The sequence below is a fragment of the Azonexus sp. GW821-FHT04F04 genome, assembly GCF_059420025.1.
Genome location: NZ_JBWKSX010000002.1, coordinates 57,672 through 171,103 on the forward strand (window position 1 = coordinate 57,672; position 113,432 = coordinate 171,103).

A 113,432-nucleotide genomic window follows, 5' to 3' on the forward strand; every position below is an offset into this window, starting at 1 on the left:
GTGGTTGTGGATCGGCCAGTACTCGAACCAGTCCGGGCGCTCGTTGCGCGAATTGTCGAGCGGCTGGAAATCGGGATCGATGGCTGCCCGGGTCGCGTCGTCGTAATAGATCTGGAAAAGGTGGAGGTCTGGCGTCATGGTGAATTTCAATTTTGGCCAAATTTTCCGGTTGACCGTGGGATTGCCGTTAAGTCCCCGGCTGATCGCTGATCAGCCGGGCCTTGACGGCCTTGGCGACAGCCTGGGCGCGATTCGAGACTTCGAGCTTGCGCAGGATGTTCTGGATATGATTCTTGACGGTCAGCGGACTGAGTTCGAGCGTGCCGGCGATCTGCTGGTTGGTCATGCCGTCGCGGACCAGCGAGATGACCTGGGCCTCGCGGCCGCTGAGCCGGGTGTTGAAACGGACCGGCAGTTCGGGCGCGTTTTTTTCCTGCGTCAGCATGCGGTGCAGCGTGGTGTGCAGGTAGGGCATGAGCATTTGCGCGAAGTACACATGGCGCCGGCCGGGCGCTTCCGGCATGTTGAGAAAGACGAAGAAACCGGAGGTGTCACCGGTGAACTCGCGGGTGCCGTGGGCCATGGCGTGGCCGATGGAGAAGCGCTTGAGCAGCTGACCAACCGGGCAAATGCCGCTTCCGTTACGGTCACCGCCAAAGGCTTTCGGGACGTAGCCGCCATGCTGCCAGCTATCGAGCGCCAGCCCGACCAGTTTGTCGAAATCGCTGCCCGGCATCCGGTCGCCAGCCAGTTGAGTTCGCCCGAGCACTTCGTAGCGAAAGGCCGGCGTGCCGTATTCGCCATGGCCTATGATCAGCGCCTCGTGCGGCAGAAAGCTTTGCAGCACGCCTTGCGACCAAAGGAAGTACTGGTGGCGCAGATGCACTTGTTGCGAGGATTCAATGGTAATCAGCAAACGCTCAAGATCGACCGCCGTGAGGGTAACCAGCGCGTCCATGAGCGGGTAATCAGTCAAGGTTGATGGGCCAGGCTTCGCGGCTGGCGCCGCGCTCGACGAGCAGGCTTTCGGCCAGCGCCTGGTCGTAACGCCGCGCCCAGTAAAGCGCAGTGAGACCCTTGCGGTCGGGCTGATCGGGCGCTACCTGGCTGTCGAGCAAAGTCAGCAGGCAGTTGAGCCGGCCGAGCGCCGCCGCCAGCGCCAGCGGATGCAGGCCCTCGCGGTCGTAACGCTCGGGATCGGGGCCGGCGGCTAGCAGCAGGCGGACAATTTCCGGGTGGTCGAAGCGGATGGCCTCATGCAAGGCCGTGGCGCGGTTGTCGCTGCGCGCGTTGATGTCGGCGCCGGCCTGCAGCAGGATATGCACGAGGCCGGGATTACCGGCAGCCGAGGCCATGGCCAGCGGTGTCCGCCCTTCCGGACCCTTGACGTTGGGGCTGGCCCCGCGCTGGATGAGCAGGCGGGCGATTTCGGCATGTTCGCCAGCGACGGCGGCAAGCAGTGGCCGCTCGCCGAGTTCATCGGCGCCGTTGGCCAGCGCGCCGTCGTTGAGCAGCGTCTTGACGGTATCGAACTGGCCGGCCTTGACGGCGGCAAGCAGGTCGCGCGTCGATGATGCCACCACCGGCCGGCTGTCTTCCCAGGCTGCCTTGCCGACTGCGGAAAAATCTTCGGGCAAAGCCCGCTGGCGGACCGTGGCCGACGCCGGCGCCAGCCGTTCAGGCACCGCCGGCCCCTCCTCGAAAGCCTGCGCCGAGGCAACAGCCGTGAAAAACACGAAGGGAACGACGGATTTGGCGAGGCGCATGACAGTTCACTGGTAAATTTTTGCTAAGCGCCTGAATCTAGCCTCTCTTGGTTACCCTGTTGTTGCAGAACGGTGACAAAAGCGCCGTCCCGGGAAATTCGGCCAGTTTTCAGGCTGGCGACGGCTCGGCAGCAATCACCAGATGATCCGGCGGCAGCCCGGCATCGACGCGTTGCTGCATGGCCAGGTAGGCCTGTTCGAGGTGGCGCGTGAAGCGCCGGATGTCGAACAAGGGATGGGTTGTCCGGTTGCTGGCCAGGCGTTCGCGCAGTGCCGCCAGCCGGGTCGGTTCCGTCGCCAGCGCGAGTGCAAGTGCCTCGTATTCGTCGTGGCTTTTTGTCACCAGCTCGGGCAGGCCGACGGCGTGGAGCAGGCTGCCGGCCATGCGCTGGGCAAAGGCTTCCCCGAGGCAGGTAAGCACGGGCAAGCCCACCCACAGCGCATCGCTGGCCGTGGTGCCGGCGTTGTAGCCAAAGGTATCGAGGAATAGATCGGCTTGCCGGTAACTAGCTAGATAGTCGACCAGCGGCATGCGTTCGGTGAAGATCAGGCGGCTGGCATCCACCCCGCGCCGGATGGCCTCGCGATGCAGGTTGGCATTTGCCGCCGGATCGGCTTCGGCCAACCACAGCACGCTGCCTTCGACCCGCTGCAGCAGGCGCATCCAGATAGCGAACTCGGCCGGTGTGATCTTGTAGGAATTGTTGAAGCAGCAGAAGACAAAGCCCTGCTCGGGCAGCCCGAGTTCTGCGCGGGAACGCCCCGTTTCGGCAATCGCTTTTTGGTTGTCGTTGACCTGGAAGGTATCGGGTAGCCAGACAGTTTTTTCGCTGTAATGCCGGCGCGACTCCGCCGGTATCGCGACCGGATCGGCGATGATGTAGTCGATGTAGTCGGCCCCCATCGTGCCCGGATAGCCGAGATAGTTGATCTGTACCGGCGCCGGACGCATGGCGAGCACGTCGGTGCGCGCACCCTGGGTGTGGCCGTTGAGGTCGACGAGGATGTCGATTTCCAGCTCGCTGATCAGCGCGGCAAGCTCCCGGTCCGACAGCTCCCTGACCTCGTGGAACTGCTCGAAGGCGGATTTCAGGCGCAGGTGCCAGGGGTCATCGCTGGCCGGCCCGAAGTAGAAGGCATGAACTTCGAAGCGCTCGCGGTCGTGCTGCTCGAACAGGCCGGCAGTCAGGTAAGCAACGGCATGGCTGCGCAGGTCCGACGAGAAGTAGCCAACCCGCTGGCGCCGGTGGGCGTAGATTTCGCCCTGCCATAGCTGCGCCTTGTCAGCAGGCGCCCAGCGCGCGACATAGCGCCGGTTGTGATCGAGCTGCTGCGCCGGCGAGCCCAGGATAGACAAGGCGGCGAACGGTGATACGGCCTGCCAGCCGAGAGCTTCGTCGCGGCCGATCAGGCCCCGCCAGTGCTCGATGTCGCGCCAGTCGCACAAGGTCAAGCGGGTTTGCAGCAGTTGCCAGACGACCCGCGAGGCCAGTTTGCCGTCCAGCTGGCTGGCTCGTTCGAAATCCTCGGCCGCCTCGCTATGGCGCTTGACCGACAGGAAGAGATTGCCTCGCATTTCATAGGCATCTGCGGCATTTGGCGTGCAAGCGATGGCCAGTTCGAAGCTGCGTAGTGCATCATCCTTGCGGTCCAGTTGATGCAGCGCGTCGCCGCGATTGATGTAGGCGTCGACAAAATCCTGCTTCAGCGCGATCGCCCGGTCATAGGCCGCGATGGCTTCATCGAGGCGTTTTAGCGCATTGAGGGCGTTGCCCCGATGGCAGTGGGCCTCGGCGTAATCCGGCCGCCGACACAGCGCCTCGTCGTGGCTGGCCAAAGCCTCGTCGTAGCGCCGCAGTTCCTTGAGGACGTTTCCACGATTGGTATGAGCCTCGGCAAAATCCGGCGCCAGTGCGATGGCCCGGTCGTAGCTGGCCAGTGCCTCGGGTAGGCGATCCAGTTCCTTGAGGGCGTTGCCACGATTATTCCAGGCCTGGGGATACGAAGACTGCAGCTCGATAGCTCTCTGATAGCTGACCACTGCCTCGTCGTAGCGGGCCAGTTCGTGCAGGGCGAGGCCGCGGTTGTAGTGGGCCTGCGGCATGGCCGGGTTCATCTCGAGTGCGATATCCATCAGCGTGATGGCCGATTCGTGGTCGCCGCGCTGATGGTGGCAGAGGCCGAACAGGAAGATGGCGCCGGGGTTTTCTGGTTGCACCTTGAGCACTTCACGATAGGCGTTTTCGGCTTCACCGATCCGGCCGGCCCGGTGAAGTTCGAGGGCGCGACCGAACAGGGCTTGTGGATGCGATTGGCTGGTTTGCATGGTGGCGTTTTCGATCAGGACTCAAGCGGGGTTACGCGAAACAAGGCCGGCACTTTGCACTGTTGCTGGCGAGTCCACATGCTGGTGTAGGCAGCTTCCAGGTGGCGGGTAAAGCGCCGGGTATCGAACAGCGGATGGGTCGTCCGGTTGCTGGCCAGGTGCGACCGGAGTTCGCTCAGGGCAGACGGATTTACTGCGAGTTCGAGGGCTCGCGCCTCGTAGGCAGCCAAGCTGCCGGTGATCAGTTCGGGCAGGCCGAGTGCGCGCAGCAGGCTGCCGGCCATGCGCGCCGAGAAGGCGCGGCCGGCGCAGGTGAGGACCGGGACGCCTGCCCACAGGGCGTCGCTGGCCGTGGTGCCGGCGTTGAAGGGCAAGGTATCGAGAAAGAGGTCGGCCAACTGCAGGCGGGCGAGGTGCTCGGCATAGCGGATGCGCGGCGAGAAGACCAGGCGTTCGGGCGCGACGCCCCGCCGTTCGGCCTCGGCGCGCAGATTGCGCTGCACGCTGACATCGGCGCTGGCCAGCCAGAGCACGCTGTCGGGCACTGCGGCGAGCAGGCGCATCCAGATATCGAAAAATTCCGGCGTCAGTTTGTAGGTGTTGTTGAAGGCACAAAAAACGAAGGCTTTTTCCGGTAGACCGTGGGCAGCGCGCGTTTGTGGCTGAGCATCGATGACGCGCCGGTCGTCGTTGCCCTGGAAGCACTCGGGCAAATAAACGACCTGCTCGGCGTAGTGCGGGCGCGCCGCTTCGGGGATGACGAAGTCGTCGGCGATGATGTAGTCGATGTAGGCCGCCCCCATGCTGCCGGGGTAGCCGAGGTAATTGACCTGCACTGGCGCCGGCCGCGCCGCGAAGATGGCGGTGCGGGCATCCTGGGTGTGGCCGGTGAGGTCGATGGCGATGTCGATTTCCTGGTCGCGCAGCAGGCGGGCGACTTCGTTGTCGTTGAGGGCCGAGGCGTCGATGAAATGCTCGAAGGCGGCAGCTACCCGAGTGGCCATGGCGCTGCCGTCGCCGGGTTTCAGCGAAATGCCCCAGACTTCGAAACGGGCCCGGTCATGCGCCTCGAAGACGCCGGCCAGCAGGTAGCTCAAGGCATGCTCGCAATAATCGGCCGAGACGTAGGCGAGGCGAATGCGCGCGTGAGCGTAGGGCTTTCCACTGGATAGCGGGGTGGCGGCCGGCGGATGTTTGGTGGCCGTATAGGCTTGGGCGCAGCGCAGTTGCAGCGCCGGGTCGTCGCTCACAGCAAGGAAAGGGAAAGGCATGTCGTGGACAACGCCGTCGGCGCTGGCCACCAAGGCGCTGCGCTGTTCGGCGTGGCGCCGCCAGTTGGCGACAAACTGCCGGCAATGAAAAAGCCGGCCGAGGGCGTAGCGATGGTCCGGCGCCAAGCTCAGCAGATGCTCATAGGTGGCCGCGGCCTCGTCGTAGCGCCCGAGATCCTGCTCGGCGCCGGCGCGGTTGTAGATGGCCTCAGGGAAAGCCGGCCGGCAAGCCAATGCCTGGTCGAAGGCGGCTATGCCCTCTTCCACCCGGCCCTGATCGAGCAGCACATTGCCAATGTTGTAGTGGACTTCCGGAATGTCGGGGCGAATCTGCGCCGCATTGCTGTAGGCGGAGAGCGCTTCGTCAGAGCGCCCCAGCGCGAGCAGCGCGTTACCGCGCCAGTAATGCGCCTCGGCATCGTTGGCCGTGTGCCCAAGAATTCGCTCGAAGCAGCTCAGGGCATCGGCATGTTTGTTCAACGCCATGAGGGCGACGCCGTACTGGCCCCAGGCGCCGAGGTGCCCCGGTGCCAGCCGCAGGCAGCGCGCCAGCGGAGTCAAAGCCTGGTCGGACTGGCCTTGGGCGATCTGGGTGATGCCGAGGTTGAAGAGCGCTTCGATGAAATCCGGCCGCGAGGTCAGGGCGCGCCGGTAGCTGGCGGCTGATTCGGCGAGCCGCCCCAGTTGGCGCAGGACATTGCCCCGATTGTTCAGCGCCTCGACGAATTTCGGCATCAGGGCCAGCGCCCGGTCGTAGCTGGCCAGTGCCTGTTCAGGGTGGCCGAGTTCCTGCTGCGCCAGACCCAGGTTGCAGTGCAAGCCCGGGGCGTCGGGCGCCAGATCAATGGCACTTTGCAGTAGTTCGGCAGCGGCCGCGAAGCGCCCTTTCTGGTATTCGATGACGCCGAGAAACTGCAGCGCATCAAGATGTTGCGGCACGGCCGTCAACACCTGCCGGAAATACGCCTCGGCCGGGGCCGGTTGCCCCTGTTGCAGCAGGGAGATGCCCTGATCGAGAATGAATTGCAGATTGCCCGGCATTGCCGAGCGCCCGGCCGCGGGAGCGGATTGGCGAGTATTTCCCTTGCTCATGAATCGACCTTGGTCTGCGATGACCGCAGCATCAGAATGAAATGCCGGCTACTTTAGCGAAGCAATGTTGCATTCCGGAGACGGCACCGCGAGTGGCTAGCGCTCCGGCGACGACGGAGCGCCCCCCGCTTGCGCCCCGGCATTGGCATTCGCCTGCTGCCCCCCGCCGCTGCTGATGAACCGCCATTCGGTATAGCTCCCGGCGCCCTCGAAATCACCCTGATCGGCGGAAAATCCCGCCACCTTGATCGGCTTGTCCGAGGAGCGGCTGGCGACGCCCATGATGCGGCCTTCCAGCCTGATCAGCTCCCACTCGCCATCGGCCGTCATCGGGTCGCGATAGAGGCGGCGCAGGTGGTGGGTCGGGTTGGGGTAGCGCTTGTCCTGCAGCAGGTCTTCGAGCTTGTTCGGGAACTGTTTTACGGCGCCGGGCGATTTGTCGTAATAGCTGCCGATGGCGCGACGGTATTCTTCGCCGATGAACAGCAGCTCCTTCTCCTTCTCGCGCCGGCTTTCCATTTGCCACAGGGCACCGGTCCCGGCCAGCGCGATGCCGGCGATGGCGACGGCAAACATCAGGCCGAGGAAGGTAAAGCCAGCCTGACGACCGATTTCATTTTTGGCCAAAAATTCCGGTTGACCGTGGCAGATCACCATGTCGAATAATCGCTGCCGTTCAGGCCCTGCCCTTCAGCCCCACTGCGGATATCCCAGACCCTGCGCTGGCCCGGCTCGTCCGGCGGCGGGACGATAACCCAGCTTTCGGTGCTTTCGGTGATCGGGTCGGGCGGCACTTTGCGCAGGTAGCGCTTGGTGACCAGTTCTTCGAGCGTTTCCGGGTAGCGCCCGGTGTCGCCACGATATTTGTCGACGGCGTCGCGCATGACGGCCAGCGACTCGCGCAGCGAGGCTTCGCGGGCCCGGTCAAGATGCTGGAAATAGCGCGGCACGGCGATGGTGAGCAGCGTGGCAATCACCGACATGACGACCAGCAGTTCGATCAGCGTGAAGCCTTTTTTACGGGAGTTCATGTTTCACCACTCCCGGTACGGCGTGCCGTTGAGGCCAACACCCTTGGCCAGCGAATAGACGTCAAACACATCAGCCCCTTCAACCGGCGCATCGGGCGGACTGGCATAACTGCGCTTGCCCCAGGTCAACTCTGCCGGCAGTGCCGGGTCATCGGCAAACGGGTCGCGCGGCAGGCGGCGCAGAAAATAGAGCTTGGCCTTGTTCGGGTCCTGCACGTTTTCGACCCCTTTGGCCAAGTCTTCGAGACGACGCGGATAGCCGCTTTCGTCGACCTTCTTCTCGAGTTTGCCCTCGTCGACGGCCCGTCGATAGGCGTCGATGCCACCGCGAATTTCCCGCAAGGCGGCCCGCAACTCCACTTCCTTCTGCCGCTTGGCCGTCATCTCGATCATCGGCATCGCCGTCATCGCCAGAATGCCGACGATGGCGACGGTGATGACCAGTTCGATCAACGTGAAACCCCGGCCCGGCTTGCCGATCATGACTAGTAGTCTACTTCAGCTTGAGCGCATGCGAAACGCTCGCTCCGGAATAGGGCTCACCGCTTTCCAGCGTTGCCCCGGTCACGTCGATCCGGGTATCGCCCTTGGCCCCGGGCAGGACGCGCAGGCGAAGGCTGCCGTGCCCCAGCTCGACGCGCAGCGAAATGCGCCCCGGGGCAACTGCCGCCGGTTGGACTACCTCAAGCAGCGTCGGGTCGTAGGCCACATCGACCATCAGGGCGTTGGTTTGCCCCGGCGCCATGACGCTGATATCCACTTCGGCACCTGCGATGGCCTCGGCCGGCCCGCCAAGCTGGAGCCCCTCGAAAACGGGCGGCGGCACCGGCTGCTCCGGCTCAATGGCCGGCGCGCCGAAGCGTGGCCCGCCACCACCGGCCGCTGCGACGCCGCCGCGCGGCGCCACGGCCAGCGACTTCGGTCCCTGCGATTTGATGATCATCGGCGCCGAACCAACGGCCGCTTCGGTACCCGATGGCAAGGCCGGCTGACCGAAGTCCGGCCGATGAATGTTGCGCAGCACGCGCGGTGTGATGAGCAGGATGATTTCCGTCTTGACCGAGGTATCGCGCTGGCTGCCGAAGAGACGACCAACCACCGGAATTTCGCCAATGCCCGGGATATGGCTGGTGGACTTGCGCTCCTCGTCGTTGATCAACCCGGCCAGCACCTGGGTTTCGCCATTTTTCAGACGCAGCGTGGTGCTCGCGCTACGCGTGCCGACCTGATACGCCAGCGAACTGGAGGGACCTGACACCTCCTTGACGATGCTGCTCACTTCCAGCCCGACCTTCATCGACACTTCGTCGTCGAGCGTGACATTCGATTCGACGTCGAGTTTGAGGCCGACGTCGAGATAGGTGACCGACGCGGATACGCCGACGTTGGCCGTCGAGGTGGTGGTGAATATCGGCAGCTTGTCGCCGATGTGAATCTTCGCCTTCTCGCGGTTCTTGACGCGAATGCGCGGGTTGGCCAACACGTTGGTGTCGCTGTTCTGGCCCTTGAGATTGAGCGTCAGGCCAGGGTTGGCGACGAAGCTGGTCAGACCGGAAGCATTTTTGAGACTGATGTAGCCCGGTGTCAGCGTCCCGCCCGGTACAACGTTCTGCAAAATGCCGGCGGCTGTACTCGTCGTCGTCGTTATCGTCTGCTGCAGAGCGCCATAACCAACCGAATCCGGCCAATCCACACCAATCTCGTTCAACCGGCTGCGCGTGACTTCCAGAATCTCGACCTCCAGCATCACTTCCGGCTCGGCCAGATCGAGTGACTCGATCAGCCGTTCAACCAGCCGCATGGCGTCCGGTGTGTCCTTGACGATGAGCAGGTTGAGCTTTTCGTCGGCAAAGACGTCCTTGCTCTTGGCCACCGTCTTGACCAGGATCTGCGCCTGCTTGACGTCGGCATTGGCCAGATAGAAGCTGCGCACCACCAGTTCCTGATACTCCTTGGCCTTGGCCGGCGTGTTCGGGTAGATCAGGAAGCTGTTGTCATTGAGCTGGCGCTTTTCCAGCTGATTGGTTTTCAGGATCAGATTCAGGATGTCTTCGAGCGGGCTGTTGCGGACAAAGAAGGTCACCTTGGTGTCGCCTTTGACGTCCTTGTCGAACACGAAATTGAGGCCGGACGAACGCGACAACACCTCGAAGACCGATTTCAGTGTCGCATCGCGGAATTCCAGCACGACCGGCTTGGCCAGCGCCGCCTTGACGGCCGGGTTGGCCGACGGGTTCATTTCCTTCTCGCGCAACACGTCGATCTGTTGCTGCAGCTTGCGCGCCACCGGATTGAGCGTGTCCTGGGCTCGTACGGTACGGACCACGCGCTCGGCACCGAGCAGGTCGCCCTTCTTCAATAATTGTTCGGCCTGGGCCAAATTGGCGGCATTTTTCCGGTCGACCGCGAGTTGCTCGAGGCCCTGGATGGCCCGCGTATTCCTTCCATCGATTGCGAGTGCTCGCCGGTAGGCAGCTTCGGCTGCATCGGGGTTGCCGGCCGAGCGCTGACGATCGGCATCATCGAGATAGGTATCGACCGACTCGCCCTTGTGGCGAATCATTGCCGCCTTGATCTCGGCATCGCGCGGACGATCACGCGCTGCCTTTTCCAGAGAAGCGACCCCCTCCTCCTTCTTGCCGGACGCCATGAAATCGAGGCCATCCCGGTAGGCCGGATGGGAACACCCACCCAGCAAAACAGCCAGGAGCAGAAAAATCGAGCCTTGCTTCAAAGCACTATCGAATCGGGTCTGCATCAATTTGAACCGTCACAAAATCTTATTATCCTAGGAAGCCAGCATTACAGGCATGTTAAAGACAGGCAAATATACCAGTCGAATTCCTTTCTCCGCTTCATACGACTGAAACCTGAGGCCGCAATACTCTCTGGACATGGTGCCATCGCGCCAGCACTGGCCACGACGAAGGGAGATATTGATGCAGCGCTCAGTTTCCGACACTCACTGTCCGCCCGAAGACATGCAGGCCCTGCGCCACCTGATCGCCCAACTCGCCCCTCAATGCGGTGTCGACCTGGGCAATCGCGCGTCAATTCGCATTTTTCTGGACAGCGACCAGGCCGCCTGGCGCAACGAAAGCATCGATCCGCGAATCTGCCAGGAATTGCGCGCCATGATGATTCTGCTCTTTCGCCTCGAAGCCAGCAGCAGCGAAGATCTCGGCGTTGAAGGCCTGCGTCGCCTGTGGCGCCAGCACGGTGAAATCATGGCCCGCTACGGTCAGCAGGCCCACTGAGGCAGACAATTTCGGGCCAGCCGAAACAGCGCCACATCGTTTGGCGTCCGTCCAAATCGCCAGCCGCCAATTTGTTGCAACACCGACCGTTTACTAGTCCGTTCAGATCATATCTATCAGGCATCGCATCTCAACGCCTGTCATGCCGACTCCCTATTCTTGACCCATCCGGATTCGTATTCGGAAAACGTCAACTAACCAAAACTCTGGGGAATGCCATGATTCGCAAGACTGCTCTCGCTCTTCTGCTGGCTGCGGCCGGCATCAACGCTCACGCTGCACTGTCGGCTGGCGACATTGCCTTCACGTCTTTCAATGCCGATGAAGATAGCTGGGCCATCGTTGCCCTCAAGGATATCTCCGCCAACACCTCCGTCTACTTTAGCGATAATGAGTGGAATGGTTCCGCCTGGAACGACACCAACGAGCACTCTCTGGTGTGGAACTCCGGTGCCCAAACCATCGCCGCCGGCACTGTTGTGAGCTTCCTCGAAATCGACGCCTCGCCTGACGTCATCTCGGCATCCATCGGCACCCTGAGCGTGGCCGCCGGCACCGGCACCAACCTCGGTCTGTCGAAGAGCGACGAAACTTTCTACGCCTTCCTCGGCAACAGCGCCGCTGCGCCGACCACTTTTCTTACGGCGATCACTACCGAAGCCAATAGCGCTCTGGCCAACACTACCAACGCCGGCCTGACGATTGGTCTCAATGCGACCGCCCTGAGCAACGATGCCGACTTTGGCGAATACACCGCTACCCGTGCCGGCCTGACCACTTTTGGCGCCTACGCACCGCTGGTTTTCAACAACGCCAACTGGACGATGGCTGGCAGCGGTGAATTCACCGGTCAAGCCTTGAACACAACGGCCTTCAGCGTCACCGCCGTCCCCGAGCCGAAGAACTACGCCATGTTCCTCGCCGGTCTCGGCCTGATGGGTCTTATCGCCCGCCGCCAAAGCAACCGCTAAGCCCCACGACAACCGACCGGGGTTTTCCGCTCCGGTCGGGCCACATTCGAAACAGCCGGCCGAATCGATGATTGGCCGCTGCCCCAAGGAGATTTTCATGTTCAAGCTTTCCACCCTGGCCCTCGTTCTGGCCAGCGCCTTCGCCACACCGGCCTTCGCCGCCTGCCCCGACGCTTCGACCAGCGTTACCTTCGGCAGCTACAACTCCGGCGTGAGCAATCGCGCCGTGGCCGGTACCTGCACCATCGACGACCAGATTCTCGACGACGAACAACAGTGGGGCAGCCAGGCCACTTTTCTTTCGCATGTTTCGACCGTCACCTTCAATCTTCTGAAGACCGGCAAGATCAGCGCCATTGAGCGCAACAAGTTGATGGCCGCAGCCCAGGCCTCCGGCATCGGCAACTCGATCAAGGTCAAGCTGATCGGCTTCAACGATTTCCACGGCTACATCAAGGCCGGCGAAGGCTCGTCCAGCAACCCGGGCGTCGCCCGCTTCTCCACCAGGATCAAGGCCCTGCGCGCCCAGAACAGCCTGAACGCGGTTGTTTCCGCCGGCGACATGATTGGCGCCAGCCCGCTGACTTCCGCCCTGTTCAAGGACGAGCCGACCATCGAAGCGATGAACCGCATCGGCATCGACTTCAACTCGGTGGGCAACCACGAATTCGACGAAGGCAAGACTGAACTGCTGCGCATGAAGCAGGGCGGCAACCACCCGACCGATCCGTTCTCTGGCAGCGGCTTGCCGCAAGACTTGAAGGACGGCGAATTCGCCGGCGCCAAGTTCGATTTCCTGGCCGCCAACGTTGTTGAAACCGAATCCGGCAATACCGTCTTCCCGGCCTACGGCGTCAAGAGCTTCCTCGGCAACAAGGTCGCCTTCATCGGCATGACCCTCGAAGCCACGCCGACCATCGTCTCGCCTTCCGGCGTTGCCGGCCTTGAATTCCGCGACGAAGCCAACACCGTCAATGCGCTGATCCCGGCCCTGCAGGCCCAGGGCATCAAGAGCGTTGTCGTGCTGATCCACGAAGGCGGCTTCGCCTCCGGCGGCATGAATGGTTGCACTGGTGTTTCCGGCCCGATCGTCGATATCGTCAATCGCCTGCATCCGGAAGTCGACCTGGTGATCTCCGGCCACACCCACGCCGCCTACAACTGCCTGATCAACAACAGCGCCGGTCAGCCGGTTCGCGTCACATCGGCCGGCCAGTATGGTCGCAACCTGACCGACATCGACATGGTCATCGATACGAAGACGAAGAACGTCCTGAGCATCGCCGCTACCAATCTTCTCACCGGCACCGGTGCAACGACAGCCGAAGACCCGGCTCTGACCGACCTCGTCGCCCACTACGATGCTGCCGCCGCCGTGCCGGCCAGCCGCGTCATCGGCAAGATCACTGCTGGTATTACCAAGACCAACAATACCGCCGGCGAATCCGCCCTCGGCGATGTCATCGCTGACGCACAACTGGCCGCCACGGCCAGCGCCGCGACCGGCGGCGCCGTCATCGCCATGATGAATCCGGGCGGCATCCGTGCCGACTTGCCGTACAACCTGGCTTCCGCCGGTTTTGCCTACGACGGTGCCGTGACCTACGGCAATGCCTTCACCGTCCAGCCCTTCGGTAATTCCCTGGTGACCATGACCCTGACCGGCGCGCAGATCAAGACGGCGCTGGAAACCCAGTTCAACGGTTGCAACGGTCAGACCCAGGAACGCATCCTGCAGATCTCCAACGGCTTCAGCTACGCCTACACCGCCGCCAATGCCTGTAACGCTCGCATTACGTCGATGACACTGAACGGCCTGCCGGTCGATACCGCTGCCAGCTACCGCGTCACGGTCAACAGCTTCCTGGCCGATGGCGGCGACGGTTTTGTCGTCCTCAAGAACGGCACCGACCGTCTTGGCGGCGAAGTCGATACCGATGCCTTCGAAAAGTATCTGCAAGCCAACCCGAGCGGCGTTGCCCCCGGCCCGCAGAACCGCATCGTCAAGAACTGATCAACTGACCCTATTTTGAGATTCCAATCATGAAAACCAATCTGCTCAAACCTCTCGTTGCCTCCCTGTTGCTGGTCGGCTGCGTTTCCGCCCAGGCTGCCCATTTCGAAGTGCTTGGCTACAACGCTACCAGCCGCTATTCCGGCACCGTCGATTTCACTGACTTCAACTTCAACGGCGACTACACTTCCGGTGGAAACGATTTTGGAACGGCGGTAAGCGCTATCGAAACCACCACCGACTACGAGCATAGCGGCAATGCCTCTGGCAGCTTTCTCGGTGGTAGCTTCCTCGACCTGACGACTTCAGTCAGCTTCAGCTCCGCCAATCCAATCGAGTATTACGGTATCGCCACTGCTGTCGAGAAGACGGTTCAGTTGCAAGTGGTAGCCGATGCCGGTGATATCGGCCCGCAGGTCAACGTCAGCTTCGCCGGGCTGTCCTCCACCTTCAGCGGGCTGGTTGGCTCCTCCGAAGGCACGTTCCAGACCAGTGTTCGCGTCTCTCAGGGCAGCAACGTTCTGGCCAACTTCACGACCAAACAGTTTGCCGACCAGAACGTCAATTTCGCTTTCGCGGCTCAAGCCGGCGACATCATTGTCTTGTCGGCCTCCCAAGGCGTTCATATGAACGCCAGCGGCCCGATCGATGCCAGCCTGACCGGCATGCTGTACGGCAACTTCACAGTCACCGCTGTTCCGGAGCCGGAACAGTACGCCATGTTGCTGGCCGGTCTTGGCCTGATCGCCGGCGTCGCCCGTCGCCGTAGCAGCCGCTGATCCATACCGGTTAAACCGCACGGGCTATCCGGCCCGTGCGGTTTTTTTACACCGCCCCGCCACGCTTCCACGGTCAACCGGAAATTTTGGCCAATTTCCAAATGCCGCCCCTCCGATCCGCTCCCAGGAGATTCTTCGTGTCCAAGTTACTTCGCACCACCGCCTTCGCCACCATGCTGTTCGCAGCCCTCCCGGCCGCCCAGGCAGCTACCTACAGTTTCTCCGGGATGATGGATTCCGGCTCGCTGATCGGCGAAACCTTCACCGGCAGTTTCAGCTTCGACGACCTCGGACTGACCGGAATCGATCTTGAGATTCTCGGCCTCAACAGCCTGAGCCTGAGCATCCTCGGAACCACCTACACCATTGCCAATGCCGATTCGACGCCCGATGTCAGCTTTCTGAACGGCAGCTTTCTTGGCCTCTCGTATTCGGTCACAACCAGCACGCTGGGGTTCAGCGTCATTCCCGGCTTCAGCGATACCTCTGATGCCTTCGTTGCCTACGACAAATTGAGCGGTGGAAACATCGTTGACGGTCAGTCAGGTTTCGGCTCCATCGTTTACCTCCCGGTTCCCGAACCCGAGTCCTACGCCATGCTGCTCGCCGGTCTTGGCCTGATTGGGCTGGTCGCCCGTCGCCGCACCACCGCCGCCTGATCGCCGGGCAATTCTGAAATGGCTCCTGCGGGAGCCATTTTTTGGCCCCTTCCCCGATCAAAAAAGCCTCTTCAACCTTTTCGCCATGAGTGAGACACCATGAAAATCCGTCCCGATTCCCGCCACCGCTTCGCCCGCAACATCATTGCGGCCAGCTTGATGGCCTCCACCCTGCCGGCCTTCGCCGCCGGCGTCGTCATTTCGCAGGTATACGGTGGAGGCGGCAATAGTGGCGCGACGCTGAAAAACGATTTCGTCGAACTCTTCAACGCTGACGTCAGTCCGGTCAGCCTGGCTGGCTGGTCGGTGCAGTACGCCTCGGCGACCGGTACTACCTGGCAGGTTTCTGCACTTGCCAATGTAATGCTGCAACCCGGCCAATACTACCTGGTGCAGGAAGCTGCCGGCACGGGCGGCACTGCCAGCCTGCCGACACCTGATGCGACTGGCACAATCCTGATGTCAGCGACCAACGGCAAGGTCGCGCTGGTCAATTCGACCACGGCGCTAAGTGGCGCCAATCCATTCGGCGGCGCCAGCGTCGTCGATCTGGTCGGCTTCGGCACTACGCCGAACGGCTATGAAACAGCCAATACCGGTGTTGCCCTGAGCAACACCACGGCCGCCCTGCGCGCAGCAAATGGCTGTACCGACAGCAATAACAACCGCACTGACTTCACCACCGGCAGCCCGGCACCGCGCAATACCGCCACGAGCTTCAACGTCTGTGGCGGCGGCACCCCGGCCAATGCCCCGATCATCACTGCCTGCCCGGCCAGCAGCCTGGCCGCCGGTGAAGCTGGCAGCGTCCTGCTCAGCGCCAGCGATACCGACAGCCGCGTCAATGCCGCCAGCCTGGCCGCCAACGCCCCGGCCGGCTTCACGCTCGGCACACTGACCGCGGCCAACGCCGACGGTGAAGCAGCGACGGTCGCGCTGAATGTCGCCAGCAGCGTCGCCGCCGGCAATTACGCCGTCGCCGTCAATTTCGCCAACGACGAAGCACAGACCGCCAGTTGCACGGTGAACGTCTCGATCAGCGGCACGACGCCGATCCACGCCATCCAGGGCAGCGGCGCAACCAGCCCGCTGGTTGGCCAGCAGGTCACGACACAAGGGGTCGTCACCAAGGTGATGAACAGCGGTTTCTTCATGCAGGACGAAACGCCGGACAGCGACCCGACCACCTCTGAAGGCATCTACGTCTACACCGGCAGCGCCCCCACCGTACGGCTTGGCCAGCGTGTCCGCGTTGCTGCTACCGTGACCGAATACGCAGTCGGCACTGGAGCCGGAGCAGTCACCAATCCGCTTACCGAACTGACCAGCCCGGCGGTCAGCGTGCTCGCGTCCGGTATCAGCATCGCGCCGACCACCATCGCCTTCCCGGAAACTGTTGAAGGCGATCTTGAGCACTACGAAGGCATGCTGGTCCATATCGAAGGTCCGCTCACCGTCGGCCAGAACTATTTCCTCGGTCGCTACGGCCAGCTCACGGTTTCAGCCGATGGCCGCCTGGAAAAGCCGACCAACCGCTACCCGGCCGGCAGCGCCGAAGCCCTGGCAATGGCCGACGACAATGCCCGCCGCCGAATCCTGCTCGACGACGGCTCCAGCCTGCAGAACGTCAACCCGACCCCGTACATGGCAGCCGACAACACCGTGCGTGCCGGCGACAGCATCGATGGCCTGACCGGCGTCATTGACTACGGCCTGGCGACCAGCACCACCTCCGGCCTCAGCGACTACCGTCTCCAGCCAACGGAAGTACCGGTCATCAGCCGGACCAATCCGCGGACGACAGCCCCGGACGCGGTCGGCGGCAATATCAAGGTGGCCAGCTTCAATGTCCTCAACTACTTCACCACCTTCACTAACGGCCAGAACGCCGAAGGCCTGACTGGCCAGGGTTGTACGCTGGGCGGCTCGACCACCGCCGCCAACTGCCGCGGCGCCGACAATGCGGCCGAGTTTGCCCGCCAGAAGGCGAAGATCGTCAATGCCATCAAGGCACTCAACGCCGATGTCGTCGGCCTCATGGAAATCCAGAACAATGGCAACGGAGCCGTGCTCGACCTGGTCAACGCACTCAATGCCGCCACCGCAGCCGGGACCTACGCCAGCGTCGCCCTGCCCAATGGCGGCACCGGCACTGATGCCATCCGCGTCGCCATGATCTACAAGCCGGCCAAGTTGGCTCTGGTTGGCGGCGCCGTCAGCGATACCAATGCCATCCACAACCGCCCGCCACTGATCCAGACCTTCTCTGCCGCCAACGGCGAGAAGTTCAGCGTCGTGGTCAATCACTTCAAGTCGAAGGGCAGCTGCCCGACCTCCGGCAACGATGCTGATCAGGGCGATGGGCAAGGTTGCTGGAATGCCCTGCGCACCGAACAGTCCCAGGCACTGCGCACCTACATCACCAGCCTGCAGGCAAGCAGTGGCGATGCTGACGTGATCGTCATTGGTGACCTCAACGCCTACGGCAAGGAAGACCCGATCATCGACTTCACCGCCGCCGGCTATGTCAATCAGGTCGACCGCTTCAACAGCCTGGGCTACTCCTACGTCTTCGACGGTGAAGCCGGCTACCTCGACCACGCCCTGGCTACCCCCAGCCTGAGCGCCCAGATCGCCGGCGCCAAACACTGGCGCATCAATGCCGATGAACCTGCCATTATCGACTACAACACGGAGTACAAGCAGCCGGCTTGCGCTACTTGCGGCCCGGACTACTACACGAACACAGCCTATCGCTCGTCTGACCATGACCCGGTTGTCATCGGCCTGAATCTGCTCAAGCAGATCGGCGGCACAGCTGGACGTGACACCCTGACAGGCACGGCGGGCGATGACGTGATCGCCGGCGGCATCGGCGCCGATACCCTGACCGGCGGTGCCGGCGCAGACCAGTTCGTGTTCACCAGCCTGCGCGACGGCGTCGACACCATCACCGACTTCCAGCCAGGCATCGACCGCATCGTGCTGACCCAACTTCTGCGATCAGTCGGCATCACCAGCGCAAACCCGATTGCCAGCGGCTACGTCACCTGCAAAGCCGTTGGTGCCGACGCGATGATTGGCGTTGATCCCGATGCCAGCGGCGCCGCTGTGAGCCGGAATCTCGTGCTTGTCAAAAACCAGGGCTGTGCCGTGGCTACTCCAGGAAACATTGAGTTTTAGTCACCGAGCAAGCAGTCTAAGCGGGGTACCGAGCCACACCCTGCCGAAAACCTGATCTGACAAACACCAGGCAGACCGTATTTCCCGGTCACTTTCGCCAAACCGTGACGTTTGGCAAAGTGGCCGGGATTTTTTTGGCTATGCGGCCATGTTCGCTAAAACGGGGGAGAGAAAAGCTCAATGAGGCAAGGATTATTTTGTGAAATTGGTCACCAATCTCGATACCCAAACCCCAGAAACGAAAAAGGCCAATCCGAAGATTGGCCTAACTCGTTGATTCTCTTGGTCGGGGCGGCGGGATTCGAACTCGCGACCCCTTGCACCCCATGCAAGTGCGCTACCAGGCTGCGCTACGCCCCGACAAGCCCGCCATTATACCCAAAAACAGCCGGATTCATAGGCGCAAGATATCGATAATGGACTGTAGCTCGCCACGCAGGCCACCCGGCATCTTTTCAACCTCAGACAAGTTGGCAGTAGCAACGGCAACAGCGCCACCCTCGTCAAGTCGATTACGCGCACCGCTGATCGTAAAACCCTGATTATAAAGAAGCTCGCGAATACGCCGAACCAGCAAGACTTCATGGTGCTGGTAATAGCGACGATTGCCACGCCGCTTTACCGGTTTGAGTTGATTGAACTCCTGTTCCCAGTAACGCAGCACATGGGGTTTGACACCACATAACTCGCTGACCTCACCGATGGTGAAGTAGCGTTTGGCTGGGATGGGCGGCAGCTCTTCGCCACCCGGAGTTTTATGCCGCGGTTCCATCGAAGGCGAGCTCAACGTCGGACTTCAGCTTTTGGCTGGCGTGGAAGGTCACGACACGACGTGCCGTGATGGGAATTTCCTGCCCTGTTTTCGGATTCCGGCCTGGACGTTGCGGTTTGTCGCGCAACTGAAAATTTCCGAAGCCAGACAGCTTGACACCGTCACCGGTTTCCAGGGAGTTGCGGATTTCTTCGAAAAAAGCTTCGACCATGTCTTTGGCCTCGCGCTTATTAAGACCAACTTTTTCGAAAAGAAGGTCCGCGAGCTCAGCTTTGGTTAGCGTCATCGTTATTATTTCCGTCAGGCACGCAGTTGAGCACCGAATGCCTGTTCGAAACAGGACACCAGCTGCTGCATTGCAGCATCAACTTCCGAATCTTGCAAAGTGCGTTGAGTATCTTGCATAACTATCCGGAACGCAAGGCTTTTTTTGTTTTCGGGGATGCCTTTTCCGACGTAAACATCGAACAACTGGATGTCCTGAACAAGGCTGGAAACTTGCCCTTTCAAGCCGTCAAGCAAGGTCTGCAAAGCGACATCCTGATCAACGACGATGGCAAGATCCCGAATCACCGGCGGGAACTTCGAGACCTCGGCATAAACCGGAACCTGCGCAGCCTTGACCGCATCGAAATCAAGTTCGAAGACCACGGGAGCCTGCGGCAGATCGTATTTCTGAACCCATTCCGGATGCAACTCACCCAGGCACCCGATTTCACGGCCATCGAGCAATACACGCGCTGAACGCCCAGGATGCAGCGCCGGATGTACGAGTTTTTCAAAACGTAGTTGGGCCGGCGCCAGCAAGGCTTCCAGATCGCCCTTCAGATCGAAGAAATCGACCTTGCGCGAAGCGCTGCCCCAGCCTTCGGGCAAGGCACTACCGTAGGCCAGACCGGAGAGCTTCCAGGATTGGGCAAAGCCGGGAACCGGCGTTGCAGCCCCATTGCGCAGGAACGCACGGCCTGTTTCAAACAAGCGAACGCGGTTCTGCTTGCGCTTGAGATTGGTCACCAGATTGGAAATCAGACCGCCAAACAGCGTCGACCGCATGACGGCCATCTGACTGGCGATCGGGTTGGCCAGACGAATCAGGTCGGCCTCTGCGGTCTTCGCAGCGAAATCGGCCTCCCAGACTTCCTCGACGAAAGCGAAATTGACCACTTCCTGGTAGCCACGATCAACCAGAAGCTGACGAACGCGGGCGGCAGGACGTTGCGCCTCTGGCTGCACCATCATTTTCATGTTGCCGCGCGGCGCCGGGGCCGGAATGTTGTCGTAGCCGTGCAGACGGGCGATTTCCTCGATCAGGTCTTCCTCGATTTCGATGTCGAAACGCCAAGTCGGCGGGGTCACCAGGAAATCGTCGCCTTCGCGGACAAAGGGCAAACCGAGGCCGTTGAACAATCCGGCGATCTGCTCGGGAGAAAAAGTCATGCCGATCACGGCGCAGGCTCGCGCCGTGCGCAAGCGCACGGGCTTGCGTGCTGGCACCTCGGCCTTGGCCTCGACTACCGGACCAGCGGCACCGCCACAGATATCGATGATCAGCTGCGTAGCGCGCTCGATGGCACGACGAGCGCCGCCAAAATCGACACCGCGCTCGAACCGATGCGAGGCGTCTGAACCAAAACCGTAACGCCGGGCTCGACCGGCAATCGCTTTCGGTGCAAAAAAGGCGGACTCGAGGAACAGCTCTCCGGTTTCCAGCGTAATTCCGCTCTCTTCGCCGCCCATGATGCCGGCCATGGCAAGCGGCTTGGCGTCGTCGGCAATAACCAGAATGTCGGCATCAATGGCAATAGTCTGCTCGTTCAGAAGCAGCAGCTTTTCGTCTGGCTTTGCCATGCGTGCATGCACTGCACCTTCGAGCTTGGTGTTGTCGAAAGCATGCAGCGGCTGGCCGATTTCGAGCATGACGTAATTGGTGACATCGACCAGCGCCGAAATCGAGCGGATAGCACTGCGTTCGAGGCGGCGCTTCATCCACTCCGGCGTCGGCGCCTTGGCGTTGAGTCCCTTCAGGACGCGGCCGTAGTAAAGCGGGCAGGCTGCGGGTGCATCGAGCACGACGGCACGCTGGTCTGCGATGGTCGCCGCGACCTCAGACACCTCGATTAGTTTAGCCCGGGCGCCGGCAATGGCCGCTACTTCGCGCGCCACGCCACTCAGGGACAGACAGTCGGCACGATTCGGCGTCAGTTTGAGTTCGAACTGATTATCGTCGAGATCAAGATACTCACGAATCGACTGTCCAACTGGCGCGTCGGCCGGCAGAATCAGGAGACCGGATGCCTCTTCGGCGATACCAAGCTCCTTGGCCGAGCAAAGCATGCCGGAGGACTCAATGCCGCGCACCTTGGCGATCTTGATAACGAAATCGCCAGGCAACTTGGCACCGGGCAAAGCGCACGGCACGCGCAGACCGACGGCCACATTCGGCGCACCACAGACGATGGTCGTCGGTTCGCCGCGACCGGTATCGACCTTGCAGACATTGAGGCGGTCAGCATCCGGATGTTTGACGACTTCCAGCACATGGGCGACGACAACGTCGCAAAATTGCGGGGCGACCGGCTCCAGGCCCTCGACTTCGAGGCCAGCCATGGTCAGCAGATGGGAAAGCTCCTCGCTCGACAGCTGGGTGTCGACAAGGGTACGCAGCCAGGATTCGGAGAATTTCATGCGAATTGCCTCAGGAAACGGAGGTCGCCTTCAAAGAAGAGGCGCAGGTCATTGACGCCGTAACGCAGCATGGTCAGGCGGTCCTGACCGAAGCCGAAGGCGAAGCCGGTGTATTTTTCCGGATCGATGCCGGCAATGCGCAGCACGTCCGGATGCACCATGCCGCAACCGGCGATTTCCAGCCAGCGCCCCTTCAGCGCGCCGCTCATGAAAGCGACGTCGATTTCGGCCGATGGCTCGGTAAACGGGAAAAAGGATGGGCGGAAACGGACCACCAGATCGTCGGTCTCGAAGAAGCTCTTGAGGAAATCGGCGATGACGCCCTTGAGGTCGGCAAACGAAACGCCTTCACCAACCCACAGACCTTCGACCTGGTTGAACATCGGCGAATGTGTCGCGTCGGAATCGACACGATAGACGCGGCCCGGCGCGATGATTCTGATTTCGGGCATTTTTTCCAGTTGACCGTAGCGTTCGACATGGGCCTTCATGTAGCGCGCCTGAATCGGGCTGGTATGGGTACGCAGCAGCACCTTTTCGGCAACACTGCCATCCGGGTTCTGCAGGTAAAAGGTGTCGTGCATCGAACGCGCCGGGTGATCTTCGGGCGTGTTCATGGCAGTGAAGTTGAAGAAATCTTCCTCGATCTCGGGGCCGTCAGCCACTTCGAAACCGATTGAGCGAAACAAGGACTCGATCCGTTCCAGGGTCCGCGTTACCGGATGCAGGCCACCGCGCGCTTCGGCACGTCCGGGCAGCGTAACATCCAGAGCCTCTTCCGCCAAGCGCGCTTCGAGCGCAGCCTTGCGAATGGCTTCGCGACGCTCGTTGAGCGCAGTCTCAACGGCCGTCTTGGCGACGTTGATCGCCGCACCGGCAGTTTTCTTCTCTTCCGGCGGCAATTTGCCCAAGCCCTTGAGAAGTTCGGTGATCTGTCCGCTCTTGCCGAGGAAACGGGCTTTTACCTGTTCCAGTGCATCGGGGTCAGAAATGGCAGCAAAAGCCAACTGGGCTTCGCTAACGATTTGATCGAGATTGTCCATAGACGTCCACCAACAAAACCACCAATAAAAAAGGAGGCTTGCGCCTCCTTTTTTTAATTACGCTTTCGCTCAGGCGCCGAGCTGTGCCTTGGCCTGGGCGGCCAGAGCGGCAAATGCCGGCTGATCGAAAACAGCCAGATCGGCCAGAACCTTGCGGTCCACCTCGATATTGGCCTTCTTCAGACCGTTCATGAAGGTGCTGTATTTCATGCCCAGCTCGCGAGCTGCAGCATTGATACGGGCGATCCACAGGGAACGGAACTGACGTTTGCGTTGACGACGGTCACGGTACTGGTATTGACCAGCCTTCATCACCGCCTGTTTGGCGATGCGATATACGTTCTTGCGACGACCACGGTAACCCTTGGCCTGAACAAGAATCTTCTTGTGACGCGCGCGCGCTGTTACACCACGTTTAACTCTAGGCATCTTCTATCTCCTTATGCGTAGGGCATCATGGCGCGAACGGATGCTGAATCGCGCGCGTTAACTTCAACCGAACCGCGCAGATGGCGTTTCACCTTGGTGGTCTTCTTGGTCAGGATGTGACGCTTGAAGGCTTGGCCGCGCTTGATGGAACCACCAGCGCGAACAGAGAAACGCTTTTTGGCGCTGCTCTTGGTCTTCATTTTGGGCATTTAATGCTCCTTAATGACATGCCGCCAGGTGGTTCCCACTACGGAAACGCTTTGACTACCCGAAAGCACTTATAAAACTACGGTTGCTGCTTGCTACTACTTCTTCTTGGCCGGCCCGATGATCATGATCATCTGACGACCTTCCATCTTCGGCATCTGCTCGACAGCACCAACTTCGTCGAGGTCCGCCTTGATCCGTTCCAACTGGCGCATACCGAATTCCTGATGCGCCATTTCGCGGCCCCGGAAGCGCAGGGTCACTTTGACCTTGTCGCCTTCTTCCAGGAAACGCGTCATGTTCCTGAGCTTGATCTGGTAATCGTTTTCGTCGGTGCCCGGGCGCAGCTTGATTTCCTTGACCTGCACCTGCTTCTGCTTCAACTTGGCTTCGTGAGCGCGCTTCTGTTCCTGGTACTTGAACTTGCCGTAGTCCATGATGCGGCAGACCGGTGGCTTCGCGGTCGGCGCGATCTCTACCAGATCAGCACCGGCTTCTTCAGCCATGTGCAAAGCCTCGCGAATGCTGACAATGCCTAGCTGTTCACCTTCTGCACCCTGGAGACGAATCTCCGGAACCGTAATTTCTTCGTTGAGGCGATGCGCCTTGTTCTGAGCTATGGTGAAACCCCCGAAAACAACAAAAATTAAGCCGTGCCACTCCGCGCAGCAACTTCGTTCTGAAGATGCCTGATCAGGTCATCAACGGACATTTGTCCGAGATCCTGACCACCGCGAGTACGCACGGCCACCAGTCCGTCCGCTTTTTCCTTATCGCCCACAACGAGCTGATAAGGCAGCCGGTTCAAGCTATGTTCCCGAATTTTATAGGTAATTTTCTCGTTACGCAAATCCGACTCGGCGCGGAAGCCAGCCTGATGCAGCTTTTGCGCAACATCCGCGGCGTAATCGGCCTGCTTTTCGGAAATATTCAGGACAACCGCCTGAACCGGAGCCAGCCAAAGCGGCAGGGCACCTGAGAAATTTTCGATCAGAATACCGATGAAGCGCTCAAGCGAGCCGAGGATCGCGCGGTGCAGCATGACCGGGACCTTGCGCGTGTCGTCGGCACCAACATATTCCGCGCCGAGACGACCCGGCATCGAGAAATCAACCTGCATGGTGCCACACTGCCACGAACGACCAATGGCATCCCGGATGTGGAATTCGATCTTCGGACCATAGAAGGCGCCCTCGCCCGGCAGTTCGGTCCATTCCAGACCGGAAGCCCGCAGGCCCTGACGCAATGCATCCTCGGCCTTGTCCCAGACTTCGTCGGAACCGACACGGCTATCCGGACGCAGAGCCAGCTTGACCGCCACGTCATTGAAGCCGAAATCGGCATAAACCTTCTTGACCAACGCATTGAAGGCGGTCACTTCAGATTCGATCTGATCTTCGGTACAGAAGATGTGACCGTCATCCTGCACGAAGCCGCGCACGCGCATCAGGCCGTGCAGAGCGCCAGCCGGTTCGTTGCGATGGCAGGAACCGAACTCGCCGTAACGCAGCGGCAGTTCGCGGTAAGAGCGCAAGCCGGCATTGAAGACCTGGACATGGCCCGGACAATTCATCGGCTTGACCGCGTAATCACGATTCTCCGATGAGGTCGTGAACATGTTGTCCTTGTAATGCTCCCAGTGCCCCGATTTTTCCCAGAGCGCCTTGTCGAGAATCTGCGGGCAGCGCACTTCCTGATAACCGTTGTTGCGGTAGACAGCGCGCATATAGCTTTCGATTTCCTGCCAGATCGCCCAGCCCTTGGGGTGCCAGAAGACCAGACCCGGCGCTTCGTCCTGCATGTGGAACAAATCGAATTGCTTGCCGAGGCGGCGGTGATCGCGCTTTTCAGCCTCTTCGAGCATGTGCAGGTAGGCGTCGAGATCTTCCTTCTTGGCCCAGGCGGTGCCGTAGATGCGCTGCAACTGCTCATTGCGATGGTCGCCACGCCAGTAGGCGCCGGCCACCTTCATGAGCTTGAAGACTTTGAGCTTGGCCGTCGTCGGCACGTGCGGGCCACGACAAAGGTCGATGAAATCACCTTCGCGATAAAGCGAAACCTGCTGGTCGGCCGGAATGGCACCGATCAGCTCGGCCTTGTATTTTTCGCCAAGATCGAGGAAGAACTTGACCGCGTCATCGCGCGCCCAGACTTCACGCGTTACCGGAATATCCTTCTTGGCCAACTCAGCCATGCGCTTTTCGATGGCCACCAGGTCTTCCGGGGTGAACGGACGCTTGTAGGCGAAATCATAGTAGAAACCGTTTTCGATGACCGGACCAATGGTGACTTGCGCATCCGGAAACAGCTCCTTGACAGCAAAGGCCAACAGGTGGGCGGTCGAATGGCGGATCAGTTCCAGTCCTTCGGGATCGCGCTCGGTAATGATGGCCAGATCGACATTCTTTTCGATCAGATAGGAGGTATCGACAAGATTGCCATCGACTTTGCCGCCCAACGCGGCACGGGCCAGACCGGCGCCGATGCTGGCTGCAACTTCGGCGATTGTTACCGGCTGCTCAAAAGAGCGGATGGAACCATCAGGCAGTTTGATATCAGGCATGGCAAATCTCTAGGCGAAAAAAAAGTGCGGGAGTGAGCCGCACTTTTTTGGTCAAACGAAGGCTGACTCGATTAGCGTTTCTGAACTGCGGTGCAAGTTCGGAAAATCATCAATTCAGCTCCGTCGGGAATTTTGGTAGGCGGTATTGGAATCGAACCAACGACCTCCACGATGTCAACGTGGCGCTCTAACCAACTGAGCTAACCGCCTAAAGAAGCGCGCATTTTACAGACGTAAAAGCCGATGTCAACAGCCCTTCGCGATTTTTTGAGAAGCCAAGTACACTTGCCGCTTATGCAACGGAGAAAGCCATGAACGAAGGCTGGATAATTCTCGGGATCTGTCTGATTGTCGTGTTGGGGGGAGCCCTGCCGCTACTCCGGCCACCGCGCAACGACGCGCCCCCGCCGCCACCCAAGGAAACCCTGCGCGACTGGCGCAGCGAAGAATAAGGACCATTTGTGGAATCGCGCATTACCGAACTAGAAATCAAGATCAGCTACACGGAAGACCTCGTCGAGGAATTGAATCGCCTGGTTTTCCGCCAGCAGGAGCAGATCGATCTGCTCTTCCGTGAAATTCGGGCCTTGCGCGAACAGGCGCAAAACGCCCAGCCGCACGAACAGCGCAGCCTGCGCGACGATCTTCCGCCGCATTACTGATGCATGTCGGCTCAAGCTCCGGTTACTGTTCTCTACCACGCCGACTGCCTGGATGGATTTGGCGCCGCCTATGCTGCCTGGCGCCATTTCGGCGACGCGGCCACCTATCGGCCGATGCATCATGGCGAAGCATGGGCGCTGGCCGACATTGCCGGCCACGCGGTTTTCATTCTCGATTTCTCGTTTCCACCTGAATTTCTCGAATCGATGGCGGCCATTGCCGATTCGGTCACCCAGATCGACCATCATGCTTCGGCGCTGAAGGCGTGGGGCGACAAGTTGCAAGCGGGCGAGAACGGCCTGCGCAGTTACCAACACCCAAGGCTAGCCCTGCGCGTCATGTTCGACCTGGAAAAATCGGGTGCCCGGCTGGCGTGGGAGCATTTTCACCCCGGCACCCCAACACCGCTGACGCTCCGGCACGTCGAAGAGCAAGATATGTGGCGTTTCACCCCGGGCACGCGTCCGTTCTGCCGCGCCTTGCGCCTGCTGCCTTTCGACTTCTCCGTCTGGCATCAACTGGTGCTCGACACGCCGAACGAAAGCGCCCTCCGCTACCTCGACATGCTCGCCCAAGGTGGAGCCATCGAGCAGTTTTATCAGCAGGAAATTGCACGTTTGGCGCTCAGCGCACTGCGCATGCCGGCCCAACTGCGCGGCGAACCGGTCGATCCATTGCAGGCGCAGCGCCACGGTCAAGCGATCGTTACCCATGATGAACAGGCCTGGCTAACCGTTCCCGGCATTGCCATCAACGCCAATGCGCTGTTCGCCTCGGAGCTGGGCAACGCGCTGGCCGAGCAAAGCGGCAGTTTCGGGCTGATCTGGCAACTATCGGGGGATGGCGAAGTGAAGGCCTCGCTGCGTTCGAAGGGCAAGACCCTCGATGTTTCGGTGATCGCCACGCGTTACGGTGGTGGCGGCCATCCAAATGCGGCCGGTTTCCGGATGCCTGCTGACCAATTTTTCAGCGAAGTGCTGAAAATGGTGCCCAGGAAGGGACACGCGTAGCTAGAAAATCAACGGATGCGACAGATATAACCCATTGATTTCTAATAGCTCTGAATTCAGAAAAATCCTAGAACCGCACACCTTCTGACGCTGTTTCTGTCGCACCTACAGTATCACCGTTACCCCGCTACCTGTAAAGGGTCGAGCAACCTCACCACGGATTGAATCCACCTGAATCCCAAGGATTTTTAGGCTTGGGATACGCGTATGGGTCCGGATATGGGTTAAATGGTTTTACCGGAGCCGCTTCCTCAACTTGTTGAGGTGGCGGAATATCAGGTGGCGAACTACGGACAGGCTCTATTGTAGGTGCTGGCTTAATAGGCTCAACTGGTTTAGGTATCTGCTCAGGTTCTGGCTTAGGTGCGTCAACCTGTTGCACAAACTTCCAAATTGCGTACTTTGGTTGGTCCGGTAATACATTAGCTTTTTTAAGTTCTTCTGCAATTACACTATTTACAGTGTCCTTGTACTTATCCGGTACTGCTTTGACTAGCTCTTGTAATACTGAATTGTGCTTATGGAAGCACGTGCGGGTATATTCCCGCCACCAAGCATGCTTAGGTCCATGCGCATCAAGGTAATTGTTCTTATATTCATCGTAAAACCGAGACCAAGTATAATCCTTACCTATTAAAGTCAAAGCAAATTTTCGTTGATTGAATTCAGTGTTAGCTACTTTTGGTCCTAATATCGAGCGTAGTGCGTAACAGCCTTGTGCGCTTAAATGATTTTTTGGCAGATTAAACATGCACGCATCTTCAAGGCTGGTTCTAGCCTTCACGGGTTCTGGTGCTTGATATACAACCATAGCCGTCGAATTAGACGCTATGAGTGGCTTTACTGATTGCAATATCCGTTTGTTGATATTAGTTAATTTGCTTTGAGGCTGAATGTGGTTGAAAGGTGTTATTTTATTAGGTATAGGCTCGTTGTCTACTTTGGTAGTGGCAAGCGAGACCGGCTTTAAAGACGTAAGCATTTTACGCCTAACAATCTTTAATGCAGACTGTTCTGGTGTTTTAGCCTCGGCTATCTTGGCTTCAATCTCTGCTAATTCAATCTTCTTTGATTTAATCGCGCTTCTAATGTAGTTACGCTCTCCAATGTCTCTGTTTTGATTCTTGCGAGACTCTACCTTCTGCGAATTGGTTTTACTGATATTGGTGCGACCTTCATGTTTTGTTGGTTCAATATCTAGACCTTGTTCGGCATATGAGCGTGAATCAATACGAATATCGAAGCCAGCTTCTTTAAGTGCCTTATTAGCGCATTTCGCCCAACCTTTACGCCAACCCTCTAACACCTTCTTATCATTCCAATCACGGCTCTTTTTACCAAAACCATCACCATCTAACTCGCGCATAGTTAGCATGATATGGGCGTGAGGGTTACCGTTTTCGTCGTCGTGGATTGAAAAGTCTGCAATCATTCCATACTTAACAGCATACTCGTCTAAATAAACACGAAGCAGTTCAATCATCTGGATTCTAGATAGCTCTTTAGGTAGGGCTACTTCTATTTCACGGAATAATTGTGCGTCTATGCGCTTCTCTGATTTTTCAACCTCGCTCCAAAGCTCGGAACGGTTTTTGAATCGTGCAGGCGCTTTGGTAGGTAATCTAATCTCGCTATACCTAACTTCACGCTTGCGTGTGTAATTGTATATATTGCCTGAATTAGCATCTATCAGCATTGCGCCAGCGCGATACGCAGCAGAACGAACAGCATGGTTAGTGCTTTCATTTCTACGCGAATGCGTTTTAACAGTGCAATGATAAATGGCCATCCAGTTATATCCTTAAACTAAGCGATTAGTTTTAACCTAGATATAACCAAGTATTGCAGGGCTTGACCCTGCTGGAGCCGGGCAATGCGTAAGCATTGAACCGGTTGCCGGAGGCAACACACGTCGATGGTTTACCATCGATGTATAAGTGCGCTTTGCCGTTGGCTTTTATCCTCGTTAAAAACTATCACAATATTTAATATATCACGAAAATGCTGATTGTCTTTAAATAAAGTGATAATTTATTCAGATGACAACAATAACAGGAGGATATATGTCAGATACTAAAATTAAACGAACTAAAGTCGAAATACAGAAAGAAGCATTAGCCAAGCTTGAATCTGAAGCAGCAGATAAACGAAAGCAAATCGCAATATTAGAAGCCCGACAAAAAAGGGCTGTTGAGATTAAGCAGCGGGCGTTAGATGAGCGTTTAAAGATTCATTCGGGCGGGATGGTGCATATGGTTGGATTGCACAGATATGTCTATTCGGATGCTGAGGTGCGGGACAACCCACAGGATGCGCTCATAGCCAATTTATTAGTCGGTTGCTTACTCAAGGTATCCCAAGACCTTGAAAGAGCTTCTATTGATGATTTGAAGTGCCTTTGGAGTACAGGCAAAGAGTTCCGAAGGCAACAGCAATCAGATAGAATCCTTTCAGCAATTAATCCACATCTGAGCGAACTTGTTGAATTTGTTAAGTCGTTACCGAAGCCGGAATAGGTTTGATGTTCGTCATAACGGCAACGATATGTAGTTCATACCCGATTATTCTACGAGGCTTAATGGTTATGAACGACATAACGTTGACGTTTAGTCGCCGTTTTGTTGTCGACGAAGGTCATCCAGTAGTTGCATTACTCGATATAAACATATTTGACCTTCAGCAATCAAGTCATCGGAAAAATCAATAATACCGACGTTGGTCAAATCATAGGCCAGTAATTCAAGGTGTGCTATTGCCTCGTTGATGAAGTTTTTAAGGTGCTCGTAATTCATTTTGTCTTGCTCTGGTCGTTGTTGATGTTTACTAAGCTACAACGGATTTTTTAATTAAAGCAAGATGTTTATTTGTATTGACATGTGTTGTCATGTCAATACATGTCAATATGGTTTTTGTTTTAAGCTTGTGTGTTTAAAATAAAAATGGGATGCTGTTCTAAAAAGGAGCATCCCATGAGCAAAAACGATAAATCAGAAAACGTGTTGTTGGCTAAACTTCGTGTCGTATTTTCTGAGTTTCCGTTAGTCGGGGTTATGTTCTTTTCCGTTACGGCGGTAGTGGTGGTTTCGTTTTTTATACGAGCCAACTAAGTAGATGGCTCCGGAACGGCATCAGCATCTTTGTTACTAGTAATAAGGTTCCGATAAAGATAAGCATGGCACCTTGTGCAGAAAATGTTGATGAGCTTAACATTGAATTGATTATTGTCTCAACATCAACAACATTACTCTGTTTCATAGCCAAAAATTTTTGTTTTTCATCTCTGGTTATCACAACCCCCAAAAAAGCCCAAAATGTACCAGCAAGAACACATAGGGCGCCTTCAAATTCAAGAAATGTTTCTAATGGAAGTCGGTTTGAAAATACAAATGCTCCAGCGAATGCCGAGGTTACAAGGCATACCGCAATATAAGCAAACCAATTTGTACGCGCTTTGTCGTAATATTCTTTAATATCAAAAATAACTTTAAATCGATTAAAAAAGCTCATTTTTTTCTTTGGTTAGTGGTTTAATTTATTTAATCAAAAACTCTTCTTTGTCGTGACCGGCATCAATCAGTGCCTGGAACTCTTTAGGAGCGCGACCACGACCAGTCCAGGTCTTTGCACCGTCAGGAGTGATGTACTTGGGCTTAGCTGGTGCGCGGGTGCCAGTAGTGGCGGTAGCATCGCTGGTCTTCATAGTGAATCCACAATCAGCCGCCGTAAGTTCGTATTCTTCAATTAGGGCTTTGACTTGCTTGATGGCGTCAGCAAGTTCAACCTTGCGCGCATCCGCAATCTGCTTGTTCAGCGCGTCACGTTGAGCCAGTAGTTCTTTGTAGCTTGCCATGATGTATCTCCGGTGTATGGATAGTGGAAAGATTGGCAATCTACTACTGATTGGCAATGGTTACAAACACAACATCACTGCACAGCCTTTCATCAGTTACAATGACAATGGCACCATTCGATTTACTTACAACCCTCACAGGGTTCAGAAATGCAATTTGTTTTGCTGTTAGGCCTCCAGTAGCATTACCACAAGCAAATGCACACAGACCTTCACAACCAGAGTTCATTCGGAAGCGAGAAATGTTTGGATTATTCAAAAGCAAGAGCACACGTGAACACGAGAAACGTGTTCAACTCTTCTATCAAAACTGCAAAAAAGAAATTCAAGACTACATCGACAACTGCCCCGAACCAAGTAGAGAAGACATACTAAAAATCGCTGTCAATGCAAAGCTTACGTACGCACTTTTTGTAAACGTAAAGCACATTCAAGCAGAGGCTCGGGAGTTTCTTTATCCGCTAACAACAAATGGCTTGGCTATTTTTATATCCATTGACAATATGGAAGAATATGCCGCACTCGAAAAAATGCAGGCGCTAGTCAAAAGAAATTTTGACCAACTTGTCGAGAAAAATAGCTCTGATCTCAGTCTACCCGCAATCAATGCGGCTTTCATTATGGCGCAGCTTATTGGTTTTGACAGAAAACTTTAATTACCAAAGAATGGTCGCATTTTATCTATCGGCACCAAGCCAAAATATTCAATCAATAGATAGATTACAGATAACATGAGCGACATCTTAGTTCGCGGAGAGCAAACTACGAACACGTATGCCTATATGCATAAAGGTGCAAATTTTATGCTGAAGCAGGCAAAAATAACTGATGAAGGCAAGTTATACCTAGTCGTTGCTTCGTTGGTTTATTCCGCGTTCGCGGTCGAATCTTATTTTAATCATCTGGGTGAAATAAAGTTTAATGATTGGCGAAATGCTGAAAGACGATTGTCTAAACTAAATAAGTTTGAAAAACTGGCTAACCTAGCAGAGATTAAGTACAACTTTGACGATAGACCGTATTCTACATTGCGAGATTTGTTTAGATTTCGTGATGCGATGGCTCACGGAAAAACAACCCGTGATGTAATATCAATGTCAATTGACAGTTTCGATGGATGCTTGCCCCATATTCCAGTTAAAGGTAACTGGCGAGATATTGCGACTGTAGAATATGCGCAGCAGGTATTAGATGATACCAATCATATTATAACCAAACTTCATCGGTTAAGTGGGCTTGGCGAAAAGCCATTCAGCAGTTTAGGAATGGGCGTCTTTGGGATTTCAAGTTAATTTAAGGCTAATTATGAAGAAAATTGTTTTTCTAGGGCTTCTCGTTTGTTTTGGCAACGCAAATGCTGATGACCATTCGGGTCGAAAACCGGATTTTAGTACAGGAATAGTTGGAACAAGTTTCGTCTCAAACGGTGGTTCTTCCACATATGAGTATAAGGTTTTGATTGACTTTAGAGTGCATGGAAGGCATACCGTTGAATTAAAATTTGTTGAGCGAAATAACTATGATGCGCCAGAACTCTCTAAGAAAGAGGCTGAAGAGCTTGTAATGGTTAACTGTACGAAGCGTATGTACACCACGTCAGAGTGGTTGTCGAAGAATGATAACAACTACGGATATAAGCAGTATAAAAACGGTGATGCTGTTAGCTGGGACGATAAATCAGACAACGCTTACGCAAATTATGGTAATGGATGGCAACTTCCGATTTATCTTAAGATGGTTTGTGATTCGCTATAGTAGTTTGGTGGCTTCGACCAAAAATAAACAGCCATAGGTGGCTTATAGCTCGAAATTACGGCGTTGTGGCGCGAGAGTGTATGCGGCAAGCCGCCACATACACTGATTTTTGATTTTGGCTAGTCTGCGTTAAAACCTAATATTTTATGTTTTGTTAAAACAGTAGATAAACTATCTGCGTTTGCAAAGCAACTCCACGTAAAAAAAGCGGCTCCTTTAAGGCCGCTTTTTTTACTATAGTATCTTTAGTAACTATAGTAGGAAATATTTTGTTCTCGAAATCGTTGAAAGAGTAGGATGCCGAGAAAGGGGGCGTGTCTGAAACTCCGGTAGAACGTGCCTGAAACTCCGGTAAAGCGTGCCTGAAACTCCGGTAATATTCATGCTAGCTTTGGGCGTTTTATCGTTACAAAACCGGACAATTTATCTTCAGCGCAATTCCATCCTGATAGCTCGTCGATTTCAATTAATGCACTACGCAAATATGAACGTCGTTTACGTAGTTTGTTTTGTTCAGATTCGTCACCCCATATGTGAGGAACAAGCAAATCTAGTTTAATCTTGTTTGATTCGCCGTGCTTAATCCAACTGGACAACCATACATGCAATCGTTTTGAAACTTCACTTTTGAGTTGGCGCTGCTCTCTCATATCTACAAAAGTTGATTGCCCACCTGCAAGCGCTTTACTTAGCATTGGGTTTATTGCAATTGCAATTTTTTTATCAAGCCCTGCCATGTGGCTAAATAAATTGGCTTGCCAGAATAGGCTGGTTACATCATCGCCTTTGTAAATTACAAAACTAACACCAGATAAACGAATAAGGCTTTCTTTAATCTGTTTGAAGTTTGCTCCAGAATCGGTCACACCCATTACTTGAGCAATTTCATTTACGGTTGTTTCCAGAACCAAAACATCGAGGTCGGATGCGTCATATTTTAGTTTGAGTGCATCCCTTGCGGCCCTCATGGTTTCAACTTCTTCTTTTGGCCCAACTTGCTTTACTCGACCTCTTTCAGATGCGAGTCTATGAACTGCCAAGAATACAGATTGGTCAGTAATATTTAACGGGCAATAGTTTCGCCACCAGAACGTATAGTCTTTGTATTTGTATCGAACGGAGAGGGATAGTCCTTCAAACGATTGGCGTTTTAGTGGTCTAAACAAGCCATCCGTTAAACAATGCGATGGGTCAACACGTGCGTGGTCAAACACGATTACGTGCTTACTTTTCTTGGGTTCCGGCTTCTTAGTGGTTGGCTTTTTGTTTTCAGTCATAGTGTATTTATATTAAATGACAGATATACACCATTACAAGTAATCACGAAGCCGCGTATTTAAGAACTAGAAATCCAACCCAACCTCTGGTAACTGGCAAGCTTCCGGAGTAATCACAGCATCCCATTTAAGCTTAACATTCTTTGGTGTGCGTTCCGGCAATACCATCTTGTTTTCTTGCATTCTGAACGGTGATAGCTTTAACTTAAAATCAACTTTTTCAATATATGGCAAGAGCACATGCGGATAGTAGTTATCCCCATACATTTTGTACGTTTTACCCCGTCCTTCTCGGTCATCTTCTAATTTCTCTTTGTCTGAACGAGTATAGACATGACCAGCAATGTCACCTGAAATCCGTTCAGGTAGTTCGTTCTGTTTGAAGAAGTTGATAAATGTGTGCCGGAATGAGTGATTTGATATTTCAGGGCGCTTAATTTCAAGAATATTAAGATATCGTCCAAACCAGTCACCCAGATAATCAGAACGTTTGTCTTTTGTATCTAAACGAAGATTTGGAAACAGATAGTCAAAACCATGCCCTTTCATGGCTTCATAATATTCTTTTAAGCCTAGTTCGTTCCATAGCTTTGGATGGATTGGTATTAGGCGCTCAGACTTCTCTGTTTTCAGTTGTTGCCCAACGCCTTCCCGGAAGTAGATACATGGGATATGTTCTGAACCGGGAATGTTTTCAGGAAATACAATGTCGCGGGTTTGCAGTTGGCAAACTTCATTTAATCGCGCACCTGTGAATAGCTGGATATGCGGCACAAAGTATTGCTCTGGGCGATTGTATTCTTGATTGCTGTAGTAGCTGCTTTCAAAAATTGCTTTTAGTTCAACTTGTGAAAATGGGTCGCGTCCTTTGCTATCTTCTTCGGGAAGGTCTAGGCCAGTGGCTTCATTGCAAGTTACCCACTTCTGTTGAATAGCGAAATCATAAAACTGTCGTAGTGCCCACAGATAGTTATTTACGGTCTTGTTTGAACGGGTCTCGACATAGTCATCAAGTGCAATATTGATTACTTGAAGGTCGTTCTTACGGGCTTTTTCAACATCCTCACGGTACTTCTGCCACTTGGCACGCTGCTTTGCCAATACGCTTTCTAGGGTTTGACCTTTAAAGTCTGTAGTCAGGCGTTTGTTGAAATTGGGCGGGGTAAGTGCGATATTGGTTCGTGCTTCAATAACCATATCGTGCGTGATGTGGGCTACATCTATATCGCCAATGTGATAAACCCATGCTCGAAGATTGGCTATCCGCTCTCCGGCAGAAGCCTTGGAGTTCCAGCCCTTCTTAGCGGTGCGTTGGCCCGGCTTTATTTCCGTGGCACTCTTAATAAATGCTTCGATGGCATTCGAGAAAGTGACGCCTGCGCTGTTTGCGGGAGCTTGGCGTGGGGTAGGTGCTGTAAATGCCGTTTGATGGCTCACAGGGGCATTGTGGCGAGCCTCCATGATTCTCAGGATGCGTTCAGCGTTGCTGACCTCATCCGGGTTGTTCTGGTCGTAATCGAGCTTGAACACACCTTTTGATAAATCAATCTCGGCAATCAGGTGTGTATCATCGGGAGTGGGTTTGACTGCCATAGTGGTCTGATCGTTGGATGCAAAAACACTATGGTATTGAGCTACAAGACTTCTTGCTAGTCGTATAGCTTCTTGGGCATTCCCTGTACGCAAGGATTTACGAATATTGCTACGGTTGCCAGTGGTCGCCCGTAGGTGTTCGGGTACGTGTAAGCGAAAATAATAGATGCCGTGCCTAGACCGGCTGACGTAGGATGGAACACGCATGATGAATCCCTATGACCGCAGTAGGTGCGTTGTCCGACCATCTGTCACACCAGATGACCATATTTGGGATTTTATAGGCTTATAAAAGCAAAAAGCCCTGAATAATCAGAGCTTTGTGCTATATTTGGTGCCCAGGAAGGGACTCGAACCCCCACACCTTTCGGCGCCAGAACCTAAATCTGGTGCGTCTACCAATTTCGCCACCTGGGCAGGCGGGGCGAATTCTAGCACCGACTGAGCCGCAATCTCCAGAGCAGACCACGATGTCCGTTGATCATTACGAAAACTTTCCTGTTGCTTCGCTGCTCGTGCCGGCCAAACTGCGCCGCCCGATTGAAGTAATTTACCGCTTTGCCCGCAGCGCTGACGACATTGCCGACGAGGGTGACGCTTCGTCCGAGGAGCGCCAGGCCGGGCTGAACGCCTACCGGGCCGAACTGGATCGCATCGCAGCCGGCAGCGTGCCGCAGACGCCGCTGTTCGTCGCGCTGGCCGAAGTCATCGCCAAGCACAAACTGCCGATCCAGCTTTTCCGCGACCTGCTCGATGCATTCGCGCAGGATGTCGTGAAAACGCGCTACGCCGATTACCCGGAACTGCTCGACTACTGCCGGCGCTCGGCCAACCCGGTTGGCCGGCTGGTCCTGCATCTGTTTGGCCGCACCGAGCCGGAACACCTCGAACAGTCCGACTGCATCTGCACAGCCTTGCAGTTGATCAATTTTTGGCAGGATGTTGCGGTCGACTGGAAAAAAGACCGGATTTACATACCGCTGACCGACTTTCCGCACTTCCGCCTCAGCGAAGACGACATCGCGCGGAGCCGTTGGTCGGCCAACTGGGCGGCGCTGATGGATTTCGAGATCGACCGGGCGACGGCGCTGATGAAGCGCGGCGCCCCGCTCGTGCACGCCCTGCCCGGCCGGCTCGGCTGGGAAATTCGCCTGACCATGCAGGGCGGGCTGCGCATCCTTGAACGCATCCGGCAGGTGCGCGGCGACGTTTTCACCCGCCGGCCGAAGCTTGGCAAGTGGGACTGGCTGGTTCTGGCCGGCCGTTCCATTAGAATGTAGCCCCATGAATCCCGACCAATACTGCCAGGAGAAGTGCGCCAAAAGCGGCTCCTCCTTCTATTACAGCTTCCTGTTCCTGCCGCTGCAACGCCGGCGCGCCATCATGGCGCTCTACGCCTTCTGCCGCGAAGTCGATGATGTCGTTGATGAATGCAACGACCTTGCCATCGCCTCGACCAAGCTCGCCTGGTGGCGCCAGGAAATCGAACGCGTTGCCGAAGGCCAGCCGCAACACCCGGTCGGTCAGGCGCTGGCCGGACTCGACAAGAGCATCAATTTGCCAAAAGAGCAGTTGCTGGAAATCATCGACGGCATGGAGATGGACCTCACTCAGTCGCGCTTTCTCGATTTCAAGGGCCTGTCGCTCTACTGCTACCGCGTGGCCAGCGTCGTCGGCCTGCTCGCCGCCGAAATCTTCGGCTACACCGACCGCCAGACGCAAAAATACGCCCACGATCTGGGCATGGCTTTCCAGCTCACCAACATCATTCGCGACATCGGCGAAGATGCACGGCGCGGCCGCATCTACATTCCGATGGACGAACTCAAGCAGTTCAACGTGCCGGCCGCCGACATACTGAACGGCAAGTATTCGGACAACTTCACGGCCCTCATGCAGTTCCAGTATGAACGTGCCGAGAAGTATTATGAACAGGCTTTCGCCCAGTTGCCGGCCGTCGACCGCAAGAGTCAGCGCCCCGGCCTGATCATGGCGGCGATCTACCGCACCGTGCTCGACGAGATCAAGCGCGAGAATTTCCAGGTGCTGCACCAACGCATTTCGCTGCCGCCGACGCGCAAGCTGTGGCTGGCCGTCAAGACCTGGCTGAAAGGCTGACACCGTGCGGATAGCCGTCATTGGTGGCGGCTGGGCCGGTCTCGCAGCCGCTGTTGAACTGACTGCCGCCGGCGCTCAAACGACCCTGTTCGAAGCAGGCCGGGTTCTCGGTGGCCGGGCGCGGGGCGTCGAGATCGACGGCCACCAGCTCGACAACGGCCAGCACATCCTGCTCGGCGCCTACCGCGATACGCTGGCGCTGATGCGCCGGGTCGGTGCCGATCCCGATCAACTTTTCGACCGCCAGCCGTTGCAGGTCATCGACAACACCGGTTTTCGCCTCGCCCTGCCCCGGTTGCCCGCGCCGCTCAATGTTGCCTGGGGGCTGCTCAGCGCCAGCGAGGTCGGCATTGGGGAAAAACTGCGAACCGCATTCTGGATGGACGGCATCAAGCGCCGAGGTTTCAAGCTGGAGGGTGAAACGACCGTGGCCGAATGGCTGGACGCCGCCAGCCAGACCGGTGCCCTGCGCCGCCACCTGTGGGAACCGCTCTGCCTGGCGGCACTCAACCTGCCGGCCGAACGCGCCTCAGCCCAACTTTTCGCCAACGTGCTGCGTGACAGCCTGGGCAGTTCTCGGCGCGCAGACACCGATCTGCTGCTGCCCCGCGTCGATCTCGGCCAATTGCTGCCGGAACCGGCCGGACATTGGTTGCAGGCCCACGGCGCGCAAATCCGGCTGGGCACTCGGATCAGTCAGATCACGGAAGCTGAAAACGGCATCGCCATCGACGGTGAAACCTTCGCAGCGGCCATCATCGCCACCGCGCCGCAGCATGTCGGCGCCCTGTGGCCGGCGGCGGCCACGGGTTACGCCTATGAACCAATTGCCACGGTCTACCGGAATTTTGAGCCAAAAATGAAATCGTCTTTCCCGCTGAGCAACCGACTCGGCGGCCATTGCCAATGGATTGTCGACCGTGGCCAAGGCATGCTGGCCTGCGTCTTGAGCGGACACGGCGACTGGGAAAAACTCGACGATGCGGCGCTGGCCGCCACCCTCGACAATGAACTCGGCTGGCCGAATCCGACCGGCTGGCACAAGGTGATCCGCGAAAAACGCGCCACTTTCTCGGCCATTCCCGGCCTGCATCGTCCGGATTTCAAAACCTCCAATCCGCGCCTCTTCCTGGCTGGCGACTACACCTGGGCCGACTACCCGGCGACCCTCGAAGGCGCCGTGCGCAGCGGTCGGCGCGCCGGGCAATGGGCGATGCGCGCGTCAACTAACGCATAGCGACTATTTCTCGCGGCTTGAGCGCGAGGTTTTGGCGCGAGCTGGCGACTTTGCCGGCACCGCCTCTTCAACGGCTTCAGGAGGCGTTTTCGCCAGCTCGTTGATTTCGTCGAGCAGCGCCTTCTTCCGCGCGGCGAGTTCCATGTAGCGGGCGTGAGTCTGACTGATCTCGCGGTCGTAGGCATGCAGACGGTCCTGCTTTTCGAGCTGGCGGCGAGCGTTTTCGTTGAAATCGATCGATACCTGGCCATCCGGGTTGCTACCCTGCGCCGAAAATCCCTGGACCGCCGGCGGCTGGCGCTCACGGAGTTCGTTGCGACGCAACTCCTGGGCCATTTCGAACTGTTGGTACATCGATTGCTGTTCCTCATGCAACTGACTGTATTCGGCCTTCAGTTCGAGCAGGCGGGGATTCGTGTCAGCGAAGGCGCAGGCAGCACCGGATAACAGCAAGATCGAGAGCAAGTTTTTCAAGGTACTGCCTCCAGTTGAATCAAGGCGACGCAGCCAAATGCCCCCTGTTTCCGAGAGGCATACATTGCTCCGATATGATGACAGGAAGGCTGTTTTTCAAGATCGCGACAAGATTTTTGTCGCAATCCCGGATCAGGGTGCAAACCGCCCAAGCGCCGCGAAGGATTCGACCAACCCAAGCGTCGCCGCCAGCATGGCCGGAGCAAAGGGATCGTGCCCGACGTCCTCGACCCAGGTGCAGCCAGCATTCGGCAGTTTCTCCAGCAAGACGGCCGTCGCGCTGGCCGGACAAACGTGGTCGGCCAGGCCTTGCACAACGTGGATCGGCACATTAACCGCCGCGATGCGCTCGGCGGCGGCCAGCACGCCGCCTTCCGGAACAAAGCAGGCGTGGCCGAAATAATGGAGTTGCAGGCAGTAGCGCAGCTGCAGCAAATCGATGTCGGCCGGGCTCAAGTCCCGGCTCGGCGTTCTAGCCAGGGAACATTCCCAGACATGCCAGGCGGCGACGTGCGCCGCCAATGCTGATGGCGGCGCGCTACGGAAGCACTCAGTCAGCCAGAGCAGCATGGTGCCCGGCGCTTCCGGCGCGCCGAGCGCCGCCCAGTTCTGCCACGCTTCGGGATGGTGCTGACGGGCGCCGCCAAAGAACCAATCAAGATCGGCTGCCCGCGCCACGAATGGGTTGCGCAGCAGCAATCCGCTGAGCTGCTGGGGATACGCGGCGGCATACAAAATACCGAGCGTGGCGCCCCACGAACCGCCCATGACCAGCCAGCGGTCAATGCCCAGATGCCGGCGCAAAACCTCGATGTCGTCAATCAGGGCCGGCGTCATATTTTCCTCGCAGCATCCGGCCGGCAGGCTTTCGCCGGAACCGCGCTGGTCAAGCAGGATGACGCGATAGCGCTCGGGATCGAAGAAGCCGGCCATCAGCGGCGAGCAGCCGGAACCGGGGCCGCCGTGCAGGATCAGCACGGGAATGCCCGCCGGCATGCCGCGCTGTTCATAGTAAAGACGATGGCCGCCGGAGACCGGCAGCCAGCCGCAATCAAACGGCGGTGACGGGCAATGCAGGGCGGTGGCAGCGGCAGACATGCTGGCCATTCTAACCACCACCAACGCCCGCCAGGCGGCGCCACCCGAATCTCATGAAAATCATGACGGCCAATTCATGATTCCCCCGGGGCGCCAAGTCGCCCCCCTTGCGATAGTTCAATCCAGTCCGCCGCATCGCTGAAAACGGCGGACAACCGGCGGCAAGTGTCGCCGGACGTTCAAATCCATAACGGAGACTATCGAAATGAAATGGGAAACCCCGACCGCTTGTGACTTCCGCTTCGGCTTCGAAATCACGATGTACATCGCCGCCCGCTAAGGGACGCGCCGTCATCGCGGCCCTGGCGGCGATGACGGCTCCACTCAATCATGAAACTGATCATTCTCGGCGCCTCGGCTGGCGGCGGCTTCCCGCAGTGGAACTGCAACTGTCGCAATTGCGCTGGCATCCGCGACGGCAGCGTCCGCGCCAAACCGCGCACCCAGTCATCAATCTGCGTCAGCACCGACGACGGCCACGACTGGACCCTGCTCAACGCCTCGCCCGACATCCTGCAACAGATCAAGGCGACGCCCGAACTGCAGCCCAACCGCGCCCTGCGCGACACCGGCATCGGCGGCATCCTCCTCGTCGACGGCCAGATCGACCACGCCACCGGCCTCTTCATGCTGCGCGAGCAGAAGTCCAAGATGCCGCTGTGGTGCGCCGAGCCGGTATACGAAGACCTGACCACTGGCAACCCGGTGCTCAAGGTGCTGGAACACTATTGCGGAATCGACCGCCACGACATCCCGCTCGACGGCACGCCCTTCGCCATGCCCGGTGTGGCCGGCCTCGAATTCTCCGTGCTGCCGCTATCGAGCAAGGCGGCGCCCTACTCGCCGCACCGCGAAGCCTCGGTCGATGGTGACAACGTTGGCGTCAGCATCACCGACCGGGCGAGCGGCGCCAAGCTGTTCTACGCCCCCGGCCTCGGCGCCCGCACGCCGGAAGTCTTCGCCCGCATGGTCGAAGCCGACTGCGTCATGGTCGACGGCACCTTCTGGACGGACGACGAAATGATCGTCGCCGGCCTGTCCACCAAGACCGCCCGCGACATCGGCCACCTGCCGCAATCCGGCCCCGGCGGCATGATGGACTGGCTGGACGAGCTGCCGAAACACGTGCGCAAGATCCTCATCCACATCAACAACACCAATCCCATCCTCGACGAAAACTCGCCGCAGCGCGCCGAACTGACCCGGCGCGGCATCGAGGTTGCCGAAGACGGCACCCGCATCACCATCTAACAAAGGGAGACAACCATGATCCGAGCCGACATCCTTGCCGAATCCCACGACGCCGACGATGGCCGCCCGGCCTGGAGCCGCGAGGAGTTCGAGGCCCAGCTGCGCGAGAACGGCAAGGCCTACCACATCCACCATCCGTTCAACGTCATGCTCAACACCGGCCACGCGACGCCCGAGCAGATTCGCGGCTGGGTCGCCAACCGCTACTACTACCAGATCGCCATTCCGGTGAAGGACGCGGCGATCATGGCCAACTGTCCGGACCGCGAAGTACGTCGCGGCTGGGTGCAGCGCATCCTCGACCATGACGGTTTCGAATACGGCCTGCCGAATGGCGAAAAAATGGTCGACGCCGGCGGCATCGAAGCCTGGATACGCCTCGGTGAAGCCGTCGGCCTGACCCGCGAGGAAATTGTCGACCTGCGCCACGTCCTGCCCGGCGTTCGCTTCGCCGTCGACGCCTACATCAACTTCGCCCGCCGCGCCCCGTGGCAGGAGGCCGTCTGCTCGTCGCTGACCGAACTGTTCGCCCCGGTCATCCACCTCCAGCGTCTGGCCACCTGGCCCGGCCACTACCCGTGGATCGAATCGTCCGGCCTGCAGTATTTCCGCAACCGCACCAGCCAGGCACCGCGCGATGTGATCCAGGGACTCAATGTCACGCTCGACTATTTCCGCACCCGCGCCATGCAGGAACGCGCCGTGCAGATCCTCAAGTTCAAGCTCGACATCCTGTGGTCGATGAACGACGTCATGGGCCAACACTACGGCACCAACGGCGTCACGGCCGAACGGAAAGTCGCCTGATGGACGGCACGCCGCGCCTCGGCCACGGCTTCCGCTTCCAGTGGGAGCCGGCGCAGCAATGCCACGTCCTGCTCTACCCGGAAGGGATGATCAAGCTCAACCAGAGCGGCGGCGAGATCCTCGCCCGCTGCGACGGCCAGCGCGACATCGCGGCCATCGTCGCCGATCTTGAAGCGGCATTTTCCGCCAGCGGCTTGCGCAGCGACGTCGAAGCCTTTCTCGCCATGGCCATCGAAAAACGCTGGCTGCGCCTCGATAGCGGAGCCAAGGCATGAATGCCCCGGCCAAAATCGGCCCGCCGATGTGGCTGCTCGCCGAAGTCACCTACCGCTGCCCGCTGCACTGCGTGTTCTGCTACAACCCGGTCGATTTCGCCAAACATGAAACCGAACTGAGCACCGACGACTGGCTGCGCGTCCTGCGCCAAGGGCGCGAACTGGGCGCCGTGCAGTGCGGCTTCTCCGGCGGCGAACCGCTGCTCCGCGACGATCTCGAAATCCTCATCGGCGAAGCCCGCCAGCTCGGCTACTACACCAACCTCATCACCTCCGGCGTCGGCCTGACCGAAGCGCGGCTCGACGCCTTCAAGGCGGCCGGCCTCGACCACATCCAGCTCTCCTTCCAGGATTCGACCAAAGAGGTCAACGATTTCCTGACCCACACCCGCACCTTCGACCTCAAGCAGAAGGTCGGCGAAATGATCAAGGCGCGCGGGTGGCCGATGGTCATGAACGTCGTCATCCACCGTCTCAACATCGAACACATCGGCCGCATCATCGAAATGGCCGACGCCCTCGGCGCCGAATACCTCGAACTGGCCAACGCCCAGTACTACTCCTGGGCGCTGCTCAACCGCGACCAGCTCATGCCGTCGCGCGAACAACTGCGCCGCGCCGAAGCCGTGACCAACGAATGGAAGGAAAAGCTCGCCGAGCGCATGCGCATCCTTTTCGTCGTCCCCGACTACCACGAAGGCAAACCGAAGAAATGCATGAACGGCTGGGGCAATGTCTTCCTGACCGTAACGCCGGACGGCACCGCCCTGCCCTGCCACACCGCCCGCATGCTGCCCGGCCTGAGTTTCCCGAACGTCCGCGACAGCAGCCTGCGTGAAATCTGGTACGAATCCGAAGGCTTCAACCATTACCGCGGCACCGGCTGGATGAAACAGCCCTGCCGCGACTGCGACAAAAAAGAAGAAGACCTCGGCGGCTGCCGCTGCCAGGCCTACCTGCTGGCCGGCGATGCCGACGCGGCCGACCCCGTCTGCCCGAAAAGCCCGCACCATGAAATCGTCAGCGCGGCACTCGAAAACGCCACGAATCCGGACCGCCAGACACAACCACTCATTTTCCGCGACCCCAAGGAAAGCCGGCGGCTGATTGAGGAAGCCGAAGCGTCAGAATCGAGCGCCTGACCGGCTGGTTGGCCAATTCCTACGGTCAACCGGAAAAAACGGGCAAATTTGAACCGGGGTGCATCTGCTATGAGTTGGCGGCCAATCAGGTTCAAATTTCGAAAGATGCCGGATCGATATTTATTTGCAGAAGGCCGTAGCACTATTTGTGTGCAAACGTTTGTGCAAGCGACGGATTGCATGCCAAGTTCCAAAGAGGACCAGCGGCAAAATCAACCCAATAGCTTGGTCAACCGGTATTTCCCAACCCCATCCTTTTAGCGCCTTCAGCGTATAACCAACCAGTCCTATGCCGTAATAAGAAATGGCCACCACAGAGAGGCCTTCAACCGCCTGCTGCAAGCGTAATTGAAGGTCTGCACTATTACTCAGGCTTCGAAGAACACCCTGGCTTTGTCGTTCTTGTGCCAGATTTACCCGGGTACGAAGCATATCGTCGGAACGACTGATTTTTTCCGCCAGCGTATCCTGTCGAACGGCTACCGACTTGCAACTATTCATCGCAGGAGCAAGCCGACGTTCCATGAATTCGCCGATCGTCGGTACGCCCTCTATGCGCCGTTCACGCAACTCGCCGATGCGCGCTTCAACGATTTGGTAATACGCCTGGGCCGCGCTGAAGCGGAACCCCGTCCGAAACGACATGGCGCGCACTTGCGCATCAAGCCGAGAAATCTCCTTAAGCTGGGCTTCGGCATCCTCCTCTATCCCTTGCGTACTCATTTGAATGCCCAGCGTTATTAAATCTTCCTCGATGCCGTTTAGTAGTGTTCCTGCCTCACGTGCCAGAGGAAGAGCGAGCAGTGCCATCATGAGGTATGTCTCGATTTCGCAGATGCGCTGAACCAGACGCCCCATCTGAGACTCCCGCAAATTGATGTCGCGGATCAGGTATTTCGAGAATCCGTCCGGCCCGACTTGAAAATCCGTCCAAATCTCGCCATCGGACAATACTTGGCTGCCGACCAACGGCGGTACCGGGAACAGGCTTTTGAGGCGCGTATCAGCAATACATAGCGGATTTCCGCGCTCGGCAATTATGTGCGAAGCAACGATCACCGACGCCCGCAAAGACTCAAGCCAGTCAAGCGGCACATGTCGGATAGCCGTATGTTCGAAGTCTGCTCCCCCCTCTCCTGGCTCGACGAAACTAAAGGTCGAAAACTCGGTGTGACGCTCCCATTTGAGACGAAAATGCCCAAAATCGTGGACGAAATGCTGCGCCCCTTGACCCGGTGCCGCGACCCCAAAACGAGCACATAGCGATTGCAGCAGACGCTCGTGTGACTGCTCTCCGTCATCACTAAATATCGCCAGATGTGATATCCGCGCCGGCGCCTCAAATACCATGAAAGGTCGCGCGTGGATTTCGCTGGCCAGCGCAAGGCGCCTCGGATGATTAAGCACACTGGAAAGATTCATATATGAGCGAATTGTCTCAAGAGTTCGACAACCGTGGCGACAGGACTTGTTTTAGGTAGGCAGATTCGCGTTCACAGGAATTGATTGCCTTGGCAAGGATCAGCGTGTCTTGCGCAACGAGCCAACGATCAGCAACGTTTAACGCATCCCGTATTACCAGGGCCTCTGTTTCATCCGGCCCCCTGGCATTTTCGATTAGCCTTAGAACCACATACTGGCCCTTGTGAATTTCCGCCTGCACCTCTCTATGCCCCTTGTGGTAGGCAGCGCTACCGGCAACATTAAGAAGTCCTGCAACTGAGCAAACGTAAGCAAAGTCAAACGACCCTGCAAGAAGCAAATCCAGATGAATCCGCGGGCCAATAACCAAACGGCAATGTTGCATCGGGGATAGTAGTTTGGCGACTAGCCTCGGCGAGCGAGAAGATTTTTTCCGCATCCAGTTATCCGAACGTACATTTCATGGGCAACCAATTTCAATGCCCGTAGTCAGTTCCCGTATAAGGCGATATCTCGTCTTCTATCTGGCTGATTGTATTTAGTACTATCCCTGCATGGTGCAGAGCGACCTTACCCGCACTCGTCAATTCCAAGCCTCGTCGATGCCGCACAAACAGCACCACACCCAGCGCAGACTCAAGTTTGTTTAGCCGTTGGCTAGCCGACGACGACGCAAGGCAATTTTGTGCAGCCGCTTCCTTGAGCGTGCCATGTTGGGCAATCGCCGCCAGTAGTTTCAGATCAACAAGGTCATAGGGCATTTGACATTCCTTGCACTGATGACTTCAAAAAAACTCCCCGATTGCTCGGGGAGGTTAAAACGGTGCTCCGGGGGACAAAGCACCACAAAGGAGACGTTGTTTTTAAGCGCGATCAGAACTGGTAGCTGTAGTCGATATAAAAACGGTGCTGTTCCCAGTCCTGTCTTGGCATTCCCTTGATGGTCGCTGTAGTCGAGCCATTCTCCACATGCGAGTCATAGTTCATGTAGATATAGCGCGCGCTCAGGTTTTTCACGAAGGGGATCGCGTACTGCAGATTGAATTCACGAAAGTTTTCAGAACCTACGGCTGAATTTTCCTTATTGCTGCTCTTGGCACCAGTACCACGGGCATACTTGAAACCAGCTTTCAAACCAGGCAGGTACTCTTTGAAATCGTAGGCTAGACGGACGGAACCTACCAATTCGTCTCGATTACTCATATCAGGCCCAAGTCCGGCTGAGGTCGGAAAAGGATTGCTTCCATGGTCTTGGGTCAAACTGCCAGTTTTCGTTGCATCAACAGCAAAATTGTCTTCAATCCAGAGGCCATCAAACTTCGCAACAGCAGCACCAAATGTAAAGTTGCTGACCTTCCATTCGCCATCGATGTATACGCCCAAGCCGTCGTTCGTAAGGCGTGAGGTTCCCGTACAGTCGAGCTCCTTCTCAGCCGAGCAGACAAACAGCGAACCCGCATCACGTGACGTGAACAATCCGCCTGAAATCTTTAGTGAGTTTTTGTCGAAAGGGATTGTGTAAGCACCGACCAGACCGAACTTCGACAAGTAATTCTTCGAATTCAGGTATTCGGCAGTTACCAACAGAGGACCATTCGCATATGAGGCACCGAAAATGCTGATGTAATCGATTGTATTGGCGACACCAACGGCCGTTGCCTCCGTTTTGAACTTTTCGAACTCACCGGTGCTCCGGGCACGCCACTGGTCATAGATGGCGCCATAGATGGTAAGTCCATCGATCGGCTTAACCAAGGCGCTGGCGCCGGAATAGGTATCAGGAACTGTCCGCGTGTTCGTGCTTTTCAGCAGCAAGCTATTCTGGAGCTGCCGACCAACTTTCAATTGGGCGATGTTCTGATACTTTAACTTGATCAGTGCTTGACCGGCTGTTACGTAAGAATCCTCAAGTTGTCCGTTATTGCCGACATCGACCAAGTTGCTGGTTGGCGTCCCGCTATCGCCAATTTTTGCGACACCGTAGAGCGAGGCATCGACCCCGATAAAGCTCGCCCAATATGGCGAAGCGTAATTAATCTGAACACCCAGAGCACTTTGCTCATAGCTGCTTGCCTTTGGGCTGGGGGTCGTACTGGTCGGGTACACCAGGCTTTCGTCGTTCCAATAAACCGCACGGGCCTTCAGTTCCAGCTTGTGTTCCCCTTCTGCGGCAAAGGCTGCTACCGGCAGCATCAGGCCAGCAATCAGCGCATGCAGCAGGTTTCTCTTGATTCTTTTACTCATTGTGACTCCTCCGTAAATTCCGATCTGCCATCCCAGATGGGGCAAACTCGACCAAGCTCACAACTCAGGAGTTGGTGAATTACAGTTTATGGAATCGATTAAATTGCGTGAAATGAATATACGGTCATTATTAATGCCAATATCGCATCAGTTTTCGACTTTCTGACTCATGCAGCCAAGCCCGCCTCTGTAGGTAGTAAAACGATACCCTTGAACAGTTTTCGGGCTGTCCGAATCAATCCAGCAGAGACGATGTCAGGCTCCGATGACGATAGTTCGCCATTGATGTGAAGCCTAATCTCCAAAGTACCAGCTGGCTGTTCAATCCGAACAAGGTTGGGCTCCGCGTCGTCTAGCCTGGCAACTCGATTCGCTACGGTTCCCGGCAGGACGCTGGCTGCGGACAAACAAAGGGCGCCTGTGACAGCATAGGCGGAATGGCAACTCCACGGCGTGAAGTAGCGCGAAGCAATAACACCCTTTCCTCGTGGTGATGCGACCAGCGCGATTTTTGGTAGGACCTTCCCTCGGACATCACCCATTCCTGCTTTTTCTGCAATCTGAAGGCGTATCGATTCGAGTCGGGCTTTCAAATTGCTGTCTGCATCCAGCTCTTTCTTGCTCTCATGCCCAGTCTTGCCCATGGCCTCAGCAGAGACGAAAACGAGAGGGGTCGCAAAATCGATCAAGGAAACCTCGACACCATCGATCACATCGAGTCTATTGCCAGTCGGAAACAAACGCCCAGTCTTCGCACCGGTTGCATTCTTGAAATTGAGTTCTATCGGGGCACCGCTACCAGGCACCCCATCGATTCTTGTTTCCCCATCATAGGTAACCATTCCACCAGGAGTTTGAATCCGCGCCTCGACGACTTTCTGCGTATTTATATTGAATATTCGTAAGGTGGTTACTGGTGAAACAGCGGAAACCAAGCCATTTTCAATAGCAAATGGCCCAACACCCGCCAGCATATTGCCGCAATTTGGTGTCGTATCGACAGTTGCCGTTTCCACAGAAACCTGAGCAAACAGGTAGTCGATATCAATACTTGGGCGTGTTGATTTGCTGACGATGACGACCTTACTGGTCAAGGTGTCGCCACCGCCGATGCCATCAATCTGTCGCACATGTGGAGAACCCATGGCGGCAAGCAGTAGTTGATCGCGGGCAATAGGATCAGCTGGCAGATCACTGGCGTGAAAATACGGCCCTTTGGATGTACCACCGCGCATCAAGGTACAGGGAATACTGAGCAACATAGCGATCATCTCCGAGGGTTAATGAGCGCTATTGTTTTACCTACAGACAACGACGTGAAGTGAATTAATTTGAAACACTATTGCGAATATCGCAACAGTTTTTATTCACGTCGCAACTTGCTCCCTGTTTCCCTCATGCACAAAGGCCCTGACATGAGTGAATGCCTCGCGAAAGTATGACTCGTATGTATCCCGCTCAACGAATCCGAGATGGGGGGTACAAAGGATCTGCGGCACGCCGAGATACTCGCGGACACCATCCGGTTCATCGGTAAAGACGTCCAGAGCGGCGGCACCTGGACGCCCCTTGCAGACAGCAGAAAGGAGCGCACCGGGGACCAGCAATTCTGCCCGGCTGGAATTAACCAGCAAGGCATCAGGCCGCAGGCAGGCCAGATCATCTTCGCCGATTAGATGTCGTGTTTCAGGGCACATTCTGAGATGCAAGGTCAGTACATCGAGTCGTTTCAGGAAGCCAGACCGGTCTGTGACAAACTCGAACCCGTCGGATGCTGCTGCTTGTTTCGATTGATCACGCCCATGCACCAGCACGGTCATGCCGAAAGCACGACCAATCGAGGCAACGCGCTTGCCGATTTTTCCGTAGCCCCAGATGCCAAGCGTTCGCCCGCTCACTACCCGCCCGAGCGATTCGTCTGCAATTTCCACAACACTACGCTGCCAGTTACCTTGCTTGAGCTGTTGGGTATACGGCACCAATCGACGCGATGCTGCCAGAATGAGGGCCCAGGTCAGTTCGGCCGGAGCAATCGGGTTGCCACTTCCATCCTTGACCGGAATCCCCCTTCTGCTGCATGCCTCGAGATCGATGCAGTTACTTAAGCGACCAGTCTGGACAATCAATCTCAATCGGGGCAGCGCCTCAATCAGGCTAGAAGAAATTCGGGTTCGTTCGCGGATTAGTACGAGGCAATCAGTTTGCGCAAGAATTTCGGCCAACCTCCCCTCCTCACGAACGTGTTCGGTGATGACTTCCAGATCGACATTCAGGCCGTCCAGAATGCGTACAGCGTCAAGATGGGCGACGACACCCTGATAGTCGTCGAGCACGGTAACTTTCGTCATGATTCTTTCCCCATATTTGGATGTTTGATGCCCAACCGCGCGTAGATCGGCCTCAAATACATGCGAAACAGTTCCAGCCGAAAAAAGAAGAACAGCGCAGCCGCGATCAGAAGGATCCCCATCAAGATCAAGGTCTCCCCCGGTCCGCAGTGATCGGCCAGCGCTCCGCTGACCAGACCGCCAAGTGCTGCGGAACCGAGATTGGCTGCGCTGTAGAGCGATAGCACACGGCCACGCAAGTGTTCGGGCACGATCGTTTGCAGGATCGTATTGCTCGAAGCGTTGCCGCTGACCAGAGCAAAACCGAGCAGAAACAACATCACGTTCGCCAACCAGATATCGCTGGACAAGGCAAAGGCTAGCAGCGAGAAAGCTGCCAGCAAATTAGCAAAAGCGACAGTGCCGCTCAGACCACGCACACTGCGGCGGCTGGCCAGCGTCAATGACGCCAGCAATGCCCCGGCCCCGGCACAACCCAGCAAAACCCCCAGTGCCCCCGGGCCACCGCGAAAGACATCGCGGGCGAATGCCGGCATCAGCGGAATGTAATTTGCAGCCAGGAAATTCAGCAGAGCCACCTGCCAGAGAATGTGGCGAACAGAAAAACTCTGTCGGACGAATGCCACTCCCTCGCACATCGCATCGCCGAAGGCGGCTGAACTGTGTGCTTGCGGGTTTGTCCGGAGATGTGACATGACGCCAATGATGGCGACAAAGGAAAGGGCATTCAGGGCGAAACACGCCGCCTCGGATGTTTGCGCGAGGATGGCACCGGCCAGCGGAGGGCCGATGAAACGTGCCAGATTGAAAAATAGGGAATTGAGGGCGATGGCGTTAGGCAAATCCTGCCGATCCTGCACCAGCTGACTGGTATAGGCATGGCGCAGGGGCACGTCGAAACTATTGAGAACGCCGAAGACTCCAGCCGCGACCAGAATATGCCAGGGGGTGACCAAGCCTGCCCAGGTCAGCACCGCCAGACATACCGCCTGCAGCAGCATGCCGAGTTGCACGAGCATCATCAGGTGCCGGATATTCGAACGGTCAATGATGATACCTGCCAAAGGCGAAACGACCAGTTGGGGTATTTGCGCCAGGAAAGCAACCATTCCGAGCAGCATTGCCGAACCGCTCAGTCGATAAACCAGCCACCCAAGTGCGACCTGCTGTATCCAGTTGCCGAGGATGGAAACCGCCTGGCCTGCAAAGTAGAGGCGATAGCTGGGCTGGCGCATGGCCCGCCAGGCATGAGCCCGGTGTTTCATGGATGAGCACCGGATGGCTTCAGCCATCCGGCGTTAGGGTAGGAGCACGGCATCGGTGGCTATACGGATGGGGCTACTCGGAACCCAGTTGCAGGTTGTTCGGCTGGCGCTTCTCTATCGACCACTTGAGCAGTGAAGCCGAGCGGAAGATGCCGTGGGCGAACTTGCCATAAGGCAGCGTAAGGAATAGCGCCATCACAACCCCGAGATGCACGGCCAGCAACAAACCCATGACCGCTGTGTCGCGCAGGCCGAGGAGCAGGAGTCCGGTCAGGCTGGTCAGGAAAAGGAGTGCGATGAAGCCGCGATCCATCGGCTTTTGTGCGACGTCACCATGCCAGGGATGGCGTTTGAGATTCAACCAAAGCAGGCCGGCCGGACCGACCAGCAAACCTATCCCGCCGGCGATGCCGAGGAGTACCGGCAGGCTGCTCACTGCGTAGGGCGCGTGCAGGTCGAGCAGGTAGTGGTAGAGCGTCGCTACGCTGGTTGCAGCGAAACACAGCATGAATCCGTAAAAAGTGAAGTGATGGAAGCGGCGACGCAATAGAGTGAAAGCATCGTCGGCATTATTGCAGCCCATGCCGTGACCGCCATCCAGATACTTCAGTTGCAACACGTTGCCAGCCGCCTCGGCACCAGCCTCGCCGCTAATCTTGCCGGGCGATATTTCACCCCAGAAGCGGCGTACACCGAGGGTCAAGGCGAGTACTGCGAAAGCGAAGACGGCACCGAACATCATGGCCAGCGTGTTGTGCGGAAAGATGGCGTAGAAGTTGCCAGCCAGCGGCGCATGCAGGATGCCACCGGTGACCTGCAAGGTCAGTATCAGGAACAGCGCCAGGCCAGCGGCCAGGGCCAGCGCCATCGTCAAACCGTTGTTCTTGTAAAGGCCGCCGAGAGCCTGTGGCCAGGCATAGCTGGCGTAGGTTTCTCCGCGTACCTTGGCCATTGCCTGCGGTACATTCACGGCAAACTCATGTGGCGGCGCGTACTGGCAGGCATGCAGGCAAGAGCCGCAGTTATGGCAGAGATTGGCAAGGTAATGGATGTCGGCCCTGCCGAATTCCAGCCGCCGGGTCATCGCCGGAAAAACGGCGCAGAAACCTTCGCAGTAGCGGCAGGCGTTGCAGATTGTCATGATGCGACCGACTTCAGCCTCCTTGTCGCTCAGGTGTACCTCGCCAATGGCCAATTCGCTGGCTTCGTTAACCAGTTGTTTAAGCGCCTGCATGTTGTGCTCCTTGCTTCAATGCTGCCTGGGCAGCCTGCGTACCGGCGATGCGCCCGAATACGGTGCCGATGGTCATGCCAACCCCGGCGGTGTAGCCCTTGCCGAGGACGTTACCGGCCATCATTTCGCCGGCAACAAAGAGGTTGTCACTGGGTTTTCCGGCGAAATGCACGGCAGCGTGCTCATTGACCTTCAAGCCGAGGTAAGTGAAGGTAATGCCCGGTTTCAGTGGATAGGCGTAGAACGGTGCCGTGTCGAGCGGCAGCGCCCAATGTGTCTTGGCGGGAGTAACGTCTTCGGTATGGCAGTCGTCGAGTGCCGTGTGGTCGAAGGTGCCAACCCGGCAGCCGGCGTTGTAATCGCCCACCGTGCGGACAAAGGCGTCTGCATCGAGGCCGAGCAGGCCGGCCAGTTCTTCCAGCGTATTGGCCTTGGCTCCGGGAAAAACCGGTGGCATGAACCGCCCGACCGCCTTGGCGTCGATGATCGAATAACCGACCTGTCCTGGTTGCTGGGCGACGAGGCGGCCCCAGATGGCGTAACGCTTCGGCCAGAAGTCCTCGCCTTCGTCGTAGAAACGCTGAGCGAACTTGTTCACCACGATGCCGAGCGAGACGCAGTCGATGCGGGTGCAGATGCCGCCATCGTAGAGTGGAGCGCGAGCATCGATAGCAACGCAATGCGACTGCGAAGGATCGCCAATGAAGTCGGCGCCAGCGCCCTGCATGGCCTTGAGCAGCACACCCTGATTGAAACGGGTGCCGCGGATGGCGAAATTGTCGGCGGGCCATTCGCCGTCGGCATTCTGTCCCCATGCCTCACGCAGCCATTCACGATTGGACTCGAAGCCGCCGGCAGCCATGACGCAAGCTTTGGCGGTAATGCGTTGGCCACCGACCCAGGCTGCCTGGAAAGTGCCGTCAACGACTTCCATACGGTCAACCGGAGATTTATAGCGAATTTCAACGCCCAGCGCTTCGGCGCTGCGATAGTAGGCGTTGACCAGGGCTTTGCCGCCACCCATGAAGAAGGCATTGGTCCGCGACAGCTGCAGCGTGCCCGACAACGAGGGCTGGAAATGTACGCCGTGCCTGCGCATCCAGCTCCGGCACTTGGAGGATTCCCGGATCGCCAGGCGGGCCAGTTGTTCGTTGGTATTGCCCCCGGTGACTTTGAGCAGATCCTGCCAGAACTCCTCTTCCGGGTAAGCGTCAGTCAGCACGTCCTGTGGCGCGTCGTGCATGCAGCGCAAGTTGCGGGTATGGCTGGAATTGCCGCCACGACGATCACTTGGCGCCGCTTCCAGTAGCAGCACCGAGGCGCCGGCCTCACGGGCCATCAGGGCGGCGCACAGCGCTGCGTTGCCGCCGCCAATGACCAGCACATCGACGTCCTTGGAATTGTTGTCACTCATCATTCGCTCCTTTGAGCCCTTGTTGTTTTCAGCGAAGACACTATCGCGCATCGATGCGGCAAGACCCTAAGCCGTTCCGACATTCCCCTATCTCGATTCGAGATACCCACGCGTAACGCCCTTCCAGCGACCGTCGTCAACCAGTTGCGCGGCGACCTGGCGGAGCACACCGCGAGTCGCCAGGGCCGCCGGCGACAGTTCGTCGTCGGAGAGGCTGCACAGCAGGTTGCGCCGCGAGGTGCCGGCATCAGTAATTTCCGCCCAGCGCAGCCGGCTGTCCGCTTCCTGTTGGCGAGCCAGAGCCGACCACGGTTGCAGCGTAGTGGCCATGCCGGCCGCCACCATGTCCATCAGCACATACAGCGAATCAACTTCGGCGACGATATTGGGCTGCTGGTCCAAACTGCCGAAGGCCGCATCAATCACCCGGCGCAGTCCGTGCCGATGGGTCGGCAGAACCAGCGGCGTATCGGCAATGGCAGCCAGTGTCGTCGGCAGTTGTTCAATCCCGCTCCGGGCACCGCAGACAAAAAATAGCCGTTCGTCGAGCAGATGCAGGACAGTCCAGCGCCGAGCCTGGTCGGCACCGAAAAGTACGGCGAGGTCGATTTCGCGGGCATTGAGCATCTGCCCAAGATGTCCCGACATGCCCTCGACCAGATGGATACGGATATCCGGGTACTGCGTCTGCATTGCCTGCAGTAGCGGAACACCAAGTACGCCGGCAGTGGTCGGCGCCAGGCCCACACCAACGACACCAGAAAGGCGCGATTGCCGAGCCGCCAGCATCGCCTCGTCGGCATGGCGCAGGGCAAGTTGCGCATGGGAGAGGAAGGCAATGCCGGCATCGGTCGGTATGACGCCGCTCGGCGTCCGTTGCAACAGTCGCGTCGCCAGTTCGCCTTCGAGGCGCTGGATTTGCAGGCTGACGGCAGACTGCGCGACGCCCAGATCGAGCGCCGCCTGGCTGATGCTGCCCAGTTCGATTGTCCGCACCAGGTAACGCAGTTGCCGCAGTTCCATCGCCGCCCCCTTAGCCTTGCCGGGCCTTGCGTTGCAGCACCTTGTCCACCATCACGCCGGCTTGGCCGAGATAGTTGGTCGGATCGCAAAGCCTGGCCAGCGCCGCGCGATCAAGGTGCGGACTGATTTCCGGATGCTCGGCCAGCAGGTCGAGCAGCGGGCGATTGCTCTTGATCGCCGTGCGGCACAGGTCGTAGACCAGGTCGTGGGCGTATTCGCGACCGATATATGGGCCCAGGCCCATCATCACGGCTTCCGACATGACCAGGCCATTGGTCAGTTCGATGTTGGCGATCATCGCCGCCGGATCGACTTCGAGACCTTCGAGCACGAAGCGCGTCTGCTTGAGGGCGCCAGCGGTCAGGCAGAAAGCTTCCGGTAGCGCGATCCATTCGATTTCCCAGGGGCCGGTCGAGCGCTCATGGTCGGCGACCATGGCGTCCATCAGGGAGGCCGAATGCTGACGGACCACCGAAATGGCGGCGTGGATGTAGCAGCTCGAAATCGGGTTGCGCTTCTGCGGCATGGTGCTGCTCGAGCCACGGCCCGGCGCGAAGGGCTCGAAGACCTCGGCCACTTCGTGCTGCATCATCAGCTTGACGTCCATCGCGATCTTGCCGAGCGAACCGCCGACCAGGCCGAGGAAGGCGCCGACTTCGGCAATGGTATCGCGCACCGTATGCCAGGCGATATCGGGTTGGGCCAAGCCGAGTTCGGCCATCAGGCCGGCCTGGGTTTCCATCGCACCGCTTTCGATCGAGGCCAGGGTGCCGCAGGCGCCGCCGAATTCGCCCATCAGGACGCGCGGCCGAAGCTGCTGCAGGCGTTCGCGATGGCGCTCCATGCCGGCCAGGATGGCGGCTGTCTTGAAACCGAAGGTGACCGGAATGGCCTGTTGCAGATTGCTGCGACCGATCACCGGGGTGTCGCGATAGCGTTTGGAGAGGTCGGCCAGCGCGGCGCAGATGGCGTTCAGTTCAGCCTCGACCAGATCGAGGCCTTCGCGGATCTGCATGACGGTGGCCGTGTCGGTGATGTCCTGCGTCGTCGCGCCCCAGTGGCAATATTCGCCGAGGCGGTCGCGGCACAGCGCATTCAGTTGCGAAACGACGCCAAGTACCGGGTAGCCAATGCGCTCAGTCTGGGCACGCAGCTTGTCCATGTCGATCTTGTCGATGTCGCAGTTGCGGACGATCTCGTCGGCCGCTTCCTGCGGAATGATGCCGAGGCGGCCCTGGACGACGGCCAGCGCCCGCTCAATGTCGAGGTATTTTTCCGTGCGGTTGCGGTCGGACCAGACCTGACGCATGGCGTCGGTGCTGAAGATATTGCCGAAGATACTAGAGTCGATGATGCTCGCGCCCATGATGATGTCTCCTGATTCAATGTTGGGAAAGATGGCTGTTCTTTAGTTCGTTGTTCAGCTACAAGTCGTTGCCGTGCTGCGCGCCATGATGGCCTCGGCTTTGAGAACCACTGGCCGATCGACCATCTTTCCGTCGACCTGGACTGCTCCGGACGATGTTTCGGCAGCGGCCAGAACCATCCGGGCCCAAACCACTTCGTGTTCAGTCGGCCGGCTGAGTCGCTCGACAACTTCGACCTGCTTCGGATGGATACACATCTTGGCGGTGCAGCCAAAGGCACGGGCAAACGCAAAATCGGCCTCAGTCCGCGCCAGATCATCAAGACTCGGTGTGACGCCGGCAATCGGCGGCGCCAGTTCTGCCGAGCGGGATGCGATGGCAATCTTGCTGTAGGGATAGATCAGCCCCAGTTCGTCGCCCGAAAGATTGAGGTCAGCCGCATAGTCGAGGGTGCCGAAGGCGATGCGCTGCACGCCTTCGGCCAGCGCGATCTGATCAATGTTGTTGATGCCGCGCGCCGACTCGACGAGTGCGACGATCGCAACGGCCGGGTTGGTGGCGGCAATAGTCATCGTTACCTGCTCGGCAAATTCCGTCTTCGGCAACATGACCTGCGTGAGACCCGCCGCCTTGATCATAGACAGATCGTCGGCATACCAGGGCGACAGGGCGTCGTTGATGCGTACGACCAGGCGTTCGGGAGCAACCCCAGCCGTTCGCACCCAGTTGGCGATGGCTTGGCGTGCAGCGGCCTTGTCGTCAGGGGCCACCGCATCCTCGAGATCGAGAATGATCGCCCCCGCTCCGGTGGCCAGCGCCTTGGCGAAGCGCTCGGGACGATTACCCGGTACAAACAGGTAGCTGACTGGCAGCATCAGATGGCTCCAGCAGCACGCAGCTCGGCGATGGCGTCGGCCGAATAGCCCAGCTTGCCAAGGATGGCCTCGGTGTGCTGACCGAGTGCCGGCACGGCATCCATGCGCGGCTCGCATTCCGTCCACGAACCGGGCGGCAGCAGTGCCGGGACCTTGCCGACCGCGGTGTCGATTTCGCGCCAGCGATTGCGTCCCTTCAGTTGCGGGTGATCCCAGACATCCTGCATCGTATTGAGATGGGCGTTGGCAATCTGGGCGCTTTCCAGGCGCTCGATGACTTGTTCTACGGTCAACCCGGAAAAAACCTCAATAATGATATTTCTCAATTCTTCACGAGCTGCGCTGCGCTTTGAATTGGAAGAAAAGCGCTCTTCCTTGCCCAGTTCGGGACGCAGCAGAACCTTGTCGCAGAAGGCGGCCCACTCGCGCTCGTTCTGCAGGCCGAGCATGACGTTCTTGCCGTCGCCGGCCGGGAACGGCCCGTAGGGGTAGATCGTCGCGTGGCTGGCGCCGGTGCGGCGCGGCGGCGTAGCGCCGTCGATGGCGTAGTAGAGCGGATAATTCATCCACTCGACCAGGCTTTCCAGCATGGAGATGTCGAGGTGCTGGCCGCGCCCGGTGATCTGCTTTTGCAACAGGGCAGCGAGGATATTGCTGTAGGCGTACATGCCCGCCGAAATGTCGGCAATCGACGGCCCGGCCTTCGAAGGTTCATCCTCGGTACCGGTTACCGAGACAAAGCCCGATTCACTCTGGATCAACAGGTCGTAGGCCTTCTTGTCGCGGTACGGACCGTCGTTGCCATAGCCGGAAATGTCGCAAACAATGATACCGGGCTTGATCGCAGACAGTGCCTCGTAGGACAAACCCAGACGGGCAGCGGCGCCGGGCGCCAGATTCTGGACCAAGATGTCGGCTTCTTCGGCAACCAGGCGCTGCAGGATTTTCTGCGCTTCCGGATGCTTGACGTCGAGGGTCAGGCTTTCCTTCGAGCGGTTGGTCCACACGAAATGCGAGGCCAGGCCATGCACACGCTCGTCGTAGCCGCGGGCGAAATCGCCAACACCGGGGCGCTCGACCTTGATGACGCGAGCGCCGAGGTCAGCCAGCTGGCGGGTGGCGAACGGGCCGGCAATGGCGTGTTCGAGGGTAATAACGGTAATGCCTTCCAACGGTCTCATTCTGCGCTCCTTATTTCAGCACGGCCGTGGCGTCCATCGTCAGCCAGCCTTCATGGTCTTCGGCCCATAGATGGATCGTCTTGCCGTCGGCGCTCGGGGTGCCGTTGACAAAGAAATGGTTGATATCGAAAGTCGGCCGCACGGCACGGAATTCGAACTTGGCAACTTCTGCATCCGGCATCTGGTGGCGGAGCAGATCGAGCAATAGTGTGGCGATCATCGGGCCGTGCACGATCAGGCCGGGATAGCCCTCGACCTCGGTCACGTATTTGCGGTCGTAGTGAATGCGGTGGCCGTTGAAAGTCAGCGCCGAGTAACGGAAGAGCAGCACATCGTCCGGCACCCACTTGGTTCGCCAGACGGGGTCCGGGTAGGAGGCCTTCGGCGGTGGTGCGACGTCGTTCGGGCTGGCCAGTTCGCGGTAGACGATGTCGTGGAATTCGGTCAGCGCGACGGCACTCTCGCCTGCACGGCGCAATTCATGGCGAACCTTGACGAAAACCAGCGGGCCGGTGCGGCCGCTTTTCTCGGTGACGTCGTGGATGGTCGATGTCCGGGTCACCGTCTCGCCGATGTGCAGCGGCGAATGGAACTCGAACTGGCTGCCAGCCCACATGCGGCGCGGCAGCGGTACCGGCGGCAGGAAACCGCCGCGCTTGGCATGGCCGTCGGCGCCGATTTCGGACTGACGATGCAGCGGCAGGAAATACAGCCAGTGCCACAGCGCCGGCAGCGCGGTGCCGTTGGCGGGGCGTTCAGCCGGCCGGTCAAACGTGGCCGACAGTGCAGCATAGGGGGTGGCCGTGAAGAGATCGGTAACTTCTTCGGAGCGGCCGATCCAGTCTTTCAGGTTCATTGTTCAGACTCCTCGGGAATTGGGGAATTGGTTCGTTGAAAACGGGACCTCACCCGAAGGCGGCATCCCGGTTTTTGATCAAAGCATGCCGAGTTGCTGCGGCAACCAGAGCGAGAGGCCAGGCCAGTAGGTAACGAGGCCGAGGAAGCCGAGCATGGCGAGCAGCCACGGCCAGACGGCAACGGTCAGTTCGGTAATGCCCATTTTGGTGATGCCGGACGCAACATAGAGGTTGAGACCAACCGGCGGGTGGCACATGCCGACTTCCATGTTCACCACCATCAGGATGCCGAAGTGGATCGGGTGGATGCCCAGCGCGACGGCCACAGGGAAGAGCAGCGGCGCGAAGATCAGGACAATCGACGACGGCTCCATGAAGTTACCGGCGAGCAGCAGGATAATGTTCACCGCCAGCAGGAAGGTGATCACACCGAAACCTTGGCTCAGCATCCAGTCAGCCAGCGATTGCGGGATGCTCTCGTTGGTCATGATGAAAGAGAACAACACGGCATTGGTGATGATGTAGAGCAGCATCGCCGACATGTTGGCCGAATTAAGCAACACCCTCGGCACATCCTTGAGGCTCAGATCCTTGTAGATGAAAATTGCGCAGATAAAGGCGTAGACCGCAGACATGGCTGCCGCTTCGGTCGGTGTGAAGATGCCGCTGTAGATACCGCCCATCACCACGAAAATCAGCAGCAGCCCCCAGGCGGAAGCGCGGAAGGCAGCCCAGCGCTCGCTCCAGGTCGCCTTCGGCTGACGCGGGTAGTTGTACTTGCGGGCGCGGTACCAGGTGACACCGCCAAGCACGCCGGCCAGTGCCAGTCCAGGGATGACGCCGGCCATGAACAAGGCCCCGACCGAGGTGTTAGTTGCCACCGAGAACATGACCATGCAGATGGACGGTGGGATCAGGATGCCGAGGGCGCCGGAGGTCGTAATCACACCAGCCCCGAAACGCGCCGGGAAGCCGGCCTTGACCATAGCAGGCAACAGAATGGAACCAATTGCCACCACGGTTGCCGGACTGGAGCCAGAAACTGCAGCGAACAGCGCACAGGCCAGTACACCAGCCAGACCAAGGCCGCCGTACCAATGACCGACCATCGACGAGGCGAAATTGATCATCCGTTTGGCTACACCGCCGTGAGTCAGGAAGTTGCCGGCCAGGATGAAGAACGGAATGGCCATGATCTCGAACTTCTCGATGCCGGTGAACAGCTTCAGCGCCACCGACTCAAGCGGCACCTGGGTCATCGTGAAGAGGAAGGTCAGAACGGTCAGGCCGAGCGAAATTGAAATCGGCATACCGGTCAGCATCAGGACGGCCAATAGGCCAAAAATTACGAGTGCGGTCATTTCGGTTCTCCTCCGAGATCTTCCTTGCGCCGATCGGCGTCCACCGGCTTCTCTTCAGTGCGGCGGTTCTCGCCCAACATCGTGTGTGTCAAATCATGCGGATGCAGGTTGTCATCCAGGCCATATACATCGACATCGACCGGCAGGACTTCATCGTCCAGGCCATCGACATGGCCGTGATCGTGGTGCGGCAGTTCGCCGGTACGGATGAACGAGACGCACACTTGCAGAAAGCGGAAGCACATCAGCGAAGTGCCAAGTGGGATGGCGCTATAGACCACCCATGTCTGCCACTCCAGGTCAGGCGTGGTCGGGCCTTCCATTACATCAGTAAGATCAAGGCCAAACAGGTTGTAGAAGGCGTAATGCGCACCGTTCTCCCAAACAAAATGGGTACCCATGTAGGCAACGATGCCGGTGAAGGTGGCACCAGCGAGCAGACCGAAAATGATGAACTTCGAGCGATTGCTGTCGTTCATGCGATTGATCAGCACATCAACCCCGACGTGGATACCGGTGCGAACGCCGTAGGCGGCACCAAACTTGGCCATCCAGACGAAGAGGATGATGGTCAGTTCCTGCGCCCAGCTCATGTTGATCGAGAGCAGCAGATCCTGCAGACCGGGGATGGCAAACCCGGACATGTAGCGATGGACCACCGCCGCGAAGGTGATGAGTGTTGCCACGCCGATCAGCAGCGTAATGAGCAACTCTTCCAATTTATCGAGAAATTTCATATTTCCCCCGTTGAGAGTAAAACAATCGGGCGGCGCACGAGCCCCGCCGGATGGCTATGCGGCTTACTTGGGCTGACCGGTTTCCTTGCGGATGGCGTCAATCAGTTCTTTGCCGATACGCGGCGCCAATTCATCCTGGACCGGCAGTAGGGTCTTGACCCAGCGAGCTTTTTCATCCGCGGTCGGGGAGTAGATGGTGCTCTTGCCGGAAGCCTTGATGGCAGCCATGGCCTTGGCTTCATCCTCTTCCGCAACCTTGTCGTTGAAGTCTGTAGCGTCCTTCATGGCAGCGGTGATTTCGGGCTTGATATCAGCCGGCAACTTCTCCCAGAAGGCCTTGTTCATCACGACGACATAGCCGCTGTAGGTGTGGCTGGTCAGCGTGATGTGCTTTTGCACCTCATATTGTTTCTGGGTATAGAGGTTGGCCAGATTGCCGTCGGCGCCGTCCACTACACCTGTCTGCAGCGCTTGGTAGACTTCGGAGAAAGCCATGGTCTGCGGCAGTCCGCCGATCGCCTTGATGATGGCCTGGTTCACCTTGGACGAGTTGATCCGAATCTTCTGGCCCTTGGCTTCTTCCGGCGTACGGATCGGCTTATTCGAACTGAGCACGCGGAATCCCGCATCCCAGTAGGAAAGACCAACCATGCCGCGGGGTTCGAGCTTCTTCAGCAGGGAAGCGCCGATCGGACCACGTGTGACGCGATGCAGGGCGGCTTCATCCGGGAAAATATAGGGAAGGTCGAAAGCCTCGAATTCCTTGACGCCGGCCGGGCCAAACTTGCCTGCCACCGGTGCGAGCATCTGTACGCTGCCCATCTGCAGAGCTTCGAGTTCTTCCTTGTCCTTGTACAGAGTCGAGTTGGCGAAGACCTCGACCTTGACCCGGCCCTTGGTGCGTTTCTCAACCTGTTGCTTGAAGTGTTCGGCCGCCTGGCCCTTCGGTGTATCAATTGCAGCAACGTGCGAGAACTTGATCAGGATAGGCTCCTGAGCATAGGCAAAACCAGAAAAAGCAAGGCCGATAACGGCGGACAAAGTAACGATGGGTTTCATGGGTTGTCTCCTCAATGATTGATTTAGTACCGCACGATGGCGGCAATAGAACTGGGTTAGGAACTAGGCTGCTTCAGGAATGATTTCTTGTGTTTTGGGCTTGATACAGTGGTCCGCAACGAAGACCTCCCCTGCAAGCAGAGGACGTGCGGAAGTCAGCAGTGCTGCGCCGACCAGTTTGGGTACGCCAGTCCAGGGATCGGCGGCGGATACGACATTGCAGTTCATTTTCCCGCTCGGATGCTCAATGACAATGCGCTGCGAGTCGTTTTGATCAAGTTCTGCCAGCTCTTCGGCAATCGTATCTGGCGTGTGGCAGGCTGCAGCGAGTGCCATAGCTCCGGTAGCAGCAAAGACTGGGTGGCAATTGGATGAAACGAAATAGCGTGAAGCAATCGTTCCGCCATCACGCGGCGGAGCGATGATGGCAACCTTGGGAACGCCTAGATCGGGGGCATCTGACAACCCCATGAGCCGGGCGGCGGCAGCACGAACTTCTTCGAGACGCCCCAGGAATATCGGATCTCCATCCAATTCTTGCTTGCTCTCGCCTCCGCTCTTGCCCAGTGACCCAGCCTTGATAAATACAGTGGGAATGGCGAAATCAATGCAGGTCACCGGCATACCCAAGATCAGGTCTTGAGGTGAACCGGTCGGCAACAGGCGGCCAGTACGAGTGCCTGTCGGGTCAAAGAATTGCAGCGAGATAGGTGCGCACTTTCCTGGGACGCCATCCAGTTCAAAGTTGCCAGCGTAGGAAACCTGACCACCCGGCGTTTGCACCGTCGCCTCAACAACTTTCTGGCTATTGGTGTTGAGAATACGAACTTTGGTGACCGGGCTGCCAGACTTTACCAACCCCTGCTCAATAGCAAACGGGGCTACACCAGCCAGCATGTTGCCGCTATTGGGAAGGATATCAACCTGGTCGCGCGCCACAGAAACCTGAACAAACAGGTATTCGACATCAGCATCCTTCTGCAAGGATGGGCCGACAATCACGACTTTGCTGGAGTGATCGTTTCCCCCACCCATTCCGTCAATCTGGCGAGCATCGGGCGAACCCATTGCCGCAAGCAAGAGGCGGTCACGCGCGGCCGGATCTGCAGGCAGGTCTTTGGCAAGGAAAAACAATCCTTTGGACGAACCACCTCGCATCAGTACGCAGGGAATACGCAAAATCTTGTCTCCTGTTCAGCTTCATGTTTTGTTAAGTTGAATAGTAGTGAAACCATTGCCCGTTTTGAAATGCAATAAATTTGATTTTTATTGCGTAAAACGCATATATTCTCAGCAAAGAAAACTGATGGACTAAGGCAAATGCCGAGCTCAGCAAACACAAAGGCCGATATGCCAGAGATGGGAGACGAGAGATGAAAATAGACTTCGACGGTATTCAAGCATTCGTCGTAATCGCGGAGCTGGGTGGCTTCAACAAGGCAGCTGAACACCTTCATGTGACACAGACCGCCCTGACCCGCCGGGTCCAAAAACTGGAGGCATATCTAGGACTGAGATTGCTTGATCGAACTACACGCTATGTCGAGCTGACCGCAGTTGGTCGAGAGTTTTTGCCCCAGGCGAGAGCCATCGTGAACGAAATGACGTCGGCTGTTGGTCGTCTCAAGGACATGTCCAAGAATGCAAAGGGCAACTTTACGCTGGCTTGTGTGCCGACCATGGCCGCACACATCCTGCCAAATCTGATCCGGGAATATTCCAAGATCTGCCCGCAAAATCGAATTCGCTTGCTTGATGCAACCTCTTACGAGGTCAGGGATTCAGTGCTAAACAGCCAGGCAGAACTAGGTATAGGCATTCACGGCGAGCAACATCCTGATGTGCTTGAAACCCCGCTTTTCGACGATCCGTTGATGTTTTTTTGCAGAGATTCAAACCCCCTCAGCGAGATGAAATCAGTAACGTGGTCAGATATGAGCGGCGCCGATCTGATTGTTGTCAGCAATCTGACTGCAACGCGGGTTTTCATGGACTACCAACTGGCAAAACGAGGCATTAGCCTGAGTGGCTCCTACGAGGTACAGCATCACGCGACTGCGATCAGCCTAGTCGCCGCAGGCGTCGGTTGCGCAATCCTGCCCGCCTCGACATTCAAGGAGGGTGACAGGCCAGGTGTCCGGAAGATCCCGTTGGTTAGTCCCGTTGTAAAGCGCAAGGTTATTCTTATCCAGCGAAAGAACACGAGCCTCTCTCCAGCAGCAGAGGCATTTTGTGACTTGATCAAGGCAAATAACTTTGATGGATAACCAAGCCTGCGTCTGATTTGCAACTCGTCGCGAACTGCTTCAACACTGACATTCAATGGCAGCAACGGCCGACAAACCTCGAGATGACCATTCCTACGGTCAACCGGAAAAAGCGCCCGAATTTGAAATGGCGACTCCCCGGATGGCAATGGCGAAGAGGTATGCGTGATGGTCGCGGCGTCGCTCACCCTCACGTCTGAACGTTCGGCATTTCGTGTCCCCTTGAGCAGCATTATTGCGGATGGCGATGGCGCAGCGCAGAATTGGGCGGCATACCTCCTGCGGAATCTCCGATGAAGTCGGCGTTAATTCGAAAACTGTTTGTCGATGCGCACACCGCCGGTGGCCAACCCGGCAATACGGAATTTTCCTGGGCGGCGGTTGGGCACGAATTGGGCACCGCAGCGGATGGCGAGATCAACATCGCCCAGTTGGCGGTAGATCGCCACGCCCATTCGGCCCGAGCCGACAAAACCGCCTTCCGCTTTCTGGGCGCCGATGGCAAGACCCGCGACGTCAGCTATCGCGAACTCGCCAAGCTGACTGACCGCTTCGGCAATGCGCTCAAATCGCTGGGCGTGGCGAAAGGTGATTGCGTATTTGTGCTCTGCGGCCGCATCTGCGAGCTTTACGTCGCCGTGCTCGGCGCGCTCAAGATCGGCGCAGTGGTCTCGCCGCTGTTTCAGTCCTTCGGCCCGGAGCCGATTCGCAGCCGCATCGCCCAGGCAACCGGCAAGGTCCTGGTCACCACGGCCAGCGCCTATCAGCGCAAGGTCGCTGCACTTCGCCCGGAGCTCCCCTCGCTCCAGCATGTGCTGCTGGTCGATGACCTCGGCACCGGCGCATTTGCGGATACGCTGGACCTCCACGCCCTGCTCGGCGCCGCGCCGGATACCCCGGCGCTGGTGCCGACCGGCCCGGAAGACCGGGCCCTGCTGCATTTCACCAGCGGCACGACCGGCCTGCCGAAGGGCGCCATTCACGTCCATGGCGCCGTGCTGACGCACTTCGCCACGGCGCGGACCGCACTCGACCTGCAGCCGGACGACGTGTTCTGGTGCACGGCTGATCCGGGCTGGGTGACCGGCACTTCGTACGGCATCATTGCCCCGCTGGTGCTGGGCGTGACGAGCATCGTCGATGAGGCCGATTTCGACCCGCTGCGCTGGATTCACCTTCTTGAAAACGAACGGGTCAATGTCTGGTACACCGCGCCGACGGCGATCCGGCTGCTCATGAAAGCCGGCCCCGAACTGTTTGCCGGCCACCGTTTTCCCGACTTGCGCTTCATTGCCAGTGTCGGCGAGGCGCTCAACCCGGAAGCGGTGTGCTGGGGCCTCGAAGCCTTCGGCCGGCCGATCCACGATAACTGGTGGCAGAGCGAAACCGGCGGCATCATGATCGCCAACACCGCCGCGCTGGACATCAAGCCCGGCTCGATGGGCCGCCCGCTGCCGGGCATTGCCGCCCATGTCGTTCGCCACCAGGCGGGCGAGCCGGTCACGGTCATCGAAACGCCCGAGACGGTCGGCGAACTGGCGCTGGAAACTGGCTGGCCATCGATGTTTCGCGGCTACCTGAACCAGCCCGAGCGCTACCGCGAGTGCTTTGCCGGCAATCTCTACCTGACCGGCGATCTGGTGCGGCGCGATGCCGATGGCTATTTCTGGTTCGTCGGCCGCAGCGACGATGTGATCAAATCGTCCGGCCATCTGATCGGCTCGTTCGAGGTGGAAAGCGTGTTGATGGAACACCCGGCAGTGGCCGAGGCGGGCGTCATCGGCAAGCCGGATGCGCTGGCCGGCGAGGTGATCAAGGCCTTCGTCGTTCTCAAGCAGCACATCGCGCCGAGCGAAGACCTGCTGCTCGAATTGATGGGCCACGCCCGTCGGCGGCTCGGGGCAGCTGTGGCGCCGAAGGAAATTGCATTCGTGCCGGCCCTGCCACATACTCGAAGTGGAAAAATCATGCGCCGGCTCCTCAAGGCAAGGGAACTCGGACTGCCCGAAGGCGACAGTTCGACGCTGGAACAAGCCGAGGCGCAGCGGGAGAAAAAATGAGTCAGCAGCAAGAACAAATCCGCACGGCCGTGCTCGCCATCGTCAAGCGCCTGGCCCCGGAAATTGATCCAGCCAAGATCATCGCCGACAAGCCCCTGCGCACCCAGATCGATCTGGATTCGATGGACTGGCTCAACGTGCTGGCCACCATCCACGAAAAGCTGGGCGTCGACATTCCCGAAACCGATTACGGCAAGGTCCAGACGCTGGACAGCATCGTCGCCTACCTGGCCGGAAAAATCCCCGCCGACTCACTGGAGTAAGCCGTGGCCGACTATCCCGCCGAACTCGTCCGCAACCGCTTTCTGTTTGACGGCAGCCCGGTCACCATCCGCCCTATCCGCGCCGATGACAAGCCGCTGGAACAGGATTTCGTCCAGCACCTTTCCGCCGACTCGCGCTACAAGCGCTTCATGTCCACACTCAAGGAGCTGCCGCCCGGCAAGCTCAAGTACCTGACCGAAATCGACTACGTCCGCCATCTGGCGCTGGTCGCCATCATCCAGCGCGACGGGCAGGACGTCGAGATCGGCGTGGCACGCTATGTCGCAGGCCCAAGCGGCGACGAATGCGAATTCGCCATCGCCATCGACGACGCCTGGCAAGGCAGCGGCGTCGCCGGCATCCTGATGCTGACGCTGATCGACGCCGCCCGGACGCGCGGCATGAAAAAGATGGAAGCCTTCATCCTTGCCTCCAACGACAAGATGATCAAATTCGCCCGCCAGCTCGGCTTCGATGTCCGCCGCGACGCCGACGACCCGGGGATGATGCACGCCGTGCGCTCGCTGTAAAAACGCGGTCAACCGCGCTTGCCACGGTCAACCGGAAAAAACGGCCAAAATTCAAATCTGCCGAAAATAAAAGGCGAGATAAGCCACGTACGTCAGGCTTCGACTTTCGAATACCCCCGGTGATTTTTGTATAAATAGGCATTCAACAGGGTGGTCGAAAAGATAACGGGCACGTAAAGAATGATGGCGCCGGACAATTCGGGTTTATTGAGAATCGAATTGGCCATCAGTAAAGCCAGCGGCACGTTGTGGATGCTGACCTCGTTGGCAATGGCGAATCCGAAATCGTCTGCCAGATTCGATAGTCTCGACACATACACACCGAGAAAAACCATGGCTATCGAAAACACGACCAGGGCGGGAACGGCATCCTGATAACCGGCATAGACCGCATCCCTATTCACAACCAGAATGATCAGAATCGTACCGACCAGCAGAAACAAGGTGCTGTGGTGCGTGGCCTGACGTATCCGCTGAACGGCGCGCGGCGCAAACTGGTTAAGGGTGATGCCGATCACAATCGGAATAAGGATGATGAATAACAAGTGCTTCACCGTGTCGGCAAAAGGAAGCGCCAAACCGCTGTCTTTTCCCGAAATCAGAACAAAGCCCAAATCCGCAATCAGCGGTGCGGTAAAGACGCAAAGTAGACCGTTGATCACCGTCAGGGATATTGAAAGATCGATCCGGGCCTTGGCGTAATGGACGATGGCGTTGGCCACCGGCCCGCCCGGGCTGGCAGCAATCAGGATGATCGCCAAGGCGACTTCCGGCGAATCCTTCAGAAACCACGCGATCCCGAAGGCCACGAGCGGGACGCCGATGTTTTGAATCAATAGTCCGACGAAAATCGGCCGAGGCGAGCGCATTAAGCGAAGCCACTGGGCACACGAAAAATCCAGGCCTATGCAAAACATCATCATGAAGACGCAGGCCGAGAGCAAGGTTTGCAAGTCGCGATTCCTCAAATAGTCCGTATTCACGGGCCGGGTTGATAGTTCCTCTCAACGGTTGCCCCTGCTTTGACCCATGTTCCGGCCCGGCATGAATGTCGGCAATCGGTCGGGAATCGAGCAACCTTAGGCCTATCAAGTCTCCAAATCGAATACCTAAAGCGAAACACATCGATACCTAAAAGGTATTGAGACAGGAGACTCCAATACCACGGTTTTCAACCAATCGCAATCCGTTACGGAGAATTTTTCATTCGTTTCACCAGGCGGCACAGCCGTGAGTTAAACATTGTGCAACGCATTTCGCTGACTAGTATTGCACTACCTGCACAGCAGGAAATCAATCAGCCCGCAGCAACAAGACAGTGCTGAACGTCGAATCCAATGGAGGAGTTCTTAATGCGAAATAAATTAATCGCCCTGGCCGTGGCGACCGTACCGATCGGTCAGGCGCTGGCTCAATCGAATGTCCAAATCTATGGACTGGCCGATGTGGCCTACGTCAACACCAATTACGGGGGCAACAAGAAAACCCAAAATGCCATCGACTCCACGGTGCTCGATGGCTCGCACATCGGCTTTCGCGGTTCGGAGGATCTCGGCAACGATTTGAAGGCCATTTTTGCCCTGGAGTACCGGATCGATCTGGATAGCAACACCGGCATCGGCTCGGACAACCCGACCCGGGTTGTCGCCCGTCAGCAATATGTCGGCTTGACCGGCGGATTCGGGACGCTGGTCGCCGGCCGCCTCCAGGCGGCGGTGTTCCAATGGCTGGGCGGACTGGGTCCGGCGACGGAACTGGTCGGATCGCCAGCCCTTGGCGCCCACCACCTGGTCGGCATGAACGGCGGATTTTTCAGCGCCACGGGACGTTTAAACAATGCCATTGGCTATACATCTCCAGCCTATGCCGGAATAACGCTCGGTCTGGCGCATGGCCGACTGACGGAAAGAGCGTCAATCACCGGCAATGCCGATTCGGCGATCAATCAGGCCGCCATCAGTTACAAAAAAGGTCCGTTCACAGCCGGGTTTGCCTGGTCGCGCGCATCCGATTGGACACTGGGCGAGACGGGAACGATCGGCCCCGGATACATCGTCGGCACGACAAGCGCGCCCACCGCCGACGGCATATCCGCCGGATATGGCCGCAGTATTCAGGGGCATGCACTGACGGAAATCGGACTCCGTGCCGGCTACGATTTCGGGGTCGTGAAGGTCATGGCGATCCACCAGACCATGGACAATTTTGCGCCAACGGCGATGCGGAATTACAAAGACAAGAAGAACGTCATTTCGGTGGTCGTCCCCGTTTCGACCGGAAAGATTGTCGGCGAATACGCCAAGGCCAACATGGAGTCCCTGCCCGACGCCAAGGCCTACACCTTGATGTATCAACACAATCTGTCCAAGCGCTCGGCGCTGTACGGTGCCTTCGCCAGATTCGACTCGGCTGGTCCCGCCACCTCCGACTACAACCGTTTTGCTTTCGGAATGCTCCACCGCTTCTGACAGCAGGCATCTCGACAACCTGCCTCCCTGACGAGGCAGAAAAATTCCATTTTTACCCCGGCTCCGCCCCCGTGGGCCAGTCTGGCGGTAACGTTGAAAGGAACTCGATCATGAACCCCAAACGCGCAAATCCCATCCGCAACAAGCTGTTCTCGGCCTTTCTGACCGGCGCCGTATTCGTCGGCTCGGCTGCCTGGCACGCCCCGGCCGAGGCGGCCAAACAACCGAACATTCTGCTCATCCTGGCTGACGACCTGGGCTATACCGACCTGGGTAGTTTCGGCAGTGAAATTGCCACGCCGAACATCGACAAGCTGGCCAAAACGGGCGTCAAGATGACCCAGTTTTACGCCTCGCCGTTCTGTTCACCGACCCGAGCCATGCTGCTCTCGGGAACCGACAATCACCTGGCCGGCTTCGGCGACATGGCGGAACTGATGACCGCCGAGCAGAAAGGTAAGCCGGGTTATGAGGGTTATCTCAACGATCGCGTCGTGCCGATGGCGCAAGTTCTCAAGGATGCCGGCTACCGAACCGCCATGGCGGGAAAGTGGCACCTCGGCGTTCCCGAACAATTCAGCCCGGCCAATCGCGGGTTCGATCAATCGTATGTCCTGACCATGGGTGGATCAAGCCATTGGGACGACCAGGGAGGCATCATCGCGATCGATCCGAAGAAGCCAATTCGCGCCGTTTATCGGGAGAACGGCAAAGCGGTCGATATCCCCAAGTGCTTCTACTCCTCGGAATTCTTTGCCAGCAAGCTGATTGATTACCTGAAAAGCGAGGAAGACAGCGGGAAACCCTTCTTCGGCTACCTCGCCTTCACCGCTCCACACTGGCCGTTACATGCGCCTGACGTGGATATCGCCAAGTACGAGGGGCGTTACAAGGAAGGCTACGACAAACTGCGCAAGGAGCGCCTCGAGCGCATGAAGAAGCTGGGCATGCTGCCGAAGGATGCGAAGGTTTATGAAGGTCATCCGAGTTGGCCCAAGTGGGACACCCTGACCACGGCGCAAAAGGAATCGGAAGCGAAACGCATGGCGGTTTATGCGGCGATGGTCGACAACATGGATCGGCAAATCGGGCGGGTCATGGATTACCTGAAGGAAACCAAGCAGCTGGACAATACCTACGTCTTCTTCCTGTCCGACAACGGCGCCGATGGCAATTCCGTATACGACGTCGCGAATACCCGCGAATGGATTCACAACGACATGGATAACAGCACCAACCATATCGGCAAGCAAGGTTCGTTTGCCGAATATGGTCCAAGTTGGGCGCAGGTCGGTTCTACGCCATTCAAGCTCTACAAATCGTTCATGTACGAGGGTGGCATTTCCGTACCGGCGATCGTCTGGGGGCCCGGACTGCAGAAAGGGACGGTCAAGCAGAGCCTGGCGCATGTAACGGATATTGCGCCGACCGTCTACGAACTGGCGGGGACGAAGCATCCTGGCACCGAATACAACGGCAAGCCGGTCTTGCCCTTGCGCGGCAAATCAATGGTGGCTTTCCTCAAGGGCAATCAGCCCGCGGTTCACGAGAAGTCTGAAGCCATCGGTTGGGAACTCGGCGGACGCAAGGCTTTGCGCAAAGGCGACTGGAAGATCGTCTATGCCAACAAACAGTGGGGAACCGGCGACTGGGAGTTGTATAACGTCGCCAAGGACCGTACGGAAAGCATGAATCTGGCTGCGACCAACCCCGCCAAGTTGAAGGAGATGCTGGAAGCCTGGAATAGCTACGTGGCCGAAACCGGAACGCTGGAGATTCCGAACCTGGCAGAGCGTCCCGGCTACAGTAACGGCGCCAAGTATTACGACGATCTAGCCATTGAGGCAGCCCAGGAACCACGTTCGAAATAAGCCGTTTGTCGGTCCGGAATTCAGCCGCCATCGCTGCTGGGTTCCGGGTCGCCTTGAGTGGGAAGCCTTACTGATTTCAGGGCAATCCATATATCCCGTGGTGCACTATGATCACGATTTGCCAATGCCGATTGCCATGGGAAATACGCTAGGAAATCAATGAAAACGATCGAGTCTTTGGAACGCGGCCTGGAGGTGTTGCGGTCGCTCGAGGAGTACCGGGGGCAGTCACTTGCCGACCTGCACCGGCTGACCGGCATGCCTAAAAGCTCGCTGCTTCGCATCCTGAATACGCTTGAAAAAGCCGGTTACGCGTGGAAGGCCATCAGCGATAGCCAATATCGGCGCAGCATCTCCCTGGCTTCGCGGAAACGTTCCGATGAATTGACCACGTTAATTTCCGAAATCGCCGCGCCCTTTCTCTCCCAATTGCGCCAAAAGGTGCTCTGGCCATCCGACATTCTCGTGGTTCGCGATTGTCAGCTGGAGTTGGGCGAGTCATCGCGCCGACAGAGCAACCTGGGCGTTACGCTGTACGAAATCGGGGCCCGTGTCGACATGATTCTCTCAGCGCCGGGCAGGGCCTATCTGGCGTTTTGTTCCCCGGAAGAGCGCGACGCCGTCTTGCTGCGGATCGAAGCCAATCCATCGCCGATCGCGCGCAGCCGACAGGTTCTCCAGCATGAATTGAGCGACATCCTGACGCAGACCAGAAGATGCGGCTACGGTTCGCGCGATGCCCAATTTGGCGGGCGCAATGTCGACATCGACGAATTCGACGACGGACTCGATGCCATTGCCGTTCCGATCAGCTGCAAGGGTAACGTGATCGCCTGCATGAATCTCGTGTGGCCGCGGAAATACCGATTAAAAAACAAGATCGTCCGTGAGCATCTGGCCGATCTGCAAAACACCGCTGCGTTGATTGCCGCGGCTTGCCTTGAATCGGACATTCCGGTTGCCGACTCATGAAATGCCGGGAGTTTGGCTCCAAGCTGTGCCGGTCGCTCCAATCGATCCTGCTTGTCCTGCTCTTGGTTCAGGCCCATGGCGCATTTGCAGTCTCTTGTCCGGCGGGCTATCCCAAGGCGAGGACGTCGGCGGATTATGTCGCCGAAAAATCCTGCACCGATTGCCACGCCGAACAGGGTAAAAGCTGGCAGGCATCGAAGCACAGCCGTGCCATGCAGCCAGCTAATTCAAACACCGTAGCCGGCGATTTCCAGGATCGCCTGTTTACGGGCGTTGCCGGCGACACCATCTTTCACAAAAAAGGTGAACATTTCACCGTGGAGACAATCGGCTCCAATGGACAAAAGTCCCGATACACCATTTCACATACGCTAGGCGTATATCCACTGCAGCAATATCTGGTTGAGCAAGCCGGCGGCAGGCTGCAGGCATTCACGATTGCTTGGGATACGATCCGGAATCGCTGGTTTGACTTGCAAGCGGAAGAACCAGCCAGACCAGGCACATCGCTTCACTGGACTGGGCGCTACCAAAACTGGAATCTCATGTGTGCCGAATGTCACACGACGGGTTACCGCAAAGCCTACGATGAGAATGCAGATTGTTATCAGACAACCTGGACGGCTCCGAACGTCGGATGCCAGGCCTGCCACGGTCCGGGAGAGAAACATGTGCGTACCATCCGGGACAAAAAATCCACCAAGTACCCGGGCTATGGTTTGCCCTTCAAGGCCGGACAGGTGGACCAGTGTGCGGCTTGTCACTCCCGGCGAACCCGACTGTTGGAGGAGACACAGCCGGGCGGTGAATTCCTCGACAACTATCAACCGGATTCCCTGCGCCAGGATTTATATCACGCAGACGGCCAGCAAATGGGTGAAGTATTCGAGTACGGTTCCTTCCGCCAGAGCCGCATGTACGAGAAGGGCGTGGTGTGCTCGGATTGCCATTCGGTGCATGGCGGGAAACTGATAGCCGAGGGTAACGCGCTCTGTGTGCGCTGCCACAGCCCTTCTCCGAACCCGGCATTCCCCAGCCTGAAGGCACGCCGTTACGACGACCCGCAACATCATTTTCATTCCACAGGGCAGCCGGGCAGTCAATGCGTCGATTGCCATATGCCGTCGCAAAACTACATGGTCGTCCACGGTCGCCGTGACCATGCGATCCGTATTCCGCGCCCGGACCTTTCGGCGACATTGGGAACACCTAACGCCTGTGGCAATTGTCACAAGGACCGTGATGCCACCTGGGCTGCAGCCGAAATTGCGAAGCGCTCCGGAAAGCCCACCGATTCGCTGCACTACGGTGAAATATTCGCCGCCGCACGCCGGGGAGAAGTGCGCAGCCTCGGCCCCTTGGCCGGGCTGGCCTTGGACTCGCATCAGCCCGCCATCGTCAGGGCCACCGCGACCGAGATGCTGGGACAACTGGCGCCGTCCAGTGTGCCCCCGGCAGTTATCAAGGACCCCGATCCGGCTGTACGCAGCTCCGCAGCAATGGCCCTGGGTGCCGCGCCGACCGCGCGCGTCCAGCCCTTGCTGCTATCCCTGCTGGACGACCCCGTGCTGGCCGTTCGCATGGCAGCGGCGCGCAGCCTGGTTCCCTTCGGGAAAGACGCGATACCCGAGCGGAGGAGAGCCAGCCAGAAGCGTTCTCTGGCCGCGTTTGTGGCGGCACAACAAGCCATGGCCGACATGCCGGCCGCCCAGCTCAATCTGGGTAATCTGTACCTGCAGCTGGATAAGCCGGAGAAGGCATTGGTCCACTATCGGCGCGCCCTGCGCCAGGACCCCGAGTTTGTCGCGGCACGCCTTGAATTGGCCGAGTGGATGGCGAACAACCATCGCTTTGACGAAGCTGAAACGCTATTGCGCGAGGGCATGCGGAAACCTGGTTCCGATGAAATGTTGCGGGCAGCCCTGATCGATCTGTTGGTGCGCCAAGGCAAACAGGAAGAAGCCCGACGTGAACAGCAGTTGGCGGCGACGACCGGAGCGGATGGCAAATAAAGACCACTGACCAATTGGCATTGGTCGTCGCGCCATCTTCCTGCATTCGCCTGGATCTATTGGCCGGAAATGCTGTCCACGAGCTACCGGGCCACGGTCGCTAAGGGTCGCGGCTATGACAAACGGAGCTTCGACGCGATGAACAAACACTGGCACTGGCTTATCTGGGCCAACATTTTGCTGACCGGGGTAGCCCATGCCGAAGCTCCCCCTCAGCCGGGTTCGGTGGCGCCCACCTTTGTCCTGCCGGATGGCGACGGCAAGGCGCGTTCGCTCGCCGAGTGGCGCGGAAAGTGGGTCGTGCTCTACTTTTACCCCAAGGACAAGACGCCGGGCTGCACGACCGAAGCAATCAATTTTCGCGACAAGCAGCCCGAGCTCACAACCTTGAATGCCCAGGTGGTCGGCGTGAGCGTTGATTCGACCAATTCCCACCGGGATTTCGCCGAGGAGCAACGCCTGCCCTTCCCGTTGCTTTCCGATGTGAGCGGCAAGGTATCGCAGAGCTTTGGCGCCTATTCGAACTGGGGTGTGATCAAGTTCGCCAAACGCTACACGTTCCTGATCGATCCGGACGGCCGGGTGGCCAAAGCCTACCTGCAAGTCGATGCAGGAAAGCACGTCGGCGAGGTGATCGCCGACTTGAAATCGCTGACGGCGAAATAGCCTTGGTTGAAAGTCAAGGAGCAGCCCTTCTGTCGCCTGCCGACAAACTCTTCTGGGCTGGCGCATAGCCGGTTGACTGCCCCCTCCCCTTACCGAGGCCACAATTGTTGCCGGCCTGTCCGCTCGCACTTGCCACGGTCAACCCGAAAAAACGGCCAAAATCGAAATTGGCAGGTCGACCAATGCTCCGTATCGAATGCCTGGAAAGCACCTGTAATCGGCGGCGACGCTAGGCCATCGACAGGAAAATTCGCCCGAAATGATTTGATCGCGCTTCGATCCGCCCGAACAACGAATTCAGGTCATCCTTCCAGTCCAGGCCGGCTGCGACGCGGGCGGCGTCGGAGAGACTCACGAACGGCGTATGGCCGTTCATTCCCATACCCAGTGCCGCTACCAGAATTTCAGCAACGTGCGTAATCGCCACGAGTCGGCCCAAGGCTGGATTCGGCCGGTGATGACTGGAAATCGCCTCGATGATCGACGATGGCAGGCCCCAGCCGATCGCAAGAATTCGGCCGACCTGGCAATGATCGATGCCGAAGTAGCGCCGCTCGATTTCAATGTTCGACTCACCACCAGGCTGCGCCATGGCTTGACGCGCCATCTGGTATTCCAGCGGGTAGAAGCGCGCCATCCAGAGAAAGCCGATGTCGTGAAGCAGGCCGGCAACCAATGCGTAATCGGCTGAAACCAGCGAACTATCGGGCAACGGGCGAAGCCTGGCCAGTTCCTGCGCGGCAACGCCGACTGCCACGCTGTGGTCCCAGAAATCCCGAGTCACCCGTGTCTCACGGCCAAAGTCGGCGAGACTGACGCTGATGGCGATCTGCCGCAGGCGGGACATACCGATCATCGAGATCGCCACATGCATGTCGCGCAATCCCTTGCGCCAGTTGCCGGATTTGGCTGCACTGTTGGCCAGGGAGAAGACACGGGCGGTCAATACCGGGTCGCTCTCGACCAGTTCGATCAGGCCGCTGACCGTCGCGTTGTCGTCATCTATCGTGGCAAGAATATCGGTGACCACCTTGGGAAAGGCTGGCAACAGGCTGGCCCCCGCGATGATCTCGTCTTCTGAGAGGCGCAAGGGCATCACAGACTCCGGTAGCGCAATAGCGCGGCATAGAGGGCCGCATTTGCCGGCTGGCTGCGATCCGTCTGGGCAAACAAATTATCCAGATGCGCCTGGGTCGCCACCAGATCGGCGGCTCGCTCGTCGTCTCTACGTGGATCATCCTCCTCGATACACGCCCATTCCCCATTTCGCTGGGCGATTTGCGCCATGTTGGAGTCGGTGAGCTCATGCCCGGCCGGGAGGGTAAACGTCGTCACGCCCTGCTCGGCAATGACTAGTGGCGCACCAAGCACCATACCGGCAGCGACATCCTCAATTGGCAGGTAACGGATACGGGTTGGCATCAATACGCACCTCAAAACGAGAAGCCAATAATAAAACAAATTTGTTAAAACTAACAAATTATATTTTTTCACCACCTCATAAGTACAGCAAATCCAGTACGGCAAAAGCGCCCACCCGCAGCGTTGCTACGGTCAACCGGAAAAAACAGTGAAATTTCAAATTGCCTGATCGTGGACAACCAGCAACAGTCTGCGTTCTGAACGCCGTCTAAACCAAAGTCTAATAGGCAGACAGGGAGCGTTTATCTAAGCTTTGGACGCGTATTTGGGGCGCTGGCAAGCGGCACATTTGCGCATACGGGCGCACTCGAAGCATCGCGCCGAACGGCAAGCGCCATGGCCAGCATGCGGACTGGCGCGGCCGAAACAAGAGAGTGATCAAAGACAAAATCGGTGCCCCGGTTCCGGGGCGAACGGTTCGCGCTTGGGTGTCAAGAAGGCTGGCCTGACCTTGCCTCAAGCTGCTGAGCGGACTTCATCAAGTTCGGTGAATCATCAAAGGGGACAATGTTGGTTGGTAACACTGGAGGTATTTTTGGCGAGGGGCGGTGGTCGCTCAAACAGCGGTTCTCCGTGGCGATCGGCACGGCGATTCTGGTTGCACTGGTGACGATGTACGGCGTCCGGCTGATGGGAAAAGCGGCAACCTTTCACTTTCTCGAACGTAACCATATGGAGCTGGCGCTGCGCATCGACGCAGCCTTGAACCGCGTCGAGCAGGCGGCGCGAAACGCTGGCGATACTCACATTGATACGATTTACGGGCAACTGAAGGAGGCGCGCCACCTGGCGGTGCGGGCCGACAACGAGGTCTTCGGTTTTGAGCAGCAACTCCTGCGCTTGCTGGGCTTTGGACCGCTGATCGATCTGCCGCAGAAGGACATCACCGACGTCGATGGCATGCTGGCGATCATCTCGGCTTCCCCGACCCGGAGCGGCCCCATGCCGGTCGAGCTGGCTCAGCAACTGCGCCCGGGAATGGATGCGATGATGCAGAACTCGATGGCCTTCGCGCCGCTGACGGCGGATGCGGCGAGCTTCATCAAGATTTCCGTCTTTGCGGTTTCGGCCCTCTGCTCCCTGCTCTTGGTGGCCACCGCCTTTGCCCTGCGCCGACGTACCCTGGGCCCGCTGGCGATCGCCATCGAAGCGGCCGAACGGGTGGCCTCGGGCGATCTGACCGGGCATATGAAGGTCGTCGGGCGCGACGAGGCGGCGGCACTGATGAACGCGCTGCACAACATGAACGAAAGCCTGTCGCGGCTGGTGAACGATGCTCGGCAGGACTCGGGTCTGATCGCCGAGAGCGCCAGTACGGTCCGCCAGCAGTCGGAAGCCGGCTCCGACAAGGTGCGCTACCAGAGCGACGCGGTCGCTGCCATTTCGAGCACCATCGAAGAATTGGCGACGAGCATTGCCTCGGTCGCCGACCGGGCCGACGAGGTCCGCAACCTGTCCGACGAGAGTCTGGCAGTCAGCCGTGACGGCTGGCGAAACATGGAGCTGCTGAGCGCCAACATCGAAGAAATTCAAGAAGCCGTTGAGGACATCCGGAATACGACGGAAGCATTCATGCGCAACACCGGCTCGATTTCCGCACTGACCCAGCAGGTGAAGGCGATTGCCGAACAGACCAATCTGCTGGCGCTCAACGCCGCCATCGAAGCGGCACGGGCTGGCGAGTCGGGCCGGGGCTTCGCCGTGGTCGCCGACGAGGTGCGCAAACTGGCCGAACAGTCCGGCCGCTCGGGCGCCGATATTCAAAACCTGACACAGCTACTGGCCGAGAATTCGCAGTCAGTGGCCAAATCGGTCGATCGCGGCGTCAATACCTTGCAGCACAGCCAGGAAAACATGGCCAATACGCTTTCCGCCCTGCAAACAACCATCGCCCGCGTCGAAGCGGCGAGTCTCGGCGTCGACGAGATCAGCCTCTCGGTGAAGGAACAGGCCTCAGCCAGCAACAACATTGCGCGCAACATGGAAGAAATCACCTCTGGCCTCGAAGCAACGTCGGCCAGTCTGGCCGTCAGCCTGAATGCCTCACGCGGTCTCAATCAGCTGGCCGAGCGCCTCAAGATGTCGGTGGGGTCGTTCAAGGTCTAGCGGACTGGGGGCCGACAATCGGGCGTCGGGACTGCATCAAGGCATTCTGGCTGCGGGGATGCCCAAGTGGAATCCTTGTGCATAGTCGACGCCCATCTCCTGCAATGCCACCAGAATTTCTTCCGATTCGACAAATTCGGCAATCGTCAAAATGCCGAGCTCCTGGCAAAGGCGAGTCAAGTTGCGCACCAGCGTACTGTCAATCTTTGAACTGACAATGTTTTTCACAAACGCACCATCGATCTTGACGTAATCGAAGGATAACTCGCGCAGATAGTGAAAAGAGTTGTAGCCACTGCCGAAGTCATCGAGCGCGAACAGGAATCCTTTTTTTCTTAGATCGCCGAGAAATTTCCGCATGTGGGTCATATCGCTGATGGCATCGCGTTCAAGAATCTCGAAGACGACAATGCTCGGCGGGATTTCCAACTCGGTGCAAAGTTGCTCCGCATACCCGAGAATGCCCCGCCCCTGGATTTCCTGAGCGGAGAGATTGATAAACAGGCGAAATGGCGGTTTCTTTTCGTCCAGTTGCACACGCGCTGCAACCAACGCCTGTTCGATGATGGCGCGATCAAGCTCCCGGCCGAGCCCATATTTCTCTATCGTCTCGATGAAGGCACCAGCAGTCAGTATTTTTCCGTCAGTTTCCTTGATCCGGGCCAGGGTCTCATAAGCAAACGGCTCGCCTGTCTGGCAGTCAAAGATAGTCTGATAGTAGGGAACGACACGCCCTTCCCGTAGCGAGGCACGCAGCGTTTCGGCATAGTCACGGTTCAGTCGGCTGACATGCAGGCGGTCTTTTACCGACTCGAGCGTCCCGATCGAATCCTTCCCTAACTCCTTGGCGCGATAGAGGCCGAGATCAACGCCGGCCATCAGGTCGGAAATGCTCTTGGCATCACCTGGATAGCTGACTGCTCCAATAGAAGTCGTTATGTGAAACGGCTTCCCTTGTTCGTCCTCAAAAGTCATTTGCCGCAATTCGGTGCGAAGTTTTTCGGCGACAATCATTGCGCCCTCGATACTAGTTTCGACCAAAATAATCGCGAACTCATCGCCGCCGATGCGAGTTGCCAGATCGCCTTTGCGCATGCTCGAGCGCATGGTCTCAGCGACCTGCCGCAACACGCTGTCGCCACACGGGTGACCATAGGTGTCATTGACATCCTTGAAGTCGTCCAGATCCAGCATGAGAATGGAAAATTCGTGCTGATGCCGCTCCGAACGGCCTATTTCATAATCAAGAATGTCATTGAAGTAACGCCGATTGTGCAGGCCGGTAAGCGGGTCATGCGTCGAATAGTATTCAAGTTCAGACAGTGTGCGGCTGAGGGCCTTACTTGACCCTACCACCATCACCATCACCGCCAGAATCGAATGGATGACGCTGCTTTCCTGAGGGGTCAGGCCATCGGTAGAGGCATAGGCGATACCAAGGAGCCCGGCCAGATTGGAGGTATCGAGGTCGGGAACAGGCACGGTGATCATCTGGATATTTTCGATATCCCCGTGCTCCCTGCCTTTTTCATGGATAACCTGAAACTCTTCAATATCCAATGGCACGTCGGCCGGCAGGCTCAGGTGTCCGATCATGTCCCGTGCCAGATTCTCCCGAGCACGCTTCTTTACCTCCTCCGGATAATCGCCCATGTAGTAGATGTAGAGCGACAGAACGTTGTCTTCGGCAAAGGCAATAAAAAAGACGTCGAACGGGAAGAAAGCATGAAACCCCAGCAAGACCTCCTGGACAAAGGCTTTCCACTGGGTGACTTTTTCATGGGAGAGGACGATGGTTTCGAGAACCCGGCTTTGCCGCTCGAGAAGGTCTTTCTCGATCAAGGTGCCGGCCAGATCCTTGGTCATCCGGTTGAACTCGAGCATGACCTGCTGAAGATCACCCGCGTTGCGCTGCCACTGTCGCCGTCGCTCCCCGACCAAAAGGTCCAGTGTCCTGTCGAGGCGGCTACAGCGGGCAACCGCCTGCTTGAGGCTGGCCGTGATCTCGTCTCGCTCTGCTTGCTCCAATTTTGCCGAGGTAACCCGCGCAATCGACTCTTTGAGTCCGGCAAGCAGTTCCACATGAGTACTCTGGGTTAATTCGCTAACGCTCGCCGCAAACAGCCGGGTTCTGGTCTGGTTCTCGAATAGGGCGGTAAACCGCTCAAGGACCTTTTGACGCATTTCCGCCTGGCGTTCGGGATGAAGTCGCGCAATCCTCGTCATCCTCAACCCCTCTGCTGGAATCGACCCGCCCCCACCATCAGGTCGACTCCGCACTCCAGACTTCTGAACCACTCGAGGAATGCAGGAACAGCAGAGCCACGATAAACCGGACCATGCTGCGGAGCAATAAAGTCAATGTCCAATTGTGAAACGGCCTCGACCCAGAAACGAGCCGCACGATTGGAGCACATGTAACGACGATGAAAACCTTCGATATAAGGCAAATGGGCCGCAAAATCATCCACGTAGGGATAGTCTTCGCCGTCCGGCATCATGGCCGCACCGATATCGCCCGTAAACAGGACCTTAGCGATCGGATCATAGACATTGATCTGCCCTTCCGAATGCAGGAAATGGGCAGGGACCAAATTCAGCTCGAAATCCGGAGCCAACTGGCAGCTCATCCCTTCGTCCGGAACGCCAACAAAGCGCTGCATGGACGAAACTCCGTAATGAGGGAGAAAGCGCAACCAGATACTCGACACGTAAACTGGCGCGTCAGTGATTTCGAGCCAGGTGGCGATCCCGCCGACGATATCCGGATCCTGATGCGAGAGCATAATCGCCTTCAGCTTGTCCGGACTGACATAGTTGAGCAGTTCCGAGAGCACCCGCGGCATAACGCCAAAGCCACCAGGATCGAGCAAGACGCCATTGTCTTCATGAACGATCAGATACTGGTTGGAGCGGATACCATCCTCCTCTCCGGGCTCGCTTTCATTCAAGAGAATGAATTTGTGAGTCTCGGCGCTGAATATCGGAATATTTCGCATGATGTTTCCCCTTGGTGTTTCTTAAGTAGGTGGTCCCCCGTGGCCGGGGTGAGCGATTGTTCGCCTCTTCACCTTTTATGAATCTGAAATCCGCCGATCAAGGCCTTTAAACCCACTGATGTCTCGAGCAATTCATTGGAATCCAGATTTGCTTGCTGAGCCGCCTGCAGGTTGCCTTCAATAAGTTGTGTAATCCGCTCCATGTTCTGGGCGACCTCTTCGCTGGCCTGGGTTTGCTCGACGGTAGCCGCCGAGATGCTTTGCGCCATCTCGGCCACTTCGTCGGCCGCCTGCGTTACGCCATCCAGGCTCTCGGCACTGCTTTGCAGGGAAGTTGTTGTCGCCTCCACTTCCTTGCGGGCCGAGGCCATGGCTTCAACAGCCTCAAGGGTCACGCTCTGAATTTCGGCAATGGTGGCGGCGATATCGCGCGTACTTGTCGAGGTTCGCTCAGCCAGGGTTCTCACCTCGTCGGCGACAACGGCAAAGCCACGCCCCTGCTCACCAGCGCGTGCTGCCTCAATGGCGGCATTGAGCGCCAGAAGATTGGTTTGCCCGGCAATGTCGGTAATCACCTTTGTAATGCTGCCAATCTTGTTAATGGCAGCCGACAGGGTATTAATCGTCGAACTCGACCGCTCCACGGCATCGACGACACGCGTGGTCATCTGCACCGTTTCCCTGATTCTTGCATTTCCTGATTTGATGAGTTGCTGAGCACGTTGCGCTGCGCTTGTTGTGTCGCTTGCGCTGTTGGCGACTTCGCGAACGGAGACGCTGAGTTCTTCGGTGGCGGCGGCCACACTCTTGGCGCTGTCAAACTGCAGGGTGGATTGTTCATTGACCTGCCCCATCTGCCGGCTCAGGTTCTGGCAACGGGTCTCGATTGCCGAGGATGCGCTGGAGATATCATCAAGCATGGCGAGGAGGTGAACCTGCATTCCGCCCAATTGGCAGAAAAGGAATCCTGTTTCGTCCCGGTTCGAGACATCGACATCGTTGGTCAGGTTGCCTTCCGCTATCTGGTCAAAAAATTCCGCTACCGTAGAAAGCGGCCGATCAATCTTGATGGAAAGATAAACGCCGACCGAGATTGCGATGAAGGTAGAGATCAAGGCCGCCACACCGACGAAGAGAACCCTTTCAGATGTCAGTTCGCCAGCAAATGACGCCACGGTGATGCCAGCGGTCAGCGCTGCCATCGCCCCCATGATTGTCCACAACCGCGTACTGAATGAAAACCGCCCCAGCAAACCTGGATTTACCGTTGGCAGTTTCGCCTTTTTTTCGCGAACCTGACGGTACAAGCCTTCAACTTCGCGGACCAGTTCCCTGGCGGGTTCAGTACGAACCGACATGTAACCGACCGTCTGGCCATTCTTGCGGACCGGGACAACAAAGGCTTTGACCCAATAGTAGTCGCCATTTTTGCAGCGGTTTTTGACGACGCCATGCCACGGCAAGCCACTCTTGACTGTCCGCCACAAATCGGCGAACGCCTCGGGTGGCATGTCCGGGTGGCGCACCATATTGTGCGAGTTGCCGATCAACTCCTGACGGCTATAACCGCTAATTTCCACAAAGGCATCGTTGGCATGCGTGATGACGCCTTTAAGGTCAGTCTTGGAAACGAGGTACCGGCCTTTTGGATAGGCGACCTCGTTCTGCGTGACGGGCAGATTTATTTTCACGAGCTTCTCAGTTGGTGCGGTCGCCCTATCCAGAACTGGATTGCAGGACCCTGTGGTTATCAAGTCGCAAGGTCTTGTAAACGCCTCGTCGCCCCTAGCTATAGAATCCCTAGCTTATGAAATAAAGATAACCATCTTTTGTTTCGATGTATGTCAGATTTCCCTGAATTTATTACGGAAAACCCTGATTGACAAAAACAACCAAATACCATAAGAAACAGCCACACTTTTCTGTTCAGAAAAATTATTTGCCTTGTAGAAACAACTGCCTCGAATCAACCGTCTGCAAGTCCGCGACGAATGGCGTAACGCATCAAATCGGCGTTGTTATCGATACCCAGCTTTTCCATCAAGCGCATCTTGTGGGTGCTGACAGTCTTGGGACTCAGATGAAGGTCTTCGGCAATTTGTCCAAGCGACCGTCCCGCGGAGATTCCCTCCAGAACCTGGCGTTCACGCCCGGAAAGAGCCTGGCGTGGCTGAGCGGTGCCGCTATCGGCATCAAACAACATGACGTCGACCAAGGCCGGATCAATGAATTTCCCACCATCGGTGATTTTGCGAATCCCGGCGATCAAAACCTCCGGTTCGCTATCCTTGGTTACGTAGCCACAAGCACCGGCCTTGAGCGCCCGGGCAACGATCTGTCCTTCGTTGTGCATGGAAAGTACAAGAATCGGCAACGCTGGCGATCTGGTCCGAATGCTTCGGATCAGATCTACCCCCTGGACACCTGGCATTGCCATATCAAGCAATAGCAGATCAACCTGCCACTCGTCTATACGATCCAAAACCTCCTGGCCCTTCGTTGCTTCGCCAACGACCACGATATCGTCTGTTGTTGCAATGATCTGTTTCAGCCCGCTACGGACAATCGCATGGTCGTCGGCAATGATGATCCTGATCATTCCAGCGCCCCCACAGGAAAGGGAAACTCTATCGATACCGTCGTTCCCCGAGATGGTGCGCTATCAATCCGCAGCCTCCCACCCAGGCCAAGAACCCGCTCCCGCATACCAAAAAGCCCAAATCCCTGTGACTGGATCACCGCTGCCGGATCAAAACCGCAGCCATCGTCCTGAATCTGCAGTTGTAGTTGACCATTGCCATTTCTTAGCGTGATGACGACTTCACTGGCCTTGGCGTGCCGCGCGACATTTGTTAACGACTCCTGAACGACGCGAAAAACAACGGTAGCTTGAGCATCGTTCATCGAAACTTCTTCATTTCCCAAGTCCAGTCGACAACAAATATCCGAATGTGATTCCAAGTCCTGCGCAAGCCACTCGATGGCGGGGACCAAGCCCAGATCCAGGGAGGACGGCCGGAGGTCACTGGCGATATTGCGGACAACGCTGATGGTACCTTCGGCAAGCACCCGCATTTCCTCGAGCTTTTCAAGTAACTCGGGGTCTGCGCCAAAGCGCAGACGGAGCAGGGAAATATCCATTTTCAGTGCGGTCAGGCGCTGGCCAAGCTCATCATGGATTTCATGAGCGATATATTTCCGCTCTTCTTCGAGAAGGGTTTTTTGATGCCGCGATAGCTCTCTTAGCAACTGCCGAGACTCAACCAAAGCCAACTCTGTCTGCTTGCGCTCAGTAATGTCCTGCAAAGTCCCGCGGATTCTTTCCGACTTCCCAGCACCATCAACGACAACCTCACCACGAAGGCAGACAAAACGGGGGCTGCCATCCTTCGGATGGGCTATTTGAAAATCAAGGGCAAACGTTGTCTGATCATGCAATGCACTCTGGAGCGATTTTTCCAGTAACGAACGCTCGTCAGAGCGTACCCATGAAAGCAATTCCTGGTAAGTCTTTGGGGCTTGCGAACGATCAATCCCCAAAAGAATGCGAACCTCATCCGACCACTCAACAGAATCGTCCCTGATACTCCACTCCCATTCACCTATTCTGCTAATCCGCTGGGCATTGGCCAGCCCGGCCTGGCTGGCCCGCAAGCTATGCTCCACTCGCTTGAGCGTGTCGATATCGAGCATCTGTCCAATGGTGTAAATCACCGAGCCACGCTTATCCAAGATCTGGGATACCACCATGACCGCCCAGACCACCTGCCCATCCTTACGTACATAACGCTTTTCCTGCTGGAAAGTCGGTACTTCGCCAGCAATCAAACGTTGGCGTGCTAAAACATTAGCCTCGAGATCATCAGGAAAGGTAATGTCCTGGTATGACATGCAGAGCAATTCTGATTCGGTGTACCCGACGAATTCGCACATCGCCCGATTGACTTTGATATAGCGCCCATCGATGTCGGCCACCGCCATGCCAACTGCAGCTGCATCAAAGGTGCTTTGAAAAAACTCCTTGCTGATCCGCATTTCATCTTCGGCCCGGCGAATTTTTCTGACGACCAAAATCGCGCCAACAAAGATGATGACCGCGAGTAACAAAACCGCTACGAGAAGAATCGGAAACTCCGTACCCAAATATGCATTCATGTAACGATTGGCCTAAATTAGCGAGCAATCCACCCATCATCGCGCGGGACTCATTTTCCATACAACGCACCACTTTCGCGTGCCATCAGTCAGGATGGCATCACATCCTGAACTTAGCACATCAGCCACATACCTCGATAAACAGCGGGCTCCGTTTCGGACACAAGCGAGCGGATCACAGATGCAAGTGTAAGTACCGCCTTGAGAGCAAATAGCTGCCGGTTGAACCCTCTACCAGACAGTCAATTGATCGGCCTCACGAAAAGCTTTGCACAAGGTCGCCCCATAAGCACAACTACCATCTCGCGCCCCGGCAATCGACAACGGGGCTTGCCACGGTCAACCGTAAAAACAGGCCAAAATTGAAATGTTCTAGCCAGCCAACTGCCCGGACTGAATGCGCAGCACGCGCCCGCAGCGGGCGGCGATGGCTTCGTCGTGGGTGACCAGCAGCAAGGTCGTTCCCTGGCTGGCGTTGAGCTCGAACATCATGTCGATGACCTGCTGGCCGGTCGCCGCGTCGAGGTTGCCGGTCGGCTCGTCGGCCAGCACCAGCTGCGGGTTGGGGGCGAAGGCGCGGGCCAGCGCGACGCGTTGCTGCTCGCCGCCGGAGAGGTGCTTCGGATAGTGTTTCAGGCGATGGCTGAGGCCAACGCGTTCGAGCCATTCGCCAGCGGCGCTGCTCGACTTGCTTGAACCGGCCAGTTCCAGCGGCAACATGACGTTCTCCAGCGCGTTGAGCGAAGGCAGCAACTGGAAGGACTGGAAAACGAAGCCGAGCAGGCGGCCGCGCAGCTTGGCGCGCTGGTCTTCGTCGAGCGAATTGAGCGAAATATCATCGAGACGCACCTCGCCGGCCGTCGGCGAATCGAGCCCGGCGAGCAGCCCGAGCAGCGTCGATTTGCCGGAACCGGAGGCGCCGACGATGGCCACTGTTTCACCCGGCATGACCGAAAAGGAAATATCCTGCAGAATCGTCAGCGGCTCACCACCGTTATCGACGGTCTTGCCCAGCCCCACCACTTCAATCACCGGTTTCCCTGCCATGCGCTTCGCTCTCTTCCTGTTTGCCCTGCTCTTCACCGCCACGCCCGCCCTGGCCGCCAAGACCATTCTGGTCATGGGCGACTCGCTGTCGGCCGGCTACGGCATCCGGCCCGATCAGGCCTGGCCGTCGCTGCTCGACAAGCGTCTGGCCGAAAAGCGCCTTGATTATAGCGTCGCCAACTTGTCGATCTCCGGCGAAACCACGGCCGGCGGACGCTCGCGTCTGGCGCAGGCGCTGATTGCCCACCATCCGGCCATCGTCGTCATCGCGCTAGGCGCCAACGACGGCCTGCGCGGCCTGCCGCTCACCCAGATGCGCGACAACCTCAACGCCATGGTCGACGCCTCGCGCGCCGCCGGGGCCCGGGTCGTGCTGGCCGGCATGCGCCTGCCGCCCAACTACGGGCCGTATGCAACCGATTTTTTCGGCAGTTTCAAAAGCATCGCCCAGACCAAGAAAACGCCGCTGGTTGATTTCCTGCTCGAACCGCTGAATACCAGGCCGCAACTGTTCCAGGCCGACAACCTGCATCCGCTGGCCGAGGCCCAGCCGCTGATCCTCGATCACGTCTGGCCGGCCCTCGCCCCGCTGTTAAAATAGCCGGATGAAGCATAACCGCCCTACCGTAGCCGATCTCGCGGCCTACGACGAAATCATCGACGTCCGCTCGCCAGCCGAATTTGCCGAAGACCACATTCCCGGCGCGATCAACTGCCCGGTCCTCGACAACGAGCAGCGCATCCAGGTCGGCACCATCTACAAACAGGTTTCGCCCTTCGAAGCCAAGAAAATCGGTGCGGCGCTGGTTTCCGAAAATATCGCCAGACATTTGAAAGAACGCTTCCTCGACCGCCCGAAAACCTGGAAGCCGCTGATCTACTGCTGGCGCGGCGGCGATCGCAGCGGTTCGATGACCACCATTTTCAAAGCCATCGGCTGGCATGCCGGGCAACTCGACGGCGGCTACAAGGCTTGGCGCAGCCATGTCATCGCCCAGCTCGAAAGTTTGCCGCAGCATTATCGTTTTACCGTCATCTGCGGCGCCACCGGCAACGCCAAGACGCGCATCCTGCAAGCCATTGGCGAGCTTGGCGAGCAGATTCTCGATCTCGAAAACCTGGCCAATCACAAGGGCTCGGTGCTTGGCGTCCTGCCCAACTCGCCGCAGCCCTCACAAAAAGGCTTTGAGACAGCCCTGATGCTGGCCCTGGCCGCGCTCGATCCGGCCCGCCCGGTCTATGTCGAGGCGGAAAGCCGCAAGGTCGGCAATCTGCATGTGCCGGAAGCGATGATCGCCCGCATCCGCAGCGGCGAATGCGTCGCCGTCGAAGCCACGCTCGACGCCCGTGTCGCCTTCCTGCTCAAGGATTACGAGTACTTCCTGACGCTTCCCGAGTTTCTCGGCCGGCGCCTCGACGTCCTGCGCTCACTGCAAAGCCGCGAAACAATGGCACGCTGGCAGCAACTGATTCTCGACGCCGACTGGCCGACGCTGGTCCGCGAACTGCTCGAGCTGCATTACGACCCGCTCTATCGGCGCTCGCAGGAGCACAACTTCGCCGGCATGCCGGATTCCGGCATGTTCTCGACCGACGATCTCTCCACAGACGGCATCAAGCGGCTGGCCGCCGCCATCGTTCAGTCACGCGCAGCGCAGATCGCCTGACGCATGGCCGGCTTCGGGCTGGCCGTGTAGCCTTCCTCGAAGGCGATTTCACGCAGGCCGGCGGCCTGTGCGACCTCGCGCAACTCGCCCGGCCGGAGCAGAAAGTCCGGGCTCGATGGTTTTCCATAAGCCTCGTTGCCAAGCATGAAAGTTTCGTAGATCAGCACGCCGCCGGGCGCCAGCATGGCCAGCACATCGGGCAGGCGCGGTCGCCACAGGTAGTTGGTGACGATGATGCCGTCGAACATCCGGCCGGCCAACGGCCACTCGTCGCCTTCCAGATCGGCCTGCATCGCGGTGATTCCCGGCACCGCCGACAATTCCAAAATTGCCTCAAAATTCCGGTCGACCGTGGAAACGTCGAATCCCAGCCTAGCCAGCAGTCGGGCGTGGCGTCCGCTGCCGCAAGCCAGATCAAGCACCCGCCCACCCGGCGAAATCCGCCGGCAATGGCGCTCCACCCAGGGCGATGGCGGTATGATTTGCGGCAATTCATTGCGGGAGTCGGTCATGTCGGGGATTGTTGTCGTCGCAGAAAATGGTCAGGGAAGATACCAGCAGGCAGTCACCGTCGGCCAGCATCAATTGATCGCCGACGAGCCGGTCAGCGTCGGCGGTGCCGATGCCGGCCCGGCCCCTTTCGATCTGGTGATGGCCGGGCTTGGCGCCTGTACCTCGATGACGCTGCGCATGTACGCCGAACGCAAGGGTCTCGCGCTGGCCCACGTCAGCGTCGCGCTGAGCCATGAAAAAATTACGCTCGACGGCGTTGCCCGCGACCGCATCGAACGCACCATCAGCCTCACTGGCGAGCTCACCGCCGATCAGCGCCAGCGCCTGCTCGAGATCGCCAACAAATGCCCCGTACACCGCGCCCTGTCGCAATCGCTGGTCATCGAAAGCGCCCTTGCCACATAGGGAATAACCCTATAACTCCAATGACAATGAACGGGTGTTGTGCCAGAATTCCGCATTGCACAAAAAATAAACTGCCTAGGGGTTCACCATGTTGGAACAGCACTATTTAACCTCGCTTTTCGAACCGAAATCCGTCGCTGTCATCGGTGCATCAGACCGCGAAAACTCGGTCGGCAACATCATTTTCAAAAACATCCTGAGCTCGGGTTACAAAGGCCGCCTGTACGCCATCAACCCGAAGCACGACACCATTCAGGGCCAGCCGTCCTACAAATCCATCGAGGAAATCGGCGCCCGTGTCGAAATGGCGGTCATCTGCACCCGTCCGCAGACCGTCCCGCAACTGATCGAACAATGCGGCCGCTCAGGCGTGCGCAACGCCATCGTCATCGCCTCCGGCTTTTCCGAAGCCGGCCACATCGGTGCCGCACTCGAGCGCAAGGTCATGGAGATCGCCCGTTCCTACAACGTCCGCATCCTCGGCCCCAACTGCCTCGGCATCATCCGCCCCGACCTCGGCCTCAACGCCACTTTTACCAAGATCACCGCCGCCCCCGGCAACCTCGCCCTCGTCTCGCAGTCCGGCGCCATGTGCTCGGCCGTGCTCGACTGGGCCAAGGCCAATCAGGTCGGCTTCTCGTCGGTCATTTCGATCGGCATGACGGCCGACGTCGATTTCGGCGAAATCCTTGATTACCTGATCTACGACAGCCGTACGCATTACATCCTGATGTACGTCGAAGGCATCCGCAACGCCCGCCGCTTCATGAGTGCCCTGCGTTCCGCCGCCCGCATCAAGCCGATCATCCTGCTCAAGGCCGGCCGCCACGCTGCCGGCTCGGCCGCCGCGGCGACCCACTCGGGCATGGCTGCCGTTTCCGACACCGTGTTCGATGCGGCCGTACGCCGCGCTGGCGTGGTTCGCGTCCAGAACGTCGGTCAGCTCTTCTATGCCGCCAAGGCGCTCGCCTCCAAGTTCCGCCCGATGGGCAACCGCCTCGCCATCATCACCAACGGCGGCGGGCCGGGCGCCATGGCTGCCGACCGCGCCGGCGACATGGGCATCCCGCTGGCCGAGCTTTCCAACGAAACGATGGCGGTGCTCAACAAGGCGCTACCCACCAACTGGTCGCACAGCAACCCGATCGACATTGGCGGCGATGCGACACCGGAGCGCTACCGCGACGCGATCATGGCCGTCACCCACGACGCCGGCGTCGACAGCACTCTGGTCATGCTTTCCCCACAGGCAATGACCGACCCGCTGGCCGTCGCCCAGGCCATCATCGAAGTCGCCGACAAGCTCAATCGTTCGCTGATCTGCTGCTGGATGGGCGAAGAGCAGGTCCGCGAAGCGCGCAACCTGCTCGAAAGTGCCGGCATCCCGGCCTTCCGCATGCCGGAAACGGCAATCGAGCTGTTCCACCATATTTCCAAGTACTACCGCAACCAGAAGCTCCTGTTGCAAACGCCGGAGCCGACCCGCCAGCACGGCCGGCCGGAAGCCGAAGGCGCCAAGATGCTGATCGAGGCGCTGCTCGCCGAGCGCCGCAAGGTGCTCTCCGAAATGGAATCAAAGGCCATCCTGCGCGCTTTCAAGGTGCCGGTCGCCCAGACCATGGTTGCCCGTACGGCGACCGAGGCCTTGTTGCTCGCCGAGCAAATCGGCTTCCCGATCGCCATGAAGGTCGACTCCCCAGACCTGACGCACAAGTCCGACGCCGGCGGCGTCCGCCTCAACATCACCAATGCGCCGGCCGTCCGCAACGCCTATCACGACATCATCGATACCGTGCAAAAACGGCATCCGACCGCCAAGATCAACGGCGTCTCGATTGAGCCCTTCCTGTCGCGCCCGAATGGCCGTGAAGTGATGATCGGCGTCTTCCGCGATCCGATTTTCGGGCCGGTGATCACCTTCGGCGCCGGCGGTTTCGACGTCGAGATTTTCAGCGACCGCTCGGTTGCCCTGCCGCCACTCAACGAATTCCTGGCCAAGGATCTGATCGACTCGACACGCGCTTCGCTGATCCTCGACCAGTTCCACAACATGCCACCGGTCGACCGCGCCGCCCTCAAGGAAGTGCTGCTGTGCATTTCCGAAATGGTCTGCGAACTGCCGTGGATCCAGGAACTCGACCTCAACCCGCTGATCGTCGATGAAAACGGCGCCATCGCAGCTGATGCCCGCATCGTCATCGACCACGCCGCCAATGCCTCGGGCGACCGTTACGCCCACATGTCGATCTATCCGTACCCGGTGCATCTGATCCAGGAATGGCAGATGAACGACGGCAAGGTCGTCACCATCCGCCCGATCCGCCCCGAAGATGCCGACATGGAGCAGGAGTTCGTCAAGAACATGTCCGACGAGTCGCGCTACTACCGCTTCATGGACACCCTGCGCGAGCTGACCCAGACCATGCTGGTCCGCTTCACGCAGATCGACTACGACCGCGAAATGGCGCTGGTCGCGACGATGGTCGAACTGAATGAAGAAGGCGTCGACGAAGGCAAGGAGAAACAGATCGGTGTGGCGCGCTACGTCGGCAATCCTGATGGCGAGTCGGTCGAGTTCGCGCTGGCCGTTGGCGATGACTGGCAGAAGTGCGGCGTCGGCCGTAAGCTCATGACGGCGCTGATCGAATGCGCCCGCATGAAGGGCTATCGCGCCGTGGTCGGCGACGTGCTATCGACCAACTCCAAGATGTTCCGCCTGATGACCAGCCTCGGCTTCACCATCCACCCGCACCCCGACGACACGGCCGTCAAGCGCGTCGTCAAGCCGCTGACGGGCTAGGCCCTGACAGTCTCGCGCCGGCAGGTCCGGCGCGCAGGCAAACAAAAAGCCGGTCAATGACCGGCTTTTTTGCATCGGGAATTCAGCAGCGATTATTCGCCGTAGAAATTCACATCGTAGGGATAAGGCTTCTGCGGCACCTTGGAGCCAGCGTTGCGCGCCGAGCTGTCGACGTCCTGCTTCTTGTCCCACCACAGGGCGCGACCAACCTTCTGGTCCTCAACCCACTCGGGATGCTTTTCCAGTTGCTCGTTCATCCAAGTCTGGTGATCGGATACGTAGCTGGTGTTAACTTCCGCCATTTCGCTGCTTTCCTCAAGATATTCAAGACAATGCCGCGATTCTAGCACGCCAGCCTTGGCACATGAGTTGAGCGTTCATGTCTCGGCAACAGAAAACACAGGATTTGATCTGGATCAGATGTATATTAAAATTTGCTTATATTCTTGACTAAAGTAGTAGCTGTACGCCTGCGAGCAATGAGGCCTCTGATCCTTGAGAGGTCATCCACGCCGCGATAATTAGAGGAGACTGGACAATGGATCATGTACGCAGGCTTATTGGGGCGGCCTTGCTGGGAGCGGTTTTACTCGCTCAGGCAGCGGAAGGACCGGTGCCGCCACCAGCCGTCAGCAAGGCTGAAATATCGAAATCGACGACCGATCACAGCAAGCTCGAGGCATTGAAGGGACCGTTCAAGACCGGCCCCGAAGTGACCAAGGCTTGCCTGTCTTGCCACAACACGGCGGGACATCAGGTGATGAAGAGCATTCACTGGACCTGGGAAACCAAGAGCCCGACCACCGGCAAGACCCTCGGCAAGAAATGGGCGGCCAATAACTTCTGCGGCTCGCCGATTTCCAACGAGGCACGCTGCACCAGTTGCCACGCCGGTTACGGCTGGAACGACAAGAATTTCGACTTCACGAATCAGGACAACGTCGATTGCCTGGCCTGCCATGACAACACCGGCACCTACAAGAAATTCAGCACTGATGCCGGCCACCCGCTGTACGCGGACCGGGAGTTCGAGCCGATGGAAGGGCCACCGGGCAAAAAAATGTTCAAGGCCCCTGACCTGACCAAGATCGCCCAGCATGTCGGCAAACCAGGCCGCTCAAACTGCGGCGCCTGCCACTTCAATGGCGGTGGCGGCGATGCGGTCAAGCACGGCGACCTCGATTCATCGTTGAAGAATCCGTCGCGCGAGCTCGATGTACACATGGCCAAGGACGGCGCCAATCTTGTCTGCGCTGACTGCCATACGTTCAATGCGCACCAGCCGTCGGGTAGCCGTTATGCGACAACCGCCAAGGACAAGCACGGTTTCGACCTGCCCAAGGACGATCACAACCGGGCCACTTGCGAATCCTGCCACGGCTTCGCGCCGCACAAGGAAGCCAAGATCAACACCCACACCAACAAGGTGGCCTGCCAGACCTGCCATATCCCCGAATTTGCGCGGGGCGGCGTCGCTACCAAAATGCTGTGGGACTGGTCCACAGCCGGCAAGATGGGTCCGGATGGCAAACCGCTCTTCGTCAAGGATGATCACGGCCACCTGAAGTACTCGGCGGCCAAGGGTGATTTCGAATATGGCGAGAATGTCCGCCCCGAGTACAAGTGGTACAACGGCATCGTCCACCCTGTCGCCATCACCGACAAGATCGACGACAGCAAGGTCCTCGAACTCAATCGTGTCGAAGGCTCGGCCAGTGATCCGAACGCACGCATCTGGCCGTTCAAGGTCATGCGCGGCAAGCAGCCTTACGACACCGAGAACAAGACCCTGGTGGTCAACCATGTTTTCGGCGACGACGACACCTCGCTCTGGCGGAATTATGACTATGCCAAGTCGATCAAGGCGGGGATGGACTATGCCGGCCTGCCATACAGCGGCAAGTTCGGCTTTATTGAAACGAAGATGAACTGGTTCATTACCCACATGGTTGCCCCGAAAGAGAAAGCCGTGCCTTGCCAGGAGTGTCACACCCGTGCCGCGGACGGTCGCCTGAGCGCGATCACCGACATCTATCTGCCGGGCCGTGACAGCAACAAACTGGTCGACCTTTTTGGCGGGCTGATGATCGCCGGCGCCATCGGCGGCGGCCTGCTCCACGGCATCGTCCGTATCCTCAGCCGCCGCAAGGAGAATGCAAAATGAGCGAACGCATCTACATCTACAAGCGCTACGAGCGTTTCTGGCACTGGTCGCAGGCGCTGCTGATCATCATCATGATGATCACCGGCTTCGAAGTCCATGGCAGCTACACCCTGATCGGCTTCCAGAAGGCAGTGCAACTGCATAGCCTGGCTGCCTGGACGCTGCTCACCCTGTGGGCGTTCACCATCTTCTGGCAATTCACCACCGGCGAATGGCGACAGTACCTGCCTTCGCTGAAGAATGTCGGGGCAATGATCAAGTACTACACAGTCGGCATCTTCACCAATGCGCCGCATCCGTTCCACAAGACCGTGTTGCAAAAGCACAACCCGCTGCAACGCCTGGCCTACCTTGCCCTGCTCGCTTTCATTTCGCCGCTGCTCTGGGGCACCGGGATCTTCTACCTGTTCTACGGCGACTGGGTGCGTCTGGGCATCGACCAGAACCTGTCACTGGAAACAGTGGCCGTGTTGCACACCCTCGGCGCCTACATGATCACCGCCTTCTTCTTCATCCACGTTTATCTGACGACAACCGGCCATACGATCTTCGCCCACATCAAGGCGATGATTACCGGCTGGGAGGAAGTCGACGGACATCACTGAGTAATCCGGCAAGACCTTGCGTTTCGGGCGGAGCTTGTCTCCGCCCTTTTTTTGTTAACAGCCCCGGCATTAGTGGCCGAGGAGCAGCCAGGTCCTTGCGGCTTCCCGCAAAAGCTCCGGCAGCGCAAACAGCCAGTCGTCGGCCCATTTTCAATTTTCGCCCTTTTTCCCGGTTGACCGTGGCATCGCCCATGCCGACCGGCTAACAAAAGGCGCCAAGGGAAAACACCCCCTCGCTGCCAAGAATGGCAATCTTCCCGCCAAATACGGCAACACCTCCCCGAAATACAGCAAAAACACCCCTGCGACCGAATGTCGCACCCCTTCCATCCCATTGATCGAACGGCGAATTATTCTGTGATGAAGGCTGGCACGAGTCTTGATAAGTAAATACTGATATTTCTATCCTGATTACGTCCGATGCCCCGCAAGCCTGTCAATCTTCGCCACGAACTCATCCTCCTCGTGATCATCAAGCTGATGGTGATCGTCGGGCTGTGGTGGGCCTTCGTGCGCGATGCAAAAGTCGAGGTGGATAGCGAGCGGATCGCCACGCATCTCGTGGCACCGGCCGTAGCAGCCAGCCCCATTCACCACCCAGGAAACCCCCATGTTCAGTGAGCAACTCGTCGACCTGTCGCGCCTGCAGTTCGCCGTCACCGCGATGTACCACTTCCTTTTCGTGCCGCTGACCATCGGCATGACCTGGATTCTGGTCATCATGGAAGCGGTCTATGTCATGACCGGCAATCAGATTTACAAGGATATGACCCGCTTCTGGGGCAAGCTTTTTGGCATCAACTTCGCCCTCGGCGTCACCACCGGCATCACCATGGAGTTCCAGTTCGGCACCAACTGGGCGTATTACTCGCACTACGTCGGCGACATTTTCGGTGCACCGCTGGCCATCGAAGGCCTGATGGCCTTCTTCCTCGAATCGACTTTCATCGGCCTGTTCTTCTTCGGCTGGGATCGCCTGTCGCGCCGCCAGCACCTGCTGGTCACCATCCTCATGGCCGTTGGCACCAACCTCTCGGCCCTGTGGATCCTGATCGCCAATGGCTGGATGCAAAACCCGGTCGGCGCCGAATTCAGCTACGTGACGATGCGCATGGAGATGGTCGACTTCTGGGCAGTGCTGTTCAATGCCGACGCCCAGGCCAAGTTCGTCCATACCGTCTCGGCCGGCTATGTCACGGGCGCCATGTTCGTCCTCTCGATCTCGGCCTTCTACCTGCTGCGCGGTCGCGACGTCGAGTTCGCCAAAAAGAGCTTCCGCATTGCCGCCGCCTTCGGCTTCGCCTCGATCTGCTCGGTCATCGTCCTCGGCGACGAATCCGGCTACACCGTCGGCGAAGCCCAGCAGACCAAGCTGGCCGCCATGGAAGCGATGTGGGAAACCGAACCGGCACCGGCTGGCTTCAACCTGATCGCCATTCCCAACGAAAAAGAGATGAAGAACGACTTCGCCATCGAGATTCCATGGGTCATGGGCATCATCGGCACCCGTTCGCTCGACAAGCAGATCCCCGGCATTCGGGAAATCCGCGAGAAGAACCGCGAGCGCATCCTTTCCGGCATGGAAGCCGTCGTTGCCCTCGAAGCGCTGCGCAAGAACCCGGACGATGCCGCGATGAAGGCCGAATTCGAGGAACACAAAGCGGATCTCGGCTTTGGCCTGCTGCTGAAGAAATACGTGGTCGACGTTCGTCAATCAACCCCGGAAATCATCGAAAAAGCCGTCGCCGACACCATCCCGCGTGTCACGCCACTGTTCTGGAGCTTCCGCCTGATGGTCGCCTTCGGCTTCCTGATGCTCGGCCTGTTCGGCGCGGCGCTGGTCTATTCGCTGAAAGGCAATTTCGCCGACAAACCCTGGCTCCTGCGCTCCGCCCTGTGGATGCTGCCGGTTCCCTGGCTGTCCTGCGAACTGGGCTGGTTCGTCGCCGAGTACGGTCGGCAGCCCTGGACCATCTACGGCGTATTGCCCACCCACATGTCGGTGTCGACGCTGTCGGTGAACAGCCTGTACGGCTCGCTGGCCGGCTTCATCGGCTTCTACACGGTCCTTCTGGTCGTCGAGATGTACTTGATGGTCAAGTTTGCCAAGCTGGGACCAGGCAGCCTCGGTACCGGTCGCTATGACAACGAATACGCCCACGCCTAACTTAGGAAACACGCAATGAAAATTCGATTCACCACTCTCCTGGTCCTGCTTGCGCTTAACGCCGCCCCGTCCCTGGCCGAAGCGCCACACGAGGCGCACATGAAAGCGGAGACCGTGGACTACGCCTTGATTCTCCCGGCCAACCTGCCGCATATCCTGCGCACGGCCAATGGCCAGGCGGGCAAACTGGGGCTTGATGAAGCGCAAAAGCAACTGGTCCGCGAGCTGATGGCCGAAGCGCCGCTGCAAGTCATGTCGCGTCTGCAAAAGGCGGAAAAGCTGGAACAGGCCATCGCCAACGACGTCCTCTACCAGCGCCAGGGCGTGGCCGACATCAAATCCCGGCTGGATGAACTGGTGCGACTGAAACGCGAAGCGACGGAAGCGCAGATCGCCACGGTCAACCGCATCCAGGCGGCCATTTCCGAAGCCCAGTTCCGCAAGTTGCTCAAGCTCGCCGTCGCCGATGCCCACTGAGCACCGCACCCCAAACCCGATTCACAAGGAAAGAACATGCTTGACTATCCAACCCTGAAAATCATCTGGTGGCTGCTGGTTGGCGTCCTGCTCATCGGCTTCGCCATCATGGATGGTCATGACATGGGCGTCGGCACGCTGCTGCCTTTCGTCGGCAAGAACGACGTCGAACGGCGCATCGTGATCAACACCGTCGGCCCGCACTGGGACGGCAACCAGGTCTGGTTCATCACCGGCGGCGGCGCCATTTTCGCCGCCTGGCCGCTGGTTTACGCCACCGCTTTCTCGGGCTTTTATTGGGCAATGCTCGCCGTGCTCTGGGCGCTGTTCTTCCGCCCGGTCGGTTTCGATTACCGCAGCAAGATCGCCAACGCGACCTGGCGCAATACCTGGGACTGGGGTCTGTTCGTCGGCGGCGCCGTGCCGCCGCTGATCTTCGGAGTCGCCTTCGGCAACCTGTTCCAGGGCGTGCCCTTCAGCTTTGCCGACAATCTGATGTCGACCTACAGCGGCAGCTTCTGGGCCCTGCTCAATCCCTTCGCCCTGCTCTGCGGCGTGGTATCCACTGCGATGATCACCTTCCACGGCGCGATTTACCTGATGCATCGCACGGACGCCGCGGTCTATCAACGTAGCCGCACCGCCATGCTGATCTTCGGCGGGCTGTTGCTGGTCAGCTTCACGGCAGCCGGCATCTGGCTGTGGCAAGGGATTGATGGCTACGCCATCACATCGACGGTGACCCCGGGCGCGCTACCCAATCCGCTCGACAAAACCGTGGTGCGCGAAGCCGGTGCCTGGCTGGCCAATTACGACCGCCATCCCGCCACAATGCTCTTGCCCGTCCTCGCCTATGCCGGCGCCCTGACCGCCATGCTGCTCGCCGCCAACGGCGTAACGCTGGCCGCCTTCGTCGCATCGTCGCTGGCCATCCTCGGAATCATCGGCACGGCCGGCGTTTCGCTCTTCCCGTTCATCATGCCCTCATCCACCGACCTGCGCTCCAGCCTCACCGTCTGGGACAGCGTTTCCAGCCAGTTGACGCTGAACATCATGCTCTGGGCAACCCTGATCTTCATGCCGCTCATCATTGTTTACACCAGTTGGGCATACAAGGTGATGGCCGGCAAGGTCACCGCCGCCTACATCCGCGAAAACGAGCACGCTGCTTACTAAGGAGACTTCAATGTCTGAATGCATCTGCCAGGGCCCATCCTTCACCACCGTCGACAGCCCGGCCCGCCGACAGTGGCTGATGGCCACCGTTGGCGTCGGCGGCGCCCTCACCGTCACGGCCATCGTTCCCTTCGTCACCAGCCTGATGCCATCCGAGCGGGCCAAGGCAGCCGGCGCGCCGGTCGAAGTCGATATCGGCAAGCTGGCTCCCGGCAACATGATGATCGTCGAATGGCGCGGCAAGCCGGTGTGGATTCTCAACCGCACCCCGGAAATGCTGGCCGCCCTGAAGAAAGCCGAACCCATGCTGGTCGACCCGGCCTCCGAGGAAAACCAGCAGCCGGCCTATGCCGCCAACGAAACGCGCTCGCGGCAGCCGGAAATACTCGTCGCCGTAGGCATCTGCACCCACCTCGGCTGCTCGCCCTCACCGGCCTTTACCCCCGGCGACCCGGTCCTAGGTGCCGACTGGCCGGGTGGTTTTCTCTGTCCCTGCCACGGCTCGACGTTTGACTTCGCCGGCCGTGTTTTCAAGAACAAGCCGGCCCCGACCAATCTCGAAGTGCCGCCCCACCAGTACCTGACCGACACGCGCCTGATCATCGGTGCCGACGAACAGGACAAAGCCTGAAAGGAATTCGCCATGTGGTATTTCGCCTGGGCGCTCGGTATCGGCTTCGCCGTACTGCTCGCCATCCTCAACGCCCTCTGGGGCGACAACGAAGAAGCCCGTCTCGCCTCGCTGCGCCCAACCACTCCCGATGACCAGCCAAACTGAAGCGCAATCAGGCGAGCCGGACAAACCCGGCCTGGCCTGGCTGCCCTTGTTGCTGGCCCTGCTCATTCTCGTCGTCATGACGATTCTGCCGGGCATGGCCACTGACGCCGCTGGCGCGGCCGATCACACGGCCGCCACGCTGTTGTTCGGCGCAATGAGCGCCGGCTTTGTGCGCGGCGTCGGCTTCGTTCCCCACAACCTCATTGGTCGTGTCCTGCTCTCGGGAGCGGCAACCGTCATTCTCTTCCTGCTGGCCTGCCTGCGTTTGATGCAGAACGGACGGCTGCCCCCCATTTTCTAGGAATCATCATGCAAATCGCTGTCACCAGCCAAAACCGGAAAAACATTACCGAACACGCCGGCAAATGCCGCAAATTCTGGCTTTACGATATTGAAAAAGGCGCCGTCACCGACAAACACCTCGTCGAGTTGCCCATCGAAGACAGTTTCCATGCCCGCCAGCACGGCATGGCCGACGAACTGGCCGGCATCAATGTACTGATCACCGGCAGCATGGGCAACGGCCTGTACCACAAGCTCATGCAACGCGGTATCCTATCTGTCATAACCCTCGAAGAAGACCCGGACAGCGCCGTCAGCGCCTTTCTGGAAAACACACTCGACCGTCTGCCACTCCCCGACAACACCCATTGCCAAGGCCATGAACATCACCACTAAACCCCGTAACATCACCCCGCTTCTGAGCCGCCGCTCGATCCCGCGCCTGCCCATTCAGGGCCTGCTGCTCGGCTGCCTGCTCGCCGCCGGCCATAGCCAGGCCGACGAGAGCCGGCTGGTCGTCAACCTGCTTGGCGTGCGCGACGCTACCGGCAATCTGCGCGCCTCGCTGTACCGCGAACCGGACACCTTCCGCAAGGAAGACAAGGCCGTGCAAGTTGTTTCACTACCGGCCGCCAAGGGCGACGCCAAACTCGTCTTCACCGGCCTGCCACCCGGCCGCTACGCCGTCATGGCCTATCACGACGACAACATCGACCAGAAACTCAACCTGCGTTTCGGCATGTTCCCGACCGAAGGCTACGGCCTGTCCAACAACCCGAAAGTCATGGGACCGCCCAAGTTTGCCGACAGCGCCTTCGACCTGACCGGGCCGGAAACCGCAATCAACATCAAGCTTGCTTATTAATCACCGCACAGGAAAAGCCATGAAACAGACCCTGCTCCAGGAAAAATATCCCATCTTCGTCGCCGAGATCGCCAAAACCGAAACCACCCACAACACCGTCGATTCACTTGTCGCCTACTACAAGGGCAAGATCGCCGAGAACCCGAAAGTCCATTTCATCGGCGTCTTCGACCACTACGCCCACACCAGCAAAATCGGCGGCCCCATCGTCGAAGGCATGAAGGCCGCAGTCGACATCATTTTCTGCTTCGGCTTCGCCATCCCGACCCCGCAAATGCTCGCCGTCCGCCCCCGCTCCATCGGCATCGCCGACATGGGCGACAAGTACGTCATCAGCTTCATGGAAGCGCCGATGCAACCGGCCAACGAAGCCATGGAAGCCTGGACCCTGGCCCTGCGCGACGCCTGAACAAACCCACCAAAAACAAAAACCCCGGCGCCGTCAGGCCGGGGTTTTTGCATTTCAATTTTGGGCATTTTTCCCGGTTGACCGTAGCAGCCGGCAATCCGGTCTCACGTTCCAAGAAACCATCCGCCGATAGCGGCAAGGATAACCACGATGACCGGCGAAGCCTTGCCAAAGACCAGCAACCCGTATGCCGCCAAAGCCAGACAGAAGTCTGCTTTTGAATGAATGGCACTCGTCCACACCGGGTCATAAAGCGCGGCCCCGAGAACCCCGACGACGGCAGCATTGATGCCGCCCATTGCCCGCTGAACGCCATCCCGCTGGCGCAAGGTTTCCCAGTACGGCAGCGTTCCGGCGACCAGCAAGAATGAGGGAAGAAAGATGGCCAGCAACAGCACAATGCCGCCGAACCAGCCCCCCAACGGCGATGGCATCGCCGCGCCAAGGAAAGCGGCAAACGTGAACAGCGGGCCAGGCACCGCTTGCGCAGCCCCATAGCCGGCCAGAAAGCTGTCGTTACTGACCCAGGCTGGCGGAACAACGCTCGCCTGCAACAGCGGCAAGACGACATGCCCACCGCCAAAGACCAGGGAGCCTGCCTGATAAAAGCCAGAAATGGCCGAAACGACGAGAGAGTCGGACAGCGCAGCCAGAGTTGGCAGCCCGAGCAGCAACAGCCCGAACAGCGCCAGCAACAAGCCGCCTGCTGTCCGGCTCACCCCGAAGTCGCGGTGTTCGACAGTCGGCAGATGCGGGAGCGACAACAGACGCCAGCCGACCAGACCACCGAGCACAATTGCGGCAATCTGAATGAACGCCGATGAAAAGATCAGCACCAGCATGGCGGCACCGATGGCAATCCCACCCCGCAGGCGGTCGGGACAAAGTGATTTCGCCATGCCCCACACCGCCTGGGCCACCACGGCGACGGCCATCACTTTCAATCCATGAACGACGCCGGACTGGGCCAACCCGGCCCAGTTGGCCACGCCAAACGCAAACAGAATGAGCGCAATGGCCGATGGCAGGGTGAAGCCGAGCCAGGCCGCCAGCGCGCCAAGCCAGCCGGCGCGTCCCAGCCCCAGGGCCATGCCCACCTGACTGCTCGCCGGCCCCGGCAGGAACTGGCACAAGGCCACCAGGTCCGAATAGCTTTTGTCGTCGAGCCATTGCCGACGTTCGACAAACTCGGAACGGAAATAGCCCAGATGGGCAACCGGTCCGCCAAATGAAGTCAGACCGAGCTTGAAGAAGGCACCCAGAACCTCAATTGGGCTGCCACGCTCGGGCCGGTTGGTGACGGGGGGTGATTCGATGTTTTTTTGCATGATCAGAAATGGTTATTCAATGACTGTAATCAGGCCACCGAAGGCTGCAGCGCAATCACCGCCATGCCAACAAGGGCAACGCCCGCACCCAGCGCATCCCAGCGTGTCAGCGCGATACCATCGACGAAATGCAGCCAGAGCAGTGCGACGGCAATATACACCCCGCCGTACGCGGCATAAGTTCTCCCCGCCGCAGTCGGATGCAGGGTCAGCAGCCAGGCGAAAAGTGCCAGCGAAAGCGCCGCCGGAAGGAGCAAGAGGAGACTTTTGCCTTGCTTCACGACCAGCCACGGCAGGTAACAACCAACAATTTCGGCAACGGCAGTGACGGCAAACAACAGACTCAGACGCAACAGTTCCATGGGTTATCCCGAATGAACGGAGTCCAACATACTGCCTCAAGTTGCCGGCTGTTGCGCCAGCGTCCCGAAAGTAATGGCTCCGCAAAACAGTGGCCAACAGAGCCCTCGACCTGGCCGGAATTTTTAGCATTTCAATTTTGGGCATTTTTTCCGGTTGACCGTAGCAAGCCCGGTTGACCGCAGAATCGCGATGGCTTGGCCATTCAAACGAATCGGCGATAAGCAGCCGAAATCACATCATTGACCTGCCTGTGTTGGTCGGCAGTTGTATGCCCGAAACTGCCTGATGCTTTTTTGTAAACTCTAAGGCAGCTTTCTGATTGATTCTGTTGAAAAACTCAAAACCGTGGTTTTTCAAGGTATGTCGAAACCTCCCCGGAGGCGAGATCGTCGAATACAGAGCGATTGAGAACTTTAATATTTCTAGCTTAATCACCATTTTCGCCAGAAAGCAAGTATCTCAACAGCATCGGCCGAACTCCGCTATTCACCCTCAATACCGCACTCCAGCCGGCGGCGTAAACGAATTCAGGACATGCAGATAAGAGGCCCGGGCGAAGGTGCTTGGGTTCGGTGAATTCTGCTGGCTCATTGAGCCTTTCATTTGCCCAACCGAGGTGTATTCGCGCTCTTGCAGCCAGTCGGTCATGCCTTGCAGTACTTCACTAAGCGCTTGCGGGCCGCGCTTGAGCAGGGCGCTGGCCATGTGCACGACGTCGGCGCCGGCGAGGAGCATTTTGAGGGCGTCCGCCGCTGTATGGACACCGCCGGTGGCGGCCAGCGACAGCTTCGTGCTGCCACGCAGGATGGCGATCCAGCGCATGGCGAGCAAGGTATCGGCCGAGGACGACAGTTGTACGCGGTCGACGACGCTCAGGGTTTCCAGATCTATGTCGGGCTGGAAGAAGCGGTTGAACAGGGAGATGCCGGCTGCCCCGGCGGCTTCGGCCTGATGGACGAAATGCGGCAACGAGGAGAAGAAGGGCGAGAGTTTCATGCCAACCGGGATGGTCACCGCGCCCTTCAGTTCCTGCAGCAGCGAAATGTGGTGGTCCTCAATCGCCGCGCCAGAAACCTTGGGGTCACTCGGCATGTACCAGGCGTTGAGTTCCAGCGCATCGGCACCGGCGGATTCCAGTTCCTTGCCCAGCTCGACCCAGCCGTTCAGTGTTGAGCCGTTGAGGCTGGCGACGACGGGGATGGAGAGGCGCGACTTAAGGCGCAGGATTTTTTCGAGATAGCTGTCGAGCCGGCTCTGGTAGTCGTGACCGAAAGGCAGGTGGCCGGCCGATTCGCCGAAGGTGTCGGGGTGGACCAGGAAGCGGTCGATCATCCGCTCGTCGTGGCGAACATCCTCCTCGAACAGCGAATGCATGACGATGGCTGCCGCGCCGGCATCTTCGAGGTGCAGGATGGCATCGAGGTCGTGGCTAAGTGGGCTTGATGACGGGACCAGCGGATTCTTGAGGTGCAGTCCGAGGTAGGTCGTGGACAGATCAGGCATTGGGCTCCTCCTTCTTGTCTGCGGCCTCTTGGGCCTCTTTGACTTTTTCATCGATGGCGGCTTCGGGCAGCACCATTTCCGACAGTTCGACATATTCCTGATGGCGCAGGCGGGCATCCTTGCCGGCTTGGGCCATAAAATAGACCGAAGCGTCCGGCTTCAGTCGCTCGAGGATTGTAAAGCGCGCCTCATTACGGGCGAAATCGCTGAACGGGATGCTTGGCGCTGCGCTGTCGACCGTTAGCGGATTTTCGCCCTGCTGACGCCGGCGCGGGTCGTAGCGGAGCAGCGGCCAGTGCCCGGACTTCACGGCCAGATCCTGCTGGCGATGGTTGTTCGACAGATCGACACCATGGGCGATACACGGGCTGTAGGCGATGATGATCGAGACGCCGGGGTAGCTCTCGGCGTCGAGGAAGGCTTTCAGCGTGTGAACATCCTTGGCGCCGTAGGCGACCTGGGCGACATAGACGTTCTCGTAATCCATGGCGATACGGGCCAGATCCTTCTTGCGATTCGGCTGGCCGCCGGCCGCGAACTTGGCGACGGCGCCGCGTGGCGTGGCCTTGGAATTCTGGCCGCCGGTGTTGGAATAGACCTCGGTATCGAGGACGAGAATATTGACATCCTCGCCGGATGACAGCACATGGTCGAGACCACCGAAACCGATGTCGTAGGCCCAGCCGTCACCACCGATGATCCACACGCTGCGCCGGATCAGGTATTCGGCGACGGCGGCGAGATGGTCAGCGGCCGGCGAACCAATGGCCGACAGTTTTGCCTGCAGTTGAGATACCCGTTGGCGCTGGTCATGGATGCCGGCTTCGCTTGTCTGGTCAGCGTTCAATAGCGCCTGCACCTGGGCGTCACCGATTTCCAGCGCCATGGCGCGTAATTGCACGCGTGCCGTCTCGGCCAACTGATTGGTGGCAAGGCGCATTCCGAGACCGAACTCGGCGTTATCCTCGAACAGCGAATTGCTCCAGGCCGGGCCGCGGCCGTTGGCATCAGTGGTGTAAGGTGTGGTCGGCAGGTTGCCGCCGTAGATCGACGAACAGCCGGTTGCGTTGGCGACCAGCATGCGGTCGCCGAAAAGCTGGGTAGCGAGGCGGATGTAGGGCGTTTCGCCGCAACCAACGCAGGCGCCGGAAAACTCGAACATCGGCTGCAACAACATCGAGCCGGGAATGGTGTTGCGCTTGGCGACGGTGCGGTCGTAGTCGGGCAGTTTGAGGAAGAAATCCCAGTTCTCGGCTTCCGGCGCGCGCAATGGCGCCTGTTCGGCCATGTTGAGCGCCTTGCGCGAAACGTTGGATTTGTCGCGGATCGGGCAGACCTCGACGCACAGCGTGCAGCCCGTGCAGTCCTCGGGCGCCACCTGGTAACTCATCTTCCAGCCGGCCGGGTAATCCTTGCTGCGGATGGCCATGGTCTTGAAAGTGGCCGGCGCCTCGGCAGCCAGCTCGGGCGGGTAAGCCTTGGCGCGGATGGCCGAATGCGGGCAGACGAAAACGCACTTGCCGCACTGCGTGCACAGGTCAGTCTCGAGGACCGGGATTTGCAGCGCCAGATTGCGCTTTTCGTATTTGGCCGTGCCGGTCGGGAAGGTGCCGTCGACCGGGAAGACTGACACTGGCAGGCTGTCGCCCTTGCCGGCGATCATCGGCAGGGTAAGCCTACGGACAAATTCGGAGGCTTGCTGGACGGTGCGTTCGGGAATGCGAATTTCGGATGCGGCGAACTCGGCCGGCACCGGCACTTCGTGCAGGCAGACCAGGGTCTTGTCGATCGCCTTGTAGTTCAGTTCGGCGATGCGCCGGCCCTTGCGGCCGTAAGTCTTTTCAACAGCATGCTTAATCGCGGCGATGGCTTCGTCCTGCGGCAGGATGCCGGAAATGGCGAAGAAACAGGTCTGCATGACCGTGTTGATGCGCCGGCCCATGTCGGCTTCGAGGGCGACCTGGTAGGCGTCGATGACGTGAAAGCGAATGCGCTTGGCGATCATCTGCTGCTGCATGGCAACTGGCAGCGTAGCCCAAACCTTGTCGGCCGGAACCGGCGAGTTGAGCAGGAAGACAGCGCCCGGCGCGGCATGCGCGAGCAGGTCGTGGGTTTCGAGGAAAAGCGGCTGGTGACAGGCGATGAATTTGGCATCGCCCTCGCCGGTCAGGTAGGTGGCGCGGATCGGCTGCGAGCCGAAACGCAGGTGTGAGACGGTCATCGCCCCCGACTTCTTGGAGTCGTAAACGAAATAGCCCTGGGCGTGCAGGTCGGTTTCGTCGCCGATGATCTTGATCGAATTCTTGTTGGCCGAAACGGTGCCGTCCGAACCCAGGCCGTAGAACACGGCGCCGAAGGTTTCGCGCACGGCGTCGGTGCGGAAAGCGTGGTCGTAGGGCAGCGAAAGGTGCGTCACGTCGTCGTTGATGCCGACGGTGAAGTGGCGTTTTCCCATTCCCACGGTCAACCGGAAAAACACGGCAAAAACCATAGCCGGCGTAAATTCCTTGGAGGCCAGCCCGTAACGCCCGCCGAGCACTTTCGGCAAGGTGGCGAAACGCGGCGACTCGCTACCGACATTTTCGGCCAGCGCGACCAGCACATCCTTGAACAAGGGCTCGCCATCGGAGCCGGGCTCCTTGCAGCGATCAAGAACAGCGATAGCCTTGGTCGTCAGCGGCAAGGCAGCGAGCAGCGCTTCCGGCGCCCACGGCCGGTAGAGGCGAACCTTGAGCAAGCCGACCTTCTCGCCCTGACGATTCATGTGTTCAACGGTTTCCTGCGCCGTTTCCGCCCCGGAACCCATCATGATGATGACGCGCTCGGCATCGGGTGCGCCGACGTAGTCGAACAGCTTGTATTGCCGCCCGGTCAGCTCCGCGTAGCGGTCCATGGCCTGCTGGACGACGCCCGGGAAGGCATCGAACCACGGGTTCTGCGCTTCGCGGGCCTGGAAGAAGACATCGGGATTCTGCGAACTGCCGCGCAACACCGGGTGTTCCGGCGATAGCGAGCGGTGACGCAAGGCGGCGATCTGCTCCTGCGGCATCATTTTGCGCAGCACGTCGTCGTCAACGCCGGTGATCTTGGCCACCTCGTGCGAGGTGCGGAAACCATCGAAGAAATGCAGCACTGGCAGGCGGCCGGCCAGCGTCGCGGCCGAGGCGATGGCCGCAATGTCCTGCGCTTCCTGCACCGAATTCGACGAAAGCAGCGCGAAGCCGGTACCGCGCGTCGCCATCACGTCGGAATGGTCGCCGAAGATCGACAGCGCGTGCGTCGCGATGGCGCGGGCGGCGACGTGGAAGACCGTCGGCGTCAGTTCGCCGGCGATCTTGTACATGTTGGGGATCATCAGCAGCAGGCCCTGCGAGGCCGTGAAGGTCGTCGCCAGCGAGCCGGCCTGCAGGGCGCCGTGGACAGTGCCGGCGGCCCCGCCTTCGGACTGCAACTCGACGACGCGCGGAACGCAGTCCCAGACATTGGTTTTGCCTTGCGCTGCCCATTCATCGGACAGCTCGCCCATGCCGGACGATGGGGTGATCGGGTAAATCGCGATCACTTCGGAAACGCGGTAAGCCACGTTGGCGACGGCTTCATTGCCGTCAATGGTCAGCATCTTGTTCATGTTCAGTCCAGCCCCGAAATGTGTGCCGCCCAGGGAGAGTACTCTCCTCTCCTCTTAATGTTGCGGCGCAACAACCTCATTCTACGCTGACTTGGCGAGAATTTATGCCAGACAACAACAGCCCGCTATTGCGCCGGCCGCCATCACCGCAATCTCGCCTGCAGGTAGTCACCCACCGAGGCCATCTGCATCGGCCGCGAGAACAAATAGCCCTGAAACTCGTTGCAGCCGCAAACCGACAGCGCATCTTTTTCAGCCTCGGTTTCGACCCCCTCGGCGACGATATGCAGATTCAGGGTCTTGCCCAGGAAGATGATGGCGTGCGGAATCGCCATCGCCTTGCCGCCACGATCGCAACCGGAGACAAAGGAGCGGTCTATCTTCAGGGTATCGATCGGCAAACGTTGCAGATAACTCAGCGAGGAATAGCCGGTGCCAAAGTCGTCGACGGCAATCCGCACGCCCAGCGCCTTGATCGACTTGAGCACGCGGATGGTGTGCTCGACATCGCCCATGATCATGCTCTCGGTGATTTCCAGCTCCAGGCACTCCGGCGGCAGGCCGGAAACAGCCAGGGCATCGGCCACCATCGCCGGTAGCCCGGGCTCCGTCAACTGCCGCGCCGACAGATTGACAGCGACGCTCAGGGCCAGACCATCGATCAACGGCCAGCTGGCCGCCGCCCGGCAGGCGGCATAGAGCACCTGCTCGCCAATCGCCAGGATCTGGCCGGTTTCCTCGGCCAGCGGAATGAAGCGGTCGGGCGTCACTAGCCCATGCCCGGCACTGTTCCAGCGCACCAGCGCCTCGAAGCCCCTGACCCGCGCCGCGGAATCGACTTTCGGCTGGTAGACCACGGTCAGTTCGTTGTGCTCGATGGCGCTCTGCAAGCTGCTTTCAAGGACAAAACGATCCTGAGCGACCTGGTTCAGGTCACGGGTATAAAAATGATATTGGCCCTTGCCGCTTTTCTTGGCGTGATACATCGCGACATCGGCGACCCGCAGCAGGCTGTCGAGATCCTGCGCATCGTCCGGATAGACGCTGACCCCGATGCTGCAATTGATGCGCAGGGCGTGCCCTGCCAGCATCAAAGGGGCTTGGATGGTGGCCAGCACGCGCTCCAGCAAATGCCGGGTGTCCTCGCTCGACGCCTGCTCGCCCATGATCAGCACGAATTCGTCGCCACCGTAGCGGGCGACGGTATCGATCCCGCGCAAGGCCTGGCGCAGGCGGCTGGCGATTTCGATCAGCAACTCGTCGCCGGCGGCATGGCCGAGGCTGTCGTTGATCACCTTGAAGTTATCGAGATCGACGAAAGCCAGGACGACCTTGCTCATCTGGCGCTGGGCCAACTGCACGGCCTGTTCCAGCCGATCCTGCAGCAGATTGCGATTGGGCAGGCCGGTCAGCGGATCGTGCGTCGCCTGGTGTTGCAGCACCGACTGGTAGCGATGGCGTTCGGTAATGTCCTCGACCGTGCCTTCGTAATAGAGCAGCGTGCCATCTGGTGCGCAAACGGCATGGGCATTCTCGGAAATCCAGATCCGGCTGCCGTCGCGACAGATCACCTCAGACTCGAAATCGCTGACCCGGCCATCTTGCTGGATCATGCGTTTGAAATCGGCGCGCCGCCGCTGGTCGACATACAGCCCGGAGGCGATATCGGCCAGGCTGCTGATCAGCGCCTCCGGCGTCGGGTAACTATAAAGCGTCGCCAAGGCCTGGTTGGCCGCTAGATATCGCCCATTTTCGGTGCTCTGAAACATGCCGATGACTGAATTCTCGAAAATGCTGCGATAACGCAACTCGGTTTCCGCCAACTGGATCTGGGCCAGGACCCGATCGGTGATATCTTCCAGATAACCTTCGATAATCCGCCGCCCGGCCTCGTCGCGCAGGCCGATGCCACGCTCCAGCACCCACTTCTCCTCGCCGTCCCGGCAAACGATGCGGTACTCGATGCGGTAGCGCGCCCCGGTGTCGAGCGCCGCCAGTATGGTGCCGCGCACGGCAGCCCGATCTTCCGGGTCAGTCAGGGACTCCAGCGAGTGAGTCACACTCCCGACCAGATCCTCGGCCACATAGCCAGTCAGATCGCGGCAGCCGGGACTGACCGACAGCAAGTGCCGGCAGTCGTCCACCAGGCAACGAAAAAGCATGCCGTCCAGGCCGGAAAACAAGGTACTCATGGCCGGCATGCTCCGGGCACCACCGCCACCCACACCACAGGCCGGCCCGAAGCCGAACCCCATGCGCTGGACCGGTCTGGCTAAAAAGCCGAACCTAGACACGCTGCAATCGAGTTGATGCTCCAACATCAGCCTTCCCGGTTCCTGCCTGCATCAATTCGTCGCCACACTCGCCTATCCAGGCGAACACACTGTCCACGGCGGCTGTAGCGATAGCGAAATACTCCTCGGCAGCAACGCTGATGCCGGAACTCAGCAGCATCTGTGTGCGAATCACCCGCGCCATCTGTTGCACCGCGATCGCCGCCTTCTCCGCCTTTGGCCCCCGCCCGCCCGCCTCATTCGCCTGGTTAAGCAGTGTCTCGGCGCGCGCCACCAGGAACATCAGGCGGACCCGCGCCACAGCAGAGCAACCACGCCGGGCAGCTACACTCATTCCCAAGGCTCGGGCCTGACCAAGGCACTCGGTGAGGGCCGGCAAACGGCTGGCATAGTTGCGAACCAGACCGCGGGCGGAACGATCCCCCAGCAGCAACTCGACCCGGGATTCACCCAAAGCGGCCAACCACTGCAGCAGTTGATCGATGAGAAAACTGTGCTGGGCGATGCTTTGCTCGACGGAAAGCCCAGCCAGCTTTTCCCGCAACAGGCCCCAGTTGTACTGAAACAGCGAAAGATCGTTCAGCGTCAGGCAGGGATGCGCCCGGGCGCTTTCCGCTCTGGCCACCTCCCGCAAGGAAGGAATCAGCCCTTCGATCTCGCGCCCCTTGCCATCGAGCCGCGTCCTGAAACACTGGTCGCCGGACAGCAAGGCGGAACTCATGCCGCGGTGCTGCTGAAAATGCCCGACCAGGGCGAGCAGCGAACGGCAGGCAGCCAAGGTGTTGTCCAGCGACTTTTCGGCATCGACCCAGCGGCGACGGCGATAGAGCATCGTCGACACCGCCAGGATGAGGATGGCCAGCGCCAGCATCGTGTAAATGGTCCAGTTCATGCCGACCTCACTCGTATTGGTATTTTTTCAGGGCCCCGGTCAGCTGAACGGACAGGTCGTTCAGGTAACGGGACAGCTCGCTGTTCTCGCGGACCAGGTGTTCATTGGCATCAGCCAGTTGGGCGACCTGCTCGATATCGCGGGCGATGTTCTGACCGGCCTCGCTCTGCTCCTGGCTGGCGGCAGCGATATCACGGATCAGCGCCAGCGTCTGGCGGGCGTTATCTTCGACCCGGCGAAGGTCGGCGACCGCGTCGCCGGCGTCGCTCAGGCTCTTGGCGGCCTGGCTGGTCGTCGCCGCCATGGCATCGATCATGCCACCAACATCATTCCGGACTCCTTCGATGCGCTCGCCAATGTCGCGAGTGGCATTGCTGGTCCGCTCAGCCAGCTTGCGCACCTCGTCGGCAACCACGGCAAAACCACGCCCCTGTTCGCCGGCCCGGGCGGCCTCGATGGCGGCATTTAGCGCCAGCAGGTTGGTCTGCGCAGCAATTTCCGCGATCAGCTCGACAATGACGTCGATCTCCCGCGAGCGCAGACCGAGGCGACTGGCGCTCTCCGAAGTCTGCTGAACCGTCGCGGCGAGATTTTCCAGACTGCAGGCCAGGCGGCTGACCCGTTCCGCACCCGCCATCGCCATCTCCCCGGAAGCCTCGGCCACTGAGGCTGCCCCTTGGGCACTTTCGCTGGTCATGCCGAGGCTGACCGTCAGTTGCTCCAGCGTCGCCGAAGAAGACAGGGTGATATCGCGCTGCCGGCGGACACCGTCGTCGCCGCCAGTGGCATTGACACTGCTCTCGCCGGCGACACTTGAAATTTCCTGCGACATCCGGGCAAAGGTCAGGAACAGACCGGACAGCGAGCGTGCCATGCCGTTCAGACGTTCGGCCAGCGGCGCCAAGGCACCGCAACGCCGGGCATCGAGGCGGCTGACCAGACGCCCGGCCGCCAGTTCGAGCGCAAAACCGTCAATCAGGGCCAGTGCCGTTTCCAGTCCATACTGCAGCCTGACGGCGACCAGCAGCGAAATGCCGAGCATCGCCACGGCAGCGCAGGCCAACAGTTCGGCCTGACTCGTCAGCACCAGACCGGCCAGGGCTGCACCGCTGCCTAGCGCCAGCAGCCAGGCCCAAAACAAACGCAGCCGCAACGAGTTCATACAGTAGCGCAAGGCAGATTCCGATTCGTTGCTTGTCATATCAGTCATGCACAGTTATTGGATTGTTAGGACAAAAGCAAGTCTCTTGCCATCCAATGCACCAAAATATTTACCCATTTACAATCAATCA

At 58.3% G+C, this 113,432-nt stretch carries 109 protein-coding genes and 3 tRNA genes (1 of these 112 only partly in view); 48 read left to right on the forward strand and 64 right to left on the reverse strand.

Annotation, left to right across the window (positions count from 1 at the left end):
• From AC07TV_RS05615 to AC07TV_RS05655, 9 genes are all read right to left on the reverse strand, one after another.
• Window positions 1–138, reverse strand: partial view of a hypothetical protein gene (locus AC07TV_RS05615; RefSeq protein ID WP_494647424.1) — the 5' portion only. The gene continues 693 nt to the left of window position 1, outside the view; 138 of the gene's 831 nt are visible here — the first part of the coding sequence; it begins with the start codon at window positions 136–138; its stop codon lies beyond the left edge, outside the window.
• A gap of 49 nt (window positions 139–187) precedes the next feature.
• The gene (gene epsA / locus AC07TV_RS05620) at window positions 188–976 is read right to left on the reverse strand and encodes an XrtB/PEP-CTERM-associated transcriptional regulator EpsA (RefSeq protein WP_494647425.1); all 789 of its coding nucleotides are present in this window, start codon (window positions 974–976) and stop codon (window positions 188–190) included.
• Window positions 969–1,766, reverse strand: a complete 798-nt coding sequence (locus AC07TV_RS05625; RefSeq protein WP_494647426.1) for an ankyrin repeat domain-containing protein — start codon at window positions 1,764–1,766, stop codon at window positions 969–971. Before AC07TV_RS05625 ends, epsA begins: the two co-directional genes overlap by 8 nt.
• A 109-nt stretch (window positions 1,767–1,875) precedes the next feature.
• On the reverse strand, window positions 1,876–4,092 hold the full coding sequence (locus tag AC07TV_RS05630; RefSeq protein ID WP_494647427.1) for a tetratricopeptide repeat protein: 2,217 nt from the start codon (window positions 4,090–4,092) through the stop codon (window positions 1,876–1,878).
• Between the two features lie 14 nt (window positions 4,093–4,106).
• Complete coding sequence (locus AC07TV_RS05635; RefSeq protein WP_494647428.1) at window positions 4,107–6,455, reverse strand: tetratricopeptide repeat protein; 2,349 nt, start codon at window positions 6,453–6,455, stop codon at window positions 4,107–4,109.
• A gap of 96 nt (window positions 6,456–6,551) precedes the next feature.
• Entirely contained in the window at window positions 6,552–7,082 is a 531-nt protein-coding gene (locus AC07TV_RS05640) for a type II secretion system protein (RefSeq protein ID WP_494647429.1), read from the reverse strand.
• Between the two features lie 23 nt (window positions 7,083–7,105).
• Window positions 7,106–7,486, reverse strand: a complete 381-nt coding sequence (locus AC07TV_RS05645; RefSeq protein WP_494647430.1) for a type II secretion system protein — start codon at window positions 7,484–7,486, stop codon at window positions 7,106–7,108.
• A 3-nt stretch (window positions 7,487–7,489) separates the two neighbouring features.
• Complete coding sequence (locus AC07TV_RS05650; protein ID WP_494647431.1) at window positions 7,490–7,969, reverse strand: type II secretion system protein; 480 nt, start codon at window positions 7,967–7,969, stop codon at window positions 7,490–7,492.
• Between the two features lie 10 nt (window positions 7,970–7,979).
• The gene (locus AC07TV_RS05655; protein WP_494647432.1) at window positions 7,980–10,244 is read right to left on the reverse strand and encodes a secretin GspD/PilQ domain-containing protein; all 2,265 of its coding nucleotides are present in this window, start codon (window positions 10,242–10,244) and stop codon (window positions 7,980–7,982) included.
• 181 nt (window positions 10,245–10,425) lie between these two features.
• Between AC07TV_RS05655 and AC07TV_RS05660 the strand changes: the two genes are divergently transcribed.
• From AC07TV_RS05660 to AC07TV_RS05685, 6 genes are all read left to right on the forward strand, one after another.
• Window positions 10,426–10,743, forward strand: a complete 318-nt coding sequence (locus AC07TV_RS05660; protein ID WP_494647433.1) for a hypothetical protein — start codon at window positions 10,426–10,428, stop codon at window positions 10,741–10,743.
• A 218-nt stretch (window positions 10,744–10,961) separates the two neighbouring features.
• The gene (locus tag AC07TV_RS05665; protein ID WP_494647434.1) at window positions 10,962–11,714 is read left to right on the forward strand and encodes a PEP-CTERM sorting domain-containing protein; all 753 of its coding nucleotides are present in this window, start codon (window positions 10,962–10,964) and stop codon (window positions 11,712–11,714) included.
• 97 nt (window positions 11,715–11,811) lie between these two features.
• On the forward strand, window positions 11,812–13,728 hold the full coding sequence (locus AC07TV_RS05670) for a bifunctional metallophosphatase/5'-nucleotidase (RefSeq protein WP_494647435.1): 1,917 nt from the start codon (window positions 11,812–11,814) through the stop codon (window positions 13,726–13,728).
• A 29-nt stretch (window positions 13,729–13,757) separates the two neighbouring features.
• Entirely contained in the window at window positions 13,758–14,507 is a 750-nt protein-coding gene (locus tag AC07TV_RS05675; RefSeq protein ID WP_494647436.1) for an FxDxF family PEP-CTERM protein, read from the forward strand.
• Between the two features lie 137 nt (window positions 14,508–14,644).
• Window positions 14,645–15,166, forward strand: coding sequence for a PEP-CTERM sorting domain-containing protein (locus AC07TV_RS05680; protein WP_494647437.1), 522 nt, complete (start codon window positions 14,645–14,647; stop codon window positions 15,164–15,166).
• 99 nt (window positions 15,167–15,265) lie between these two features.
• A complete protein-coding gene (locus AC07TV_RS05685; protein ID WP_494647438.1) occupies window positions 15,266–18,349 on the forward strand; it encodes an ExeM/NucH family extracellular endonuclease in 3,084 nt (1,027 codons plus the stop codon).
• 283 nt (window positions 18,350–18,632) lie between these two features.
• Here the strand turns inward: AC07TV_RS05685 and AC07TV_RS05690 are convergent.
• The 10 genes from AC07TV_RS05690 to AC07TV_RS05735 form a co-directional block, all read right to left on the reverse strand.
• Window positions 18,633–18,709: transfer RNA gene (locus AC07TV_RS05690), tRNA-Pro, on the reverse strand.
• Window positions 18,710–18,743: 34 nt separating this feature from the next.
• Complete coding sequence (locus AC07TV_RS05695; protein ID WP_494647439.1) at window positions 18,744–19,121, reverse strand: MerR family transcriptional regulator; 378 nt, start codon at window positions 19,119–19,121, stop codon at window positions 18,744–18,746.
• Window positions 19,105–19,413, reverse strand: coding sequence for an integration host factor subunit alpha (locus AC07TV_RS05700; RefSeq protein ID WP_226405729.1), 309 nt, complete (start codon window positions 19,411–19,413; stop codon window positions 19,105–19,107). Before AC07TV_RS05700 ends, AC07TV_RS05695 begins: the two co-directional genes overlap by 17 nt.
• 8 nt (window positions 19,414–19,421) lie before the next feature.
• Window positions 19,422–21,806 carry a phenylalanine--tRNA ligase subunit beta gene (pheT, locus tag AC07TV_RS05705; protein WP_494647440.1) on the reverse strand — a complete coding sequence of 795 codons (2,385 nt, stop codon included), beginning with the start codon at window positions 21,804–21,806 and terminating at the stop codon, window positions 19,422–19,424.
• Window positions 21,803–22,849: a phenylalanine--tRNA ligase subunit alpha gene (gene pheS, locus AC07TV_RS05710; protein ID WP_494647441.1), complete on the reverse strand. Its 1,047-nt coding sequence runs from the start codon at window positions 22,847–22,849 to the stop codon at window positions 21,803–21,805. The genes pheT and pheS overlap by 4 nt, the downstream gene beginning before the upstream one ends.
• Before the next feature lie 69 nt (window positions 22,850–22,918).
• A complete protein-coding gene (rplT, locus tag AC07TV_RS05715) occupies window positions 22,919–23,278 on the reverse strand; it encodes a 50S ribosomal protein L20 (protein WP_117608485.1) in 360 nt (119 codons plus the stop codon).
• 11 nt (window positions 23,279–23,289) lie between these two features.
• The gene (rpmI, locus tag AC07TV_RS05720) at window positions 23,290–23,487 is read right to left on the reverse strand and encodes a 50S ribosomal protein L35 (protein ID WP_226405130.1); all 198 of its coding nucleotides are present in this window, start codon (window positions 23,485–23,487) and stop codon (window positions 23,290–23,292) included.
• Between the two features lie 96 nt (window positions 23,488–23,583).
• On the reverse strand, window positions 23,584–24,132 hold the full coding sequence (infC, locus tag AC07TV_RS05725) for a translation initiation factor IF-3 (RefSeq protein WP_494647752.1): 549 nt from the start codon (window positions 24,130–24,132) through the stop codon (window positions 23,584–23,586).
• On the reverse strand, window positions 24,132–26,048 hold the full coding sequence (gene thrS, locus AC07TV_RS05730; RefSeq protein WP_494647442.1) for a threonine--tRNA ligase: 1,917 nt from the start codon (window positions 26,046–26,048) through the stop codon (window positions 24,132–24,134). Before thrS ends, infC begins: the two co-directional genes overlap by 1 nt.
• Before the next feature lie 133 nt (window positions 26,049–26,181).
• Window positions 26,182–26,258 (reverse strand) — tRNA-Val (locus tag AC07TV_RS05735).
• Between the two features lie 101 nt (window positions 26,259–26,359).
• On the opposite strand from AC07TV_RS05735, the gene AC07TV_RS05740 reads away from it, so the two are divergent.
• From AC07TV_RS05740 to AC07TV_RS05750, 3 genes are read left to right on the forward strand one after another with little or no spacing between them, the layout of a single operon-like run.
• A complete protein-coding gene (locus AC07TV_RS05740; protein WP_226494861.1) occupies window positions 26,360–26,500 on the forward strand; it encodes a hypothetical protein in 141 nt (46 codons plus the stop codon).
• Between the two features lie 9 nt (window positions 26,501–26,509).
• A complete protein-coding gene (locus AC07TV_RS05745; protein WP_226405127.1) occupies window positions 26,510–26,710 on the forward strand; it encodes a SlyX family protein in 201 nt (66 codons plus the stop codon).
• A gap of 3 nt (window positions 26,711–26,713) precedes the next feature.
• On the forward strand, window positions 26,714–27,721 hold the full coding sequence (locus tag AC07TV_RS05750; RefSeq protein WP_494647443.1) for a DHH family phosphoesterase: 1,008 nt from the start codon (window positions 26,714–26,716) through the stop codon (window positions 27,719–27,721).
• A gap of 151 nt (window positions 27,722–27,872) precedes the next feature.
• On the opposite strand, the gene mobQ is transcribed toward AC07TV_RS05750, so the two are convergent.
• Window positions 27,873–29,510, reverse strand: coding sequence for a MobQ family relaxase (mobQ, locus tag AC07TV_RS05755; protein ID WP_494647444.1), 1,638 nt, complete (start codon window positions 29,508–29,510; stop codon window positions 27,873–27,875).
• A 274-nt stretch (window positions 29,511–29,784) separates the two neighbouring features.
• Here mobQ and AC07TV_RS05760 point away from each other — a divergent pair, with 274 nt between their 5' ends.
• On the forward strand, window positions 29,785–30,237 hold the full coding sequence (locus tag AC07TV_RS05760; RefSeq protein WP_494647445.1) for a hypothetical protein: 453 nt from the start codon (window positions 29,785–29,787) through the stop codon (window positions 30,235–30,237).
• Between the two features lie 90 nt (window positions 30,238–30,327).
• On the opposite strand, the gene AC07TV_RS05765 is transcribed toward AC07TV_RS05760, so the two are convergent.
• Window positions 30,328–30,513, reverse strand: a complete 186-nt coding sequence (locus AC07TV_RS05765) for a hypothetical protein (RefSeq protein ID WP_494647446.1) — start codon at window positions 30,511–30,513, stop codon at window positions 30,328–30,330.
• Window positions 30,514–30,690: 177 nt separating this feature from the next.
• On the opposite strand from AC07TV_RS05765, the gene AC07TV_RS05770 reads away from it, so the two are divergent.
• Window positions 30,691–30,828, forward strand: coding sequence for a hypothetical protein (locus AC07TV_RS05770; RefSeq protein ID WP_494647447.1), 138 nt, complete (start codon window positions 30,691–30,693; stop codon window positions 30,826–30,828).
• On the opposite strand, the gene AC07TV_RS05775 is transcribed toward AC07TV_RS05770, so the two are convergent.
• Window positions 30,812–31,228 (reverse strand): hypothetical protein, encoded by a 417-nt coding sequence (locus AC07TV_RS05775; RefSeq protein ID WP_494647448.1) that lies wholly within the window; start codon window positions 31,226–31,228, stop codon window positions 30,812–30,814. The genes AC07TV_RS05770 and AC07TV_RS05775 overlap by 17 nt on opposite strands.
• Before the next feature lie 25 nt (window positions 31,229–31,253).
• Complete coding sequence (locus AC07TV_RS05780; RefSeq protein ID WP_494647449.1) at window positions 31,254–31,571, reverse strand: H-NS histone family protein; 318 nt, start codon at window positions 31,569–31,571, stop codon at window positions 31,254–31,256.
• A gap of 56 nt (window positions 31,572–31,627) precedes the next feature.
• On the opposite strand from AC07TV_RS05780, the gene AC07TV_RS05785 reads away from it, so the two are divergent.
• The 3 genes from AC07TV_RS05785 to AC07TV_RS05795 all read left to right on the forward strand — a co-directional run bounded on the left by AC07TV_RS05785 (window position 31,628) and on the right by AC07TV_RS05795 (window position 33,326).
• Entirely contained in the window at window positions 31,628–32,227 is a 600-nt protein-coding gene (locus AC07TV_RS05785) for a hypothetical protein (protein WP_494647450.1), read from the forward strand.
• Between the two features lie 75 nt (window positions 32,228–32,302).
• On the forward strand, window positions 32,303–32,863 hold the full coding sequence (locus AC07TV_RS05790; protein WP_494647451.1) for a hypothetical protein: 561 nt from the start codon (window positions 32,303–32,305) through the stop codon (window positions 32,861–32,863).
• 13 nt (window positions 32,864–32,876) lie between these two features.
• Window positions 32,877–33,326 carry a hypothetical protein gene (locus AC07TV_RS05795; protein WP_494647452.1) on the forward strand — a complete coding sequence of 150 codons (450 nt, stop codon included), beginning with the start codon at window positions 32,877–32,879 and terminating at the stop codon, window positions 33,324–33,326.
• Between the two features lie 380 nt (window positions 33,327–33,706).
• On the opposite strand, the gene repC is transcribed toward AC07TV_RS05795, so the two are convergent.
• The 3 genes from repC to AC07TV_RS05810 form a co-directional block, all read right to left on the reverse strand.
• Entirely contained in the window at window positions 33,707–34,603 is an 897-nt protein-coding gene (repC, locus tag AC07TV_RS05800; protein WP_494647453.1) for a replication protein C, IncQ-type, read from the reverse strand.
• A 66-nt stretch (window positions 34,604–34,669) separates the two neighbouring features.
• Window positions 34,670–36,403, reverse strand: a complete 1,734-nt coding sequence (locus AC07TV_RS05805) for a DUF6538 domain-containing protein (RefSeq protein WP_494647454.1) — start codon at window positions 36,401–36,403, stop codon at window positions 34,670–34,672.
• A 125-nt stretch (window positions 36,404–36,528) separates the two neighbouring features.
• Window positions 36,529–36,613 (reverse strand) — tRNA-Leu (locus AC07TV_RS05810).
• A 53-nt stretch (window positions 36,614–36,666) separates the two neighbouring features.
• On the opposite strand from AC07TV_RS05810, the gene hpnC reads away from it, so the two are divergent.
• The 3 genes from hpnC to hpnE are packed head-to-tail and all read left to right on the forward strand — an operon-like array spanning window position 36,667 to window position 39,551.
• A complete protein-coding gene (gene hpnC, locus AC07TV_RS05815) occupies window positions 36,667–37,476 on the forward strand; it encodes a squalene synthase HpnC (protein WP_494647455.1) in 810 nt (269 codons plus the stop codon).
• 4 nt (window positions 37,477–37,480) lie between these two features.
• Complete coding sequence (gene hpnD, locus AC07TV_RS05820; protein ID WP_494647456.1) at window positions 37,481–38,314, forward strand: presqualene diphosphate synthase HpnD; 834 nt, start codon at window positions 37,481–37,483, stop codon at window positions 38,312–38,314.
• Window positions 38,315–38,318: 4 nt separating this feature from the next.
• Window positions 38,319–39,551 (forward strand): hydroxysqualene dehydroxylase HpnE, encoded by a 1,233-nt coding sequence (hpnE, locus tag AC07TV_RS05825; RefSeq protein WP_494647457.1) that lies wholly within the window; start codon window positions 38,319–38,321, stop codon window positions 39,549–39,551.
• Between the two features lie 3 nt (window positions 39,552–39,554).
• Here the strand turns inward: hpnE and AC07TV_RS05830 are convergent, their stop codons facing one another.
• The gene (locus AC07TV_RS05830) at window positions 39,555–40,025 is read right to left on the reverse strand and encodes a hypothetical protein (protein ID WP_494647458.1); all 471 of its coding nucleotides are present in this window, start codon (window positions 40,023–40,025) and stop codon (window positions 39,555–39,557) included.
• Window positions 40,026–40,157: 132 nt separating this feature from the next.
• Window positions 40,158–41,123, reverse strand: coding sequence for an alpha/beta fold hydrolase (locus tag AC07TV_RS05835; protein WP_494647459.1), 966 nt, complete (start codon window positions 41,121–41,123; stop codon window positions 40,158–40,160).
• Between the two features lie 205 nt (window positions 41,124–41,328).
• Between AC07TV_RS05835 and pqqA the strand changes: the two genes are divergently transcribed.
• The 5 genes from pqqA to pqqE are packed head-to-tail and all read left to right on the forward strand — an operon-like array spanning window position 41,329 to window position 44,598.
• Complete coding sequence (gene pqqA / locus AC07TV_RS05840) at window positions 41,329–41,403, forward strand: pyrroloquinoline quinone precursor peptide PqqA (RefSeq protein ID WP_141353941.1); 75 nt, start codon at window positions 41,329–41,331, stop codon at window positions 41,401–41,403.
• A 50-nt stretch (window positions 41,404–41,453) separates the two neighbouring features.
• Window positions 41,454–42,374, forward strand: coding sequence for a pyrroloquinoline quinone biosynthesis protein PqqB (gene pqqB / locus AC07TV_RS05845; RefSeq protein WP_494647460.1), 921 nt, complete (start codon window positions 41,454–41,456; stop codon window positions 42,372–42,374).
• 15 nt (window positions 42,375–42,389) lie between these two features.
• Complete coding sequence (gene pqqC, locus AC07TV_RS05850) at window positions 42,390–43,181, forward strand: pyrroloquinoline-quinone synthase PqqC (RefSeq protein WP_494647461.1); 792 nt, start codon at window positions 42,390–42,392, stop codon at window positions 43,179–43,181.
• On the forward strand, window positions 43,181–43,456 hold the full coding sequence (gene pqqD / locus AC07TV_RS05855) for a pyrroloquinoline quinone biosynthesis peptide chaperone PqqD (RefSeq protein WP_494647462.1): 276 nt from the start codon (window positions 43,181–43,183) through the stop codon (window positions 43,454–43,456). Before pqqC ends, pqqD begins: the two co-directional genes overlap by 1 nt.
• Window positions 43,453–44,598, forward strand: a complete 1,146-nt coding sequence (gene pqqE / locus AC07TV_RS05860) for a pyrroloquinoline quinone biosynthesis protein PqqE (protein ID WP_494647463.1) — start codon at window positions 43,453–43,455, stop codon at window positions 44,596–44,598. The genes pqqD and pqqE overlap by 4 nt, the downstream gene beginning before the upstream one ends.
• 120 nt (window positions 44,599–44,718) lie before the next feature.
• Here pqqE and AC07TV_RS05865 read toward each other — a convergent pair whose 3' ends face one another.
• The 18 genes from AC07TV_RS05865 to AC07TV_RS05950 form a co-directional block, all read right to left on the reverse strand.
• On the reverse strand, window positions 44,719–46,020 hold the full coding sequence (locus AC07TV_RS05865) for a DUF3422 family protein (protein ID WP_494647465.1): 1,302 nt from the start codon (window positions 46,018–46,020) through the stop codon (window positions 44,719–44,721).
• A gap of 16 nt (window positions 46,021–46,036) precedes the next feature.
• Entirely contained in the window at window positions 46,037–46,459 is a 423-nt protein-coding gene (locus AC07TV_RS05870; RefSeq protein ID WP_494647466.1) for a hypothetical protein, read from the reverse strand.
• A gap of 37 nt (window positions 46,460–46,496) precedes the next feature.
• Window positions 46,497–46,781 (reverse strand): LysR family transcriptional regulator, encoded by a 285-nt coding sequence (locus AC07TV_RS05875; RefSeq protein ID WP_494647467.1) that lies wholly within the window; start codon window positions 46,779–46,781, stop codon window positions 46,497–46,499.
• 112 nt (window positions 46,782–46,893) lie between these two features.
• A complete protein-coding gene (locus tag AC07TV_RS05880; protein WP_494647468.1) occupies window positions 46,894–48,264 on the reverse strand; it encodes an OprD family outer membrane porin in 1,371 nt (456 codons plus the stop codon).
• 167 nt (window positions 48,265–48,431) lie between these two features.
• Window positions 48,432–49,526: a 4-oxalomesaconate tautomerase gene (locus tag AC07TV_RS05885; RefSeq protein ID WP_494647469.1), complete on the reverse strand. Its 1,095-nt coding sequence runs from the start codon at window positions 49,524–49,526 to the stop codon at window positions 48,432–48,434.
• Between the two features lie 105 nt (window positions 49,527–49,631).
• Window positions 49,632–50,612 carry a D-2-hydroxyacid dehydrogenase family protein gene (locus AC07TV_RS05890; RefSeq protein WP_494647470.1) on the reverse strand — a complete coding sequence of 327 codons (981 nt, stop codon included), beginning with the start codon at window positions 50,610–50,612 and terminating at the stop codon, window positions 49,632–49,634.
• A complete protein-coding gene (locus tag AC07TV_RS05895; protein WP_494647471.1) occupies window positions 50,609–51,847 on the reverse strand; it encodes an MFS transporter in 1,239 nt (412 codons plus the stop codon). Before AC07TV_RS05895 ends, AC07TV_RS05890 begins: the two co-directional genes overlap by 4 nt.
• A gap of 103 nt (window positions 51,848–51,950) precedes the next feature.
• Window positions 51,951–53,111 carry a tricarballylate utilization 4Fe-4S protein TcuB gene (tcuB, locus tag AC07TV_RS05900; protein ID WP_494647472.1) on the reverse strand — a complete coding sequence of 387 codons (1,161 nt, stop codon included), beginning with the start codon at window positions 53,109–53,111 and terminating at the stop codon, window positions 51,951–51,953.
• A complete protein-coding gene (gene tcuA, locus AC07TV_RS05905; RefSeq protein WP_494647473.1) occupies window positions 53,098–54,525 on the reverse strand; it encodes an FAD-dependent tricarballylate dehydrogenase TcuA in 1,428 nt (475 codons plus the stop codon). Before tcuA ends, tcuB begins: the two co-directional genes overlap by 14 nt.
• Before the next feature lie 87 nt (window positions 54,526–54,612).
• Window positions 54,613–55,548: a LysR family transcriptional regulator gene (locus AC07TV_RS05910; protein WP_494647474.1), complete on the reverse strand. Its 936-nt coding sequence runs from the start codon at window positions 55,546–55,548 to the stop codon at window positions 54,613–54,615.
• A gap of 10 nt (window positions 55,549–55,558) precedes the next feature.
• Window positions 55,559–56,914: a class-II fumarase/aspartase family protein gene (locus tag AC07TV_RS05915; protein ID WP_494647475.1), complete on the reverse strand. Its 1,356-nt coding sequence runs from the start codon at window positions 56,912–56,914 to the stop codon at window positions 55,559–55,561.
• 54 nt (window positions 56,915–56,968) lie between these two features.
• A complete protein-coding gene (locus tag AC07TV_RS05920) occupies window positions 56,969–57,790 on the reverse strand; it encodes an HpcH/HpaI aldolase/citrate lyase family protein (protein WP_494647476.1) in 822 nt (273 codons plus the stop codon).
• Window positions 57,790–58,971 (reverse strand): CaiB/BaiF CoA transferase family protein, encoded by a 1,182-nt coding sequence (locus AC07TV_RS05925; protein WP_494647477.1) that lies wholly within the window; start codon window positions 58,969–58,971, stop codon window positions 57,790–57,792. Before AC07TV_RS05925 ends, AC07TV_RS05920 begins: the two co-directional genes overlap by 1 nt.
• Window positions 58,972–58,981: 10 nt before the next feature.
• Window positions 58,982–59,827, reverse strand: coding sequence for an HTD2 family dehydratase (locus AC07TV_RS05930; protein ID WP_494647478.1), 846 nt, complete (start codon window positions 59,825–59,827; stop codon window positions 58,982–58,984).
• A 78-nt stretch (window positions 59,828–59,905) separates the two neighbouring features.
• Window positions 59,906–61,189, reverse strand: a complete 1,284-nt coding sequence (locus AC07TV_RS05935; protein ID WP_494647479.1) for a TRAP transporter large permease — start codon at window positions 61,187–61,189, stop codon at window positions 59,906–59,908.
• The gene (locus tag AC07TV_RS05940) at window positions 61,186–61,926 is read right to left on the reverse strand and encodes a TRAP transporter small permease (protein WP_494647480.1); all 741 of its coding nucleotides are present in this window, start codon (window positions 61,924–61,926) and stop codon (window positions 61,186–61,188) included. Before AC07TV_RS05940 ends, AC07TV_RS05935 begins: the two co-directional genes overlap by 4 nt.
• A gap of 63 nt (window positions 61,927–61,989) precedes the next feature.
• Window positions 61,990–62,985: a DctP family TRAP transporter solute-binding subunit gene (locus AC07TV_RS05945; RefSeq protein WP_494647481.1), complete on the reverse strand. Its 996-nt coding sequence runs from the start codon at window positions 62,983–62,985 to the stop codon at window positions 61,990–61,992.
• A gap of 63 nt (window positions 62,986–63,048) precedes the next feature.
• Window positions 63,049–64,164 carry a 2-methylaconitate cis-trans isomerase PrpF family protein gene (locus AC07TV_RS05950; RefSeq protein WP_494647482.1) on the reverse strand — a complete coding sequence of 372 codons (1,116 nt, stop codon included), beginning with the start codon at window positions 64,162–64,164 and terminating at the stop codon, window positions 63,049–63,051.
• 194 nt (window positions 64,165–64,358) lie between these two features.
• Here AC07TV_RS05950 and AC07TV_RS05955 point away from each other — a divergent pair, with 194 nt between their 5' ends.
• The 4 genes from AC07TV_RS05955 (at window position 64,359) to AC07TV_RS05970 (ending at window position 68,106) form a co-directional block, all read left to right on the forward strand.
• Window positions 64,359–65,252, forward strand: a complete 894-nt coding sequence (locus AC07TV_RS05955; protein WP_494647483.1) for a LysR family transcriptional regulator — start codon at window positions 64,359–64,361, stop codon at window positions 65,250–65,252.
• A 293-nt stretch (window positions 65,253–65,545) separates the two neighbouring features.
• Window positions 65,546–67,312: an acetate--CoA ligase gene (acsA, locus tag AC07TV_RS05960; protein ID WP_494647484.1), complete on the forward strand. Its 1,767-nt coding sequence runs from the start codon at window positions 65,546–65,548 to the stop codon at window positions 67,310–67,312.
• Window positions 67,309–67,575 (forward strand): acyl carrier protein, encoded by a 267-nt coding sequence (locus AC07TV_RS05965; protein ID WP_494647485.1) that lies wholly within the window; start codon window positions 67,309–67,311, stop codon window positions 67,573–67,575. Before acsA ends, AC07TV_RS05965 begins: the two co-directional genes overlap by 4 nt.
• A 3-nt stretch (window positions 67,576–67,578) precedes the next feature.
• Window positions 67,579–68,106 carry a GNAT family N-acetyltransferase gene (locus tag AC07TV_RS05970; protein ID WP_494647486.1) on the forward strand — a complete coding sequence of 176 codons (528 nt, stop codon included), beginning with the start codon at window positions 67,579–67,581 and terminating at the stop codon, window positions 68,104–68,106.
• A 92-nt stretch (window positions 68,107–68,198) separates the two neighbouring features.
• On the opposite strand, the gene AC07TV_RS05975 is transcribed toward AC07TV_RS05970, so the two are convergent.
• Window positions 68,199–69,089 carry a bile acid:sodium symporter family protein gene (locus AC07TV_RS05975; protein ID WP_494647487.1) on the reverse strand — a complete coding sequence of 297 codons (891 nt, stop codon included), beginning with the start codon at window positions 69,087–69,089 and terminating at the stop codon, window positions 68,199–68,201.
• Window positions 69,090–69,458: 369 nt separating this feature from the next.
• On the opposite strand from AC07TV_RS05975, the gene AC07TV_RS05980 reads away from it, so the two are divergent.
• The 5 genes from AC07TV_RS05980 (at window position 69,459) to AC07TV_RS06000 (ending at window position 76,095) form a co-directional block, all read left to right on the forward strand.
• The gene (locus tag AC07TV_RS05980) at window positions 69,459–70,574 is read left to right on the forward strand and encodes a porin (RefSeq protein WP_494647488.1); all 1,116 of its coding nucleotides are present in this window, start codon (window positions 69,459–69,461) and stop codon (window positions 70,572–70,574) included.
• 110 nt (window positions 70,575–70,684) lie between these two features.
• The gene (locus AC07TV_RS05985) at window positions 70,685–72,445 is read left to right on the forward strand and encodes an arylsulfatase (RefSeq protein WP_494647489.1); all 1,761 of its coding nucleotides are present in this window, start codon (window positions 70,685–70,687) and stop codon (window positions 72,443–72,445) included.
• 159 nt (window positions 72,446–72,604) lie between these two features.
• Entirely contained in the window at window positions 72,605–73,417 is an 813-nt protein-coding gene (locus AC07TV_RS05990) for a helix-turn-helix domain-containing protein (RefSeq protein ID WP_494647490.1), read from the forward strand.
• Window positions 73,414–75,429 (forward strand): HEAT repeat domain-containing protein, encoded by a 2,016-nt coding sequence (locus AC07TV_RS05995; RefSeq protein WP_494647491.1) that lies wholly within the window; start codon window positions 73,414–73,416, stop codon window positions 75,427–75,429. Before AC07TV_RS05990 ends, AC07TV_RS05995 begins: the two co-directional genes overlap by 4 nt.
• 138 nt (window positions 75,430–75,567) lie before the next feature.
• The gene (locus tag AC07TV_RS06000; RefSeq protein ID WP_494647492.1) at window positions 75,568–76,095 is read left to right on the forward strand and encodes a peroxiredoxin; all 528 of its coding nucleotides are present in this window, start codon (window positions 75,568–75,570) and stop codon (window positions 76,093–76,095) included.
• A gap of 229 nt (window positions 76,096–76,324) precedes the next feature.
• On the opposite strand, the gene AC07TV_RS06005 is transcribed toward AC07TV_RS06000, so the two are convergent.
• Both AC07TV_RS06005 and AC07TV_RS06010 read right to left on the reverse strand, forming a co-directional pair.
• Window positions 76,325–77,191, reverse strand: a complete 867-nt coding sequence (locus tag AC07TV_RS06005; protein WP_494647493.1) for an HDOD domain-containing protein — start codon at window positions 77,189–77,191, stop codon at window positions 76,325–76,327.
• Complete coding sequence (locus AC07TV_RS06010) at window positions 77,191–77,517, reverse strand: hypothetical protein (protein ID WP_494647494.1); 327 nt, start codon at window positions 77,515–77,517, stop codon at window positions 77,191–77,193. The genes AC07TV_RS06005 and AC07TV_RS06010 overlap by 1 nt, the downstream gene beginning before the upstream one ends.
• Window positions 77,518–78,024: 507 nt before the next feature.
• Between AC07TV_RS06010 and AC07TV_RS06015 the strand changes: the two genes are divergently transcribed.
• Window positions 78,025–79,623: a methyl-accepting chemotaxis protein gene (locus AC07TV_RS06015; RefSeq protein ID WP_494647495.1), complete on the forward strand. Its 1,599-nt coding sequence runs from the start codon at window positions 78,025–78,027 to the stop codon at window positions 79,621–79,623.
• Window positions 79,624–79,659: 36 nt separating this feature from the next.
• On the opposite strand, the gene AC07TV_RS06020 is transcribed toward AC07TV_RS06015, so the two are convergent.
• The 6 genes from AC07TV_RS06020 to AC07TV_RS06045 form a co-directional block, all read right to left on the reverse strand.
• Entirely contained in the window at window positions 79,660–81,849 is a 2,190-nt protein-coding gene (locus tag AC07TV_RS06020; protein ID WP_494647496.1) for a putative bifunctional diguanylate cyclase/phosphodiesterase, read from the reverse strand.
• Window positions 81,850–81,851: 2 nt separating this feature from the next.
• Entirely contained in the window at window positions 81,852–82,622 is a 771-nt protein-coding gene (locus AC07TV_RS06025) for an oxygen-binding di-iron domain-containing protein (protein ID WP_494647497.1), read from the reverse strand.
• Window positions 82,623–82,690: 68 nt separating this feature from the next.
• Window positions 82,691–84,376, reverse strand: a complete 1,686-nt coding sequence (locus tag AC07TV_RS06030; protein ID WP_494647498.1) for a methyl-accepting chemotaxis protein — start codon at window positions 84,374–84,376, stop codon at window positions 82,691–82,693.
• A 212-nt stretch (window positions 84,377–84,588) separates the two neighbouring features.
• The gene (locus AC07TV_RS06035) at window positions 84,589–85,221 is read right to left on the reverse strand and encodes a response regulator (protein ID WP_494647499.1); all 633 of its coding nucleotides are present in this window, start codon (window positions 85,219–85,221) and stop codon (window positions 84,589–84,591) included.
• On the reverse strand, window positions 85,218–86,777 hold the full coding sequence (locus tag AC07TV_RS06040) for a sensor histidine kinase (protein WP_494647500.1): 1,560 nt from the start codon (window positions 86,775–86,777) through the stop codon (window positions 85,218–85,220). The genes AC07TV_RS06035 and AC07TV_RS06040 overlap by 4 nt, the downstream gene beginning before the upstream one ends.
• A 372-nt stretch (window positions 86,778–87,149) precedes the next feature.
• Window positions 87,150–87,824 carry an ABC transporter ATP-binding protein gene (locus AC07TV_RS06045; RefSeq protein WP_494647501.1) on the reverse strand — a complete coding sequence of 225 codons (675 nt, stop codon included), beginning with the start codon at window positions 87,822–87,824 and terminating at the stop codon, window positions 87,150–87,152.
• Here AC07TV_RS06045 and AC07TV_RS06050 point away from each other — a divergent pair.
• Complete coding sequence (locus tag AC07TV_RS06050) at window positions 87,823–88,425, forward strand: arylesterase (RefSeq protein WP_494647502.1); 603 nt, start codon at window positions 87,823–87,825, stop codon at window positions 88,423–88,425. The two genes, AC07TV_RS06045 and AC07TV_RS06050, sit on opposite strands and share 2 nt — an antisense overlap.
• Before the next feature lie 4 nt (window positions 88,426–88,429).
• Entirely contained in the window at window positions 88,430–89,491 is a 1,062-nt protein-coding gene (gene mnmH, locus AC07TV_RS06055; protein WP_494647503.1) for a tRNA 2-selenouridine(34) synthase MnmH, read from the forward strand.
• Here mnmH and AC07TV_RS06060 read toward each other — a convergent pair.
• On the reverse strand, window positions 89,464–90,003 hold the full coding sequence (locus AC07TV_RS06060; protein WP_494647504.1) for a class I SAM-dependent methyltransferase: 540 nt from the start codon (window positions 90,001–90,003) through the stop codon (window positions 89,464–89,466). The genes mnmH and AC07TV_RS06060 overlap by 28 nt on opposite strands.
• On the opposite strand from AC07TV_RS06060, the gene AC07TV_RS06065 reads away from it, so the two are divergent.
• Together AC07TV_RS06065 and AC07TV_RS06070 are read left to right on the forward strand one after the other, a co-directional pair.
• Window positions 90,002–90,409, forward strand: a complete 408-nt coding sequence (locus AC07TV_RS06065) for an OsmC family protein (protein ID WP_494647505.1) — start codon at window positions 90,002–90,004, stop codon at window positions 90,407–90,409. The two genes, AC07TV_RS06060 and AC07TV_RS06065, sit on opposite strands and share 2 nt — an antisense overlap.
• Before the next feature lie 88 nt (window positions 90,410–90,497).
• On the forward strand, window positions 90,498–93,209 hold the full coding sequence (locus AC07TV_RS06070; RefSeq protein ID WP_494647506.1) for a bifunctional acetate--CoA ligase family protein/GNAT family N-acetyltransferase: 2,712 nt from the start codon (window positions 90,498–90,500) through the stop codon (window positions 93,207–93,209).
• A gap of 92 nt (window positions 93,210–93,301) precedes the next feature.
• On the opposite strand, the gene AC07TV_RS06075 is transcribed toward AC07TV_RS06070, so the two are convergent.
• Window positions 93,302–93,511 (reverse strand): DUF3460 family protein, encoded by a 210-nt coding sequence (locus tag AC07TV_RS06075; RefSeq protein ID WP_494647507.1) that lies wholly within the window; start codon window positions 93,509–93,511, stop codon window positions 93,302–93,304.
• A gap of 236 nt (window positions 93,512–93,747) precedes the next feature.
• Between AC07TV_RS06075 and AC07TV_RS06080 the strand changes: the two genes are divergently transcribed.
• The 12 genes from AC07TV_RS06080 (at window position 93,748) to AC07TV_RS06135 (ending at window position 102,132) form a co-directional block, all read left to right on the forward strand.
• Entirely contained in the window at window positions 93,748–95,373 is a 1,626-nt protein-coding gene (locus tag AC07TV_RS06080; RefSeq protein WP_494647508.1) for a tetrathionate reductase family octaheme c-type cytochrome, read from the forward strand.
• Entirely contained in the window at window positions 95,370–95,978 is a 609-nt protein-coding gene (locus tag AC07TV_RS06085) for a cytochrome b/b6 domain-containing protein (RefSeq protein WP_494647509.1), read from the forward strand. The genes AC07TV_RS06080 and AC07TV_RS06085 overlap by 4 nt, the downstream gene beginning before the upstream one ends.
• A gap of 420 nt (window positions 95,979–96,398) precedes the next feature.
• Entirely contained in the window at window positions 96,399–96,599 is a 201-nt protein-coding gene (gene cydP / locus AC07TV_RS06090) for a cytochrome oxidase putative small subunit CydP (protein WP_494647510.1), read from the forward strand.
• Entirely contained in the window at window positions 96,589–98,145 is a 1,557-nt protein-coding gene (locus tag AC07TV_RS06095; protein WP_494647511.1) for a cytochrome ubiquinol oxidase subunit I, read from the forward strand. Before cydP ends, AC07TV_RS06095 begins: the two co-directional genes overlap by 11 nt.
• A gap of 15 nt (window positions 98,146–98,160) precedes the next feature.
• Window positions 98,161–98,622, forward strand: coding sequence for a hypothetical protein (locus AC07TV_RS06100; RefSeq protein WP_494647512.1), 462 nt, complete (start codon window positions 98,161–98,163; stop codon window positions 98,620–98,622).
• Window positions 98,623–98,658: 36 nt separating this feature from the next.
• Window positions 98,659–99,798, forward strand: coding sequence for a cytochrome d ubiquinol oxidase subunit II (gene cydB / locus AC07TV_RS06105; RefSeq protein WP_494647513.1), 1,140 nt, complete (start codon window positions 98,659–98,661; stop codon window positions 99,796–99,798).
• A gap of 10 nt (window positions 99,799–99,808) precedes the next feature.
• Window positions 99,809–100,429, forward strand: coding sequence for a ubiquinol-cytochrome c reductase iron-sulfur subunit (petA, locus tag AC07TV_RS06110; RefSeq protein WP_494647514.1), 621 nt, complete (start codon window positions 99,809–99,811; stop codon window positions 100,427–100,429).
• A gap of 12 nt (window positions 100,430–100,441) precedes the next feature.
• Window positions 100,442–100,576, forward strand: coding sequence for a cytochrome bd-I oxidase subunit CydX (gene cydX / locus AC07TV_RS06115; protein WP_494647515.1), 135 nt, complete (start codon window positions 100,442–100,444; stop codon window positions 100,574–100,576).
• Complete coding sequence (locus AC07TV_RS06120; protein ID WP_494647516.1) at window positions 100,560–100,877, forward strand: cyd operon YbgE family protein; 318 nt, start codon at window positions 100,560–100,562, stop codon at window positions 100,875–100,877. The genes cydX and AC07TV_RS06120 overlap by 17 nt, the downstream gene beginning before the upstream one ends.
• Window positions 100,878–100,885: 8 nt before the next feature.
• The gene (locus AC07TV_RS06125) at window positions 100,886–101,254 is read left to right on the forward strand and encodes a NifB/NifX family molybdenum-iron cluster-binding protein (protein WP_494647517.1); all 369 of its coding nucleotides are present in this window, start codon (window positions 100,886–100,888) and stop codon (window positions 101,252–101,254) included.
• Window positions 101,238–101,723 (forward strand): DUF2141 domain-containing protein, encoded by a 486-nt coding sequence (locus tag AC07TV_RS06130; protein ID WP_494647518.1) that lies wholly within the window; start codon window positions 101,238–101,240, stop codon window positions 101,721–101,723. The genes AC07TV_RS06125 and AC07TV_RS06130 overlap by 17 nt, the downstream gene beginning before the upstream one ends.
• 19 nt (window positions 101,724–101,742) lie before the next feature.
• Window positions 101,743–102,132 carry a DUF6858 family protein gene (locus AC07TV_RS06135; protein ID WP_494647519.1) on the forward strand — a complete coding sequence of 130 codons (390 nt, stop codon included), beginning with the start codon at window positions 101,743–101,745 and terminating at the stop codon, window positions 102,130–102,132.
• Between the two features lie 104 nt (window positions 102,133–102,236).
• On the opposite strand, the gene chrA is transcribed toward AC07TV_RS06135, so the two are convergent.
• The 7 genes from chrA to AC07TV_RS06170 all read right to left on the reverse strand — a co-directional run bounded on the left by chrA (window position 102,237) and on the right by AC07TV_RS06170 (window position 113,314).
• Window positions 102,237–103,460, reverse strand: coding sequence for a chromate efflux transporter (chrA, locus tag AC07TV_RS06140; RefSeq protein WP_494647520.1), 1,224 nt, complete (start codon window positions 103,458–103,460; stop codon window positions 102,237–102,239).
• Between the two features lie 29 nt (window positions 103,461–103,489).
• Window positions 103,490–103,822, reverse strand: coding sequence for a YnfA family protein (locus AC07TV_RS06145; protein ID WP_494647521.1), 333 nt, complete (start codon window positions 103,820–103,822; stop codon window positions 103,490–103,492).
• Between the two features lie 493 nt (window positions 103,823–104,315).
• Window positions 104,316–105,326 carry a dihydroorotate dehydrogenase-like protein gene (locus AC07TV_RS06150; RefSeq protein ID WP_494647522.1) on the reverse strand — a complete coding sequence of 337 codons (1,011 nt, stop codon included), beginning with the start codon at window positions 105,324–105,326 and terminating at the stop codon, window positions 104,316–104,318.
• Window positions 105,319–108,954: a pyruvate:ferredoxin (flavodoxin) oxidoreductase gene (nifJ, locus tag AC07TV_RS06155; protein WP_494647523.1), complete on the reverse strand. Its 3,636-nt coding sequence runs from the start codon at window positions 108,952–108,954 to the stop codon at window positions 105,319–105,321. Before nifJ ends, AC07TV_RS06150 begins: the two co-directional genes overlap by 8 nt.
• Before the next feature lie 143 nt (window positions 108,955–109,097).
• A complete protein-coding gene (locus AC07TV_RS06160) occupies window positions 109,098–111,146 on the reverse strand; it encodes a putative bifunctional diguanylate cyclase/phosphodiesterase (protein ID WP_494647524.1) in 2,049 nt (682 codons plus the stop codon).
• A 94-nt stretch (window positions 111,147–111,240) separates the two neighbouring features.
• On the reverse strand, window positions 111,241–112,140 hold the full coding sequence (locus tag AC07TV_RS06165; RefSeq protein WP_494647525.1) for a nitrate- and nitrite sensing domain-containing protein: 900 nt from the start codon (window positions 112,138–112,140) through the stop codon (window positions 111,241–111,243).
• Window positions 112,141–112,147: 7 nt separating this feature from the next.
• The gene (locus AC07TV_RS06170) at window positions 112,148–113,314 is read right to left on the reverse strand and encodes a methyl-accepting chemotaxis protein (RefSeq protein WP_494647526.1); all 1,167 of its coding nucleotides are present in this window, start codon (window positions 113,312–113,314) and stop codon (window positions 112,148–112,150) included.
• Window positions 113,315–113,432 lie beyond the last annotated feature (118 nt).

What these genes read in the sequence shown, in the direction of transcription:
- petA (WP_494647514.1), top strand. Translation starts at nt 99,809, where the DNA reads ATGTCTGAATGCATCTGCCAGGGCCCATCCTTCACCACCGTCGACAGC.
- AC07TV_RS05675 (WP_494647436.1), top strand. Translation starts at nt 13,758, where the DNA reads ATGAAAACCAATCTGCTCAAACCTCTCGTTGCCTCCCTGTTGCTGGTC.
- nifJ (WP_494647523.1), bottom strand. Translation starts at nt 108,954, where the DNA reads ATGAACAAGATGCTGACCATTGACGGCAATGAAGCCGTCGCCAACGTG.
- AC07TV_RS06075 (WP_494647507.1), bottom strand. Translation starts at nt 93,511, where the DNA reads ATGGCGGAAGTTAACACCAGCTACGTATCCGATCACCAGACTTGGATG.
- AC07TV_RS06160 (WP_494647524.1), bottom strand. Translation starts at nt 111,146, where the DNA reads ATGAGTACCTTGTTTTCCGGCCTGGACGGCATGCTTTTTCGTTGCCTG.
- AC07TV_RS06020 (WP_494647496.1), bottom strand. Translation starts at nt 81,849, where the DNA reads ATGACGAGGATTGCGCGACTTCATCCCGAACGCCAGGCGGAAATGCGT.
- AC07TV_RS05695 (WP_494647439.1), bottom strand. Translation starts at nt 19,121, where the DNA reads ATGGAACCGCGGCATAAAACTCCGGGTGGCGAAGAGCTGCCGCCCATC.
- AC07TV_RS05935 (WP_494647479.1), bottom strand. Translation starts at nt 61,189, where the DNA reads ATGACCGCACTCGTAATTTTTGGCCTATTGGCCGTCCTGATGCTGACC.
- AC07TV_RS06045 (WP_494647501.1), bottom strand. Translation starts at nt 87,824, where the DNA reads ATGGCAGGGAAACCGGTGATTGAAGTGGTGGGGCTGGGCAAGACCGTC.
- AC07TV_RS05775 (WP_494647448.1), bottom strand. Translation starts at nt 31,228, where the DNA reads ATGAGCTTTTTTAATCGATTTAAAGTTATTTTTGATATTAAAGAATAT.
- AC07TV_RS05890 (WP_494647470.1), bottom strand. Translation starts at nt 50,612, where the DNA reads ATGACGAAAGTTACCGTGCTCGACGACTATCAGGGTGTCGTCGCCCAT.
- AC07TV_RS05875 (WP_494647467.1), bottom strand. Translation starts at nt 46,781, where the DNA reads ATGCCCTATGACCTTGTTGATCTGAAACTACTGGCGGCGATTGCCCAA.
- pqqB (WP_494647460.1), top strand. Translation starts at nt 41,454, where the DNA reads ATGAAACTGATCATTCTCGGCGCCTCGGCTGGCGGCGGCTTCCCGCAG.
- AC07TV_RS05925 (WP_494647477.1), bottom strand. Translation starts at nt 58,971, where the DNA reads ATGAGACCGTTGGAAGGCATTACCGTTATTACCCTCGAACACGCCATT.
- AC07TV_RS05645 (WP_494647430.1), bottom strand. Translation starts at nt 7,486, where the DNA reads ATGAACTCCCGTAAAAAAGGCTTCACGCTGATCGAACTGCTGGTCGTC.
- AC07TV_RS06085 (WP_494647509.1), top strand. Translation starts at nt 95,370, where the DNA reads ATGAGCGAACGCATCTACATCTACAAGCGCTACGAGCGTTTCTGGCAC.
- AC07TV_RS05635 (WP_494647428.1), bottom strand. Translation starts at nt 6,455, where the DNA reads ATGAGCAAGGGAAATACTCGCCAATCCGCTCCCGCGGCCGGGCGCTCG.
- AC07TV_RS05770 (WP_494647447.1), top strand. Translation starts at nt 30,691, where the DNA reads ATGAGCAAAAACGATAAATCAGAAAACGTGTTGTTGGCTAAACTTCGT.
- cydX (WP_494647515.1), top strand. Translation starts at nt 100,442, where the DNA reads ATGTGGTATTTCGCCTGGGCGCTCGGTATCGGCTTCGCCGTACTGCTC.
- cydP (WP_494647510.1), top strand. Translation starts at nt 96,399, where the DNA reads ATGCCCCGCAAGCCTGTCAATCTTCGCCACGAACTCATCCTCCTCGTG.
- AC07TV_RS06125 (WP_494647517.1), top strand. Translation starts at nt 100,886, where the DNA reads ATGCAAATCGCTGTCACCAGCCAAAACCGGAAAAACATTACCGAACAC.
- AC07TV_RS06130 (WP_494647518.1), top strand. Translation starts at nt 101,238, where the DNA reads ATGAACATCACCACTAAACCCCGTAACATCACCCCGCTTCTGAGCCGC.
- AC07TV_RS06095 (WP_494647511.1), top strand. Translation starts at nt 96,589, where the DNA reads ATGTTCAGTGAGCAACTCGTCGACCTGTCGCGCCTGCAGTTCGCCGTC.
- AC07TV_RS05765 (WP_494647446.1), bottom strand. Translation starts at nt 30,513, where the DNA reads ATGAATTACGAGCACCTTAAAAACTTCATCAACGAGGCAATAGCACAC.
- AC07TV_RS05865 (WP_494647465.1), bottom strand. Translation starts at nt 46,020, where the DNA reads ATGAATCTTTCCAGTGTGCTTAATCATCCGAGGCGCCTTGCGCTGGCC.
- AC07TV_RS05945 (WP_494647481.1), bottom strand. Translation starts at nt 62,985, where the DNA reads ATGAAACCCATCGTTACTTTGTCCGCCGTTATCGGCCTTGCTTTTTCT.
- chrA (WP_494647520.1), bottom strand. Translation starts at nt 103,460, where the DNA reads ATGCAAAAAAACATCGAATCACCCCCCGTCACCAACCGGCCCGAGCGT.
- AC07TV_RS05940 (WP_494647480.1), bottom strand. Translation starts at nt 61,926, where the DNA reads ATGAAATTTCTCGATAAATTGGAAGAGTTGCTCATTACGCTGCTGATC.
- AC07TV_RS05985 (WP_494647489.1), top strand. Translation starts at nt 70,685, where the DNA reads ATGAACCCCAAACGCGCAAATCCCATCCGCAACAAGCTGTTCTCGGCC.
- AC07TV_RS05980 (WP_494647488.1), top strand. Translation starts at nt 69,459, where the DNA reads ATGCGAAATAAATTAATCGCCCTGGCCGTGGCGACCGTACCGATCGGT.
- AC07TV_RS05670 (WP_494647435.1), top strand. Translation starts at nt 11,812, where the DNA reads ATGTTCAAGCTTTCCACCCTGGCCCTCGTTCTGGCCAGCGCCTTCGCC.
- AC07TV_RS05780 (WP_494647449.1), bottom strand. Translation starts at nt 31,571, where the DNA reads ATGGCAAGCTACAAAGAACTACTGGCTCAACGTGACGCGCTGAACAAG.
- AC07TV_RS05915 (WP_494647475.1), bottom strand. Translation starts at nt 56,914, where the DNA reads ATGGGCGCGAGCATCATCGACTCTAGTATCTTCGGCAATATCTTCAGC.
- pqqE (WP_494647463.1), top strand. Translation starts at nt 43,453, where the DNA reads ATGAATGCCCCGGCCAAAATCGGCCCGCCGATGTGGCTGCTCGCCGAA.
- AC07TV_RS05895 (WP_494647471.1), bottom strand. Translation starts at nt 51,847, where the DNA reads ATGCGCCAGCCCAGCTATCGCCTCTACTTTGCAGGCCAGGCGGTTTCC.
- AC07TV_RS06015 (WP_494647495.1), top strand. Translation starts at nt 78,025, where the DNA reads ATGTTGGTTGGTAACACTGGAGGTATTTTTGGCGAGGGGCGGTGGTCG.
- AC07TV_RS06000 (WP_494647492.1), top strand. Translation starts at nt 75,568, where the DNA reads ATGAACAAACACTGGCACTGGCTTATCTGGGCCAACATTTTGCTGACC.
- AC07TV_RS06135 (WP_494647519.1), top strand. Translation starts at nt 101,743, where the DNA reads ATGAAACAGACCCTGCTCCAGGAAAAATATCCCATCTTCGTCGCCGAG.
- AC07TV_RS06050 (WP_494647502.1), top strand. Translation starts at nt 87,823, where the DNA reads ATGCGCTTCGCTCTCTTCCTGTTTGCCCTGCTCTTCACCGCCACGCCC.
- hpnC (WP_494647455.1), top strand. Translation starts at nt 36,667, where the DNA reads ATGTCCGTTGATCATTACGAAAACTTTCCTGTTGCTTCGCTGCTCGTG.
- AC07TV_RS05685 (WP_494647438.1), top strand. Translation starts at nt 15,266, where the DNA reads ATGAAAATCCGTCCCGATTCCCGCCACCGCTTCGCCCGCAACATCATT.
- AC07TV_RS05785 (WP_494647450.1), top strand. Translation starts at nt 31,628, where the DNA reads ATGGTTACAAACACAACATCACTGCACAGCCTTTCATCAGTTACAATG.
- AC07TV_RS05740 (WP_226494861.1), top strand. Translation starts at nt 26,360, where the DNA reads ATGAACGAAGGCTGGATAATTCTCGGGATCTGTCTGATTGTCGTGTTG.
- pqqD (WP_494647462.1), top strand. Translation starts at nt 43,181, where the DNA reads ATGGACGGCACGCCGCGCCTCGGCCACGGCTTCCGCTTCCAGTGGGAG.
- AC07TV_RS05965 (WP_494647485.1), top strand. Translation starts at nt 67,309, where the DNA reads ATGAGTCAGCAGCAAGAACAAATCCGCACGGCCGTGCTCGCCATCGTC.
- AC07TV_RS06120 (WP_494647516.1), top strand. Translation starts at nt 100,560, where the DNA reads ATGACCAGCCAAACTGAAGCGCAATCAGGCGAGCCGGACAAACCCGGC.
- tcuB (WP_494647472.1), bottom strand. Translation starts at nt 53,111, where the DNA reads ATGCAGGCGCTTAAACAACTGGTTAACGAAGCCAGCGAATTGGCCATT.
- AC07TV_RS06145 (WP_494647521.1), bottom strand. Translation starts at nt 103,822, where the DNA reads ATGGAACTGTTGCGTCTGAGTCTGTTGTTTGCCGTCACTGCCGTTGCC.
- AC07TV_RS05835 (WP_494647459.1), bottom strand. Translation starts at nt 41,123, where the DNA reads ATGTCTGCCGCTGCCACCGCCCTGCATTGCCCGTCACCGCCGTTTGAT.
- AC07TV_RS06005 (WP_494647493.1), bottom strand. Translation starts at nt 77,191, where the DNA reads ATGCCCTTGCGCCTCTCAGAAGACGAGATCATCGCGGGGGCCAGCCTG.
- AC07TV_RS06040 (WP_494647500.1), bottom strand. Translation starts at nt 86,777, where the DNA reads ATGAATGCATATTTGGGTACGGAGTTTCCGATTCTTCTCGTAGCGGTT.
- AC07TV_RS05920 (WP_494647476.1), bottom strand. Translation starts at nt 57,790, where the DNA reads ATGCTGCCAGTCAGCTACCTGTTTGTACCGGGTAATCGTCCCGAGCGC.
- cydB (WP_494647513.1), top strand. Translation starts at nt 98,659, where the DNA reads ATGCTTGACTATCCAACCCTGAAAATCATCTGGTGGCTGCTGGTTGGC.
- pheT (WP_494647440.1), bottom strand. Translation starts at nt 21,806, where the DNA reads ATGAAATTCTCCGAATCCTGGCTGCGTACCCTTGTCGACACCCAGCTG.
- AC07TV_RS05625 (WP_494647426.1), bottom strand. Translation starts at nt 1,766, where the DNA reads ATGCGCCTCGCCAAATCCGTCGTTCCCTTCGTGTTTTTCACGGCTGTT.
- hpnD (WP_494647456.1), top strand. Translation starts at nt 37,481, where the DNA reads ATGAATCCCGACCAATACTGCCAGGAGAAGTGCGCCAAAAGCGGCTCC.
- rpmI (WP_226405130.1), bottom strand. Translation starts at nt 23,487, where the DNA reads ATGCCCAAAATGAAGACCAAGAGCAGCGCCAAAAAGCGTTTCTCTGTT.
- AC07TV_RS05805 (WP_494647454.1), bottom strand. Translation starts at nt 36,403, where the DNA reads ATGCGTGTTCCATCCTACGTCAGCCGGTCTAGGCACGGCATCTATTAT.
- AC07TV_RS05995 (WP_494647491.1), top strand. Translation starts at nt 73,414, where the DNA reads ATGAAATGCCGGGAGTTTGGCTCCAAGCTGTGCCGGTCGCTCCAATCG.
- AC07TV_RS05655 (WP_494647432.1), bottom strand. Translation starts at nt 10,244, where the DNA reads ATGCAGACCCGATTCGATAGTGCTTTGAAGCAAGGCTCGATTTTTCTG.
- AC07TV_RS05650 (WP_494647431.1), bottom strand. Translation starts at nt 7,969, where the DNA reads ATGATCGGCAAGCCGGGCCGGGGTTTCACGTTGATCGAACTGGTCATC.
- AC07TV_RS05665 (WP_494647434.1), top strand. Translation starts at nt 10,962, where the DNA reads ATGATTCGCAAGACTGCTCTCGCTCTTCTGCTGGCTGCGGCCGGCATC.
- AC07TV_RS06065 (WP_494647505.1), top strand. Translation starts at nt 90,002, where the DNA reads ATGTCGGGGATTGTTGTCGTCGCAGAAAATGGTCAGGGAAGATACCAG.
- AC07TV_RS06010 (WP_494647494.1), bottom strand. Translation starts at nt 77,517, where the DNA reads ATGCCAACCCGTATCCGTTACCTGCCAATTGAGGATGTCGCTGCCGGT.
- AC07TV_RS06025 (WP_494647497.1), bottom strand. Translation starts at nt 82,622, where the DNA reads ATGCGAAATATTCCGATATTCAGCGCCGAGACTCACAAATTCATTCTC.
- AC07TV_RS05880 (WP_494647468.1), bottom strand. Translation starts at nt 48,264, where the DNA reads ATGAGTAAAAGAATCAAGAGAAACCTGCTGCATGCGCTGATTGCTGGC.
- AC07TV_RS06035 (WP_494647499.1), bottom strand. Translation starts at nt 85,221, where the DNA reads ATGATCAGGATCATCATTGCCGACGACCATGCGATTGTCCGTAGCGGG.
- AC07TV_RS06100 (WP_494647512.1), top strand. Translation starts at nt 98,161, where the DNA reads ATGAAAATTCGATTCACCACTCTCCTGGTCCTGCTTGCGCTTAACGCC.
- AC07TV_RS05630 (WP_494647427.1), bottom strand. Translation starts at nt 4,092, where the DNA reads ATGCAAACCAGCCAATCGCATCCACAAGCCCTGTTCGGTCGCGCCCTC.
- AC07TV_RS06080 (WP_494647508.1), top strand. Translation starts at nt 93,748, where the DNA reads ATGGATCATGTACGCAGGCTTATTGGGGCGGCCTTGCTGGGAGCGGTT.
- mnmH (WP_494647503.1), top strand. Translation starts at nt 88,430, where the DNA reads ATGAAGCATAACCGCCCTACCGTAGCCGATCTCGCGGCCTACGACGAA.
- tcuA (WP_494647473.1), bottom strand. Translation starts at nt 54,525, where the DNA reads ATGAGTGACAACAATTCCAAGGACGTCGATGTGCTGGTCATTGGCGGC.
- AC07TV_RS05990 (WP_494647490.1), top strand. Translation starts at nt 72,605, where the DNA reads ATGAAAACGATCGAGTCTTTGGAACGCGGCCTGGAGGTGTTGCGGTCG.
- AC07TV_RS05870 (WP_494647466.1), bottom strand. Translation starts at nt 46,459, where the DNA reads ATGCGGAAAAAATCTTCTCGCTCGCCGAGGCTAGTCGCCAAACTACTA.
- AC07TV_RS06060 (WP_494647504.1), bottom strand. Translation starts at nt 90,003, where the DNA reads ATGACCGACTCCCGCAATGAATTGCCGCAAATCATACCGCCATCGCCC.
- AC07TV_RS06070 (WP_494647506.1), top strand. Translation starts at nt 90,498, where the DNA reads ATGTTGGAACAGCACTATTTAACCTCGCTTTTCGAACCGAAATCCGTC.
- rplT (WP_117608485.1), bottom strand. Translation starts at nt 23,278, where the DNA reads ATGCCTAGAGTTAAACGTGGTGTAACAGCGCGCGCGCGTCACAAGAAG.
- thrS (WP_494647442.1), bottom strand. Translation starts at nt 26,048, where the DNA reads ATGCCTGATATCAAACTGCCTGATGGTTCCATCCGCTCTTTTGAGCAG.
- mobQ (WP_494647444.1), bottom strand. Translation starts at nt 29,510, where the DNA reads ATGGCCATTTATCATTGCACTGTTAAAACGCATTCGCGTAGAAATGAA.
- acsA (WP_494647484.1), top strand. Translation starts at nt 65,546, where the DNA reads ATGAAGTCGGCGTTAATTCGAAAACTGTTTGTCGATGCGCACACCGCC.
- AC07TV_RS05955 (WP_494647483.1), top strand. Translation starts at nt 64,359, where the DNA reads ATGAAAATAGACTTCGACGGTATTCAAGCATTCGTCGTAATCGCGGAG.
- AC07TV_RS05660 (WP_494647433.1), top strand. Translation starts at nt 10,426, where the DNA reads ATGCAGCGCTCAGTTTCCGACACTCACTGTCCGCCCGAAGACATGCAG.
- AC07TV_RS06150 (WP_494647522.1), bottom strand. Translation starts at nt 105,326, where the DNA reads ATGCCTGATCTGTCCACGACCTACCTCGGACTGCACCTCAAGAATCCG.
- AC07TV_RS05885 (WP_494647469.1), bottom strand. Translation starts at nt 49,526, where the DNA reads ATGTTGCTCAGTATTCCCTGTACCTTGATGCGCGGTGGTACATCCAAA.
- AC07TV_RS05750 (WP_494647443.1), top strand. Translation starts at nt 26,714, where the DNA reads ATGTCGGCTCAAGCTCCGGTTACTGTTCTCTACCACGCCGACTGCCTG.
- AC07TV_RS05930 (WP_494647478.1), bottom strand. Translation starts at nt 59,827, where the DNA reads ATGAACCTGAAAGACTGGATCGGCCGCTCCGAAGAAGTTACCGATCTC.
- pheS (WP_494647441.1), bottom strand. Translation starts at nt 22,849, where the DNA reads ATGGACAATCTCGATCAAATCGTTAGCGAAGCCCAGTTGGCTTTTGCT.
- pqqC (WP_494647461.1), top strand. Translation starts at nt 42,390, where the DNA reads ATGATCCGAGCCGACATCCTTGCCGAATCCCACGACGCCGACGATGGC.
- AC07TV_RS05760 (WP_494647445.1), top strand. Translation starts at nt 29,785, where the DNA reads ATGTCAGATACTAAAATTAAACGAACTAAAGTCGAAATACAGAAAGAA.
- repC (WP_494647453.1), bottom strand. Translation starts at nt 34,603, where the DNA reads ATGACTGAAAACAAAAAGCCAACCACTAAGAAGCCGGAACCCAAGAAA.
- AC07TV_RS05790 (WP_494647451.1), top strand. Translation starts at nt 32,303, where the DNA reads ATGAGCGACATCTTAGTTCGCGGAGAGCAAACTACGAACACGTATGCC.
- AC07TV_RS05910 (WP_494647474.1), bottom strand. Translation starts at nt 55,548, where the DNA reads ATGGAACTGCGGCAACTGCGTTACCTGGTGCGGACAATCGAACTGGGC.
- AC07TV_RS05795 (WP_494647452.1), top strand. Translation starts at nt 32,877, where the DNA reads ATGAAGAAAATTGTTTTTCTAGGGCTTCTCGTTTGTTTTGGCAACGCA.
- AC07TV_RS06165 (WP_494647525.1), bottom strand. Translation starts at nt 112,140, where the DNA reads ATGAACTGGACCATTTACACGATGCTGGCGCTGGCCATCCTCATCCTG.